This is a genomic window from Dietzia sp. B32 (assembly GCF_024732245.1).
Lineage (GTDB): Bacteria > Actinomycetota > Actinomycetes > Mycobacteriales > Mycobacteriaceae > Dietzia.
The window spans coordinates 2,338,048-2,450,853 of sequence record NZ_CP093845.1; the positions used below are offsets into that span (position 1 = coordinate 2,338,048).

Genomic DNA, 112,806 nt, shown 5'->3' on the forward strand with positions numbered 1-112,806 from the left:
GTCGGGATCGCAGAGCACGGCGAACACCCGGTCCGCCGGGGCCGAGATCACCCGCTGCGCCTCGAGACGCCGGTCTGCGGCGCCATCGCCGCCGGGGTGCTCCCCGGCAGGGGCCTCGCTGGTGTCGGCGTGGTCACTCATGGCCGTGACGCTACCCGCGTCCGCATCGTGCCGGGGACCTCTCGCGGTCCCCGGCACGATGCGCGTCACTCCTGCGCCGCTTCCTGCCTCAGATGCGGGCGGGGTCGGGACGCTCCCACACGCGGTGGTTGGCCAGCAGCGGCTTGAGCGCGGGCAGCACGCCGGCCGCCGCGTCCACCGCGACCACGCCCGGGGTGTCCGAGCTCAGTCCGAAGTCGACGTACCGGTCGATGGGCGCCAGGGTGGCGATGGCCTTCTTGTGCCGGTACATCTCGCTGATGAGCACGTCGGTCCGCGGGTGGGCGGGGAGGTCGACGACGACCAGGGCGTCGAACTCGATGGACCGCTGCGTCTGATAGGTCCTCGAGATCGCGACCGTCGCGTCGGGCTCACCCTCGCCCAGCCGGCCGCCGACCGGGCCGATCACGAGCGGGACCATGTCGTCGCCGAACACGGCCTGCTCGAGCTCCTTGACCACGGTGGGGTCGGAGTTCTCCGTGACGAGGATGCCGATCTGGCGCCCGTCGGACGGCCACTCCTTCCCGAGCTGGGACAACGCGGGGCTGGTGACGACCTCGACGACCGGGACCTTCGCGGGTGCGGGCAGCCCCAGCCCGGTCGCGACCGTGACCGCCAGGTCGTGGTCGATGTGGGCGAGTTGCTCGACCTGCCGGAGCTTGATGGCCTCCTCGTAGCACTTGCCCAGCTCGAACGCGTACGCCTCGGCGACGTGCGCCTTCTCCACCTCGGTGAGGCTGTTGTAGAACAGCGTGGCCTGCGAGTAGTGGTCGTCGAACGTCGCCGGTGCGTCGCGGACGATCTGCGCGTCGGCGATCTGCTGCGCCACCTCGACCAGCGCGCCATCGGTGGTGCCCGCCATGAACGGGCAGCCGCCGTCGAGGCTGTTGGGCTGGTACGGGGCCACTCCCACGTGGTCGGCGGACTGGTGGAAGCCGTCGCGGAGCATGTCGTTGACGGGGGCGTGCGGCCGGTTGATGGGGATCTGACCGAAGTTCGGCCCGCCCAGACGCGTGAGCTGGGTGTCCAGGTAGGAGAACAGCCGGCCCTGCAGCAGGGGGTCATTGGTCACGTCGATGCCCGGCACGAGGTGACCCGGGTGGAACGCGACCTGCTCGGTCTCCGCGAAGAAGTTCTTGACGTTCGCGTTGAGCGTCATCGTGCCGATCACCTGCACCGGCGCGAGCTCCTCGGGGACGATCTTGGTCGGGTCCAGCAGGTCGATGCCGTGGAACATCTCGCTGACGCCGTTCTCGTCGACCGTGTCCGGGAAGACCTGGATGCCCAGGTCCCAGCTGGGGAACGCCCCGGACTCGATCGCGTCGGCCAGGTCGCGGCGGTGGAAGTCCGGGTCCATGCCGGCGGTGATCTGGGCTTCCTCCCACACCTGCGAGTGGACGCCGAGGTGGGGCTTCCAGTGGAACTTCACCAGGCTGGTCTCGCCGGCGTCGTTGATGAGCCGGAACGTGTGGACGCCGAAGCCCTCCATCATCCGGTACGAGCGCGGGATTCCGCGGTCTGACATGTTCCACAGGGTGTGGTGCTGCGCCTCGGTGTGCAGGGAGACGAAGTCCCAGAAGGTGTCGTGCGCGCTCTGGGCCTGCGGGATCTCGCGGTCCGGGTGCGGCTTGGCGGCGTGGACGACGTCGGGGAACTTGATGGCGTCCTGGATGAAGAACACCGGGATGTTGTTCCCGACCAGGTCCCAGGTGCCCTCGTCGGTGTAGAACTTGGTCGCGAACCCGCGGGTGTCGCGGACGGTGTCGGCGGACCCGCGGTTGCCGAGCACGGTGGAGAAGCGGACGAAGACCTCGGTCTCCTTGCCCTCGGCGAAGACCCCGGCCTTGCAGACGCTCGCGGCCGCGCCGTTGGCCTTGAAGACGCCGTGCGCGCCGGCGCCGCGGGCGTGGACCGCGCGCTCCGGGATGCGCTCGTGGTCGAAGTGCATGATCTTCTCGCGCAGGTGGTGGTCCTGGAGCAGGACCGGGCCGCGCCGGCCGGCCTTCTGCGAGTGATCGGTGTCGGAGAGCCGGGCGCCCTGGGCGGTGGTGAGGAACTGCCCCTGCTGGCGCATGACCTCCTCGCGGGCGGTGACCGAGCCGGGCGGCTCCGCGCCGGTCGGGCCGTACGGGGTGGCGCCCTTCTGGTCGGCCTTGGGCGGCAACGGGCTGGTGGGCTCGGTCGGTTCCTCGAGGGACGGCGGCCGGGACCCCGGGGTGCCGGGGACGACGTCGGCGCTGCCGACCAGGTCGTCGGCGAGTTGCTCGGCCTTGTCGACGATCTTCTCGGCGGCGGACCGGGCGGTGGACTTGGAATCTGACCTCTTGTCGGGCATGGCGCTCCTTCGCGGGTGGGAATCGTGCGTCCGGGACCTACTGGCTCCGTGGAGCCATGCGCGGAATTCTGCCCGTGCTCGCGTTCCCCGCAACCGCTCGCGACCCACCTGCCGGGAGCGCCTGTTACCCGCCCGCCCCGGTCCCGGGGTCCTGGTGTGTCGGGGTCGGCGGCGCCAGCGCCTCCGCCAGGAAGTGCGCTGCCCGGGCGCTGTTGAGCGCGATGTCGTAGTCCGGTGATTCGCGCCAGTAACGGATGACCGAGATGTAGGTGGAGCCAACCATCTGGGCGAGGAAGCGCAGCGGCAGGTCCTCGCGCACCTCCCCGGCGGGCACTCCCGGGGCCAGTACCCGGGCCATGGTGGACGTGAGCTGCTCGGTGCGGGCGGCACTCACCGCGGGGACCGCGAGTTCGCGCTCGAGCTCGCCGGTCAGCGATGCGAAGTAGACCGGAGCGGCGGCGGCGGTGGCCGCGACGTCCTCGAACAACCGATCGAGTCGACCGGAGGTGGTCAGTGGCTCGGACAGCAGGTCGTCGACCAGCAGTCCGAGGGTGGCCACGTGGGCGTCATGCAGTGCGATGACGATGCCGTGCTTGTTCTGGAAGTAGTTGAAGAACGTCGCGCGGGAGACGCCGGCGGCCTCGGCGATCTCCTCGGCCGTGGTCTCGGCGACGCCGCGCTCGGCGAAGAGCTGACGGGCGGCCTGCAGCAGGCTCGTGCGGACCGCGTGCTTGTTGTGCGCGCGCCGGGACGAGTCGGGCGGCGGCTCGGTGTCGATCGGAGGCCACGTCTGCATGTGTCGTCCCGTCCCCTCGTCGGCGGTCCCGGCGACTCGCGGAACGTCCGGGCCCACGATATCCATCGACGCAAAATCTAGACGCCAGTCTACGTTTATGGTGTGATCTACCTCACCGCCCTGGATGAAGGGCATTTCACCGGAAGAAGGACACGAGACATGAGCCAGGAAGTGACGGCGGACGACGTCAAGAGCGACATCATCACCTCGACCACCGACCTCGACGAGGTCAGGGCCCGGATGGAGACGTGGCTGGCCGAGCGGGTGGGCAGCGCCGGCGCGGTCCGGGTGACGTCCATCCGGCGCCCCGAGAGCTCGGGCATGTCGAGCATCTCCGTCCTGCTCGACGCCGAGTGGACCGCTAACGGGCGCGACGAGCGCGCGGAGTTGGTGGCCCGACTCGCGCCGGAGGCCTCTTCGTTCCCGGTGTTCCCCGACTATGACCTGGCCGGGCAGGCCGCCGTGATGCGCGCCGTCCGCGAGCGGACCGACCTGCCGGTGCCCGACGTCCGCTGGGTCGAGGACTCGCCCGAGATCCTGGGCGTGCCCTTCCTGGTGATGGACCGTGTCTCCGGCCGGGTCCCCGTCGACAACCCGCCGTACGTGTTCGGCGGCTGGGTGGTGGAGGAGCTGGACGAGACCGGCCGGGCGCGGGTGCGCGACGTGAGCGTGGACGTCCTGGCCCGGGTTCACGGCACCCCGGACCCACGGACCGCGCTCGGCGACGCCGCGCCGGCCGCCGGCCTCGACAGTCTCCGGGCCCATGTGGAGAACGAGCGCGCCTACTACGAGTGGACCCGCTGCGAGGACGGCCTCCGGATCCCGGTCCTCGAGAAGTCGTTCGACTGGATCGAGGCCAACTGGCCCGCCGAGCTGTCGCCCGACGTGTTGTGCTGGGGTGACGCGCGGATCGGCAACGTCATGTTCGACGGGGTCGAACCCGCCGCCGTGCTCGACTGGGAGTCGGCCACCCTCGCTCCGCCGGAGCTCGACCTGGGCTGGTTCCTGTTCTTCCACGACATGTTCCAGGAGATCGCCGAGCAGTGGGACTTCCCCGGCCTGCCCGATCTGTTCCCCCACGACGTGGTGGTCGCCCGATACGAGGAGCTCACCGGGTCGCGGGTCCGCGATCTGGAGTTCTTCCGCACGTACGCCGCCCTGCGCCACGGCATCGTGATGTCGCAGATCGAGCGCCGCCGCGTGCACTTCGGCGAGGTCGAGGCGCACGAGAACCCGGACGAGTACGTCCTGCACCACGCCATGCTCGCGCGGATGATCGCCGACTGACACCCGGGCGGACCGACCGCACCGCCACCGCACCACACCGCCGCCCCCCGGCATGTACCGCCGGCCCAGAGAACTCCCAGGAGAGCCCATGACGATCAAGCCCGCGCCACTCGACGAGTACCCGGTGCACCAGTCCCCGTTGTCGATGTCGCAGGTCGCCACGAGTGACCGCAACTTCTACGACCGCTACTACTTCAACGCTCATGACCGGACCGGGGACGTCTATCTCGTCACCGGCCTCGGCGTGTACCCCAATCTCGGCGTGATCGACGCCTTCGCCACCGTCCGGCAGGGCGACCGGCAGCGCTCGGTCCGCTTCTCCGACGCCAGCGACGAGCGGTCCCTCGACTCCGTCGTGGGCGGGTACCGGGTCGAGGTGATCGAGCCGCTGCGGACCGTCCGTCTGGTCTGCGAGCACGAGGACCTCTCGTTCGACCTCACCTGGCACGGCTCGTTCGAGGCGGTCCTCGAGGAGCGGCACATGCTGCTCGACGGGCCCCGGCCGATACTCGACGCGACGCGCTTCGCCCAGGTGGGCAGCTGGTCCGGCACGCTCAACGCCGAGGGCACCGACTACACCGTGGACCCGGACGTGTGGATGGGCACCCGGGACCGCTCGTGGGGCATCCGCTCCAGCGGCGAGCCCGACCCCAAGGGCCGCTCCGCGGACGAGCCCCGTGAGGGCTTCTGGTGGACCTACGTCCCGCTGCGGTTCGACGACTTCGCGCTGATGATCATCATGCAGGAGAGCCCGGACGGGTACCGCACCCTCAACCACGCCACCCGCACCTTTGCCGACGGCCGGATCGAACAGCTGGGCTGGCCGCGCACGGAGGTGTCCTACCGCAGCGGGACCCGGCACCCCGAGTCGGCGCGGATCCACCTCACCACGCCCACCGGCGAACCCCTGGTGGTGGACGTGGACACGCTCGGGTACATCCCCCTGAGCATGGGTTCGGGGTACGTCCAGGACCCCGACTGGACGCACGGCGTGTGGAAGGGCCGCGACTGGAGCCTGTCCACGGCCTACGACCTCGCCGATCCCGACGTGCAGGCGTTCATGCCGTTCCAGACCATCGACCACGTCGCCCGCGCCACCTGCAACGGGGCCGAGGGCTGGGGCATGTTCGAGCACGCCGTGATGGGCAGGCACGACCCGAGCGGGTTCACGGACTGGACCGATCTGGCCCGATGACGACACCGCCCGGTGAAGCCGTCTGAGAATTCTTCACACCCGTTTATCCTGAGGTCATGACACCAGGCCCGCCGCCCCCCGGCCCGACCGCCGCCCCGTTCGACCGTGCGCATCTGCCGTACCCGGTCCTGCTGGCGGCGGGCTGGTCGGCGTGCCTGCTCCTCATCGCGGGCGGCGGGTGGCTCGTCGGGCAGGCGGTCGGTCGGCTGTCGGTCATCATCGCGCCGCTGGCGATCGCGGTCCTGCTCGCGGCCATGCTCCGCCCGGTGGTCGACCGCATCCCGGCGCGGGTCCCTCGGGCTGCGGCGGCCCTCGTCGTCGTCGTCGGAGTCCTCGCGGTCATCCTCGCCGCGCTCGCGGCGGTCACCACCCAGCTCGCCACAGGCGTGCCCCGCATGCGTGACCAGATCTCGTCGGGCACCGACTCCGCACTGCGGTGGCTCGAGGAGGGCCCGCTGCACCTCACCGCGGACCGACTGCAGGAGGCCGTCACCCAGGCCCGCACCTGGATCGAGTCGAACTCCGAGGCGGTCGCCGCCGGCGCGGTCCAGTTCGGCCACACCGCCGTCGACGCGGTGGCGGGCGTCCTCATCTGCCTGGTGTCGCTGTTCTTCTTCCTCTATCACGGGGAGAAGCTGTGGGAGTTCTTCGTCCGATGGCTGCCCCGGGCGAGCCGGGAGCACGTCGACACGGCGTTCCGGCGCGGGTGGGGCAGCCTCGGTGCGTACACGCGCACCCAGCTCACCGTGGCCGCGATCAACGCCGCGGGGGTCGGCATCGGCGCGCTGCTGCTGCGGGTGCCGTTCGTGATCCCCATCGTCGTGGTGGTGTTCCTGGCGTCGTTCGTGCCCATCGTCGGCACCCTCGTGGCCGGGGTGATCCCCACGGTCCTGGCGCTGGTGGAGCGGGGCCCGGCGATCGCGATCGCGATGCTGGCGATCGTCGTGGTCGTCCACCAGCTCGAGTCGCACGTGCTCCAGCCACTGCTCATGGGCCACGCCGTGGCGCTGCACCCGCTCGCGGTGATCCTCGTAGTCACGGCCGGCACGTACCTGTTCGGTGTCGTGGGTGCGCTGTTCGCGGTCCCGGTCACCGCGATGGCCAACACCGTCGTGCGCCACCTCGCGGCCCGGGGCGGCGCGGACAGGGGCGACGCGGACGGCGGCGGTTCGGACGACGGCGACGCGGACCTCGGGCCGGGGTTGGTGCCCGGGCGCGACGAGGTGTCCGGACCCGACGGTGGGGAGGACATCCGGGGGGACGACGACGAGGCGCTCCAGACCGGGCACGACGACGATCCCGATCCCGCCGAACCGGTCGTGAGGGTCCCTGACCATGCGCCGCGATGACGGGCGGGCCGCTGCTCGGACCCCCGGCGTGGAGGTCGTGCGCTCGAGCGTCGTGCCCGCGCCCCGGGACCGGGTGTGGGCGCGGGTCGTCACCGCCGAGGGGGTAGCGGACGAGTTCGGCCCGCTCCTGACGATGCGGTTCCCGAGGTCGCTGCGGGGGGCGTCGATCGCGGACCTCCCGCTGGGCCGGCCGGCGGGGCGGGCGTGGATCCTCTTGGCGGGCGTCGTCCCGGTGGAATTCGACGACCTGGTGGTCACCGAGCTGGAGGCGCCCCGGTATTTCCGGGAACGTTCGAGCCTGGGCTCGTGCCGCGTCTGGGAGCACCGACGGGAGCTCGAGGCCCTGCCCGACGGCTCCACCCGGGTGACGGACTCCCTGCGGGCCGAACCCCGGACGGTGCTGCCGGGGTCGGTGGTGCGGATGGTGGTCAGCGTGCTGTTCCGCCACCGGCACAGGCGGCTGATCCGGAGATTTTCCGCCCGTATGTGACGCGGGGAACTGCGTCGACGTCGCCGTGGGCGCACAATGACGGTAGGTGCTCCCTGCGACGAGATACGGCGCGGGAGGCCGTCCCCGAGGGGGAATCACTATGCAGACCGCGACACTCCACGGACGAGAGCTGGCCTACCGCGAGGCGGGTGCCGGCGAGGGCAAGCCGACGATCCTGCTCATCCACGGCATGGCCGGCAGCTCGACCACCTGGCGCGAACTCATCCCGCGTCTGGACGCCCACTTCCACGTCATCGCCCCGGACCTGCCCGGTCACGGGGAGAGTTCACTCGACTTCGACGACTACTCGCTCGGCGCGATGGCCTCCGCCCTGCGCGACCTGTTGGTGGTCAAGGGCATCAAACGGTGCACGGTCATCGGGCAATCGCTCGGCGGCGGCGTCGCCATGCAGTTCGTCTACCAGTACCCGGAATACTGCGAGCGGATCGTCCTGATCGGCAGCGGCGGCCTGGGCAAGGAGGTCAACTGGATCCTCCGGATGCTGGCCGTCCCCGGCGCCGAGCTCCTGTTGACGGTCGGCGCGGCCCCGGTCTTCGTCAACGCCGGGAACTCGGTGGGGCGTTTCTTCTCCGGCCTGGGCATCCGTGCGGACGCGATCACCGAGTCCTGGTCGGCCTATGACTCGCTCAGCAGGCCGGGTCACCGCAAGACGTTCTTCAAGACGTTGCGCGCGGTCGTGGACAACAAGGGACAAGCGGTGTCGGCGGCCAACCGGCTGCACCTGGCCGGGCAGTTGCCGTTCCAGTTGATCTGGGGCGACCGCGACCCGATCATCCCCATGTCGCACGGTCACGCCACCCACGAGGCGATCCCCGGCAGCCGCCTGGCGATCGTGGAGCGGACCGGCCACTACCCTCATGTCGAGGACCCGGCGGCGGTGGAGCGGATCATCGTGGAGTTCATGACCGAGACGCAGCCGGGGCACATCGACCCGGAGACGCTCAGCGACCTGGTGACCGCGGACATGCGCCCGGCGGACTGAACCGGCGGGCTCGGCCCTACACGCGGCTGGGGATCTCAAACGGCTGGGCATTTAAGACGGCTGGGCATCTCACACGGCTCGGCCCCGACTCCCTCGTGGGGAGCCGGGGCCGAGCCGGGTGCTGCGCTATCGGCAGCGTGTCGCTGCCTCCGCGCGAGCGGTTATCAGGAGCCGAACGCGGGCTGCTCGGTCTCGCCGTCGGTGTCGTCGCCCTCGGCGCCGCCGGTCAGCGAGCCCAGGAGCTCGGTGGACCCGGCGCCCTCGGTCTCGTCGCCGTCACCGGGGGTCTCGGCGTCGATGCCGCGGAGGATGTCGATGGCGCCGGCGATGTCACCGGTGAACGCGGCACCGACCGCGGCGGTGGCGTTGGCCTCGCACTCCTCGCCGCTCAGCCCGGGCACCACACCCTCGGCCGAGCCGAGGAAGTCGTAGGCGGAGATGGTGCCGCACAGCTGCTCGGCGATGGCGGAGACCTCGGCGGGGGTCTCGACCTCGTCGAGGTCCTCCTCGGTGACCTCCGTCAGGGTGGTGTCGGTGCCCTGGATCTGGTCGTCGGCCTCCTCGGCGGCGGCGAGGCCGGCACCGGCGAAGGACAGGGCGGCTGCGGAACCGATCACTGCGATGGTCTTCTTCATGTGGGTCGCACCTTTCTCTCGGCATTCCGGGGGTCTCCCGGCGATATGGCGGCAACCGTAACCGCCGCCCCTGCGGCTTGGCTGTGATGGTCGTCACACCGGCTGGGGTCGGTGGGTGGCGGCTGGTGGCGATACGCAGGGGGAACGAGTGCTCCGCGAATTCTTCTTCATACATCCACCCGGCCTGGTGATCGTTTGCCGGGCCGGACGAATTCGGGGACTCTTGACGCATGAGTGGAACTGCCGAGATCTATGACGCCGTCCTGAACCCGGGCAAGCTGGAGCTGCTCCGGGCGTGGGTCCGCCACCAGGACTGGTTCGACGGTGACCCGGAGGTCCTCGAGCAGGTGACGGCCTACCGGTTCGTCGACCCCGCCGGCGAGGTCGGGATGGAGTGCTTCCTGCTCACCGACGGCTCGCGCACCTTCCACGTACCCGTGACCTACCGGGGCTCCGAGCTCGACGGCGCCACTCTGGTCGGCGAGATGGAGCACTCGGTGCTCGGCCGACGCTGGGTCTACGACGCCTCCGCCGATCCCGTCTACCTCGCCGAGGTCCGCCGGGTGATCAGTCACCGGGACGTCGCGGCCGATCATCTCCAGGTGGAGGACGGGTCGATCACCCCGTCGCCGGTGAACGTCCGCGGCGGGGGTGACGGGATCACCCAGGGCGACGACCCGGAGCTGCGGGTCATCCGCGTCGTGTCCGAGGAGAACGACGCGGAGGCCGACGGCCCGCTCGTCGGCTCACCGGGCACGCTCACGGCGACATGGGAGGACGAGGACGGGTCGCACACCGCGGTCCTCGTCGTCGTCTCCTAGGGTTTCCGCCCCGCCCCGAGCGGCCCGGCTCGCCGCCCCGCGCACCTCGCCCCAGAAACGGAACGCTCGCCCCGGCAGGTGCCGGGGCGAGCGTTCACTGTGTGGGGCAGGGCCGTTGGGTCGTGATGCGGCCCCGCCGCCATGACGGGCGAGCGGTCAGGCGCTCTTGATGGCCGAGACCTCGATCTCGAGGGTGACCTTCTCCGAGACCAGCACGCCGCCGGTCTCGAGCGCGGCGTTCCAGGTGAGGCCGAAGTCGCTGCGGTTGAGGGTGGTGGTGCCCTCGAAGCCCGCGCGCAGGTTGCCGAACGGGTCGGTGGCCGTGCCCGCGTACTCGAAGGGGATCGTCACGGACTTGGTCGTGCCCTTGATCGTGAGGTCGCCGGTCACGTCCACGCCGCCCGAGCCGTTGGCGGCGATCTTCGTAGAGGTGAACGTGATCTCGGGGTAGGTCTCCATGTCGAAGAAGTCGTTGGACTTCAGGTGGCCGTCCCGATCGGCGTTGCGGGTGTCGATCGAGGTGGCGTTGATGGTGACCTGGGCGGTGGCGCCCTCGATGCCCTCGGCCGGGACGGTGACGGTTCCGGTGAAGTCGTTGAACGAGCCGCGGACCTTGGTGACCATCGCGTGGCGGGTGACGAAGCCCAACCGGGTGTGCGTGTCGTCGAGGGTCCAGGTGCCGGTCAGGTCGGTGAGGTTGGTGGTCATGGTGACTCCTTGGGGTGGGGTTGCCCGCCCGGCGGGCCGGACGAGTGCTTGTTGTGTCACCCACTATAGGTCGCGCTCTATGACGTGTCAACAACTATTCTCGGGGATTCCCACGCCCGCCGGGCCGCGGGGTCAGCCGACGTGCCGCTCGAGGAAGTGCAGCGCGTGCTCGACCGCCCGGTCGTGGCACGGCCGGCCGGGGAAGAGGTCGAAGTGGTCGCCCGGGTAGTGGCGGACCTCGGCGCGCGCGGCGAAGGCGGCCGTGGCGGAGGCGTGCGGCGGGGCGCTGCGGTCGAGGTCGGCGATCTGGACCAGCACGGGGACGACGACGAGGTCTTCCGCGTGCCGGCCGGGCCGGAACGTGCCCAGCTCGGTGCCGATGGAGGCGCCCACCTCGTTTCGCCAGGTCGGCCCGGCGACGGAGGTGTAGGCCTCCTCGTACCCGTCCAGGGACAGCAGGGCGGCCGACCCGGGCGGGCCGACCAGGGGGAGCAGCGGCTCGGGTCGCCCCGCCGCCGACACCGCCCTGGCGGCGATCGCGGAACCCGTCGCCCGCAGGAGCGAGGCGGGCGTGTGCTGGCGGGCCGCGGCCAGGGCGGCGGCCCGTCCGTCGACCAGGGGGATCATCGCGATGACGGCGGCGACGTCGTCCCGGCCGCGCGCCACCTCCATGACGTGGCCCCCCGCGAGCGAACAGCCCCACAGCACGATGCGCTCCGGGTCGACGTCGGGCCGGGCGGCCGCCGCGGCGATCGCCGCACGGTAGTCGTCCTGCTGGCGCGCGGGGGAGACGACCTGCCGGGGTCCGCCGTCGGACCGGCCGAAGCCGCGGTAGTCGAAGACGAGCGCGTGGTACCCGGCGGCCGCGAACGCCTCGGCGAACGGCATGAGCCCGGAGTCGGCGGTCCCGCCCAGCCCGTGCGCCAGCACCACGCACGGGCGTCGCGCGTCACCACCGTCGTCGGTGGCGCCCGCGCCGGCGGCGGGCAGGAACCATCCGCGGCACTCGGCGGCGTCGGCCCCGGATCCGGAGCGGAAGGCGATGTCGACGGGGCTGGTCATGCGGTTCTCCCTGGGGCTGCTGCGGCGTCCACCGCGGGGTCGGGCCTGCCGTACAGCGCGCGGACCCACATGTCCGTGGCGACGGTCAGCAGTGGCTCGCGGGGGCCGTCGGTGTCGAAGGCCAGTCGCTCGAGCACGGTCTCGTTGATGTGGATGAGCCCCACGGCGAGCGCGTCCGCGTCCACACCGTTCGGTGCTCGACCGGACGCGCGTTCCGCGCGCAGGAACTCGGCGACCGGGGCGGCCATCACCCGGCGGCCCTCGTCCCACAGGGCGCGCGTCTGCGCGTGCTTGCTCCGGGCGGTGAGCAGGGCCCGGTAGATGTGGGCGTTCTCCAACACGCGGTCGGTGAGCTTCTCGAGGGCACGGGCGACGCGCGGGCGGAAGTCGCCCTCGCCCCCCACGATCGTCTCGACCGCCGCCTGCGCCTCGTCCTGCACGGCGGCCAGCAGGACGCCCACGGCGGCGGCCTTGGAGTCGAAGTAGAAGTAGAACGCGGACCGGGTGATCCCCGCGGACACGGTGAGGTCGGCCACCGAGATGTCGTCCAGTGGGGTGGTGCGTAACCGGTCGTCGAGGGCGGCGAGCAGGGCCTCGCGGCGGCGGTCGCCGCGCGGGGAGGTGTTCGCCGACGGGGCGGCCGGCGTCACGTCGTCACCCGGGCGCGCAGGGCGGTGCCGCGATCGCGGGCGCGCTCGAGCCCCCGCGGGATCTCGCGGGTGCGCAGGTCCCGCTCGTAGAGGAAGTAGTCCACCTGCTGTTGGTGGCGCGGGGTGTCCAGCATGTGGCCGATGTACTTCTTCTCGTCCTCCAGGATCACCCGCTCCATCTCCGCGACCGGTGGCGTGCGGTACAGGCCCGCCGCCCACGCGGCGACGAGGCGGGCCTGGGCCTCGACGAACGGGAACAGCGTCGGGGTGGACTGGGCGAAGCCGACAAAGACGAGGTCCTCGATGCCCGGGGTGAACATCCGCTTGTAGAGCGGGACGTGGTTGTGGTCGTCGGCGCTGAGGAAGTCGCGGTCGAAGAACGGGAAGGTGGTGTTGTACCCGGTGGCCTGGATGATCACGTCGAACTCGTCGCTCGTGCCGTCCTCGAAGTGGACGGTGCGGCCGTCCAGTCGTGCGATGTTCCCCTTGGCGACGACGTCCCCGGAACCCAGTCGCAGCGGCAACTCGACCGACTGCGTGGGGTGGGCCTCGAAGAACTTGTGGTTGGGGGTGGGCAGTCCGTAGGACTCCGGCCGCCCGGCCGACATCGGCTGCATCGCCTGGATGGCCTTGCGCTGCCAGGAGTACGGGATGTACGGGAAGGTCGCGAAGTACTTGTCGGCAGGCTTCCCGGCGATGTACTTGGGCACGATCCACGCGCCCGACCTGGTGGACAGCGTGACCTCGTTGCGCATGGCCTTGGACGACAGCTCGACCGCGATGTCCGCGGCGCTGTTGCCCAGGCCCACGACGAGGATCTTCTTGTCCATGAGGTGCAGGGGATCCCACGGGTCGATGTAGGCGTGCGAGTGGATCATCTCCCCGGTGAACTCGCCGGGGAAGTCTGCGAAGCGCGGGTCCCAGTGGTGCCCGTTGCCCACGACGAGGCCGTCGAAGTGCAGGGTCTCGGTCCCGCCGGCCCCGCCCGTCCCGCCGGCCCCGCCCGTGCCGCCGGCCCCGGCGTGTGCCGCGGACCCGGTGCGCGACGTGGTCAGTTCCCACCCGCCGTCCGGCAGGCGCTCGGCATGCTCGACCCGCGTCTCGAACTCGATGGCCGGCAGCAGGCCGAACGCCTCGGCGTAGTCGTCCAGGTACTGCTTGATCTGGCTGTGGTGGGGGAAGTCCGGGAACTCCTCCGGCATCGGGAAGTCCCGGAAGCTCAGCTGGTGCTTGGAGGTGTCGATGTGCAGCGAGCGGTAGGCACTCGAGCTGCCGTTGGGGTTGTCGAACGCCCAGTTCCCGCCGATCCGGTCCGACGCCTCGAAGCACACCGCGTCAATCCCGTAGTCGCGGAGCATCTTCAGCGTCGTCAGGCCGCTGATGCCCGCGCCGATCACGGCGATTGTGCAGGTCGATGTCATGCGAACCCCTTCGGCGGATCTCTCGGCGAGGCAGACTCGCCGACAAGAAAGCTATGGCGCGGATCACACTATGGCCCGTGTTGACGGTCGTCAACAGCTTCCTCCGGCCCGGCGAACCACCCCACCGAGGCCGGCCGTCAACCCTACTGGAGGCCCCGTGGACCCGGATCGCACACACGTCCCCACCCCTGACCGCGACAGCTCCTCGGACGGTTCCGATGTGGCCGCGCGCGGCCGGTCCGCCGTCGTCGTGGGCGGGGCGTCGGGGATCGGGTGGGCCACCGCCCGCGCTCTCGCGGCCGGGGGGTGGCAGGTCACGATCGGTGACCTTGACGCCGAGTCGGCTGCCGCCCGCGCCGCCGAACTCGGCCCGGCGCACCGGGCGTGCGCCGTCGACGTGACCGACGAGGCGTCGGTCGAGGCGCTGTTCGCCGGGACCGCCCCGGACCTGGTGGTGACCACGGCCGGTGTCAGCACACTGGGTCTGGTCACCGACCACGACACCGCAGAGTTCCGCCGGGTGGTCGATGTGTGCCTGACCGGCGCGTTCCTGGTGTTCAAGCACGGCGGCCGGGTGGTCCGCGACGGCGGGTCCATGGTCGCGATCGCCTCCCTCAACGCGCGGCAGCCCGGCCGGGGGATGGCGGCCTACTGTGCCGCCAAGGCGGGACTGGTGATGCTCGCCCAGGTCGCGGCCCTCGAGCTGGGCGAGCGCGGGGTGCGGGTCAACACCGTGTCGCCGGGGTTCCTCGTCACGCCGCTCACCGAACCCGTCCTGCAGATCCCGGGCCTGGCAGAGGAGTACGCGGAGAACTCCGCGATCGCCCACCGGGGGACCGCCGAGGACGTCGCCCGCGCCGTGCTGCACCTCGCCGCGGCGGACTGGATGACCGGCGAGGACCTCGCGGTCGACGGCGGCGCCCAGCTGCGCCGCTACCCGGACGTGCTCGGGCTGGCGACCAGGGCGTTCTCGTGACCGCGCTGCGGGGCCCGCGGCTCGCGGGGGCGTCGGCCGTCGTCACCGGCGGCGGATCCGGGATCGGTGCGGCCCTCAGCCGCGCCCTCGTCGCGGCGGGCGCGCACGTGGTGGTGGCCGACATCGATCTCGCCGCCGCGCGTCGGGTCGTCGAGGAGGTGACGACGACGAGGTCCGGCCCCGGCACCGGGTCGGCGGGCGCCGGGAGTGCGGAACCGGCGCAGCTCGACGTCACCGACGCCGCCGCCGTGTCGGCCCTCGTCGAGGAGGTGGTCGCCACTCGCGGCAAGCTGGACCTGATGTTCGCCAATGCCGGCATCACCTGGGGCGGCGACACCGACAAGCTCACCCTCGAGCAGTGGAACGCGATCATCGACGTCAACATCCGTGGGGTGGTCCACTGCGTGCACGCCGCGTACCCGCACATGATCGACCGCGGCGTCGGGGCGATCGTGCTCACCGCGTCGATGGGTGGGTTGTGCCCGGCGGGACTGATCACCAGTTACGCCATGACCAAACACGCGGTCGTCGGACTCGGGCTGTCCCTGCGCGCCGAGGCCGCCGGACACGGGGTGGGCGTGACGGTGGTGTGCCCGGCCGCGGTCGACACCGCGATTCTCGACAAGGGCGAGCTGGACGGCTTCGACGGCCGTCACTTCTATCTCGACGGCCAGGGGGTGCGACGCCCGATGGATCCCGACCGGTTGGCGGCCCGTGTCCTCGAGGGGGTCGACCGCAATCGCGCGCTCGTGGTCGAACCCGCCCGCGCCCGCGCCACGTGGAGACTGCAGCGACTCGCGCCCGGGGTGATGGACCGGATGATCGCTCGGTACGTCCGCGCCTCCCGCGCCCGGGCGGCACACCCCGCCATGTAGATGACGGATCAACTATGCTGATCGCATGAACTCATCAGCCTCCGCACACGACCCCGCGACGCCCACCTCGTCGTCGTCGCCCTCCACCCACGGTGTCTCCTCCACCCGGGGTGTCGCCTTCGGCCTCGACACCTTCGGTGACACCACGGTCGACCGCGACGGTCGCCCCGTCCACCACGCGCAGGTCCTGCGCGACGTCGTGGAGCAGGCCGTCCTGGCCGATCAGGTGGGCGTCGACGCGTTCGGCATCGGCGAACACCATCGCCCGGACTTCGCGGTCTCGGCACCGGACGTCCTCCTCGCCGGTATCGCCACGCGCACCGAACGCATCACGCTGGGCTCGGCGGTCACGGTGCTCTCCAGCGACGACCCCATCCGCGTCTTCCAGCGCTTCGCCACGATCGACGCCCTGTCCAGCGGCCGGGCCGAGGTCGTGCTGGGCCGCGGCTCGTTCACCGAGTCGTTCCCGCTGTTCGGCTTCGATCTCCAGCAGTACGAGCAGCTGTTCAGTGAGAAGCTGGACCTGTTCGCCGCGCTGCTGCCCGAGGGGCCGGTGACGTGGTCCGGTGAGCTGCGGCCGCCGCTGGTGGACCAGCACGTCTACCCCAAGACCGAGCACGGGCTGAACGCGTGGATCGCCGTCGGCGGCAGCCCTGAGTCCGTGGTGCGCGCGGCCCGCTACCGGATGCCGCTCATGCTCGCGATCATCGGTGGCCCCGCCGGCCGGTTCGCCCCCTTCGCCGACCTCTACCGCGAGGCCAATGCCCAGCTCTCGGGCTCGGGGTCGGGCTCGGGGTCGGCGGGAACGGACGCACCGCGCCTGCCGATCGCCGTCCACTCGCCCGGCTTCGTCGCCGAGACCGACGCCCGGGCGGCCGAGCTGTCCATGCGGCACTGGCTGACCAACCGCAACCAGATCGGCCGGGAGCGTGGCTGGGGCGATGCGGTGGAGGCCGACTTCCACCGCGAGGTCCGCTCCGGTGCCATGTACGTCGGCTCCCCGGAGACCGTCGCGCAGAAGATCGCCACCACCGTCCGCACGCTGGGACTGGACCGCTTCGATCTCAAGTACGCCAGCGGCCCGACCCCGCACGACGACCTCATGACCTCCATCGACCTCTACGGCCGCAAGGTCATCCCGCGCGTCCGGGAGCTGCTCGCCGAGGCCGGGTACACCGCGGGTGTGCCGCAGACGGTCTCGCGGCTGTGACGGTGGCGTGTGACGTGGGTCTGTGACGTAGGTATCGTCCGGTGCCGCCGATCTGCGCGCGGGGCCCGACGGGATTACGGTTGGTGCCATGCTGTTCGCGTTCTCCGTCGCCCCCACGTCCACCGCGGACGACTCGGCCTCCATGAGTCGCGCGGTCGCGGACGCGGTCCGCGTGGTCCGGGAGTCGGGCCTGCCCCACGAGACCACGTCGATGTTCACCACCATCGAGGGCGAGTGGGACGAGGTCATGCCCGTCATCCGCGCCGCCACCGACGCCGTCCTGGCCGTGTCGCCGCGGGTGAGCCTGGTGCTCAAGGCGGACCTGCGGCCCGGCCGTTCGGGGGAGCTGCGCGGGAAGGTGGAGCGGGTGGAGCGGCACCTCGCCGGTGGAGAGGTCGACGACGACGAGGGCCGCTCGTGACGGCTCCCCGCCCGTCGGATCGGACCCCGGACCGGGCCGGCGCGACGATCGAGCCGGTGACGCGGTCGCGGGGTAGGACGACGGTGGCGTACGTGGTCGCCACCGGACTCGGCGGGTTCGGAGCGCTCGTGATCGCGGTCGAGCAGATGCTCTCCGGCCGGGCCGGGATGCTGGACGTGCTGCTGTGGGCCGCGCTGGCCGTGCTGCTCATCGGTGCCGCGGCGCACAGCTGGTGGCTCGGTGGCAGGAACGAGGAGCGTTCACGCCGAATCGCCGCGTCCGTCCGCCCCGATCAGATCACCGCTGCCGTGCGCGGATCGTCGGGCGAGATCGACGCGGTGCGGCGGCTGCGGGTCGCCCACCCGGGTCTCGGCCTGCGGGACGCGTTCGAGCTCTACCAGCGTCACACCCGCGACCCGCGCTGACCGCGCCGCCGACTCCCGACCTCAGCAGCCTCCCGCGCCGCCGAGCGCGCCGGCGACGATCCCGTGGGTGCGCCGGTCGACCGCGATCCCGCCGTGGGAGGTGGGCCCGCCCCCGCACGCGTCCTCGGGGACGACCCACCGCACGCCCGGCCCGGGCACGAAGCTGCGCTCGGGCGGGAGCAGGTGGTCGCCGCGGGTGGCGATGAGCGTGTACCCGACGCCGGGCAGGAACGGGGTGCGGTCCAACCCGTACCAGGCGGTGATCATCGGGCTGCCCGGCGACAGTTCGGCGATCCCGCGGAGGTTGGCGGCCCACAGGCCCAGGCCCGCCACCTCGCGCGGCAGCTGGTGGGGGAGGAGGCCGCTGTTGTCGGCGCCCCAGTAGCCGCCCACGGAGACGACGCGGTTCACGGCGCCCGGCCGCAGCACCTTGGTGGTGTAGCCGGCGATCGCCGCGCCCTGCGAGTAGCCCACGAGGTCGACCTGCTGCGCTCCGGTCACGGCACGGACGTGGTCGATCACCCCGGCGAGTTGCGGTCCCGACGCGCCGACGATCGAGTCGAGTCCGCCTCGCGCCGGGTTGCCGGCGTAGGCGCCGAGAGTCGGGGCGATCACGCAGAACCCCTGTCGGCGCAGCGGTTCACCGAGGCGGGGCACGGTGTTGGCACCGTTGTCGAAGGTCCCGTGGACGAGGATCACCGGCCGCGGATGCGCCGGGGTGGGTCGGCAGGTGACGGGCGCGTCCACTCCGGCCGGCGGGCCGGGGTTGCCGAGCGGACCGTTGATCCCGTTCAGGGCCTCGGTGACGTACGGCCCCAGTTCGCCCGCGGGGTCCAGGTCGCGCAGGTAGTCGCCGAGCGGTCCGAGCTGTGCCTGCGCCCCGGCCGAGGGGACGAACTGGTCCGCCACCCGGGCCGGCACGGCGCCCACCGAGGCCGCGACGGGGATCGCCAGCGTCAGAGCGGCGAGCGCACCGGCCAGCCGGGAGCGGCCGGATCGGCGCGCCGGGCGACGGCCGGACGGGCGTGGGCGTGTGCCGGAACCGAGCATTTCAGACCCCCCGGGGCGTGACGGTGAGACAAGTATGCGTCCCGCGCGGGCGATGGGGAACCGCTGCGCCTCACGAAATCGGAGCCCCGCGCGACTACCCGGTGACCATCGCGCGCCCCGTCTCCGGGGCGCCCGCACCCGGCAGCAGCCACGAGGGCAGGATCGACACACATGAGGGCAGCGTTCGACGCCGCGGTGGACCGTCACGGTCCCACCGTGCTGCGGGTGTGCCGCGCCGTCCTCGGCCCGGGCCCCGACGCCGATGACGCCTGGTCCGAGACCTTTCTCTCCGCACTCCGCGCCTGGCCCGAGCTGCCCGACGACACCGACGTCGAGGCGTGGCTGGTCCGGGTCGCGCACCGCCGCGCGGTGGACGTGGTGCGGCGCTCGGTGCGCGAGGCCGCCCCGAGCGGGGCCGCCGACGACGTCGCCGTTCTCGACGCCCGTGCACCGCGTCCGGCGGGGGCCCGGGGAGCGGCCGGGGTCGACGACGACGAGGTGGGCGACCCGCGGATCTGGGATGCGGTCGCCGCCCTGCCCTCCCGGCAGCGGGTGTGTGTGGCCTACCGGTATCTGGGCGGGCTCCGCTATGCCGAGATCGCCGAGCTCACCGGCGGCACCGAGGCGGCGGCCCGGCGCGCGGCCGCGGACGGGATCGCCCGCCTGCGCGCGACGTTGGCCCCGGGGACCACGCGGACCGTCGATTCCGTGGCCGAGGACCTGCCGTGACCGAGGACCTGCCGTGACCGAGGAGATGCCATGACCGACCCGATCCACGATTCCGCGGCCATCGTGACCGCGGTGCTGCGTTCCGCCCCCGCGGACACCGCCCGGCTGCGGGAGCGGCTGGCCCGCGACGCCGAGCGCGAGGGCCTGGTCGACGTGGCGTACCGGACCGTCGACTCACCGATCGGCGGACTGCTGTTGGCCTCCACCCCGGTCGGGCTGGTGTACGTGGCGTTCGAGGTCGAGGACCCGGGCGCGGTCCTCGAGATGCTGGCCGGCCGGGTCGGCCCCCGGGTCCTCGCCGCCCCGCCGGAATCGCCGGTGCTCGACGAGGCCGCCACCCAGATCGACCAGTACCTCACCGGCCGACGCCGCGACTTCGACCTTCCCCTCGACACCCGCCTCGCCCGCGGATTCCGAGGGCAGGTCCAGCAGCATCTGGCGCGGATCGGGTACGGCCGGACCGCGACGTACCGCCAGCTCGCGGCCGAACTCGACCGGCCCGGCGCCGTCCGGGCGGTGGGCACGGCCTGCGCGACCAATCCGCTGCCGCTGGTGTGGCCGTGTCACCGGATCCTGCGCTCGGATGGCGGGCTCGGCGGGTACCGGGGCGGGCTCGCGGCCAAACGGCGTCTTCTCGAGATGGAAGCGGCGGCGTGACCGCGGCGCAGCTCCTCGGCCTGTTCGGGGTCTGGGCGATCGCGGTCGTCTCGCCGGGGCCCGACGTCGTCGTCGTCCTCCAACGCGCCCTCACCGGACGACGTCAGGGGCTCGCCACCGCGCTCGGGATCGTCACCGGCCTCTCGGTGTGGCTCGCGGCCGCCTTCGCCGGTGTCGCGACGCTCGTGCGCGTGTACCCGCAGGTCATGACCGGGCTCCAGATCGCTGGCGGGATCCTGCTCGCCGCCCTCGGCGTGCTCGGCCTACGGGGCTGGTGGCGGGCGCGCGGTGCCACGCCACCACCGGCCACCGCCGCACCCACCACCCCACCAACGGCCACCGCCGCACCCACCACCCCACCACCGGATCCGCTACTCGAAATCGGGATCCGCTACCCGGATTCGGATAGCGGATCCCGAATCGGGGTAGCGGATCTGGTGCCGCGGGCGGACTTTACCCGGGGCCTGGTCACCAATCTCGCCAATCCCAAGGCCCTGGTGTTCTTCGGCGCGGTCCTCGCCCCGTTCCTGCGCGACGAGGTGTCCGCGGTCTGGTCGGTGGCGCTGGTCGCCGGGATGATCGCCGTGGCGCTGGCCTGGTTCGGGGGACTGGCGCTGGTCGCCTCACACCGGGTGGTCAACGAGCGGGTCGGACGACTGCTGCCGGTGGTCGACCTCGTGGCCAGCGGGTTGTTCGTGGTGGTGGGGGTGGCGTTCGTGGGCACCGCGCTCGTCTGAGGCGCGCGCGGGATAGGTTCTCACCCCATGAGCACACGGCCGGTGGAGACGGTGGGAGCCCGGGACTGGGCCCGCGCGGCGCTGGCCATGTTCGCGGTCGGCTGGGGAGCCAACCAGTACGCCCCCCTGCTCACCATGTACCAGGACGAGCTGGGCCTGGGTCAGAACGACGTCACGGCGATGTTCGCGATCTACATCGTCGGCCTCATCCCCGCCCTGGTCGTGGCCGGTCGCTGGTCCGACCTCAACGGACGGCGCCGCCTCATGCGGCCGGTCCTCGTGTTGTCGCTGGTGGCGACCGTCGTGATGTTCCTGGGGCCGAATGACCCCCTGTGGCTGTACCTGGGACGTTTCCTCGCCGGGGTGGCCTCGGGGGCCGCCTTCGGGCCGGGCGGGGCGTGGATCCGGGAGCTGTCCGAGTCCGGGCCGCCCGGGGCGGGAGCGAGACGGGCGGCGGTGGCGGTGTCCGGCGGCTTCGGGCTCAGTGCGTTGGTCGCGGGGATCGTGGGTCAGTTCCTGCCCGCGCCCGAGTACACGCCCTACCTACCGCACCTGGTGCTCGGGGTGGTGGCCCTGGTCCTGGCCTGGAGCGCCCCCGACCCCTTCCGTCCCGCGCCGGACGCGAACCGCGCGCCACTGTTCCCGCACAGCGCGCGGACCCGCCGTTTCGCCCTCGGCGTGGCCCCGTGGGCGCCACTGGTGTTCGGGTGCGCGTCGATGTCGTTCATCGTCCTCGCCGGCCTCCTGGGCGGGGACGCCGCCGGGATGCCCGTGCTGTACGCGGGGCTGCTCGCGGGGATCACCCTCGGCACCGGAGTACTGGTGCAGCCCGCCGCCCGCCGTCTCGCCTCCGCCGCGGCCCCGTGGAGGGTGCCGGTGGCCGGACTGGTCGCCGCGGCTCTGGGGATGGCCGCCGGTGCCGGGCTGGCCGCCGCCGCGGGTCTGCCGCTGCGCGCGCTGCTGATGGTCCCCGTCTCGGTCCTGCTGGGCGCCGCGTACGGCACCCTGCTCGTCGGTGGCCTGGTTGAGGTCGAACTGCTGTCCGGCCCGGAAGAGCACGCCGCGATGGTCGCGGTGTTCTACGTCCTGGCCTACCTCGGGATGGCGACGCCGTACGTCATCGCCGCGGTCTCCCCGCTGGGCGGGCCGGTGCCGTGGATCGCCGCCGTCGCGGTCGTGTGCGTGATGCTCATCCCGCTGACCCGCCGTCAACTGGGCTGAGACGCCGCGTCAGCCGGAGTTGCGCAGGGCCGTGGCCAGGCCGTTCATCGTCAGCTGGATGCCGGTCCGCACCGCCGGGTCGGAGTCCCCGGCGCGGTAGCGGCGCAGTAGCTCCACCTGCAGCACGTTGAGCGGTTCGAGGTACGGGAAGCGGTTGCGCACTGAGCGGGCCAGCGCGGGGTTGTCGTCCAACAGCGTCTCCTGCCCCGTGATCGCCAGCACCATCCGCCGGGTCAGCTCGAACTCGTCGGTGAGCACCCCGTGGATCCGCCGGCCCACCTCGGCGTCCGGGACCAGCTCGGCGTACCGGCCGGCCAGCCCCATGTCGGCCTTGGCCATCACCTGCGCCATGTTGGACAGGGTCGTGCGCAGGAAGGGCCAGTCGTCGTACAGGCGACGCAGCGTGGCCAGTCTCTCCGCTGCGGCCTCGCCCTCGGCGTCGACCCACTGCCGCAGCGCAGTGCCCACGCCGAACCAACCGGGCAGCATCACCCGGGACTGAGACCACGACAACACCCACGGGATCGCCCGCAGGTCCTCGACGCTCGAGGTCTGCTTGCGCGAGGACGGGCGGGACCCGATGTTGAGCTCGCCGATCTCCGCGACGGGGGTCGAGGTGGTGAAGTACTCGATGAACCCCGGGTCCGAGTGGACGAGCGAGGCGTACGCCTCCCGCCCGAGGGTCGCGAGTTCGGCCATCACCGCGTACGCCTCCCCGGCCCGCTCGCCCAGCCCCTCGACGTCGAGCAGCGAGGCCTCGAGCGTCGCCGCCACGAGCGCCTCGAGGTTGCGGCGCGCCCGACGCGGCTCCGAGTACTTGGCCGAGATGACCTCGCCCTGCTCGGTGATCCGCAGTGCGCCCTGCACCGCTCCCGGCGGCTGGGCCAGGATCGCCTCGTAGGAGTTGCCGCCGCCCCGTCCGACGGCCCCGCCGCGACCGTGGAAGTAGCGCAGGTGCACGTCCGCGCGCGCCGCGGCCTCGGCGAGGTCGCGTTCGGCCTGGTAGAGCGCCCAGTTGGCGGCCAGGTACCCGCCGTCCTTGTTGGAGTCCGAGTAGCCGAGCATCACCTCCAGCACGTCGCCCTGCGCCCGGATGAGTGCCCGGAACTGCGGGATCGCCAGCGCCGTGTCGAGGATGTCCGGCCCCGCCGCGAGGTCGTCGATCGTCTCGAGCAGCGGGATGAGCCGAACGCTCGAGCGGGGCTCCGCCGGGTCGCCGGAGAACAACCCCACCTCGCGCAGCAGTACCGCCGGCTCCAGCAGATCCGACACCGTCCCGCACATGGACACGATGTAGTGCGGGACCACCTCGGGGCCGAGCAGGTCCACCGCCGCCGCGGCCGCCCGCATCACCCCGAGTTCCTTGGCCGCCAGCTCGGACAGCTCCGCGCGTGGCCCGAGCAGCGGCCGGTCGTGTGAGAGCTCGCGCAGCAGCAGCTCCAGACGGGCGTCCTCGTCCAGCGCCGAGTAGTCCTCGCTCACCCCGGCCAGCGCGAACAGCTCGGTGAGCACCTCCTCGTGCGACTCCGAGTTCTGCCGCATGTCGAGCGCCTGCAGATGGAACCCGAACGTCCGTACCGCCCACCGCAGGTCCCGCAGACGCGGTGACCGCGCCAGGTCGCCACCGCAGGACCCGAGCGCGGCGTCGATGACATCCAGATCGGCCAGCATCTCCCCCGGGGAGGTGTAGGGCTCGTCGTCGTGACCGATGGCGTCCGGCGACGACCCGGGTGACGACGACGAGGACCTCACCCGCGCGGCGAGCCGACGGCGGACCACCCGCACGGCGCGACGGAAGGGCACGTCCTCGCGTGCGGCGGCGAGCTCCCCGTCGGCCTCCACCATCGAGTCCGCGAGGTCGCGCAACGCGGTGGGCACCTTCACGATCCGCCGCGACATGGGCAACTCCCGCTCGAGCAGCCGCAGTTCCTCCGTGTAGTGGCGGTGCAGTAGCGCGGCGGCCTGCTCGGTGGCGAAGCGCACCACGTCGCCGGTGACGTACGGGTTGCCGTCCCGGTCCCCGCCGATCCACGAGCCGGGGCGCACGACGGGGCGGTCCCCGGACCCGAGGCGCTCGGCGATCTCCGCGTTGAGCGGCGGGATGACCTCCATGAGCGTGGCCTCGTGATACTGCAGGCCACCCAGGACCTCATCCTCGATCCGGGGGCGTTGGCTGCGGATGATCGCCGTCTGCCACAGCGTGAGCACATGTCGGCGGATGTCCCGTTCGACCCGGTCGAGTTCGGCGTCGGTGACCCGATCCCGCTCGGCGGCCCGCAGCCCGTCGCGGCGGCGCATGAGGTCCAGCACCCGCCGGGTGATCTCGAAGACCGAACGCCGGCGGGTCTCGGTGGGGTGCGCCGTGAGCACGGGGGCCACCCGGGCCGTCGCTCGCACGGCCTCCAGCCTCGCGGGGTCGGGGCTGGACTCGGCCAGTCGCGCCCACGTGGCCTCGAGGTCCCCGTCGGGCGGGGGTTCACCGGCCGCGGTGTGGATACCGCGACGACGCTCCTGGTGCAGGTCCTCGGCGACGTTGGCCAGGAGGGCGAACAGGGAGAACGCGCGGATGACGGGGATCATCTCGTCGGCGGACACGTCGGTGAACAGGCCCGCCACCTCGTCCCGGTCGGCCTCCGAACGGCGGACGGCGAAGGCGGTGCGCCGCGCGGTCTCGACCAGGTCGAAGATCTTCTCGCCGGCCTGGTCGCGCACCGTGTCGCCGAGCACCGCTCCGAGGAAACGCACGTCGTCGCGCAGCGGCCGCACGGCGTCGTCGAGCCGATCGGAGTCGCCCGGCTCGGGCACGTCCGAGGCGGTGGCGGGCACGTCGGATCTGGTGGGGTCGGCCATGGCTGCCACAGTAGGCGCGGCATATGACAGCCGCGTGAATCCCGTCGCCGAACCCCCGCGCTCGGGACTGCCTTGGTGATCGAGCGGTCATCTGGGGCACGACCGCACGTACTTCCTGCGTGATCCGTGGACTATCCAGAGGCCCCGTCAAGTTCCTCGTAAGCCGGAGCGCTCGAATGGTCTAGGCCACAACGTGACGGTGCTCGACACGGCCCGCCGGGAGGGCTACGGGCTTCACGACCTCGAGATGTGGATGGACGATTGGCGCCGGGTCGTGGTCCCGTAATGCCATGTGGCGAACTCGAACGTCAATGCTGCACTCGGTGGTCCGTTGCCGCTCTCGGAGGGCCTCTTTTGCCCCTTGTCGGACCAATGTCCTAATATGCGAACCTCCACAACATTTAGGAGTTTTTATGCCGCCGATTGACCTCAACATCCCGCTCTTCCCGGGTCTGCCCGGTACCGGCGCTGAGCAGATTGGGGCCGTCGTCGGGTCCATCGTGCTTGCGCCGGCCCTCTACCTTGCCAGCCAGTTCGCGGCGATTGGATCGCTCACGGGAAGCCTGGCCTCGCTTGAGGGGTTCGGCGGCGGGTACTACTACTGAGCGTCGGGAACTAGCAGCCCTCGCACCGTGTCCTGGTGCGGGGGCTGTCCCTGGATTAAGGAGGCTGTTAGCTTCAACTGGTGCAACCGAACCGCGGCTCGAATCCATACGACGGTTAATCGTGGCCCGCACCGGCACCATCGGCCAGTCGATCGGGGTACTCCCGGGCCGCCGCCGAACCCCCGCCGCTGCCGCGACCCGGGATCGATACCGGGGACATCCCCGATGCGCGGATCCCGTCCGGCGAGCACACTGGGGGAATGACCCAGCAGCCCGGCTTCCACCAGTACGACTACTCCCAGCACGGGCAGCAGGCCCCGGCCGTCGGCCCGGATGACCGCACCCCCGCGGCCCTGGCGCACGCGTCCAGCCTCATCGCGATGGCGCTGTCGGCCGGGTGGCTCTCGTTCGTCGGCCCGCTCGTGATGTGGCTGATCTACAAGGACCGCAGCCCGTTCGTGCGCCAGGCCGCCGCCGGGTCGTTCAACTTCAATCTCGGCCTGTGGATCATGAGCATCGTGGGGTGGATCTTCATCCTCACGGTGATCGGCCTGCCCATCGGCCTCGTCCTGCTCGCGGTGTCCTTCCTCGCGCAGATCATCGGCCACGTCATCGGCACCGTTCGCGCTACCCGGGGACGGACGATCAACTACCCGTTCCAGCTGCGGGTCCTGCGCTGACTCCCGCTGCGCTGACCCGCCGCGCTCAGACCCCCGCCGGCCGGCGCCCGTGGAGCTCGTACTCGGCGAGCAGGGCCTCGCGGTCGGCGTCGGTGAGCGGCCGGTAGACGTCGTCGTCGCCCGCCGCACCGCCACGCAGGTAGACCTCGCCGGGCTCGATCCACGACTCGCGTCGCAGGCTGGGCTTGGAGATCTTGCGGGTCGCGGTGACCGGCATCTCGGTCATGACGCGGACGAACCGCGGGGCCCACTTGGTGCCCATGTCGGGCTGGGTGCGGCAGAACTCGGAGAACGCGTCGGCGTCGAACTCCACGCCGGGTTCGAGCTGGATGGCGGCCATGACCTGGTCGCCGGTGCGCGGGTCCGGGACCGGGTAGACGGCCACGACGAGCACGCCGGGGAACCGGTCGAGGATGCGTTCGACGGGCCCGGCGGAGAAGTTCTCGCTGTCCACGCGGATCCTGTCACCGGAGCGGCCGGCGAAGTAGAAGTACCCGTCCGCGTCGCGGTACCCCAGGTCACCGGTGTGGAAGACCTCGCCGATGTTGCGCTCGGCGGTGGCCTCGGGGTTGCGGTAATAGCCTTCGAACAATTTGGCGCCGGTGACGTTGCAGATCTCTCCGATCGCCTCGCCGGCGTTGACCAGGCCGCCGTTGGCATCGAACTCGGCCCTGGGGCATTCGTTCTCATCCGCGTCGAGGATCGCGACGTCCATGTAGGCGCCGGCCACGCCGAGCGCGCCGGGCGGGGTGTCCTCGGTGTGGCTGATCACCACGCCGCCCTCACTGCTGCCGTACGACTCGAGCGGGGTCACGCCGAAACGACGCTCGAACTCGGTCCGATCGTGGACGGAGGCCTCGGTGCCGAACACGACCCGCAGGCGCGTCTGCTTCTCCTCGGGCACCTCGGGCTGGGCGAGGATGTAGGACAGTGACCGGCCGACGTAGTTGAAGTAGCTGGCGTTGAACCGCATCACGTCGGGGAGGAACCCGGAGGCGGAGAACTTGCGGCGCATGGCGAAGGTGCAGCCCACGTACGCCGACGGGGCGAACGCGGCGAAGAGGGCGTTGCCGTGGAACAGTGGCATCGCGCTGTAGGCCACGTCGTCGCGGACGAGACCCCGGTAGTTGATGGTGCCCATCATCGCCATGCGGCCGGTCGAGCACATGACGGCCTTGGGCGCGCCGGTCGAGCCGGAGGTGAACAGCAGCGCGAGCAGGGTGTGGGGGTCGCGCGCCTCGGTGGGGTGGAGTTGGGGCTCGGCGCCAGCGTGACCGTCGAGCAGGCCGCGCCACTGCTCGGAGTCGATGTCGAAGTGCGCGGCGGCGCCGGTGTCGAGGCCTGCGAGCAGGGCGGCGCCGTCGGAGTCGGTGACGATCACGTCGCAGTCCACGCCCCGGATGTCGGAGGCGAGCTCGGCGCCGCGTCGGGTGGGGTTGATGCCGACGATGGTCACGCCGGCGAGCGCCGCACCACACAGGGTGAACAGGTACTCGGGCACGTTCTCCAGCAGGATGCCCACGTGGAGGTGCCGGTAGGGGTCGGGTCGGTCCGCGTACGAGTCGGAGTGCTGCTCCGCCCAGCCGCGCAGGATCTCCGCACGGACGGCGGCCTCGGCCACGAACTCCCTCCAGGTCCACGCCGAGTCCTCGAACAGCAGCCCCGGATGGTCGTCGGTGGAACGCTCGAGCAGGATGTCGCCGAAGGTCGCGTGCTGCATGGAGTGGCCGGGATTGAAGGCTGCTGTGGTCATGAATTCGGAGAGTAGGCGACCCGGCCACGGCGCACAGGCGAAACGGCCAGCAACTTTGACAGGTGTCAGCATTACGGTCGCCGGGGCCCACCCGGTGGGCGCGGCCGGCCGGCATCAGGTAGGAACGAGGCGATGGCGCGCCACGTGGGCGCGCGGGGATCGAACAGGGGCGTGGGATGGTCGGCGAACAGGGCGGGAACGTCGACGTGGACGTGGAATCGGGTGTCGTTTGGGGATCCGACGACGACGAGGTCGGTCTCGACCGGGACGGGTTCGTCGTCAGCGAGGTCCGACTCACCAGCGTCCACAACTTCCGGGACGTGGCCGGCCCGGGCTACGCACTCCGTCCGTCCGGTTCGATGGCCCGCGGGGTCGTCTACCGGTCCACGACCCTCGCCGTGGGCGACGAGGACCTCGCGGTTCTCGAGAGGCTCGGCGTCTCCACCGTCGTCGACCTGCGCACGGGCGCCGAGATCGACAAGCATCCCGACGTGGTCCCCGCCGGGGCCGAGTACGTGCCCGTCGACGTCCTGGGTGGTCACACCTCCGCCGCGACCCTCACCGCGTCCGGACTGGGCGGGGCCGAGGAGGCGCGCCGCGAGATGGCCTCGACCTACGAGCGGTTCGTGGTGGGTGACCACGAGCGCCGGGCGTTCGGGCGTGCCGTCCACGCGGTGGCGGTGTCGTCCGGCCCGGCGATCGTGCACTGCACGGCCGGGAAGGACCGCACCGGCTGGATCTCCGCACTGCTCCAGTTGCTCGCCGGGGTGCGCGAGGAGGACGTGGTGGCCGACTACCTGCTGACCAGGGAGATGTCCGCGGACTTCGTCTCCTCCGTCCGCACCTACGTGCAGGCCGAGATGCCCGACAAACTCGAGGCCATCGAGGTGCTCATCGGTGTCGAGGAGGCCAACCTCCGCCTCTCCTTGGACGCACTGGCCAGAGAGTTCGGCGACGCGCGGCGGTATCTCGTGGAGGGCGCCGGCATGGACGACGCTGCCGTGGACGAATTGTCGGCCCGACTCAGGCGGGGATGACTCGGGCGGGCGTGACCCGGGCGGGGATGACTCAGGCGGCGATGACCAGCGCGCCGACGACGCCGCCGAACCCGATCGCCTGGAGCACGACCGCGACCGTCCGGCCGAGTTCGGTGCGGGCCGCGGCGTGGACGCGGGGGCCGGCCAGGGTGACGGCGAAGACCATGATGATGGCGGCGACCGCGGTGAGGGAACCGGCCAGCCGGGAGGCGACCCCGTACACCGCGGCGGTCCCGAGTAGCCCGCCCGCCAGGGCGGCGATGATCGTCGTCAGGGGCGCCGGGAAGACGGTGGCACTGGTGTCGACGTCCGGGGTCGCCGTGCCGGTGTCGTCCGGCCACCGTTCCTCGAGCATCAGGGTGGTGCGCATACCTCGGACCCTACGTACTGATCCCGGCGTGAACTTCGGTGATAGCTGAGCGTTCGCTTTCTGCACTGTCGGCGCTGGTCAGGCCCTCGCATGGGCGGGGAGAGATCGGTCACATGTGGCGACCTTCCCGCCCTTCCGGTGGCCGCAGCGAAGGGCCGTCCTGGATCCGCCACGGGGGCGCGGGCGGGCGTAGGATTCCCGGGGATCTCGGGGGGGCGGACGTGTGGTTCGTCGACAGAAGTGGGGGTTGTCGTGGGCGCTGCGCGCGCTGTCGGAGGATGGTTCGAACCCGGTGACGACATCGGGCGGGCCTGGGACGAGGCGGAGGCGATCCTCCGTGCGTGTGAGGACCTGGACGGGGTCATGGCGGTGATCCGCGATGCCGAATCCCCGGTCGAGGCGCGCCGGGCTCTCAAGCTGGGCTTCGGCTTCACCGGCCGTCAGGCCGCCCTGTTGCTCACCCTGCCGGTGATGGCGTTCACCCGCTCGGAGCGCTCGCGCATGGCCGAGAGCCGCCGGGCGCGAGTTGACCTGCTGGCCGACGTCACCGGGATACTGCCCGCCATCCGCGACGACGTGCCCCCGGCGGGCCTCCCCGCCGACGTGCCCCCAGCGGGCCTCCCCGCCGACGTGGCCCCAGCGGGCCTCCCCACCGGCGTGGCCCCGGTTGCCGACGAGGCCTGGACCGGCGGCAGCGAGTGGGGCGAGGAGTTCGACGGCGCTCTCGCGCACATCAGCTCGGCGATGCAGGCGCCCTGGTCACCTGCCGGGCCCGCGACTCACCCGTACCCATCGGTGCCCGAGCCGCGGGATCCCGACATCGCGTCCCACACTCCGTCCGACGCCGGTGGCCGATCGAGCTCCCGGCGGCGGTCGATGGCGCGACAGGACGACACCTCGGCGGTGCTCGACGAGCAGATCGGGGAGCTGACCGACGCGATCGCCGAGCTTCTCCGGGTGACGCCGCACACCGTCCGGGCAGACACCGGGCCGGGTGACGATCCCCGGTTTTCGGGCAGTTCGTCCGGCGCGCTTCTCGACAGTTGCGGCGTCGATGACGCCACCGGCATCCGCACCCTGTTGTGGCACCTGAGCAGGACCGGTCTCGAGACGGTGGAGGGGTTGTTCCCGTTCGCGGACCCGCTGAGCGCCGCGCGGGGATTCGCCGTGCAGGCCGCGCGGTTCGAGGCGGCGATGGGCAGCGGCACTCTCGGGTCCGAGCCGGGTGGTGACGCGACGTGGGCGGGTCGGTTGTGGCCGCTGGCCGAGCGCAGCGGGTACGGCTACGCGGTCTCCTATCGCGCCGGTCCGGACGCAGGCTCGGTCTGGGCCTACGGTGGGGGTCAACCGCTGCACCGGATATGGGACTCGGTCGTGGACCTGCTGGTCGAGCTCTACCAGGCCGTCACGGTGGGTGCACCGTGCGACTCGGCACTCGCCGCGGTCGTGGACGGCCGCGTGGTGTGGACCAACCTGGGCTGACCTCGTCGGTACCCGCCCCGCCCCCCGGGCCGCCCCGTCAGCCCAGGTCGCGGGCCACCACCGTCGGGCGGGCCCCGCGGCAGAAGACCAGCTCGATCCGCCCCACCGATCTGCCGACGGAGCCACCGAGCAGCTCGGCGTAGGCGCACAGCTGGAGTAGGTACTCGTCGACGGTGCCGACGGTGACGGCGACGTCGGTCTTGTAGTCGATGATCGTCAACGAGCCGTCGGCTTCCTCCATCACGAGGTCGACGACCCCGTCCACCGCCACCGTCGTCCCATCGGCGGTGCTGAGCGGACCCGCCACGGGCAGCTCAGCCCAGTGGGTCCGGGCCGCCGCGCGTCGGACGGGCTCGGAGGTCAGGGCAGTTCTCGCGACGGAGACCATCTCCGCGACGGCTTCGGGGTTGCGGCTCCCGCGAAGCCCGCCTCCCGACCCGAGGGCCACCAGTTGGTCGGCCGCCCACCGTTCCCAATCCGCGATCGCGGAGACGGGGTCAGCGGTCGGTCCGAGCAGTCGACTGAGGTCGGTGTGCTCGGCGAGGTGATGCACGGCGGTGCCGACGTCGGGTCCGGAGGCCAGCGGGGTGCCCCGCGGTGCGGGAGGGAGCTCCTCCGGCCGTGTCGGGGCGGGTCCGAACCGATCGCGCAGCGCGGAGGCCAGCAGTTCGGGAAGCGGGCGCGGTTCCCGAGCCTCGTCGTCGCGGGCGTCGTCATCGGTTCCGACGGGCCCGGCAGCGGCGTCCGGGTGCACGATCCGGGTCGCCGACCAGCCGGCGCGCTCGGCGGACCTCGCCGAGATCTGTCGGCTGCGTTCGGTCCACGCCGATTCCTCTGGCACGTCGACGGCGGGCGCGGGGGCGGGCTCGAGCAGGTTCTCGCCGTAGTCGATCAGAGGGGGAGCATCGGCGTCCTCGACCACCGATCCGAGGAGGGCACCCCAGACGTCGGCCTTGGGTTTGCCGCTCTTGTTGAGGATGTAGCCGTGGCCGGAGACGGCGAGGCGGCTCTCCGCGCGGGTCGTGGCGACATAGAGCAGGCGGATGCGCTCGGCGCGGGCGTGCTGCTTCTCCAGGTCGGCTGCGGTGGTGAACGCGGGGTCGCGGACGGCAGCGGAGAAGGAGACCGCGGGTAGGGCGGGCTGATCGTCGGTCCACAGGAGCCGGCCCTGGTTGGTCGGCCAGCCCCGACTCATCCCGGCCACGATGACCATCGGGTACTCCAGACCCTTGGACGCGTGGATGGTGGTGATGCGGACGGCGTCCACCCCGATCTCCGGGATGGCGGGCTCGGGGACGCGCGCGTCCTCGGCGGTCAGTGTCAACGCCCAGTCGGCGTACTCGCGCAGGTCGGCCCGAGAGGGGTCGGCGGCGGACTCCTCCCACTGCCAGGCGTGCTCGATCACGAACCGGATCCGTCGCCACAGGTCGTGCCTGCGGGGGGATTCGGCGACCGATTCGAAGACCATGCGGTCGTGAACGAGCTTCTCCAGTAGCTCGCCGGGGCGACGGGTGTCGCGGGGCAGCGCGGAGAGGTAGTCCATCGCCTCCGCGACGGGGGACGTCGCGAGGCCCGACGGTGCCGGTGCGCCGGGAGCCCAGGTGCCGCCGGCGGCGCGCCAGCGTAGGAGGTCGTCGTCACCGCAGCCGAACAGGGGAGACCTCAGCGCACCCACGAGGGAGGCTTCGTCGGCGGTATTGGCCAGGGCGCGCACGGCCAGGAGGAGGTCGCGGATCTCGGGTGTCCCGTAGACGATCGAGGACGCTTCGGCGCGGTAGTCGATCCCGGCGTGGTCCAGGCAGGTCTCGAGCATGCGCAGCGACCCGCGCGACGGGAGCAGAATCGCGATGTCGCCCAGTCGTAGCGGGGTCTGCTGTCCGTCCTTCGATTCGTGGGTCCAGCCCTCCCTGATGGCGGTGGCGATGACCCTCGCCACATCGGAGGCCTCGGTCCACTGGCGCTCGGTGGTCTCCTTCGAGTCGGGTGGGCAGTGTTCCGGAACATCCGCGGTGCGGAAGACGAACGGAGCCGGACCGTGGGCGGGGTTGTACCGCGGCCTCGTCGGTGCGGGTTCGAGGTCGCGGTACTCGGGTTGGACGCCGTCCGAGGGGGTGAGCACCTCGGAGAACACGTCGTTGACCCAGTTCAGGACGGGGCGCGAACACCGGAAATTGGTGCTCAACCGCTCGACCTCGACACCGGACCCGCTGCTGCCCCGAGCCCGGAGGTAGGTGCCGATGTCCGCGCGGCGGAACCGGTAGATGGACTGCTTGGGGTCCCCGACGGTGAAGAGACGGCCGGGCTCGGGGCCGGAACCGTCGGCTGCGGTGGTGAGGAGCTCGGCGATGTCCAACTGGATGGGGTCGGTGTCCTGGAACTCATCGATGAGGATCCGCCGGTAGCGCTCCCGGACCCGCTCGCGGACCGTCGGGTTCCGGAGTAGTTCGCGCGCCAGGACGAGCTGGTCGTGGAACTGCAGCGTGCCGTGACGCTGCCGGTCGGCGGCGTGCCGGCGAACCACCGGGATGAGGACGTCGAGCACGACGGCGATGCGTGGGCGCCAATGCTCTGCGAGGAGCGCGTTGCAGACACCGTGGAGTTGCTTGATCTCCTCCTTGATGCCCTTGACCACGTCGGCGCCGCCCCAGCTGGCGCCCTTGCCGACGTTGCCGACTTTGACCTGCTGCCTCAGCAGCTCCATCCATGAGGGTGACGCGGACGGGTCCGTCGTAGCGTCCTGCAGGTTCGCCAGCCAGGCTTCGTGCTCGCCGAGGACGGCGTAGAGCTTGTCCGTCTCGTCCTGACAGGAGTCCCGCCACCCGACGATCGACCCGACGGCGTCGATGACCTTCGCCAGGTCAGGGGAGACGGGTAGTTCGACGGCCCCGGTGTACAGCGGATCGGTGGGCAGGCGGTCCCAGTCCCGGTGCAGGGCCTCGACGACCTCGCGGAAGGCGGTGGGGCTCACGCCCGCGTCGAGCATGTCGTCGACGGCTCGCGCCAGGTTGCCCGACCGGGCGGCGGACGGGCCGCTCCCGAACAGGAGGGTCGCGCACTCCTGCCACATGGCTTCCACGGCGGCGGCCTCGGCGGTGTCCTGCTGGACGGTGACCCTCGGCGGGATCCCCGCCTCGAGGGGATTCTCCGAGAGCAGTCGCAGGGCGAAGGAGTGCAACGTGCCGATGGCGGCGGTGTCGAGTCCTGCGAGGGCGGCATCGGCGCGGTGTTCGCCGTCCGCGCGCTCTTCGACCAGCTTCACGCGGAGGCGGTCGCGGAGCTCGGCGGCCGCCTTCTCGGTGAAGGTGATCGCGGCGATCTGTTCGACGCGCACGGCGTCGTTCAGCAGGAGGGTGCTGAGGCGCTCGACCAGCGCGTGGGTCTTGCCGGTGCCGGCGCCGGCCTCCACGAACAGGGTCGCGGAGGTGTCCGACTGCACGCGGAGACGGGCGGCCTCGTCGGGGAAGTGGCTCATGAGGAGGTCTCCGATTCGTTCTCGGTCGGGTCGACGGCGACGAGGCCGGTGAACGCGGGGTGGGACGCGAGCGGCTCGCGGGTGGACAGTTCCGTCCAGGCCTGGTCGAGTTCCGCACCTCCGATGAGGTTCGCCAGGTCGCGGGACGAACCACGGCCACCCCGGAGCGGGAACCATCCCCGCTGGAGGGCGTCCACCAGATTGCCCACGTCCTCGCGGACCTTGTCCATCACCTCGACGGAGACGCCGAGGGAGATCCGCTCGAACTCCCCGCGCTCGGTGCAATACCAGTACCGCACCTCGCGGACCGGCAGATCGCCGGCCGTCTCTGCTGCGGCGGCGTAGAGCGGTAGCTGGAATCGCGTGCCGGAGATGGTGGGATCGTCCTCTGTCGGCCGGTCGTCCTGCCCGGGGGGCTTACCGGTCTTGTAGTCCGTGACCCGCAGTGCGCCCGCCCGCTTATCGAGCCGGTCGATGGACCCGGAGAGGAACAATGATGTCGTCCCCCGGGAGGTGGTCACCTCGAACGGGATCTCGACGACCGGGCCATCGGCGTCCCGACGCCCGAATTCGAGTTCGGTCGCTTCCGGGTGCCACCCGGTCTCGAAATCCGCCTCGTCCTCGGCGAACCACCGGTCGAGTTCGGCTGCGAGCAGGATCTCCCGCCGGCGCCACAGTGAGGCGACGAGGCCGGGCGAGGTCGCGATCGCGACCTCGCATTCACTGCGCAGTGCTCTCATCAGCAGGTCGCGGTCGGGTCCGGACCCGGTCTCGCGTCGATCGGAGATGTAGCGCTGGAGGATCGCGTGCACGAGATTGCCGTAGTCACGGAGGTCCATATCGATGTCCATCGCCGGATCATCGAGGGTCCGGACCCGCAGTACCGTGGAGAGGAAGAACAGATAGGGGCTCTGTGCCCAGTCCTCCAACCTGGTCGGCGACAGGGGATGGTCGAGGACGGTGAGCAGTTCGGCAGCAGACGAGACGTTCCCGGTGAACCGCGTGAAACGCCCCCGCCGACGGTCCTGACGCATCTCGTGGGCGCGGGCGAGCAACCCGGGGGCGTCGGCCCGGGCCAGCCACCCGTTGGTGGAGAGTTTCCGGATCCGCAGTTCGGTGAGGGTGGCCGGGTCCGAACCGAGGGCGGCCGGAGGGGTGAGCACCCCGTCGACGAACGACGGCACCGCGGTGACACCCGGGCATCCGTCGACGTCCGTCTGCCACCTGGTGGCATGAACGGTCTTCGTGGCGAGTCGGGACAGGGTGGGCAGCAGCCAGCGGGACGGGATCCGGTTGCCGCCTCCTCGCATCGACCCCCGGGGGAACGAACACATCCGGCGCTCGGCGCCGGCGGCCAGAGCCATCTGGAGAACCCGGTACCGCTCGTCGAGCATCTCGGAGGACAGGGGCTCGACCGCGCCCTCGGGTACGAGCGGGTCGGGCTTGTGCAGGACGGGGAGCAGGCCCTCCGCCATACCCACGACGCACACGGTGTCCAGGTCGCGGCCGACGGCGTCGTCGATCGGCCCCAGGGCGACCCCGGCTCCCTCCTCGCCGACCCGGTCACGGATCGGGTCCAGCCGGGACGCGACCGCGCTCACGAGGCGATCCCGGGTGATCGCGGGTGCGACGGTGTCCAGATCACCGAGGGAACCGAGGACAGCGAGGACGGCGGCCCGGTCGGGGTTCTGGCGGAACAGCGACGCGACCAGGCCGGTGACGGCCTCCGCGGACTCCGTCCAGGTACGCGCGGCGTCGACGGCGGCGAGTCCGGTACGAAGGTTCCGGATCAGTCGCAGCAGAGCGGCAGCTGCGGCCCGATCGGACTCGGCGAGGGCGTTCGGCTCGGCCCGCAGCTGCTCTGCCAGTCGGTCCCAGTCGCCGGCACCGATGACGGGGAATCGCGTCCGGGTGAGGATCTCCAGCCGCCGGGAGGAGACGATCGCGCCCGCGTCATCGAACGCCGTGATCGCGCCCTCGGCCACGATCGAGAGGAGCTCGGCGCGGGGCATCCGGTCGGCGTCCAGGCCCAGCAGCCGTACGAGGGTGCGGCCGGCGGCGGAACGGCCGAGACCCGTGTCGGAGGGGCCGTGGACGGCGATCCCGGCTTCGGCGAACGCCCGGTGGAGGAGACGCAGGTAGGGATCCGGCGACGGGTAGTAGACACCGATCCGGTGGCCGGGGACCCCGTCCGCGAGGCGCGACCGGACGAAGCGGACCACTGCCCTCACCTCGTCATCGGAGTCCGACGCGTGGAGCACGTGGGTGCCGGTGACCGCGTTCTCGGCACCGGGTTCCGCAGCGGAGGCGAGATGGTCGGACCCGGTGCCGGGTAGGGGGGAGATACCCCGCTGTTCCAGAGCGGCCCGGAGCCTGCGCTCGGCCTGCGTGCCGCGCAACGGTGCGGCGAGGACGATACGGCCCAGCTCGTCCAGACGCCCCAGTGCGACGGACACGGCCTCGAACGGTGTGTAGTAGGCGGCGCCGGTCATGGCGTGGGCCTCGTCGGCCAACCGGAGGACCTCCGAGTGCAGGCGGGTCTCCGCGATGACGGACCCCGGTTCGACGGTTCCCAGCCGCTGGCAGGCCTGGGCGACCGCCTGCCCGGTGACGGGCTCGGATGCCACCGTCTCGAGGTGCCCCGGGTCGGTGTCCAACGCCTTCTCGACGGCTGCGGCCAGGAGCTGGAACGGGAGCGCGGCTCTCGGAGCGAGCACGGGAGCCGAGAGCTCGCTGATCACCTGGGAGGCGGTCCGCACCGCCACGTTGACCGCCCCGCCGCTGAGCGCCAACGCCCGGACGAGGTCCCTGGCCGCCCCGAACGAGGGCACGAGGACGGTGATGCGGCCGAGGGGGTCGGTGCCGCGGAGGCGGTGCACCTCGGCGGCGAGGGCGTTGGGACGAACCTGGGCTGCGGTCACACCGCCATGGTGCCGCACGGGTCCGACATTCCCGGGGTGGACTGTCTCTTATCGCCGCTGACGGAGTCGGATACTGCTGCTACCGTCCGGTCAGACCGGCCCATCCGGGGAAGCGCGAAGCGAGGGGGCACCGCCGATGTCGTATGGCTGGGACAACGGGGCGCAGGGCTCACAGCCACCGCAGGGATGGCCGGGGCCCGGGTACGGGCCCGAGCCACAGCGCGGGGGCTCGGGCGCGGTGATCGCCGTCATCGCCGTCCTGGCGGTCCTGGCACTGGCTCTCCTCGGCGCGATCGCCTACCTGGTCCTGCGCCCGGGCGGCGGCGCCGGCGACGGGTCCGGGCAGGCGGCGTCGTCCTCCTCGTCGTCGTCCTCGCCGGCGGCGACCTCGCAGCCTCCGGTGACGGAGACCGCGTTCACCACCGCGCCGGAGCGCGAGACCGTCACCGTCACCCGCGAGGCCCCGCTGCCCCGCACGCCACGTAGTGCCGGGTACCCCGCCGGCGCGGACTCCTCCGGATGGGTCGACAACGCGCAGTCACGGTGCAACGCCGGGGATCCGGCGACGATGATCGGCCGCACCACCCAGGCCTCGTTCTCCATCTGCGTCAACCCGGACAACGGCCGGTACTACTACCGCGGTTCGGCCGGCGGGGCCGGGGTGGAGGTGGACGATCCCGCGGTCTCCGGTGGCTCGGCGATGGTGGCCAACAACGACGTCCTCTATTCGATCGACTCGTCCGGCATGCGGATCTACCAGAGCGGCGATCTGATCTCGAGCCAGCCGATGGTGTCCTTCTGGGCCGACTGACGGGGTGGTCGAGAGCGTGCTCGCGGGGTCCGCTACTCTCCTATCCCGTGCCACGAGCACGGCCCTGTGGCGCAGTTGGTTAGCGCGCCGCCCTGTCACGGCGGAGGTCGCGGGTTCGAGTCCCGTCAGGGTCGCCGGAGAGAGCCGGCGCATTCGGTTCACACCGAATGCGCCGGCTTTCGTCTGTGCCGCTACCGGGGCCCCAACCTCGCCGCGATCGGGTCCCGGGTCGTGGAGAACGTGAACAGGAAGTGTTCGAGCGCCGCCTGGGCGTGCCGGGGGAGCAGAGGGGCGACCGGGACGGTGGTCCGCTGCAGGACGTGCCGACCGTCGAGGATCCACGACGTCTGATCGTCGTCCCGGTTGAGCCGTGCCACCTCGAGCGCGGCGTCGGACCGGGAGCGGACGCCCCGCACGACCCATGCCCAGATGCGGGCGTAGGGATCGTCCACGGTGAACGACACCTGGATCGGGTGGCCGACGTGGTCGAAGACGATGTACCCCCGATCGTCGACCACGCACGACCCACCGGTGACCCGCTCGACGATCACCTCGAACCGATCCCGGGCGTCCTCGTGGTCGGCCACCTCCACCGCCACGTCGATGGGGTTCGGGTAGTCGGCGGGGTCGTTGCCGACGGGCACCGAGTCGGACCGCAGGAGCCGCAGCGCCCCGGTGTGCCGCCCGACGGTGCCCTGGCAGCGCAGGGTCAGCAGTTGGGGGTGCGGCACCCCGAGCCGGTCGCGGCACGCGTCGACCACCGCGCGCGCGATGGGCACGGGCGCGGTGGGCGAGGCCTGGGCGGCCATCTCCTCCGAGAGGGGGTGCCCGGCGTGGCGCACGGTCACCCAGGCGAGGGCGCCGTCCGGCGCGAGCTGGACGACGCACCGTCCGCGCGCTCCGGACGAGTCGGACGGGGCGCTGAACTCCATCGCGCCGGCCGTCTCCGGTCGGCGCAGATGTCCGGCGAGTGTGGCCTCGAAGCTGTCCCAGGGGTCCTCGACCGGGCGCAGCGGTGCGCTTCCCGGGCCGGAGCGCTGATCATGCATGGTCATCCCACCGGCGCGAGGGCGGCCACGTCGTCGACCGCCCGGCGGAGCTCGCGCGAGGCGGTGCAGTCACCGAGCCGTTCGGCGACGGCGTCGGCTATCGCGCGGTAGAACCACAACTTCTCCTCCGGACCGGCGTTGAAGAGGCCCCACATGTCACCGCCCAGCCGGTCGTGCGCCGTGACCATCGAGCGCAGGTTGTGGATCTTGTCGGCGGCCGAGATGAGCAGGCACTCGTGGGTGTCCTCGGCCAGCCGCGCGAGGTAACCCTCCTTGCGCACCCGCCACGGCGGGGTCTCCTCGCCGGCGGTCTTCTCCTCCGACACGCCGCGCACGAGTTCGGTGACCCGCTCACCGAACTCGGCGGTCATGTCGTCGGCCGAGTACACCGACGGCGGCACGTCCTCCAACACGTCGTGGAGGAGTGCGGCGACCGCCACATCCTCGTCGTCGGTGAAGTCCGACACGATCATCGCGACCGCGACCGGGTGGGCGATGTAGGGCGTCGGGTCGTCCTTGCGGGTCTGACCGGCGTGGCAGCGGGCGGCGACCGCGAGCGCGCGGTCGGTGGTGGGGGTCCAGGTGAGCGACATGGTGCACTCCTCGAGGGAGAGGTCCCGGCGCCGGGCGACGCCGCCGGGTCGTGGGTGGAGCCGGTGGTGACCGGTCCTCCCTCCACGCTTACGAGTACACACCACGGGTACGACACGAGGGAACCGTTCGGCGTGGGGCGCGCGTCGTACATGGTGAGGACGCCACGGGGGCGTCCCGGAAGTGGACCGGAACGACGACGAGGAGGGCTCGTGCCCGACGGGACGATCAGGGCGGACGCCGGGAGGATCGCGAGCGCGGTCTCGGTGTTCCGCGACTGTGGGGAGGCGGCCGCAGAGGTGACGTTCGCCGAGGTCGCGGCGCAGCTGGGCGGAGGTCTGCCGGGCGGGTCGGCGATCGAGCAGGCGCTGGACCGGGCGTGCGGCGCGGCCGCGGTGTGCGCCTCGAGAATCGCGGGTCGGCTCGGTGGCCTGGCCGACTTCGCGGCCGAGGCGCATCGGTTCCTCGAGGCCGAGGATGAGGACTTCGCGGCTCTCCTCGGAACGGTGGCCCGGCGGTGAGTCGTACAGTCGGCGACATTCGTCGTTGGGACGTGTCCGCACTGGCGGGCGCCGCCGGCGACGTCGGGCGGCAGGGCAAGGTGGCGGAGGGCATCCGAAGGTACCTGGTCGACGGTGCATCGACGTTGGATGACGGCTGGGACGGGCAGGCTGCTGACGCCGTCCTCGACACCGTGGAACGGGAGAAGTCGCACGTCAGCACGCTGGCTGACGGACTCGAGGATCTGGCCGATGCTCTCCGGGGCTCGCAGGCTGCGCTGGGGCGGGCAGTGCAGGCGGTCCGAGATCGGATCGCCGATGCCGGGGCAGCCGGACTCCAGGTGGGCGAATCGTCGGTGCGCCCGGTGTCGGGTCGCGGCGACATCGATCAATCGACAGTCGAGGAACATGCGGAGGCGATCAGCTCCGCGGTCGACACCGTGCGCTCTCTCGATGAGCACTACGGACGGGAGATCGACCGGATCGCCGCCCGGCTCCACGCCGCGATCCCGCCGGAGGTCGACCGGTCGCCGATCCCGGGCCCGGACGACCCGTGGCCGGGTCGCGGTGTGGACGCGATGACGGGGGCCGCATCAGGGGGCTACCCGGACGTCGCCGATGAACTCGACCCCCGGACCCGGGGGAGGCACACGCTCAACCCGGCCCCGGACGACTTCGGGAGAGCCGCGGCGACGGGGTTGCGGGGACTCGGTAGGGTCGCCGGGCCGCTCGGTGGCGGGCTCACGGTGTACGACGGCGTGAAGGCCCACGCCGAGGGAAAGACCTCGGTCGGCGAAGCAGTATGGGAGACCGCTGGTGCACTGGGTGGCGGAATGCTCGGTGGCGCCGCGGCCGGCGCCACTGCAGGGTCGATTTTCGGGCCGGTGGGCACGTTCGTCGGAGCGGGGATAGGCGCTGCCGTGGGGACCTACCTGGGTCAGAAAGCCGGCGACGCAGTCCACGAAGAGTTATTCGATGAACGTTCGGACGGGTGACATGGCGACACGGGACGATGACGGACGACGTGAACCACTCGGCAACCGGGAGGGCCCGTACGAATATCCGGCTCTCGAACCCGAGACCGGCTATCGGGCGGGTCGATGGCTCGAGTTCAAGCGACTGTTCGCCCGCTCGTGGAACAACGGACACACCAAGGAGACCGTCATCCTCTGTGGCATCGCCTGGGCGGTGATGGCGTTCGGGATGACGTTCCTCGGCTGGCGCTGACGCCGTCCCCTAGAACGTCTTGGCGTCGATCACGAACCGGTACCGGACGTCCGAGCTCACGACGCGGTCGTACGCCTCGTTGATCTTGTCCGCCGAGATGAGTTCGATCTCGGCGGTGACCCCGTGCTCGGCGCAGAAGTCGAGCATCTCCTGGGTCTCGGGGATGCCGCCGATCATGGAGCCGGTCAGGATCTTGCGGCCGGCGGCGACGGACCCGGCCCGCACCGACATGGGCTCGGCCGGGATGCCGATGTTGACCAGCGCCCCGCGTGGCTTGAGCAGCGCGAGGTACCGGTCCATCGGCAGGCTCGCCGACACGGTGTTGAGGATGACGTCGAAGGTGCCGCGGAGGTCCCGGAGCGTGGCCCTGCCCTCGTCGCCGGCGGTCGCGTAGTGCTCGACGGCGCCGTACTGCAGCGAGTCGTCCCGCTTGGAGGTGGTCTGCGACAGGACCGTCACCTCGGCGCCCATGGCCACGGCCAGCTTCACGCCGACGTGCCCGAGCCCGCCCATGCCGATCACCGCGACCCGCGTGCCCGGGCCGACGTTCCACTGCTTCAGCGGCGAGAACATGGTGATCCCCGCGCACAGCAGCGGCGCCGCCGCGGCCGGGTCGAGCCCGTCCGGGACGGACACAACCATGGGCTCCTCGACCACGATGTGGGTCGAGTAGCCGCCGTTCGTCACCGGGCCCTCGGGGTGGCCCTCGGGCAGCGGGGAGCCGTAGGTCGCGACGGACCCGCGCTCACATTCCTGTTCCTGACCGGCCTCGCACGAGGCGCACTCGTGGCAGGCGCCGACCAGGCACCCGACACCCACGCGGTCGCCCACCGCGTGCCGGGTGACGTCGGACCCGACCTCGCGGACGATGCCGACGATTTCGTGCCCGGGCGCCACGGGGTAGGTGGTCTGACCCCACTCGCCGCGCACGTGGTGGATGTCGGAGTGGCAGATGCCGGCGTACTCGATCTCGATGAGCACGTCGCCCGGGCCGGTGTCCCGACGCCGGATCGTGGTCTTCTCCAGAGGCGCGTCCGGTGCGGTGGCGGCGACGGCGGCGACGTCCATGTGTGGTCTCCCGGTGATCGAGTCGTATTCGAGGTTCGAACTGTCCAGTTCGGGTGTCCGCCACAGTAGAGGCGCCCGCGCCCCCGGCGCAGAAAGCAGAGCTCTCGGGCGGTTCCCGGCCGCGATCGCCTGACGAGTGTCAGCGCTGTGGTTATGATCCAGATCACACCGCCTCCTGTGAAGGAATTCCCACATGGCCGACACCGTCCGCGAACAACTCCTCCGCCACGCCGACTCGGATGTGGTCGCCATCCGCTACGAGGACACCTCGATCACCTGGCGTGACTACATCCGGGGTGCCCAGCAGCGGGCCGGTGTGATCACCGGGGTGCTCGACGGCACCCGGCTCGACAACGCTCAGCCGGACTCGGCCCGCCCCCGCCACGTGGCGACCCTGTTGGAGAACACCCCGGAGATGCTCTACGCACTGGCCGCCGGCGCGCTCGGCGGATACGTGACCGTCGGGCTCAACGCGACGCGTCGCGGAGAGGGCCTCGCACGCGACATCCGCAGATCCGACTGTCAGGTGTTGCTCACGGACAGCGAGCTGCGTCCCCTGCTCGACGGGCTGGACCTGGGTGACGTCAGCGTGATCGACACCGACTCGGAGGAGTGGGCCGCTCTCGTGGCCGCGGCCTCTGCGCCCGAGAACCCCCCGCCGGTGGAGGCCATGGACCCGTTCATGCTCATCTTCACCTCGGGTACCTCGGGCGATCCCAAGGCGGTCCGGGTCGGCAACTTCACCGTGACGATGTCCGGGGAGAACCTCGCCCCGTCCTTCGGCCTGACCTCCGATGACGTGCTGTACCTGTCCATGCCGCTGTTCCACTCCAACGCCATCATGAGCGGCTTCTCCCCGGCCATCGCCGCGGGCGCCACCATGGTGCTGGCCCGCCGGTTCAGTGCGTCACGCTTCGGCGACGACATCCGCCGCTACGGCGTGACCTATATGAACTACGTGGGAAAACCGCTGGCGTACATTCTCGACACCCCACCGCGGCCGGATGACGCCGAGACCACGCTCCGCGCCGCGTTCGGCAACGAGGCGGCGGCCAAGGACATCCCCGCGTTCGCGCAGCGGTTCGGGTGCGAGGTCCGCGACGCCTACGGCTCCACCGAGCTCGCGGTGATCATCGTGCGGACCGAGAACTCGCCTCTCGCGTCCATCGGGGAACCGTTCCCGGGGGTCGCCGTGTACGACCCCGCGACCGGTCAGGAGTGTCCCCGCGCGGTGTTCGACGACGACGGGGCCGTCACCAACCTCGACGAGTGCGTGGGTGAACTCGTGAACACCGAGGGGGCGGGGTTCTTCGCCGGGTACTACAACGACGACACGTCGACGTCGGACCGGATGAGGGACGGGATGTACTGGTCGGGCGATCTGGCCTACCGCGACGCGGACGGCTACGTCTACCTGGCCGGGCGCAGTGGGGACTGGCTTCGGGTCGACGGCGAGAACATGGCCACCGGCATCGTCGAGGAGATCCTCCTGCGCAACCCGGCCGTGTCCCGGGTCGCCGTCTACGGTCTGCCGGATCCGCGCGGGGTGGGTGACCAGCTCGCCGCGGCGATCGTCCCCCGGCACGACTCGGAGCTGGACCCGGCCGGGTTCGAGCAGTTCCTCGCCTCGCAGGCGGACCTGTCGCCCAAGGCGTGGCCGCGCTGGGTCCGCATCGCCGGGGACCTGCCCACCACGGCGACCAACAAGATCCTCAAGCGCGAGCTCATCAAGCAGGGCGTGGGAGCCGCCGGTGCCGACGCGGCCGGGGACTCCTGGTGGGAGCGCGACGAGCGGGGCACCGAGTACACCGAGCTGGCCGTGGTCCGCGCGTGAGGCGGGCCGCGGAGGCGGGGAGTCGCTGATGGTCTACGTCGTCACGCGGTTCGACTTCCGCGCGCCGGGCGCCGGGCCGGAGGAGCGCCGGGACCGCTACCGGGCCGCCCTCGACATGGCCCGGTACGCGGAGGAGACCGGCCACGACGCCGTCAACCTCTCCGAGCACCACGCCTCCGAGGACGGGTACCTGCCGTCCCCACTCATCGCCGCGTCGGCGGTCGCGGCCGTGACCAGCAGCGTCCCCATCACGGTGTGGGCCCTGATCGCGCCGCTGTACGACCCGGTCCGCCTCGCCGAGGACATCTCCGTGCTCGACCACCTCGCGTCGGGCCGGGTCAGCTTCACCTTCGGGCTCGGTTACCGCCCGGTGGAATACGCGCTGCACTCACGCGAGTGGAGAACCCGGGGCGCCCGTCTCGACGCCCAGCTGGAGACCATCCTGGCCGCCTGGCGGGGCGAGCCGGTCGGCGACGACCCGGCGGACGGTTCCCCGCGGTCCTCGCCCACCCCGCGTCCGTTCTCCGACCCCCACCCCCTCATCTTCCTCGGTGGTGGCGGGGCGGCCGCCCGGCGGGCCGGTCGTCTCGGCATGCATTTCCAGCCGCAGGTCGACGATCCCGAGCTCACCGCGTTGTACCGGGCGGAATGCCTCGCACACGGGCATCGGCCCGGCCTCGTCGTCGAACCCGTTCCCGGCCCCGCGACGGTGTTCTGCGCCGAGGACCCCGACGAGTTCTGGGCGCGGCACGGTCATCACCTCCTCGCCGACGCCCTCGGGTACCGCGCCTGGCAGACCGGCGCGGGCGACGCCGGCGGCACCCGGAGTTCCTTTGTGCACTCCGACGCCCGCACGGTCGACGAGCTTCGCGACGAGGGCGTCTACGTGGTGGCGACCCCCGACCAGCTGGTACGACTGGTGCGCGACGGCGACCTGGGGCTCATCACCAACCACCCGCTGTGTGGGGGTATTCCGATCGAGGCGGGGTGGGAGTCACTGCGGTTGCTCGGCGAGCGGGTCCTGCCGGAGGTCCGGTGAGGGGCCCGTCGCGCCCGTAGTCTCGGGCGAATGAGATACGAGACCACTCGAGGAACCGTCCGCAGGGGTGCCCCCGGCCGAGCAGTCCGCTACTGGGCGATGCCCGCCGCCCTCGGCACGATGGGGGCGCTGCACTTCGTGGCGCCCCGGCCGTTCGACGGACTCATCCCACCGGAACTGCCGGGCAGTCGGCGCGCGTGGACCTACGGCTCGGGCGTCGTGGAACTGGCGGTCGCCGGGCTACTGGCCGCGCCCGGCACCCGGAAGTTGGGCGGTGCGGCCGCGACCGCGCTGTTCATCGGTGTCTTCCCTGGGAACCTGCAGATGGTCCGCGCGTGGCGCCGCAAGCCCGTGTGGCCGTATCAGGTGATCGCGTGGGGGCGGCTGCCGCTCCAGGTGCCGATGATCCTCGCCGCCGACAGCATCCGCCGCGGCGCCTGACCCCAACCCGGGTGCCTGACCCCACCCGGGGTCCGGCCCGCGCTCAGTCGAGGCGCCAGGCCCCGATCCGGGCGAGCGCGTCCCGCTTGACGCCGTCCGGCGCGAACGACGACTCGATCGACGCCCGCGCCACCCGGACGAGACGCTCCACCGAGACGCCCATCCGCTCGTGGGCGGCCACGTACTCGTCCACGACGTCCACACCGAACAGCAGCGGGTCGTCGGCGCCCAGCGAGCAGCGCACCCCGGCCTGGAGCAGCTGCGCCAGCGGGTGCTCCTCCAACGAGGGGTACACGTCCAGCACGACGTTCGAGGTGGGGCATACGTCGAGGCAGGTCCCGCGCTCGGCCAGCAGCTCCAGCACCCGGGGGTCCTCCACCGCGCGGACGCCGTGCTGGATCCGGTCCACACCCAGCTCGATCGCCGACCGCACCTCCTCCGGGCCGGCCAGCTCGCCGGCGTGGGGCACCACCCCGAGTCCGGCGTCCCGGGCGATCGCGAACGCCTCGGCGGCCTCCGCGACCGGGTTGTCCCGCTCGTCGGCGACCAGGCCCACCCCGACCACGCCGCGGTCGGCGAACCGCGCGGCCAACCGGGCCGCCTCCAGCGCGTGGTCGGGGCCGGCACCGCGGTCGATGCTCACGATGGAGCCGGTCCACACCCCGTGACGACGCCCTGCGTCGGCCGCGGCCGGGAGGACGAACTCGAGCGCCTCCTCGGCGGATCCGAACGCCACCGCCTTCTCGGGGATCGAGGCGAACTCGAGCGCCACGACGCCCTGTGCCGCGGCATCGGCGACCACCTCATCCAGCAGCCGCTCGACCCGCTCCGGGGTGCGCAACAGGGCGATGAGCAGGCCGTACGCATCGAGGAACGCCGTGAAGTCCGCGTACTCGACGAGCGGCGGCACCTCGATCCCGTCCTCACCGCACCACTGGCGCAGTGTCGCCTCGCGCATCGCCGCCTCGAGATGCACGTGCAGGTGCGCCTTGGGCAGCCCGGCGAAGCGGCCGTACAGGTCGGGCCGACCGGCAGGGGCCGGTGCCGTCACGCCTTGGGCTCGACGTCGCGGGCCTCGTCGGCGACGTGCTGGTGGGTCATGGGGTCGGAGCCGTCCCAGGCGGTGACGTTCCTGGCCCGCGGCAGGTCGTCACGGTGGAACACCGGGTTGTGTCCCTTTGCCTTCTGCTGCAGGTAGTGCTGCAGCAGCGCCACGGCGAGTCCGCCGAGCGGGATGATCGCGATGAGGTTGATGGTGGCCATGAAGCCCATGAACAGATCCGCCAGCCCCCACACGAGGTCGACGGACCCCAGTGCCCCGCCGACCACGGCGACCAGGACGAGCCCCCGGAAGACGTTGATCGCGCGCGGACTCTCGCGCAGGAAGTTGATGTTGGCCTCGCCGTAGTAGGAGTTGCCGAGGATCGAAGAGAATGCCAGGAAGAAGATGACCACCATGAGGAACGGCACGCCCCAGTCCCCGACCTGCGAGGCGAGCGAGTCCTGGGTGAGGGTGATGCCCTCCCTGTCCCCACCGAACTCGGGGTCCGCCAGCAGGATGATGAACGCGGTCGCCGAGCACACGACGAGGGTGTCGAAGTAGACGCCCAGTGCCTGGACCAGGCCCTGCTTGACGGGGTGGGAGACCGATGCGGTGGCGGCGGCGTTGGGGACCGAGCCCATTCCGGCCTCGTTGGAGAAGAGGCCGCGGCGCATGCCCTGCATGATCGCCGCGCCGATCGCGGCTCCCGCGACCTCGCGGAAGCCGAGGGCGTGGCCGACGATGAGGGAGATCATCCCGGGGACCTCGGTGATGTTGATGGCCACGACGATGAGGGCGACGACGACGTAGGCGGCAGCCATGACCGGGACCAGGATCTCCGTGACCGCCGACAGGCGACGTACGCCGCCGAAGATGACGAGGCCCGTCACGATCGCCAGCACCACGCCGATGACGACGCCGGAACCGGTGCCCTCGAGGTCGAACTGGTTTCGGACGGACTCCGAGATGGAGTTGGCCTGGACGGCGTTGAACACGAAGCCGTACGTGACGGTGATGATCACCGCGAACGCCACGGCCATCTTCTTCCAGCCCAGCCCGTCGCGGATGTAATAGGCGGGCCCGCCGATGTAGGAATCCTTGCCCTTGATCTTGTACAGCTGGGCGAGGGTCGACTCGATGAACGCGGTGGCGCCGCCGATGATCGCGATGAGCCACATCCAGAACACCGCCCCGGGCCCGCCGACGGTGATGGCGATCGCCACACCTGCGACGTTTCCGGTCCCCACCCTGGAGGCGGCGGAGATGGTGAAGGCCCGGAAGGCGGAGATGCCCTTCTTGTCCGGTTCGATGTCGGAGGGCTTCTCGACGATCGTCCGGAGCATCTCCGGGAACATCCGGATCTGGACGATAAGTGTCGTCACGGAGAAGTAGAGGCCGGCCAGAACCAGCAGGGCGATGACGCCGTACCAGTAGACGTCGTTGATGCTCGCGACGAGCTCGGTGAGTTGGGTCACGGATCGACCCTAGTAACGGATGCACCGGTCCGCCAGTGAACCTCCTAGGGTGGAGGGGTGATGACTTCGGGGGCAGGTGACGCGCTGGGTGCAGCGCAGGCGCCCGCGCGGCCGGCGACCATGGAGCCGACCGCTCCGGACGTCGCCCTGCTGTTCGAGGGCGGCGGCATGCGGGCGGTGCACACCGCCGGTGTCGTGGAGACGTTGATCGAGGCGGACATCCACACCGGGCTGGTCGCCGGGATCTCGGCGGGCGCCTCCCACCTGGCCAACTACGTGTCCCGCGATGCGGTGCGGGCGCGCAAGAGTTTCGTGGAGATGGCCGCGGACCCTAATTTCGGCGACTGGCGCAGTTTCGCCCGCGGCAAGGGTTTGTTCAACGCCGAATACATCTATGAACAGGCGGGCCTGCCGGACCAGGTGCTGCCGTATGACTTCGAGACGTTCGACGCCAGCGGTACCGCGGCGCGGATCGGGACGTTCCGCTGCTCGGACGGTGAGACCGTCTTCTGGAATGAGGACGATGTCACGTCGATGGGCGATCTCATGCGGATGGTCCGGTCGTCGTCGACGATGCCGGTGTGGATGCCGCCCGTCCTCATCGACGGCGAGTACTACGTCGACGGGGCGCTGGGCCACGACGGCGGGATCCCGCTGTCGGCGGCCCGCGACGCGGGGTACGACAAGTTCCTGGTGGTGCTGACCCAGCCGCGCGGGTACCGGAAGATCCCGCCCCGTCGGCTGACGCCGTTCTACCGTTCCTATTTCCGCCGTTTCCCGGCGGTCGGCGAGGCTCTGATGCACCGCTGGGCCCTCTACAACGAGACGCTCGACGAGATCGAGGCGCTGGAGGATTCGGGGAACGCGCTGGTGTTCCGTCCGAACCGTGTGATGATCCGCAGCTACGAGCGCCGGGTCGACCGACTCGCCGAGGCGTATGTGCTCGGGCGCGAGCAGGCCCGGCGTGAGGTGGACACCTGGCTCGACTTCTGCGGGATGTGACGCCCGCCCGGAAATGCGAGACGCCCCGGTGGCGAACCACCGGGGCGTGTCGAATCGGGATCAGGAGCCGAACAGCTCTGCGCCACCGCCGAGGGTGAGGAGGATGTAAGAGGGCAGCCCCAGAAGGCCGTCGATTGCAGCCGATCCGACCTCGGGAACGAGGTTGCCGGATCCGGTGGAGAGGCCGTACCAGAAATCAGAGAAGGAGCCCATGGTGTTTCCTTTCGACGTGGCACCCACCGTTTGTGGGCCGTGTCTCAGACGGTACGGCCGGTGACGTGGCCCACGCCACCGCTGCATCGTGACCCCACGGCGTTTTAAGCAATTACCTAGCCGTTATCCTGCTAAATGCCGGAAGTGTGAATAAATGCCCAGGCTCGCCGTGGCCCGGATGCCGATGTCCCGGTCGTCGTCGGCGCCGCGCGCACTCGGCACCTCTTCGAGCTAACGCGTGGGGCGTGCCTGCGCAGCAGTCCGGAAAGGGGTGGGTAGTTTAGGTCACCCTTGATAGACAGACCAGTCTGTCCTGACTATTGTCGCGGGCATGACCGACACTGCAGCCGCCCCCCGCCCCGCTCGTCCTGCGCGGGCTCCCAAGCCTCAGGGGCAGTGGAAGATCGACGGCAAGCTCACTCTGAACCACAACGAGGAGTTCAAGCTGGAGGACGACGCGCTCAACGTGCGGCAGCGGATCCTCGACACGTACTCCAAGGAGGGCTTCGCCTCCATCCCGTCCGACGACCTCTCCGGCCGTATGCGTTGGTGGGGCCTGTACACCCAGCGCAAGCAGGGCCTGGACGGATCGCGCACCTCGAAGCTCGAGGCCGACGAGCTGCAGGACGAGTACTTCATGATGCGCGTCCGTACCGACGGCGGCGCGGTCACCACCGACCAGCTGCGGGTGCTGGCCGGCATCTCGACCGACTTCGCCCGCGGCACCGCCGACATCTCCGACCGGCAGAACATCCAGTACCACTGGATCGCCATCGAGGACGTGCCGCAGGTCTGGCAGCGGCTCGAGGACGTCGGGATCGACACCGTCGAGGCCTGCGGCGACTGCCCGCGAGTGATCCTCGGCAGCCCGGTCGCCGGTGTGGCGGAGAACGAGATCCTCGACCCGACCCCGGTGATCGAGGAGATCAAGGCCAAGTACATCGGCACACCGGAGTTCTCGAACCTGCCGCGCAAGTTCAAGTCCGCCATCACCGGCCACCCGAGCCTCGACGTGGTCCACGAGATCAACGACATCTCGCTGGTGGGCGTCGAGCACCCCGAGCTCGGACCCGGTTACGACCTGTGGGTCGGCGGCGGCCTGTCCACCAACCCGCAGCTCGCGACCCGAATCGGCGTGTTCGTCCGTCAGGAGGAGGCCGCCGAGGTGTGGGCCGCGGTCGTGGGCATCTTCCGCGACTACGGGTACCGCCGCATGCGCACCCGCGCCCGTCTCAAGTTCCTCATCAAGGACTGGGGCGCCGAGAAGTTCCGCCAGATCATGCAGGACGAGTACCTGGGCCGGGAACTCCCGGACGGCCCCGCTCCCAAGCGCGGCGTCGGGTCCGGTGACCACGTGGGCATCTTCGAGCAGAAGGACGGCCGCTACTACGTGGGCGCCGCCCCGACCGTCGGCCGTGTGGGCGGCGAGAAGCTGGCGCAGGTCGCCGATCTGGCCGAGGCCGCCGGCTCGCACCGCGTCCGCTTCACGCCGCACCAGAAGCTGCTGGTGCTGGACGTCGAACCGGACAAGGTCGACCAGCTGGTCGACGGCCTGGCCGAGATCGGCATGTACGCCCGCCCGAGCTCGTTCCGCCGCGCCACCATGGCGTGCACCGGGATCGAGTTCTGCAAGCTCGCCTTTGTCGACACCAAGGACACGGCCACCGCGCTGGTCGACGAGCTGGAGCGGCGCTTCGCCGACGACGCGCCCCTGCGCACGCCCCTGTCGATCCACCTCAACGGCTGCCCCAACAGCTGTGCCCGCATCCAGACCGCCGACATCGGACTCAAGGGTCAGCTGCTCGACGGCGACACCCCCGGCTTCCAGGTCCACCTGGGCGGCGGTCTGGCATCCCAGGACCAGGAGTCGGGCGGGCTCGGACGCACGGTCCGCGGACTCCGCGTGCCGTCGGCGGAACTGCCCAACTATGTCGAGCGTGTGATCCGCAAGTACATGGAGACCGGTGCCGGCGGCGAGACCTTCGCCGAGTGGGCGCACCGGGTAGACGAGGAGGTCCTCGTATGACAGCTGTAGCCCTGGAACTGCTGCCCCGCAGCACGGTCCTCACCCCCGGCCCCGGCCGGAAGCGCACCACCTCCGAGCTCAAGGCGATCGCCGAGGAGGCCGGCCGTCGCTTCGATGACCGCGGCCTCTACGGGAACCACGCCGAGATCGACCCCGCCGAGGTCCTGGCCTGGGCGGGCGAGACGTTCGGTGACGCACTCGCGGTGGCCTGTTCGATGGCCAACACGGTCGTTCCGGAGATGACCGCACCCCACGCGCCCGGCGTGGACGTGCTGTTCCTCGACACCAGCTACCACTTCTCCGAGACCGTCGGCGTCCGCGACGCCCTCGCGGCGACGCCCGGACTCAACGTGGTGGACGTGCGCAGCCCGGCGACCCGCGCCGAGCACGAGGCCGCACTCGGCCCGCGCCCCTTCGAGACCGACCCCGAGCTGTGCTGCCGCCTGCGCAAGGTGGAGCCCCTCGACGCCGCCCTGTCCGGCTACGAGGCGTGGATCACCGGACTGCGCCGCGTGGACACGGACCACCGGGCCGGTGCGGCCATGGTCGAGTGGGACGAGAAGCACTCGATGGTCAAGATCAACCCGCTGGTCGCGTGGACCCTGGAGCGCGTGCACAACTACGCCGCCGAGCACGGGTGCCTGCTCAACCCCTTGCTCGACGACGGCTTCCCGTCGATCGGCTGCGAGCCGTGCACCCGCCGCGTCGAGGCCGGAGCGGATCCCCGCTCGGGTCGCTGGGCGGGATCGTCCAAGACCGAGTGCGGCATCCACCTGTGACCAGCGCGCTCTCGGCACCGCCCGCCGGTCCCGCACCGGCGGCGTCGCTGGACGGGCTCCCGCTCACCGTGGGCCTGGCCGGGCGCGAGGTGCTGCTCGTCGGGGCCGGGCCGGTCTCGGCCCGCCGGGCGGTGACCTTCCTCGAGGCCGGCGCGAACCTCCGCGTGGTGGCCCCGCGCGTCGACCCGGCGATGGCGGACCTGGCCGCGCGGGCGGGCGATCACCTCGTCGTCGTCACCAGGCCGTTCGCCCCGTCCGACCTGGACACTCCCTGGATGGTGCACGTCGCCACCGGCGACCCCCGGGTCGACGCGGAGATCGCCGCGTCGTGCGAGGAGCGCCGCATCTGGTGCGTCACCGCGGGTGACGCCGAGCTCGGCTCGGTGCGGGTGCCCGCCCGCACGGCCGTCACCACGCCCGCCGGGATGGTGCGCATCGCCGTCGACTCGGGCGACCCCCGGCGGTCCGTGAGGGTCGGGCGGCACGTGGCACGCTCGCTGGCCACCGCGCCGGCCGGACTGCGCGCGCGTCGCCGCCCGGCCACAGGGTGGGTGGCGCTCGTGGGTGGCTCCGGCGACGGTGACCTGCTCACCGTGCGCGCCCGACGCCTCGTCCACGCCGCGGACGTCCTGGTCACCGACGGCGCGGCCGACGCCGCGCTGCTGACGGAACTCGACGACGACGTCGAGGTGCTCGAGACCGGACCCGGCCTGCCCGCAGCCCGCGTCGCCGAACTGGTGGCGACGCGGTTCGCCGCGGGTCACGGGGTCGTGCGGATCGCGGCGGCGGCCACCCTGGCCGCGCGGGCCCGCGAACTCGACGCCGTCGGGGTGGAGTTCGAGGTCGTCCCCGGCGTGGTCTGAGAGGTTCGGTCTAACCCCAGGCGGCGGTGAGGGCGTCGTCGATCCCGTCGCGCACCGCGCTTCGCACCTCGTCGATCGAGGGCGGCGGCCCGGAGTCCCACAGCACGGGTTCGCCGGCGGCCGCGACGGCGTGACGCGGAGGAAGTCTGGCGTGTTCGCGGCCGTGGTAGACGATGCCCACAGGCAACACCGCAACCCTGGCTCCCGCTTCGCGCGCGCCGGCCACCATCATCCCGACGCCCTTCTTCACCGAGTCGAGCCGTAGCGTCCTCAGGTCGTCGGCCGAGGAGTTGGTGCCCTCGACGAACGTCAAGACCACGCCGCCGTCGACGAGCCGGTCGACGCAGAGGCCGATGAGTCGGGCCGCGGCGGCGTCGTGGATGTCGGCGGCCGTGCCCTGGTAGTTCTTCGCGCGGAAGACCGGCACGGTGCCCGTGTACTCGAAGACCGGGCGCAGCGGGCCGCGGAACAGCGGGTCCTTGGTCAGGCCCGTCCCTTCGCAGAGGAAGCGAATCCGCTTGTCGAACAGCACGGCGGCCAGCACCGTCGGATCGTGTGCCGACGGGTGGTTGACAGCGACCACGATCCCGACGCCGTCGGCGTGGAGACGGTGCAGTTCGGAGACGATGTCAGGCGAGATCCGCAGCCGGGGACGGTAGATCGCGTCGACCAGGGTCAGCAGCGGATAGGTGAACCCGTTCCGGCGCCGCCCCGGCCCGTAGTAGTCGTACACGGCCTCCCAGTTGGCCACGGTGACCTCGGGCCGCGCACCCCGCCTGCCGACTGCGTTCATGTTCACAGTGTCGCCGAGCGGATGCCGCGCCGCAGGCGGATTGCGGCATGCTCGACGGGGTGAGCACTCTCGGTACGAATCCCCGCCTCCTGCTGGTCGCCCACGGCACCCGGTCGGCGGCCGGCCGCCGCGTGCTGGGCCGCGTCCTGCTCGAGACGCGTAAGCAGCTGCCCGGCGTGGACTGCCGGCTCGCCTGGGTGGATGTCCAGTCACCTGGGCCGGACCGAGTGCTCGCCGACGCGGCGCCGACCGTGGTGGTGCCCGCGTTTCTCGCCCGCGGGTTCCACGTCACGCACGACGTCGGACAGGCCTGCCGCGAAGCCCCGGGCCCGGTCGTCCAGACACCACACCTCGGCGCGGAGCCGGAGGTCGTCCGGGCGCTGATGCAGCGCCTCGCCGAGTCCGGTGCGGTGGGGGCATTCGGCGCCGACGCCGTGGTGCTGGGGGCGGCGGGCAGCAAGAACGAGTCGTCGCTGGCGGAGACGAGGACGCTCGCCGGGACGCTCTCCGACCTGCTGGGTGTGCCGGTGACCTCCGGTTTCGCCTCGGCGGCGAGCCCGACCATCGCCGAGGCGGTCGAGCGGTTCCGTGCCGGGGGACTGCGGCGGATAGCGGTGGCGACCCACCTTCTCGCCCCCGGTTTCTTCGCCGACCGGATGGCTGCGGCAGGCGGGGATATCGTCTCTCCACCACTCGGCGCACACCCCGAGATCATTGATCTGATTGCCCGGAGATATCGGGACAATTCCGCGTCAATCGACCACTGAACAGTTGTCGGATATCCCGGAGAGTTCAGTACTGAAAACATCGGCGGGAGGTGTTATCCAAAACATACATGTGCGTATTGCGACTTCTCTGTGCATAATGTCTCCATATAGACGGAGCAGGACCGGCCCAGGGGGAAGAAAGCATGGCACAGCAGTTCCAGGTGCAGTACATCGACGACCTCGACGGAACGGATCTCGGCAGCGAAGCCAATACGATTTCGTTCGCGTTCGACGGTAAGGAATACACGATCGATCTCAGTGATGAGAATGCTGAGAAGTTCCGCGAGGCCATGGCGCCGTACGTGGAGAACGGACATCGCGTCTCGTCGAGCGGTAAGGCAAAGCCCGCACGCCGGGCGGCCGCCAAGTCCTCGTCATCCTCGGGTGATACCAAGGCGATTCGCGAATGGGCACGGAACAACGGATACGAGGTCTCCGACCGCGGTCGAATTCCGTCCGACATCATGGACGCCTACGCCGCGGCCAATTGATACGGATACCGGGGGATACGAACTGAACACGGACGCCGACTGGCCCCGCCGACACCCGACGAGGCGGCGAACCGGAATCGCGCACGAAAGTAGGGCCCGCAGTCCCCGCAAGGGGCTGCGGGCCTTTCTCTTCGCCTGCTGACCGTGCGGGACCCGGCCGGCTCTGTGGAGTCGCCCGGCCCGGCCCGGAGCCGACGTCCGAAGTCCTGGTTCCGCCGGGGTGTGCGTCCGGAATCGACCAAAGACGGCGCACAGCCAGGCCCGGATCGGGCGAAGCGGGCGCGCAGGTCAGAGGGGACGCGCAGGACAGTGGGGACGCGCTTCCGCGAGGCGGCCGCGGCCGGGCTCGAAACGCCGTCACGGCATGTAGGACACCGTTGCCGCGGCGTGCTCGGCGGCGCCTGCCCGACGCGGGGCGCTGGTGTGATGGCGGAGCCACGACAACGGCATCACGGCGTCTGCGGCGACACGCCACACCGCTATGACACCGATCTCCTCGTCGTCGTCGTACCCTGCCGGGGTGACCCCTTCCTCGCCGCGCGCCGCCACCCGCGCCCCCAACCACGCCCAGTACGACGAGGCACTGCGCCGGGGGATCCTCGACGAGGCCACGCGTCGGCTCCGGGACGCGGCGCCGGAGTCGCTGGGGCTGCGGCCGCTCGCCGCCTCCCAGGGCACCTCCACCACGGCGATCTACACGATGTTCGGCGGCAAGGCCGGCCTGCTCGCGGCCGTCGCGCACGAGGCCGACCGCCAACTCGCCGCCGCCCTGCGCGAGTCGCTGCGCCACGGCAGCGTCGAGGGCGACATGCGCTCGCTGTGCCGCGCGTACCGGCGGTGGGCGCTGGAGAACGAGGGTCTCTACGGTCTGGTCGTGGGCGAGCCCGTGCGCTCGCCGCGCGCACGTGTCGCCGGGAACGCGGACGGGCCGGTCGACGCGCTGTGGCGTGAGCCGCTGCTCGAGGTGGTGGACGCGGCCGTGGACGAGGGCGTGTTCCGCTCCGTCGACGTGCACGAGACGGCCACCACGATCTGGGCGTCGCTGCACGGGGTCGTGTCCCTGGAGCTGAGCGTGTGGCGGTCCTCGCCCAGCGCGGAGCAGTACTTCGAGACGCAGCTCGCGGCGATCCTGCGGTCGTGGGCGGCGGGGTCGGCGGGCGGCGCGGTCGGGTTCGGCGCGTACGCCGGCGCCACCGGCACGGGCGGGGTGGCCCGATGACCGATCGCGCGTTCTTCACCCTCGACGAGTCCGGGGCCTATGTCCCCACCGTCTTCGCACGTAGCGCCTGGTCGGACAGCATGGTCAACGGCCCCGCCGTCGTCGTGGCCGCGGCCCGCACGCTCGAGCACGAATTCGGTGCCGAGGAGTTCCACCCCGCCCGCCTCACCGTGGACCTGTTCGCTCCGGTGCGCAATGAACCACTGGTCGTGCGGACCGAGGAGATCCGCAGCGGCAACCGCATCCGCGTGGCCGACGCCCGCCTGCTCCAGGACGGCAAGGCCGTCGCCCGTGCCACGCTCGTCCAGCTGCGCCGCGGTGAGCAGCCGCCGGGCAGAGTGTGGCGGTCCGGCCGGGCGCTCGCGGCACCGACCGACGCGGATCCGGGGGAGTCGGGGCCGGGGACCAACGTGTTCTTCGGCAGCGGCGAGCCCGGCCCCTCGTGGGACCGCGACATGGGTGCGCATCAGAACGACCAGCGCAAGCGCTTCTGGATCCACCCGTTGGACGTGGTGGTGGGGGAGTCGGCGTCCCCGTTCCAGCGGGCCGTCATCGTCTCCGAGTCCACGAGTCTCATGACGCACTGGGGGGACGAGGGGATCGGCTTCATCAATGCCGACCTCACCGTGGCACTGGCCCGGCTGCCGAGGTCGGGGGACATCGGGATCGAGGCCGACGAGCACGTCAGCTCGGACGGCGTCGCCGTGGGCACGGCCTCGCTGTTCGACCGCGACGGGATGTTCGGCACCGGCACCGTGGTGGCGGTGTCCAACGCGGGGCGACAGATCGACTTCACCCGCCGCCGGGCCGACGGTAAATCGCGCCCCGGTTCCGATGAGGCGACCCGCGTATGACCGCCCGGCTCGGCCAGACCAGGATGCTCGACGCGCTCGAGGCGCAGGTCGGGCTGGTGCGGTTCGCGCTGGCCGGGGACGGGCCCGGTACCGTCGTGGACGTCACCGCCCCGGTGGCCTCGTGCCCGGGCTGGACCGTGCACGACCTGGTGGTCCACCTGGGCATCGTCAACTGGTGGGGCGGCGCCACGGTCCGCGAGGCCACGCCCGACTCGCGGACCCGGGGGATGAGCCCGGTGAAGCACTCCGCGCCGCCGGCGACCGAGGGGTCCGCCGCGCTCGTCGACTGGTACTCCGGTCTCACCGCCGAGATGCTCCGGACCTTCACCGACACCGCCCCCGACGCTCCCGCCTGGACCTTCTCCGGCCCGGGCCGCGCCGACTTCTGGCCGCGGCGCCAGCTCCACGAGACCCTCGTCCACCGGTGGGACATCGAGAACGCCCTGCACGGTGCCGCCGCCACCACTCCCGTACCGGAGGACGTCGCCGTGGACACGGTCGACGAGTTCTGCACCGTCATGCGCCCGCACATGGCCGCCCACGTGCCGCCGCTCGCGGTGACGATCCGACTGCGCGCCGTACCCCACGGCCCGGAGGGGGCGGCCGCGGGAGGCCTCGCCACGGGCGCAGAACCGCTGGGGGCGGGGTCCCTCGGTGCGGTGGAGTGGGAGCTGCCCGCAACGGACGGTGCGGGCCCCGACCCCACGGGCGTGGTCGAGGTGGCGGGGCCGCCGGAGACCCTCGCGCTGCTGTTGTGGGGACGCGTCGGTGCCGACGCCGCAGGACTGGAGATCACCGGCGACCGCGACGGCCTCGACGCCGCCCTGGAGGCCGGACTGTCCACGTGAGCGGGCCGACGCAGTGAGGTTTCCCGCCGCGGTGGCGTTGGTCGCGGTCGGTGGCGCCGTCGGGACCTACGCGCGTGTCGCGGTGTCGCTGGCGGTCCCCGACCCGGCGCTCGTGGCGACCCTGGTCGTGAACCTGGTGGGTGCGTTCGCCCTCGGGTATGTGGCGACCCGGTTCGCCGACGCCGGTGGACCCGATGGTGCGAGTCGGGACCGGGAACGACGACGACGAGGTACGCGGCTGCTGCTCGGCACCGGCTTCTGCGGGGGATTCACCACCTACTCCCTCGTCGCCCTGGAGGCCGCGATGCTCATGCAACGGGGCGATGTGCCCGTCGCCGTCCTCTACGCCGCCGCCACGCTGGCTCTGGGCGCGGCGGCGACGATGCTCGGGATCGTTCTGGCGTCCCGGGGGCGCCGGGACCGGGCGCGGGCGGCCACGTGAACATCACCCTGGTGCCCATGACGTGGGACGACGCCGTCCTGGCCGGGTGGCTCGCGCTGGGCGGGGGCGGCGGCGCGGCACTGCGGTACGTGCTGGACGTGGCGGTGTCGTCGCGCTGGCGCCGCACGTTTCCCCTGGCGACGTTCCTCATCAACGTGTCGGGTTCACTGGCCCTCGGCCTGCTCGTGGGCTGGTACTACGCGGGCTCCGCAGGGCCGGGCTGGTCACTGGCGGTCCCCGTGATCGGCACCGGTCTGCTCGGCGGGTACACGACGTTCTCCACCGCGAGCTACGACACGCTCCGCCTCGGCCGCGAGGGGCGGGTCGGCATGGCGCTGGCCTACGCGGTGGGCACGATGGTCGTCACGATCATCGCCGCCGCGCTGGGCTTGTGGCTGGGCGCGCGGTGGGCCACGGTGTAGTGATGGGCGCGGTGAAGTGATGGGGCATCGGATGTTCGTCGCGGTCATGCCACCCGACGGGGTCCGCGAGGAACTGGAGCGGTTCCTCGAACCGCGGCCGGGCCTGACGTGGACGAACCCCGCCCAGTGGCACCTCACCCTGACGTTCTGTCCCGACGTCGACGACTGGCGCCTCGACGAGCTGACCGAGCGGGTGGAGGCGGTCGCCCGGAAGCACGAGCCGTTCACGCTACGACTGGCCGGCGCGGGGGCGTTTCCGTCCGTCGAGCGGGCGAAGGTGTTGTGGGCGGGGGTCGATCAGTCCGAGGATCGGCCGCTGAACGCACTGGCGGCGGGCGTCCGCTCGGCCGCCAATGCGTCGGGCTGCGCCCCGGACGGCGCCCGGTTCCGTCCGCACCTCACGCTCGCCCGGCTCGGCGGCCGTGACGATGCGACCGCCTGGCTGCGGGTGCTCGACACCTTCACGAGCAGCCGGTGGGAGGTCTCCGAGATCGCACTCGTCGACTCGTTCCTCGGCGAGGGGCCGCGGGGCCGGGCCCGCCACGAGGTCGTGGCCCGGTTACCGCTGGGTGCGGGCGAGCGACGCTGGTGGGACCCGTCAGGGGGCTGAATCGGGCGGGCCGGGCGACGGCTACCGTATGGTCCGTGGAACTCATCGGGACCGTCGATCCGGCCCACCCTCTCGTCGTCGTCGCGCTGGAGCAGGAGGCGCGGCACTTCGTCACCGACTTCCCGGTGCTCGTCACCGGCGTCGGCAAGGTGCGCGCGGCGGTGGCCGTCGCGCACGCGCTCGGTGGCGGGACCCGTCCGCGCGAGCTCGTCAACGTGGGCACCGCCGGGGGTCTGCACCCGGGGATGGAGGGCACGCACGAGATCGTGACCGTGTTCCAGCACGACTTCGACGACCCCGCCCTGCACGCCGTCACCGGCCGGCATGACGGCCCACCGCTGGCACTGTCCGCCACGCGCGCGGTGACCCCCGAGCACGCCGCCGCGCCGTCGGGGCCCGGGGGGACGGCCGCACCCGTCCTCGCGACCGGCGACAGTTTCGTTGCCGGCGGTCCGGTGCGCGACCGCCTGGCCGGGATCGCCGACCTGGTGGACATGGAGGGGTACGCGGTGGCCGCGACGGGAGCGATGCTGGGCGTGCCGACGCGTCTGGTCAAGCACGTCTCGGACTCCGCCGACGACTCCGCGGGCGCCACGTGGGTCGAGGGCATCGACGCCTGCGCGCGGATCCTGGCGGAGTGGGTGGGTACCCGGTTGGGTTGATCCCGGGCGAGTCGGATCAATCAGTCCGTTCTCGCGCTCGGCGGGTCGAGTCTCCGCAGGTAGACCGCGAGGAAAGGCGCACTGCCGAGAATGATGACAGTCCGCAGGATCTGCGCCGCCGTCACGAACCCCACGTCGCCCCCGATCGATTCCGACATCCCGAGGACCGCGTACACGCCACCGGGGTTGGTGGCCAGATAGGCATCGGCGCCCGAGACTCCAGCGGTCGCCGTGAGGACCCACGCCAGCCCCGCGCACGAGACGAGGGTGATCGCGATGGCCACCAGGGCGGTGGGGATCATCGCGCCGATCGACCTGAGGCTGGCGACCGTGAACTTCAGCCCCACCTGGATGCCGATCGCGAGGTAACCGGCGCCCACGATCACCGGGTTGACGGTGACGCCCTCGAACAGCGGGACCAGGGAGAGCAGCGACGCCACGATGAGCGGTCCGAGGATCGGGGCTGACGGCAGGTGCGTGATCCGGCCGAGGAACAGACCGCTGGCGATGGCGATACCGGTGTAGAGCAGGCCCGTCCAGAGGTCGTCGGTGGCGGCCGAGAAGTCGGTGCCCGTCCCCGTGGCCCCGAGGACGAGCGTCACCACGATCGGCAGCGTGACCAGCACGACGAGCAGGCGGATGTACTGCAACACCGCCACGACCCGGGCGTCGGCACCGAGATCGTCGGCGAGCGCGGTGAGTCCGGCGGCCCCACCGGCGACGGAGGAGAAGGTCGCCGTGGCCGGGCTGATGCCGTGCCGCAGCAGGAGTCGGCCGGCGAGGATGCTGATCACCACGGAGAAGAGGGAGACGGCCACGACGATCAGCCAGTCGGCGCCGAGGCCGCCGAGCGCCTCCCAGTCGATGACCGATCCGACGATCACGCCGACCACCGCCTGCCCCGCAATGAACCACGGCGAGGGCAGTGACAGCGGTGACAGAGGGCGGGCGAGGGCGTAGATCAACGCCCCGACGAGACCGCCGAAGAGCAGGGGGGTGGGCAGGCGCAGGAACTCGAAGGCCACAGAGGTCGCGGCGACGAGCGCGCCGAGCAGAATCCAGGATCGCACGGGGCCACGGTAGGCCCCGAATGTTTCCAACACGTGCCGAAAATCGGGCCAGCTGTCCCGCTGTCCCGTGTGGTGTAACAGGCGCGGAACAACCGCGCGGTGGCGGTAAAAAGCCCGTTACCAGCTCCGATAACCCCAACTTCGGCGCTTAGTGTCACCGGCATGACACGCAGCTCGTACACCCTCGCCATGGCCCAGCCCCTCCGACGTGAAGGCGGCGTGCCCAACGTCGACCACGCCGTCCACCTCGTCGCCCGGGCGGCGGCCGAGGGCGCCGATCTGGTCTGCTTCCCCGAGTTCAGCCCCGGCCCCGTCCGCCCGGACGACGAGTTCTACGACGCTGCCCCGCAGATGACACAGGCGGCGAAGGATCACGGGATCAACGTCGTGTGGTCGCTCACCGAGCCGTGCAACGACGGCGAGCAACGCCTGGTCGTCTACGTGGTGGGTCGCGAGGGCCAGACCCTCCTGCGCTACGAGCGGACCCACCCCGCGACTATCCCGGTCGCCGAGAGCGGGCTGATCACGCCCGGCAACGAGTTCGCCAACCTCACGATCGACGGGCTGCCGATGGGCATCGTGGTCTGCTCCGAGATGTGGACCCCGGAGGTGGCCCGGATCGTCGCACTGCGCGGCGCCGAGATCATCCTGTCCCCGGCCGGCGGTGGGTTCACCAGCCTCACCAGGAACTGGCAGATCATCGTGCAGGCCCGCGCGATCGAGAACCAGTGCTACGTCGGCCTGACCAACAACCTGTGGGGCGTCGAACAGGGCGCCGCGATGATCACCGGTCCCGAGCACCCTCTCGCCTTCGCGGGTCGGGACGAGCTGGTCGTGGCGACGCTCGACCTCGAGCGACTCCGGTGGTTGCGGTCCCACGACGACTCGATGGCCTCGCCCAAGCCCTTCGACTCCATCCCCGGCCTGCTCCGCGCCCGCCGACCCGAGATGTACGGCGACCTGGTCGCACCCCAGCCCGACGCCTTCGACTACACAGTGGGCTGCTGATGAGCGCCCAGATCATCCGCGGCGGGTGGGTGCTCGCGCCGGAGCCGGTCCGCAACGGAGCCGTCGTGGTGGAGAGCGGCGTGATCGTCGCCGTCGGGACCTACGACGAGGTGGTGGCGCAGTTCCCGGACGCGCCGGTCCACGGCGGGGAGTACGACATCGTCAGCCCCGGGTTCGTCAACACCCACGGACATTTCTCCGAGGGCCTCATCACCGGGATCGCGAGCCAGTACACGCTGTGGGAGTGGATCGGCGCCCTGATCCGGCCGGTCAGCGCCCACCTGACGCACCGGGCCGCCTACCTGGGCACGATGCTCTCGGCAATCCAGATGCTCCGCAGTGGCGTGACCACCGCGAACGACATGTTCGTCTCCGACCCGGGCACGACCGGGCCGATCACACCCGCCGTGGTGGACGCCTGTGACGAGCTCGGCCTGCGGGGCGTGCTCTCCTTCGGCGCCGGCGACGAGTGTGGGGCCCGCCCGTTCGGGCCCGCGTTCGACGAACACGAGGCGCTCCGGGAGGCCGTCGCCGCCAGCCGGCTGCAGACGTTCCGGATGGGCGTCGGCGCGATCGGCGGGCAGAGCGACGAGATGTTCGCCCACTCGGTCGACTACGCGACCGGCGGCGGCCACGGCGTCCACATGCACATCCAGGAGATCCGGGAGGAAATCACCGCGACCTTCGCCCGCACGGGCCGCACCGTGGTGCAGCACTGCGCGGAGGAGGGGCTCTTCGCGGCGCCCACCCTGGCCGCGCACTGCGTCTGGGTGGACCGCGCCGACCGGGCGATCCTCGCCGAACACCGGGTGGGCGTGGCCCACAACCCCGTCGCCAACATGATCCTCGCCAGCGGCGTGGCACCGGTCGCCGAGATGCGGGAGCTGGGCATCGACGTGGGGATCGGGGTCGACGGCGCCGCCTCCAACGACTCGCAGGATTTCCTCCAGGCCATGAAGTCGGCCGCGCTCCTGGCGCGGGTCCACCACCAGCAGGCCACCGCCATGAGCGCGAAGGAGGCCTGGGAGATGGCCACCATCGGTGGCGCGCGCGCTCTTCGGATGGAGGACACCATCGGCTCGCTCGAGGTGGGTAAGAAGGCCGACCTCGTGGTGCTCGACGGCGACGACCCCACCCTGGCCAATGTGCACGACCCGTATCAGGCCGTGGTGTTCGTGGCGGGCAGCCGCGAGGTCGACCAGGTGTGGATCGACGGCGTACGGGTGGTCGACGACGGCGACGTGGTGAACGTCGACCCGCGGGAGATCGCGGCGGAGTCCCGGTCGGTTGCGGCGCGGCTCGTCAGCGACGCCAGCCTGGGGACCCTGTCAGCGCTGGTGGAGGCCTGAGATGAACGTCTCGCCGGGCATCGACGAGGTCCACGGGATTCTCATCGACCGACTGCTCACCGGGTATTACCCGGCCGGGTCGAAGCTGCCCTCGTGCCGCTCCCTGGCGCAGGAGCTGGGCACCAACTCCTCGACGGTCGACCGGGCCATCGGTCGGCTCGCCCGGGCCGGGCGCGTGCGCACCCTGCCCCGCCGGGGGACCTTCGTCTCCGAGGCCGAGGCCGGCAACGTCGATCCCAAGGCGGTGCTCACCGGGCAGCTCGAGGAGCTGCTCCTGCGGGCCAGACGCCTGGGGGTCACCGCGGCGGACCTCGACCAGATGGTCCTCTCGACGCTCGAGCGCGTCGACTCGATGCGCCGCATCGCGGTGGTCGAGTGCAACGAACGCGACCTCCGGCGGGTGCAGGAGATCGTGCAGGAGGCCACCGGGGTCGAGGTGCAGCCCGTGCTGCTCTGCGAGGCCGACGGTCGGGTGCTCGACGAGGAGTTCGACGCCGTGGCCGTCCCGGTATTCCACCTCAACGACGTCGCCGGGCACGTCAAGGACATGGACCAGGTGGTCGAGCTCAACCTCGTCGCCTCGCCCGGCACCCTGCGCCGTGTCATCGATGTGCGCGACCGCGAGCGTCTCGTCGTGGTGGCGCCCACGGCCCGTGGGGTGCAGTGGATGACCGCCCTGATCGGCCAGTACTTCCCCGGCGAGATCGAGGGTGTGGTGTCGGATCCGTCGGAGGGCACCGCCGGCCTCGACTCCGTGGGCGATCTGTCCGACGCCGTCGTCGTCGTCAACAACGCCGCGGGACTCCCCTACGACCTGGAGGGGCGGGCGGGCCAGCTCATCCCCATCGAGTGGGAGATCGACGGCCGCTTCGCGGCGTCGCTCAAGACCCGCATCGACAACCTCATCAACTTCCGCATCGCCTGCGGGAAAGGACAACCATGACACTCTCGATAGGCCTGTCGAACTCGGCGCGGACCCGGCCGCTCGCGGACGCACGCGTGCCCCTCGACGGGGTGGACGCCGACATCACCCTGATGGGCGTGCAGGCCCTGTTCAACCACCAGATGGCCCACCACACCTTCGACGTGTGCGAGTTCCCCATCGCCACCTACCTGCGCAGCTTGGAGGACCCGGAGCAGCCCTACCTGGCGTTCCCGGTGTTCCCGTCACGGCACTTCCGGCTGTCCTGCCTCTTCGTCCCGGAGAACAGCGACATCGCCACCCCCGCCGATCTCGCGGGCCGCCGGATCGGCCTGTCGGTGTTCGACATGGCCGCCGCGGTGTGGCTGCGCGGGATGCTCCAGGACCACTTCGGCCTCGACCGGTTCGCGCCGGTCTACGTGATCGGCGGGCTGGAGGAACCCCGCAACGGGGACGAGCACCCGCAGTTCTACCCGCCGGGGTTCACCTTCGAGTTCCGGACCGACGCCAGCCTGGCCGAGCTGCTCGCCGCGGGCGAGATCGATGCAGTGGTGACGGCCCGCGCGCCGTCCACCTGGCCGAACGGCGGTGTCCGCCGACTCTTCGAGGACCCACGCGCAGTGGAGACGGAGTACTACCGGAAGACAGGCATCTTTCCCGCCATGCACATCATGGCCATGAAGCGGCCCCTCGCCGAGGCGAAGCCCGAGCTGCGGGGTGTGCTGTACCGGGCCTTCTGCGAGGCACAGGGAATGGCGCGGACCGACCTGTTCGACTCGGCCGCGCTCGACACCATCCTGCCGTGGCAGCTCGAGGACCTCCTCGAGACCGAGCGTGAACTCGGCGCCGACTACTGGGCGACCGGACTGGAAGCCAACCGTCTGATGCTCGACACGATCGTCGACTACTCCCTCGCGGACGGACTCATCTCGACCCCCTTCACCCCTGAGCAGCTCTTCGCCGGACCGGGCGAAGCCGAGATGCTCGCCAGCTAGGAGACAGACACATGCGTACCGGAAACGACTACCTCGCCGCCCTCGACGACGGGCGTGCCGTCTACGTCGACGGCGAGAAGGTGGCCACCATGGCCGAGCACCCGGCCTTCAGTGGGGTGGTCCGCACCATGGCGTCGGTGTACGACGCCGCCGCGCTTCCCGACTCGCCGCTCGTGGACCCCGAGACCGGGAACCTCGCGATCTTCACCATCCCGTACACCCGCGAGCAGCACGACCTGCGCAAGCGGTGCCTCGAGGCGTGGTCGCGGATGACGCACGGATTCATCGGCCGCGGCCCGGACCACGTGGCCGGCCTGCTCGCCGGGTTCGCCTCGAACCCGGCGATGTTCGACACGGAGGCCCACCAGCTCGGCGAGACCGTGGTGGCCTACCACCGCAAGGCCGCCGCGGAGGGCCTGTGGATCAGCAACTCGATCGTCCCGCCGCAGATGAACATGCAGGACCCGACGAGTCGCGTGAAGCCGGTCGAACTGGTCGAGGAGACGGACGAGGGCATCTTCGTCCACGGCGCGATGATGCTCGGCACCGGCGCCGCGGTCGCCGACGGGATCTTCGTCTCGAGCATCCGGCCGCTGGCCCCGACCGAGTCGGACCGGGCGCTGAGCTTCGTGGTGCCCGTCGCGACCGAGGGACTCACGCTGATCTGTCGCCGCCCCTACGCCACCAGCGGCAGTGACTTCGACTACCCGCTGTCCACGCGGTTCGACGAGACCGACGCGATGGTCACCTTCGACAACGTGCTCGTGCCGTGGGAGAGCGTCTTCGCCGTCGGCGAGGTCCCGGTGATCAACAACCAGTTCTTCGGCACCGCCGCGCACCAGATCGGCAACCTCCAGTCGATCATCCGGCTCACCGCCAAGCTGGAGTTCCTCACCGGCGTGGCCAGCCGGATCGTCTCCGCCAACGGTCGCGACTCGGACATGGCGATCAGGGGCCAGCTCGCCGAACTGTCGACCGTCCACACGGTCTCCAAGGCACTGACCGAGTCCGCGCACGCCTTCGCGGAGCAGGACGAGTTCGGCGTCTATCGGCCCGCCGGGCAATACCTGTACGCCGCGCTGGGCATGCAGACCGAGGTTTACCCGCGCGCGGTGAAGATGCTCGGCGAGCTCGCCGGCGGTGGCGTGATTCAGGTGCCGTCCTCCGTCGAGGACTTCTCCGACGAGGCGGAGACCGTGGCGATGGACCTGCTCATGGGCTCCGACCAGCTGCCGGTCCGCGACCGCGTGAAGCTCTTCAAGCTCGCCTGGGACATGGTCGGCACCGAGTTCGCGGGGCGCCACGTGCAGTACGAGCGCTTCTACTCGGGCTCGGCCCCGGTGGTCCGGGCGCTCGCGCACCGCTTCTACCCGTTCGCCGCCGCCGAGGCGTCGGTGGACGAGTTCCTGGGGACCTACTGACATGGCGACTCTCGAGGGCGTCCGGGTCGCGGTGAAGGACCTGTTCGACGTGGCGGACATGGTGACGGGGGCCGGCAACCCGACGCTGGCCGCCGGCCCGCCCGCCACCCGCGACGCGGCAGTCGTGGCCGCGCTCCGCGCCGCCGGGGCGCAGGTGGTGGCGAAGGTCGCGACCGACGAGCTCGCGATGGGCATGTTCGGCGTCAACTCCCACTACGGGACCCCGGCCAACCCGGCTGCACCTGATCGCGTCCCGGGCGGCTCGTCGAGCGGGTCCGCGTCCGCGGTGGCCGCCGGCGACGCCGACCTGGGTCTGGGCACCGACACCGGCGGGTCGATCCGCGTACCCGCCTCCTTCTGCGGGCTCGTGGGGCTGCGGCCGACCCACGGGCGGATCAGCCTCGAGGGCGTACGACCGATGGCCCCCGGTTTCGACACCGTGGGGCTCCTCGCCGCCGACGTGTCCGGCGTGGCGGACGCGTTCGACACCCTGATCGGGCCGGCTGCCGTGCCCGCCCCCGGATCCGCCGCCGTCCCCGCCAGCGCGCCCATCACCGAGCCCGCTGCCGGTCCCCGCGAGGTCACGGACCTGGTGCTGCTCACTGACCTGGTCGACCGCGCCGAGCCCGCCGTCGCGGAGCGGACCCGGGAATGCGCGCGGGCGTGGGCGGACCAGCTCGGCCTCGGCCTGAGGGAGGCAGGCCTGGCCGCGGGCGAGGCCCTGGTCGAGATCTTCTGGCCGCTGATGAGCCGGCAGCTGTGGGAGAGCAACGGGGCGTGGGTGGAGACGGAGAATCCGGTCCTCGGCGAGGGGATCGCCGAGCGCATCGCCGCCGCCGGCCTGACCGGTGACGGCGAAGTGGCGGCGGCCGAGCAGGCACGCGCGGAGTTGCGCTCCCGCCTGGCCGAGCTCCTCGACGGTGCCATCGCCGTGCTGCCCACGACCATCGACGTGGCGCCGCTGCGGACCTCGACGCACGCCGACCTCATGGCCTTCCGGGACCGCAACCTGGCTCTCATCGTGCCGGCCTCGCTTTGCGGTGCGCCGCAGCTCACCCTGCCGGTCGGGCAGGACCGGGGTGCGCCGTTCGGAGTGTCCCTGCTGGGCCTACCGGACGACGACGAGCTGCTGTTGGCGACCGCGGGAGGTGTGCTGTGAGCGAGAGAACGACCCGGTCGGAGAGGGCAGCGCCGACCCCCTTCCGCCTGAGCACCCAGGCGCCCGTCCTTGACCCCCTCGACGGTGCGTCGCTCCTGGTCAACGTCGTGCTCAACCTCGAGCACTGGACCCTCGACCGCCCGATGCCGCGGGCCGCCCTGCCCGCCCCGCACGGGCTGACGGTGGTCCCGGACGTCGCCAACCACTCGTGGGTGCTCTACGGCCTCCGGGTCGGGCTGCCGCGGATGGCCAGGGCACTCGAACCGCTCGGCACCGCGGTCACCGTGGCCCTCAACGCGGACGTGATCGACCACTACCCGCAGGTCGCCGACCTGATCGCCGAGCGCGGCTGGGACGTGGTGGCCCACGGGGTCCGGCAGCAGTCCATCCAGTCCTACGACGCCGAGGAGCCCGTGATCACCGAGACCCTCGCGCGGATCACGGAACGGTTCGGCGCCCCTCGCGGTTGGTTGAGCCCTGGCATGAACCAGACCGACGACTCGCTGACCCTCATGACGCGGGCCGGGCTGGGGTTCAACCACGACTGGATGATCGACGACCGCCCGGTCTGGCTCAGCACGGAGGCGGGACCGATCGTCGGGCTGCCCTACACGCTGACCCTCAACGACGTGACCACCTATCAGGTCGGACTCCAGGCCGACGGTGCCCTCGCCGATCGCGTCGAGCGGAGCCTGGCGGTGCACGCCGTGGAGGCCGCCGAGAACCCCCTGGTCATGCCCATCGGTCTGCACCCGCACATCATGGGCGTGCCCCACCGGATCGCCGAGATCGAGCGGATCGTCGACGCGATCACCCGGACCCCCGGGGCCGCAGCAGTGACCTCCGGGCAGATCTACGACTGGTTCACCGGGCAGGTGCCGTCATGAGCGTCACCGTGAGCCTGGCCGAGCGGGACGCCGAGCTGCGCGCGTTCACCCACATCGCAGAGCCTCCGCCGGTGGATGACGCAGTACCGGTCGGGCCCCTCGCCGGCCTGCCGGTCGCGGTCAAGGAGATCATCGACGTGGCTGGGATGCCCGTCACCTACGGCTCCCCGCTGTTCGCCGATCGGGTCCCCGACACGGACGCCGAGGCGGTGCGCCGGCTCAAGGCCGCCGGCGCGGTGATCGCGGGTATGACCACCACGACGCCCTTCGCCTGCGGTACGACCACCGTCACCCGCAACCCGCACCGGCTCACGCACACGCCCGGCGGCAGCTCCGCCGGCTCAGGAGCAGCGGTCGGCGGCGGGTTGGTCCCGGTCGCCCTGGCCAGCCAGAGCCAGGCCTCCACCCTGCGCCCGGCCTCCTACTGCGGGGCGTGGGGCTACAAGCCGAGCCACCTGCGCCTCCCGCGCGCCGGGATGCACCTGCTCTCCGACACCCTGGACGATCTGGGCCTCGTGGCCGCCGACCTCGACGTGCTCGAGAAGGTCCTGGCGGTCCTCGCCGACGACTGGCGGCCGGAGGCGACCCCTCGGACACTGCGGGTCGGGCTGGTCCGGCTCGACGACGGTGATCTGCCCCGCCCGGAGACCCTCCGCGCCCTCGAGGAGCTCGTGCAGCGCCTCGACGGCGACGGGATCTCGTTCGTCCGCACCGACGGACTGCGCGACCTCGACGAGCAGGTGGACGGCTCGGGACTGTCGTGCTTCGACATCTTCGCCGGTGAGAGCGCCACCGTCCTGGCGGAGTACGTCGCGGCGGGTGAGCCCGATCCCCGCCTGCGCGAGATGGTGGACCATGCCGACCCGTCCCGCCTGGTCCGCGCGCTGCAGCACCGGGCGGCGTTGGTGACGGCGTACCGGGTGGCCACCGTCGCTGTCGACGTGCTGCTCACGCTGTCCACCACGAACCCCGCCCCCGGGGGCCTGGAGTCGACCGGGTGCCGCCGGATGCCGGCCACGTCGTCGCTGCTCGGCGTCCCGGCGCTGTCGGCGCCGTGGCTCACCGTCGACGGCCTTCCGCAGGGCGTGCAGCTCCTGGGACGCCCGGGCGGGGACGAGCGACTGGTCGCGGCCGCGCGGGCGCTCGCCGCGCGCGAGGAGGAGACGCGATGACGACGACGACCCCTTCGAGCTCGACCGGATCCGGTCATCCCGGGACCGAACCGCGCGATCTCCGCGGCTACGGACCCGACCGGCCGGACCCGCGGTGGCCGGGCGGGGCCAGGCTGGCCCTGACGATCGTGGTCAACTGCGAGGAGGGGGCCGAGTACGCCGTCGGTGACGGCGCAGCCCGCAGCGAGTCCCCGCTCACCGACGCGGCGGATGCCGGGGCGGATGTCCCAGGCCGCGACCTGGCGGCCGAGTCGATGATGGCCTACGGCAGCAGGGTCGGCTTCTGGCGGATCCACCACCTGCTCACCGAGCGGGGGATCCCGGCCACCGCCTCGGCCTGCGCCCTGGCGTTCGAGCGGGTGCCCGAGATCGCCGCGGCCGCGCGGGATGCCGGGTGGGGCCTCCTCGGGCACGGCTACGGCTTCACCAAGGCCTACCTGATGGACGAGGACGCCGAGCGCGCGGAGATCGTGCGGGCCCTGGCCTCCTTCGAGCGCACCTGGGGCAGCGCCCCGACCGGGTGGTACTGCCGCTACGGCCCGTCGCTCGCGACCCGCCGGCTGCTGGTGGAGGCGGGGTTGTCCTATGACAGCAACGCCTACGACGACGACCTGCCCTATTGGACCCGGGTCGACGGTCGACCGCACCTGGTGGTGCCGCACACCTTCTCGGCGAACGACAACAAGTACGCCAAGGGCTGGTGGTCCACCTCCGACGACGCCGTCACCTACCTACGGGACACCTTCGACGTGCTCTACGCCGAGGGCGGGCAGCTCATGACCGTCTCGCTCCACCCGCGGCTGTCCGGTCACCCGGCACGCTCCGCCGGGGTGGCCCGGTTCCTCGACCACGTCCTGGCCCACGACGACGTGTGGATCACGACCCGGCCCGAGGTGGCCGAGCACTGGGCGCGGGTGCATCCCCATGGGTGACCTGCTCATCACCGGGGCGCTCGTGATGAGCGGCCCCGAGTGGCGGCCGACGCCCCTCGACCTGCTGATCCGCGACGGCCGCATCGCCGCGACGGCCGCACCGGGGAGTCTCGGCGGCCGGGGCGTGGCGACCTGGGAGGCGGACGGGCGACTGATCCTGCCGGGCCTGGTCAACGCCCACACCCACTCGCACGCGATGGTCGCCCGCGGTGCCGCCCGGTACTGGACGCTCGAGGCGTCGTTGCTGCACGGGGGCTGGATGTCCGCACCCCGGTCCGCGGAGCTCGCCGAGCTGAGCGCGGTCCTGGCCGCCACCGAGATGATCGCGACCGGCGCGACCGGTGCCTTCGACCTCTCCGCCCAGGCCGGGGGCCCCGATGTGGCGACCCTGGTGGCGACGGCCCGCGGCTACCAGCGTGTGGGTCTGCGGACGGTCATCGCCCCGATGGTGGCCGACCGGACCGTGTACGAGGCGGTACCGGCGATCGGGGAGTGCTGTGGAGTGCCCGCGGCGACCGGACTCGGTGCGGCGGAGATCGTCGACCGGTGCGCCGAGTTCGCCGCCGCCGTCGCCGACCCCGCCGCCGGTCTCGGACTCATCACTCCCGCCGTCGCTCCGACCATCCCGACCCACTGCACCACCGGGCTCGTGCGGTCGTTGCACGGGCTGGGGCTACGGATGCAGGTCCATCTGGCGGAGTCGCGGCCCCAGGCGAGAGCCGGCAGGGAGCGGTTCGGTCATTCGCTCACCGCCGAGCTCGCACGGACCGGGGTGCTGGACGAGAGGTTCACCGGCGCCCACGCGATCTGGCTCGATGATGAGGACCGGGCGCTGCTGGCACAAGCGGGAGCGGTGGTGGTCGCGGTACCGGGCAGTAACCTGCGCCTCGGCTCGGGCCTGGCCGACACGCCCTCGGCGTGGGCGGCCGGACTGCAGGTGGCGGTGGGCACCGACGGCGCCAACTCGGCCGACGCCCTGGACGTCCTGGACGCCGCCCGCCTGACCCTGCTGCTCCCGCGGCTGATGGAGGCGGATCCCGCCCGGTGGCCGCGAATCGAGCAGGTCCTCGACGCGGCCACGACGGGAGGGGCCGCGGCCTGCGGGTGGAGCGACGTCGGGCGGATCGAACCCGGGCACGCCGCCGACCTCATCGCGCTGGACCTGGCGTCGAGCGCCTTCACCCCGGCCCACGACCTGCCGCACCAGGTCCTGTCCGCGGCGCGGGCAGGCGACGTGACCGACGTGATGATCGCCGGCCGGCACGTCTACCGCGACAGACGGTTCCCCCATCTCGACGTGGCCTCGCTGCGCAGACGCTTCACCGAGCTCGTGTCCGAGTGGGGCGTCGGAGCCGAGCCCGCGCGGCAGACGGCGGAGAAGGATGTCGCGGCTGCCCGGGACGTGATCACGAGACTGCGTTCGGGGACGGAGACCCGGTCAGTGACTGACACCTGAGCACTGCACTTGCACGCACTGCACGTACACGCACTGCACGTACACGCACTGCACGTACACGCACCGCACATATACGCGCTGCACCAACTGGAAGGGAGCTCAACCCATGATCGACACCGTGGGACCCACGTCCGCCACGCTGGGCCATACATCCGGCGCGGCGGTCACCACGACCGACACCGACGACCGATCGCAGGTCGTGGTGGACCGGGTGGACGCCGGTGACCTGCGACGGATGATCGCGCGCATCCCGGCACCGGTGACGATCGTCGCCGCGTACTCCGAGCACGGGCCGGTGGGTTTCACCGCGAGCAGCTTCGTCAACATCTCCGTCGATCCGCCGCTCGTCGGGTTCTTCGTGGCCGAGTCCGCCCGGAGCTTCGAGCATTTCGAGCGGGTGGACCGGGTGGCCATCAACGTGCTCGCCGACCATCAGAGCGAGCTGGCGTCGGTGTTCGCGGGCAAGTCCGAGGACAAGTTCGCCGGCATCGAGCTCGACCCGACCATCCCCACGGCCCCGGTGGTCACCGAGGCGATGGGGGCCATCGTGGGCTCGGTCCACGGCCGCGGGATGGTCGGCGACCACCTGATGGTGACGGTGCAGGTCGACAGCGTCGTGCGGCGGTCACACGCCCCGCTCGTCTACCAGGACCGCACCTTCCGCGTCCTGACGGACCTGCTCAGCTGACCGACCTGCTGAGCTGACCGACCTGCTGAGCTGACCGAGACAGGACGAGGCCCGCCGGCGATGACCGGCGGGCCTCGTGGTCTGTCGAGTCGTGGTGTGCCGGGGAACGGTCGCGCGGCAGGGGCAGATCAGGACGTCGGCGCGCCGCGAGTGCTCAGCGCGCGAGGAGCACGGCGTGGGGGAGCGGGTGCCCCGTCCGCTCGACCGAGGAGAACCCGGCGGCCAGGAGCAGGTCGATCAGCTCCTCGACCCGGCGCGCCCGGCCGGGGGTCTCGACCCGCATCATCAGGTCGAACATCGGCCCGAATGCCTCGAGATCACCCTCTCCCGGGTCACCGGGGAGCTCGAACACGATCACCGTGCCGCCCTCGCGGACGACCTCACGGGCCAGGCGCAGGAGCCGGAGGGCGATGTCGTCGTAGTCGTGCAACAGGTGGCTGACCAGGGCGACGTCGGCGGATCCGGGTCCCAGCGCGGCGAGGGCGCCGGGACCGGTCAGGTCCACGGCCTCGACGGTGATCCCCGGCGCGGCTGCGAGCTCCTCGCCGGCCCACTCGGCCACCGCGGGCAGGTCGATCAGGCGGACCTCCGCACCGGCCCGGGCCAGGGGGACGGCGTAGGACCCGAGCCCGCCGCCCAGGTCGACGACCCGCGCGCCGGGCTCGACCAGCGCGGCGAGGTCGGGGCCGGTCTCGGTGGCCAGCACCACCAGGGCGCGAAGGAAGTCGCGGCACTGGTCGGGATCAGTGACCAGGCGCTCCTCCCACGCGGCGATGCGGGGTCGCCCGGTGCGGACGGTGTCTGCCAGGTCGAGCCATGCGCGGGCGAAGAACGCCTCCTTCTCGGCGACCGGGCGCAGGTCGCCGGCGGATCCCAGGCGGGCGCTGAGCGCGGTGGCCGCGTATCGCGAGTCCATCCGCTCCAGCAGGCCGAGCCCGACGAGGGAGTCCAGCAGGGACAGGGTCCCCCCGGGATCGGTGCCGAGCGCGGTGGCGATCTGGCCGGCCGTCGCGGGCACGCCTGCGGTGAGGTCGAAGATCCCCAGCCGGCTCGCAGCGGTGAGCGCGGCGGCGGCCTGGTAGCCGGTCAGCAGATCGATTGCGCCGAGTGCCGTGGTCATGGTCGTCCTCTTCTCATGGTCCGATAGGCGGCGAACCCCTGTAGGAGCCCGTGCAGCTCGCGACCGGCGCGGTGGGCCACGGAGTCGCGGCGCCGCCGAGGGTCGAGGACCGCGTCGGCGGCCGTCATCCCCGACGCGCCGCTCAGCCCACCGCCGGGGTGGTGGCCGGCGCCGGCGAGGAACAGCCAGGGCAGTTCGGAGCGGCCGTCGGCGTGGCCGGGTGCCCGCCAGCCGAGGAGTTGGTCGAGGGTGTTGTCGATGTGGCTGGGGTTGCCGTCCCCGCCGATACGTCCGGCCCAGGTCGCGGGGCCGGAGACGACCATGTCCACCAGGCCCCGGCGGAGGTCGATCCCGGTCACCTCGCACGCCTGGTCGACGACGCGCCGGGCGGCGGACCGCTCGCGTTCCGGGGTCCACGGCGAGGTGGTGCGCAGCGGCACGATCGAGCTGAGCCAGACACCCCCGCCCTCGACGGACGCCATCATCGCCCACGGGGACTCGGGCGCCCGTCCCGCTTTGACCTCGGCGAAGCTCTGGTGCACGTCGGCGGGGTCGGCCACGAGGTAGTGCACCGCGTCGCGATCCTCGAGCCCGAGGTCGATCCCGTTCTCGTAGACCAGGGAGATGGTCAGCTCGCCCACGTTGAACTGGCCGCTGTGCAGGGACGACGCCACCGACCGCAGCCGCGGGGCGGGGTCGGTGAGCGCGACGGCCGTCCGGGGGATCCCGATCGTGCTGATCACGGCGTCCGCGTGCAGCGTCTCTCCGTCGGCGAGGGCGATCATCCCGCCACCACCCGCGTCGCTGCCGAGGCGCACGACCTCGGCCCCGGTGCGGACCCGGCCCCCGCGGGACTCCAGGGCCCGGATGAGGGAGGCGGTGAGCGCGCCGGATCCGCCCGCGGGTCGGAGCCCGTTCTCCCCGTGGTCACCGGGCAGCATCAGCGCGAGCATCCCTGTGCCGGGCGCCCACGCCGGGACCTGGGCGTGCGCGGCCTGCAGGACGAGGGCGGCGCGGGTGTGCCGGTCGACCAGGGCGTCGTCGAGCGCGGCCTCGGCGGAGCCGATCATGGTCCGGAACAGGGCGTCGCCGCCGGCGAGCGGGGCGAGGGCGGAGGCGACCGAGGTCAGCGTGGGCGGGGTCTCGAACGTCTCGAGCAACCCGAACAGGGCGGAGGCGCGCTCGGCGAGCCGCCGGTACGCGGGACCGTCCATGCCGAGGCCGGCCACGGTCCTGTCGAGGTCGCTGTAGAACATCCGCCGCTCGCCGTCCCCGAAGAGGAACCCGGCCAGCACGGGGTGCTCGCGATACTCCACATCCAGCCCGAGTTCGGTCACCACCCGCCGCATCCCGCCGTGCTCGAACGCGCCGCGCTCGACGATCGCTCCCGAGGCGTGACGCTCGGTCCACAGGCAGCCGCCCGTCTCGGCCCCGCGCTCGAGGACCGTGACCCGGCACCCGCGCTCGGCCAGGCGGACCGCGGCGACGAGCCCGTTGTGGCCACCGCCGATCACCGCGACCGATCTCATGCGATCACCGATGTCATGTGAGTGCCGACCTCATGCGATCACGGAGAGCCCGGAGTCGATGAAGCCGGAGTCGCGGCCGATCTGCTCGATCAGTGGTCGGCAGCGGGCGATCTGGGTGGCCTCGTCGACGGTGACGCAGCGGTGGTCGGCCACGACCTGCCGGCCGTCCACCCACACGTCACGGACGGACCGCGGCGAGGCGCCGTAGACCAGCTGTGCGACAGGGTCGTGGAGCACCGACACGTCGACCGTGTCCTGGAGCAGGACGATGTCGGCCCGCTTGCCGGGCTCCAGCGACCCGATGAGGTCGTCCAGTCCGAGGGCGCGGGCCCCCTCGATCGTCGCCATGGTGAGGACGTCGAACGCGTCGATCACCAACGCGTCGAGGTGATGGACCTTCTGCAGCAACGCCGCGGACTTGACCGCCTGGAGCATGTCCTGGCTGTCGTTGGAGGCCGCGCCGTCGGTCCCGATCCCCACGGGGACCCCGGCGGCCCGCAGCCGCGGGACCGGGCAGACGCCGGACGCGAGGATCATGTTGGCCACCGGGTTGTGCGCCACTGCGACGCCCGCGCGGGCGAACGTCGCGACGTCGGACTCGGTCACCCACACACAGTGGCCGGCGATGAGGGGACGCTCGAACAGGCCCAGGTGCTCCGCGTGGGCGATGGTCCGCCGGCCCCACCGGTGCTGGGACGAGGTGATCTCCTCGCGCGCCTCGGCGAGGTGGGTGTGGACCGCCCAGCCGTGCTCGCGGCACAGGTCGACGCCGGCGGCGAGCAGCTCGTCGCTCTGCCCGAGCATGGTGCCCACCCCGAACCGGAAGGTGACGAGCGGCGCGGTCGCCGCACGCGCGGCGAGGTCGAGCTGTTCGGCGAGGATGTCCTCGAGGATCCGGTCCGACGAGAGGTCGGTGAGGGTGGCGATGGGGACGTCCTCGGCGCCGTAGGAGACCACCGCGCGCATGCCGGACCTCTCCAGGCCGTCGACGACGCCGAGGCTCGCTCGGGAGCCCACGTTGCCGTGGCAGAACATGTCGTTCACGGTCGTCACGCCGGAGAGCAGCATCTCCACCGAGCGCAGGGCGGTGCCCTCGGCCGCGATCTCGCGGGTCAGCGCGAGGCCGAGGGGTCCCACGATGTCCGCGCCCCACTCGAACAGGGACAGCTCCGAGCCCATCCCGGTGGCCAGCGCCTCGGACAGGTGCGTGTGGGTGGAGACCAGGCCGGGGATCACCAGCCCGGTGCCGTCGCCGTGGACGGGGAGTCCGGGGTGACGGTGCCGTAGGGCGGCGAAGCTGTCGACGGCTTCGATTTCCCCGTCCCGCACATGGACCGCACCGTCGGGGATGACCCCGTGTAGCTGGGGCCGGTGGGAGCGGACGCGCTCGGAGACCGGCGGCAGGCCGGCCATCGTGAGGACATGGCGGCCGCGGACCAGGAACTCGGTGGCGGGCTGGGACTCAGACATCGCCCTCGACCTCGCCGAGCACGGTGCCGAGCGACTCGAGGAAGGCATCGATCTGCTCGAGCGTGATGACCAGCGGCGGCATGATCCGCACGGTCCCGGCCTGGTTGAGCACGGACCCGACGAGCACGCCGAGGTCCTGGAGTCGGTTGACGATCGGCTGGGCGTCGCGGGAGAGCTCGATGGCGCACCACAGACCCTTCCCGCGGACGTCGACGAGCAGCTCGGGGAAGCGTTCGCGGAGGGCGCCGAGACCGTCGCGCAGGTGGTCGCCGGCGACCCGGGTGTGCTCGAGGACGCCGTCCGCCAGCACGTCGAACGCCGCGATGCCGGCGGCGCACGCCACCGGGTTGCCGCCCATGGTGGTGAGGTGGGACAGCGGCGGGCTCACGAAGGTCTCGAACAACTCCGATGACGCCAGGACCGCGCCGAGCGGCAGTCCGCCGCCGAGGGCCTTGGCCATGGTGATGATGTCGGGCCGCACGTCCCAGTTCTGGTGGGCGAACCACTGACCGGAGCGGCCCATCCCGCCCTGCACCTCGTCCACGATGAGGAGCGAGCCGGCCGCGTCGCAGAGTGCGCGCAGGCCGGGCAGGAAGTCGTCGGACGGCACACGGATGCCGCCCTCGCCCTGGATCGGTTCGACGATCACCGCGGCGGTGCGGTCGTCGATCGCGGCGGCCGCGGCCTCCAGGTCGTCGTAGGGGACGAACGTGACCTCCTCGAGGAGTGGCTCGAACGGCGTGCGCCACTCCTCACGCCAGCTCACGGACAGCGCCCCCAGGGTGCGGCCGTGGTAGGCGCGCTCGAAGGCGACGAACTTGGGCCGGCCGGTGGACTTGCGGGCGAGCTTGAGCGCGCACTCGGTGGACTCGGCGCCCGACGAGGTGAGGTAGGCCATGTCGATGCCCTCACCCGCCACCGAGGTCAGGCGCTCGACGATCTCGACCTGTTCGGGCACGACGAACCGGCCGTACACGTTGACGTGCGCGTACCGGGTGGCCTGCTCGACGATCGCGGCGGTGACCGTGGGGTGGCAGTGGCCGACGTTGGCCACGCCGATGCCCGAGGTCATGTCGAGGTAGCTCGTGCCGTCGGCGGTGGTGACGATGCAGCCCGTGGCGTCGGCCACGACGATCTCCTTGCGCCCGGGCACAGTCTGGGACAGGCGGGCGACAAAGCGGTCGCGGAACTGCTCGACCTCGTCGTGGGTCATCGAGCCGGTGGCTGCGGGCGTGGTGGTGAGGGTCATCTTCTTCTCCGGGAACTGTGAGGGTGTGCGTGCGGTGTGGTCAGTCACGACCACGCGGCACGGGCGCCACACCCGCTGGTCTCACCCCGCGCAGGGCGATGAATCGGGTCCGGGTGAGTTCGTCGAGGGTCCATCCCGGTCCCTCCCGGCCGGCTCCGGCCAGGTCCACCCCGCCGAACGGCACGACGGGGGGTCGGTAGTTGTTGGTGCCGTTGACCACGATGCCGCCGAAGTCGAGGCGGGGTGCCATGGCCAACGCCGCCTGCAGGTCGGCGGTGAAGACCGCTGCGGTGAGGCGCAGGCGGGTGGCCCCGGCCAGGGCCAGGGCCTGTTCGTCGGTGTCGACGACGCTGACGGGGACGACGGGTCCGAAGATCTCGTCGTCGTGCATCACCGCCGCCTCCGCAGGCACGTCGGCCAGGACGGTGGGGGCGAACCAGGCACCGTCCGGGGCCCTGCCGGTGGTCCGGGTGCCGCCCTGGGCGATCACCCGCTGGACCTGCTGCTCGACGCGGGCCGCGGCACCGGCGTCGATGAGGGGACCGAGACGGGCTCCCTCGGACAACGGATCGGCCGGTTCGATCTCGCCGAACGCGGCGGTGAGCCGCTCGGTGAGCTCCGCGGCGACCGACCGGTGCGCGATGACGCGCTTGGTGGCCGCGCAGGCCTGTCCGTTCATGAGCAGCCGCCCGCGGAGGGTCTCGCTGACGACCAGGTCCAGGTCGGCGTCAGCCCGCACGATCGCGGCCCCGTTGCCCCCCAGTTCCAGATGCAGCAGACGCAGCTGACCGGCGGTGGCCTCGGCCACGGCGACGCCGGCCCCGACCGATCCGGTGAGGGACACGGCGTGCACCCCCTCGGCCGCGCAGAGCGCTGCCGAGGCGGGGGTGTCGGCGTCCACCTGCTGGAGCACGCCGACGGGCAGGCGCCGCTCGAGCACCTCCAGGGCCGCGCTCGTGGCGAGCGGGTTCTGGGGCGGCAGCTTGACGATCACCACGTTGCCGGCGGCGAGGGCGGCCCCGGCCTTCTCGATCGCCAGCTCGATCGGGAAGTTGAAGGGCAGCACCGCCACCACCACGCCGAGCGGGACCCGCTCGACCCAGGTGAGGTCCTGCTCCCCGCCGGGGAGCGCACCGGTGGGTGCGAGCGCCCCGGCGGAGGACAGCGCGATCTCGGCGTTGCGGCGCAGGAGTCCGATCGCCCCGCGGACTTCGTGCCGGGCCTGCGGGAGGATCTTGCCGGACTCACGGGAGTGGGCCTCGGCCAGGGCGTCGGCCTCCGCGGCGAGGTCCTCGGCGGCGGCGAGGAGCAGGTCGCACCGCTGCCGGGGGGAGGCCGCCGCCCAGTCGCCGGCCGCGGCCGTGGCCGCGGCGACGATCCCGGTCACCTCATCGACGGTGACCGGGGTGATGGTCCCGAGCGGGGTGCCCGAACCGGGTGCGAGGATCGTCCTCATCCCTCGGCCCACTCGTCGATCGCCGCCGCGAGGCGGGCGGTCAGCTCGGGCAACCCCAGCGGGGTGTCGTGGCCGTCGCCCCGGGCGAACACCGCTCGCACCGAGGCGGGGGCGCTCGAGCGTCCCTCCGCGGCGAGACGGTCGGCGAGCTCCGCGCGGGAGGCGTCGATGTCCTCCCGGAGCGGCAGCATGCGCACCGCGTCGGGGCCCAGCGTGTCGAGCGCGCCCCGCAGGGGGAGGTCGCCGGAGACGCCCGCGCGGGAGTGCGGCAGCCCGTCGGCGTCACGGAACGCGGCGTCGGCCAGGAAACTCCGGTGGGTCAGACCCGGGGAGGTCCAGGAGCCGATCACGTCGTAGTACCGACCGATCCGTCCGAGGACGGCGGCGATCGCGTCCGCCATGGCGTTGTGCATCTCCACGTAGGCCTCACGCTCGGCGGGACCCCACGGCTCCTTGGCCCGGCGCTCGAACAGACCCGGGTCGTCGTAGGAGGTCGCGGGGGACTGGCTCCCGCGGAACTCCATGGTCAGCTCGTAGGGGACCACCGCCATCGGCTCGGAGAGGACGAACCGGTCCAGCACCACCCCGTCGCGGACGAGCGGGGAGTTGGCGAACAGGTCCGGGCTCTCGTCGGGCTCCAGCAGGTCGAGGAGCTCGGCGGGGCCGTCGAAGGGGCGCAGCGGCTTCCAGCCGGAGGTCAGCAGCGCGGAGTTGATGCCCCGGTGCTCCCGGCTGGTGAAGTACGGCTTGTACTTCGTGCACGGCAACAGCAGCCCGAGCCGGCGCCGGGCCCCCTCGACGGGGGTCGGCGTCCACTCGTCGCGGATCGCGGCGTGCCACTCGACGAGCCGCGGGTTCGCCAGGCTCGCGACGTTGGCCTGCGGGGTGTAGAGGCACAGCTCCGGGTCGAGCACATACGGCGTGCGGATCTTCCGGGCGGAGGACCGCAGTAGGGCCTCCGCCGCGGCGTCGTCGTCGACCTCCACCGTGACCGCGTCCGCGGTCACCTCGATGACCGTGGCGGCGGGGGACGTCGTCAGGGTGCCGGTCACTTGTCGGTCCCCTCGAGGCTGATCGAGGTGTCGAGGAACTGGTTGGTGACGAGGTCCTCCGGGGTGATGCCGGAGACGTCGACCGGGCCGTACTCGTCGACGATGTCGATGAGGCTCTGGACGCGGTCGAGGTCGAACTGGCCGGTGATGCCCTCGGCGCTGTCACCGAGGATGCCCAGCTCGACGCCGGTGTCGTGGGCGAACTCGCCGCCCTCGAGGGTGTAGACCCAGCCGGTGTCGTACTCGCTGACCAGCTCGACGATCAGGTCGTTGGTGGCCTCCGGGTCCGTGATGTAGTTGTTCTGCGCCTTCTGCATGATCGGCACCAGTGCGGAGAGGCACTCGGCCTGGGCGGTGACGTCCTCAGAGCGGACGGTGAGCGCCTGGAAGTACTCCTCGTACCCGGTGTCGTGGATGAGCTGGCCCTCGACCGGCTTGCCCCACTCCGGGATCTCGACCTCGTACATGAACGGCTCCGCGGTGATGAAGCCGGCCTCGGCCAGCTCGCCGCCGGCGGCGACGAACATGGCCGGCTTGTTCTGGTCGCTCAGGTCGAGCTGCTCGCGCTTGAGGACACCCTTGCCGACCAGGTACTCGATCCACATCTCACCGGTCGTGCCGACGGAGATGGTGGCGTCGGTCTTGCCGAGGTCCTCGATGGTCTTGACGTCCGGGTAGGTCGCCGGGTCCCAGTAGATGCCGTAGGGGCTGATCTCCATCGAGGCCAGGACCGCGGTGACGGGGGTGTCGGCCTGGCTGGTCAGGTACTCGGAGACTCGGCCGTAGCCGAGGAGGATGTCGCGGTCCTGGTACTGCAGGGCCTGCGGCGACTGGTAGCCGACCGAGGAGCCGCCGTTGCGGATCTCCACGTTGACGCCGGCGTCCTCGCCGTCGATGACCAACGGGCCCGAGACGGACTTGTTGTCCGTGTCGATCGTGTACTCGCTTCCGAGGAGGCTGTAGATGCCGCCGTGCTCGGCCTCGGGTTCCCAGTCGGACTGGATCACCACGGTCTCGGGGCAGATCCCCGCCAGGGGGCCTTCGCCGGAGGACACGACCGTCTCCTCGCCGGAGCTGCAGGCGGTGAGGGCGGCGGCGCCGGTGATGAGCGCGGTGCCGAGGGCCAGGTAGCGGGGGAGCGCGGTCTTCTTCATGAGGTGATCCCTTCGGTGGTGTGACGTGCGGTCGGGTGTGCTGTGGTCGGACGGTAAGAATCGGACGGATGTGTGGGGTGGCTCATCGCTTGCCCCAGGCCGGGGACCACGTGCCCGCGATCCGGCGGCCGAGGATCCCGAAGATCCAGAAGGCGACCAGGCCCAGGAGGCAGGCGACGAGGACGGTGGAGAGCATCTCGGCGGAGGCCAGGCGGGAGCTGTAGCGCTGCAGGAGCAGTCCGAGTCCGGTGGCGCCGCGGCCGAAGAAGAAGTCACCCACGACCGCTCCCACGACTGCCAGACCGGCGGCGGACTGCAGGCCGACGAACACGTCGGGCATCGCCGCCGGGAGCTGAAGTTTGAGCAGGCGCGTCAGCGGGCTCGACCCGGCGAGCGTGAACAGGTCGTGCAGGCCCCGGTCGGCGCTCAGCAGTCCCTGCAGAGGGTTGATGATGAGCGGGAACAGGCTGATGATCACGCAGACCACGACCCGGGCGAACAACTCGTAGCCGAACCAGAAGCCGATCACGGGGACGATTGCGAGGATCGGCACCGTCTGCAGGAAGACCGCCCAGGGGTAGACCGAGCGCTCGACCCACCGGGCCTGGGACATGGCGATGGCCAGTGTGAGTCCGAGCACGATCGACACGGCCAGACCGATCAGTGCGGCCTTGGAGGTGACCCAGAGCGCGCTGAGTTGGTCCGCGCGGACCTCCGGGTCGAGGAAGCCCTTGCTGATGACCTCGTGCGGGGGCGGGAGTAGGAACTTCTGGTCGGCGTCGAGGACCTGGTAGCTGATGACGTACCAGACGGCGAGCATCGCAACCAGCAGCATGAACGGCGGAAAGGCGGTGATGGCGGCGGAGCGGAGTTTCGGCAGGACCCGCGTGTCGCGTCCTGACGCCTCCTCTGTCGCGGCGGTGGACACCGGGGCAACGGTCTCCACTGTCGCGATCTGCTCCGGGTTCGGTGCCGCACCGGTCTGCGGCGCAGCGTCCGCAGGGGTCCACGGCGCGGAATCCTCGACTTCGGTGTTCTCAGGGATGGCCACTCTGTGCTCGGTCATGACGCGTCCTCCAGGGCTTGAGCGACCCGGCCCTCCAGCTCGGCGAACTCCGGGGTGTAGCGGAGGTCCAGGGTGCGCGGGTACTCGAACGGGATCTCGAATTCGCCGACGATGCGACCGGGCCGGGCCGACATCACCACGACCCGGGTGGAGAGGAAGACGGCCTCTTCAACGGAGTGCGTCACGAACAGTCCGGCGAACCCGCCGTGCAGGAACAGGTCCATCAGGACGAGGTTGAGTCGGCCGCGGGTGATCTCGTCGAGTGCGCCGAACGGCTCGTCGAAGAGGAACACCTCGGGCTGGAGGACGAGCGACCGGGCGAGGCTCGCGCGCATCCGCATACCGCCGGAGAGCTGGTGCGGCAGGTGGTCGCCGAAGTCGGCCAGGCCGACGACCTCCAGCGCCTCATCCACAGCCTCGCGGACCGCGGCCTTGGGCTGGCCGGCGAGCTCGGCCATGAGACCGACGTTGGCGCGCACCGTGCGCCACGGCATGAGGGTCGCGTCCTGGAACACGTACCCCACGCTGTCCGTGGAGAACTCCACCGAGCCGGTGGTGGGCTTGTCGAGGCCTGACGCGAGTCGCAGGAGCGTGGATTTCCCGCAGCCGGACGGGCCGATGATCGAGATGAACTCCCGCCGATCAGCCTTCAGATCACACGGAGCGAGGGCGTCCACGGATCCGAAGGAGCGGCCTACCTGACGGAAGTCGACGAGGGGGCGCGTGGTCGATGTCATGCCGGTGACACTAAGTGTCCAAATCGGCGAAATCTGTTCCGTTTACTGGGCTTTTACTGGTCGACCGAGACTTTTTCTGCCCTGTTACAACCGCAGGGTCAGAGGGACAGATTCCGGGACCTGACCCACTATCCCGCCGCCTGGTCCGGGGCTGTGGCGGCACCCGGACGCCAAGGTGGCGTCCTCCCCTGCGCCGCGGCCCGCGGGTCGTGCGAAGGGTGGAGTGAGAGTCGCTGCGGGACAGCGGAAAACGACCCGGAGGCTGGTCCTGGGACGTCGTCAGAGCCGTGACGGCGCAATGGGACGGGCCGCGGCCGCCCGGGTCAGCAGTCGCCGACACCCACCCATTCGGAGACGCCGTCGGTGAAGCGCTGCCGCTTCCAGATGGGCACCCCGTGCTTGAGCCGCTCGATGAGCTCCGAACACGCCGCGAACGCCTCGGCCCGATGCGGAGCCACAGCGACCACCACCACCGCGACCTCGCCCACCGGCAGCACGCCCACGCGGTGGACGGCGGAGACGCGCGCCGAGTGCTCCGCCGCGACCTCGTCGCAGAGCCGGGCGAGGGTGTCGCGGGCGGTGGGGTGGGCGGAGTACTCGATGTCCAGCACGCCGCCCCGGCCGCCGTCGTGATCGCGCACCACACCGGAGAACGTCACCATCGCGCCGTCGGCGCTGGTCCACACGCTCTTCTCGACCTCGCGCGGGTCGATCACCCGGTCGGTGATGTCCACGAGTGGACCGGAGTCGCTCATCGGTGTCCTCCTCCGTGGGCGTGGACCTCGAGCAGGTGCTCGAGCAGCTCGTCGAGAACCGCCAGTCCGTCGCGGACCCCGCCCGTCGAGCCCGGCAGGTTCGCCACCAGGGTACGTCCGGCGAAGCCCGCGAGACCGCGGCTCATGGCGGCCGTGGGTGTGGCCGCCAACCCGCGGGCGCGCATTGCCTCAGCGACCCCCGGCAACTCCAGGTCCAGGTGGGGCGCGGTGGCCTCGGGCGTGCGGTCGTCGGGGGCGACACCCGTGCCGCCGGTGGTGAGCAGCACGGCGGGGGACCGCCGCACCTGCTCGGTGACGGCCGTCGCGATGTCGGCGTCGGCCACCACGTGCACCTCGACCGGGGAGAACCCGCGCTCGAGGAGCCATCCCTCGATGGCGGGGCCGGTGGTGTCCTCGCGGTGGCCGTGCGCGGCGGCGGTGGACGAGACGACGACGACACCACTTCGGCCGGAATCGAGCGCGGCGGGCCCGGTGTTCGCGCGCGCCACCTCGTCGTCGTCGTTCCCGGTCGCCTCCTCGGATTCTCGCGTCCAGTCACCGCGTTTGCCGCCCGTCTTGGCGGCGAGGCGGACCCCGTCCATGGTGGCGAGCGGGTCGACGGCCTTGACCATGTCGTGCAGCGTCAGTCCGGCCACCGAGACGGCGGTCAGGGCTTCCATCTCGACACCCGTCCTGCCCGTCGTCTTGGCGGTGGCCTGCACGTGGATCTCGCCGGCCTCGTCGTCGAGGTCGAAGCTCACCTTGACCGAGTTCAGCGGGATCTGGTGGCACAGCGGGATGAGCTCGGAGGTCTTCTTGGCCGCGCCGATCCCGGCCAGGCGGGCGGTGGCCAGGACGTCGGCCTTGCCCAGCGAGTCTCCTGCGACCATGGTCACGACGTCGGGGCGGGTGCGGAAGACCCCCCCGGCCGTGGCGGTCCGGGTGGTGACGGCCTTGTCGCCGACGTCGACCATGCGCACGCGGCCCTCGGCGTCGAGGTGGGTGAGCTGCGGCTCGGGTGGTGAGCCCTGTCCGGTCGGCGCGTCAGTCATGCCGTTCACGGTAGTCGGCCGGGTGCGGCGGGCTCCGGGGGTGCGGCGAGGCGGGGCGTCACGGGGTGCGGGTTTAATCGCGGACATGGCGATGCTCTTCGAACCGATCCGTATCCGCGGCCTCGAGATCCGGAACCGGGCGTGGCTCTCGCCGATGTGTCAGTACTCGTGTGAGGACCGTGACGGGGTGCCCACGCCGTGGCATCTCGTGCACCTGGGCGCGCGGGCGCAGGGCGGGTTCGGCCTGATCCTCGCGGAGGCCTCGGCGGTGGTGCCGGAGGGGCGGATCAGTCCCGAGGACGCCGGGCTGTGGAACGACACGCAGCGCGACGCGTGGGCGCCCATCGTGGACTTCGTGCACTCCCAGGGGGCGGCGATCGGCATCCAGCTGGCGCACGCCGGACGCAAGGCGTCGGCGTACCGGGCGTGGCCCGGATACCCGGTCGGCTCACTTCCGCCCGAGGAGGGTGCGTGGACGACGGTCGCGCCCTCGGCGATCGGGTTCGGCGACATGGCGAGACCGGAGGCGCTGGACGCCGACGGGATCCGCGCGGTGGTGACCGCGTTCGCCGACGCCGCCCGCCGAGCCGACCACGCCGGGTTCGACGTCGTGGAGATACACGCCGCCCACGGGTACCTCATCCACGAGTTCCTCTCGCCGCTGTCCAACGAGCGGGACGACTCCTACGGCGGTTCGCGCGACAACCGGGCCCGGCTGCTGCTGGAGATCTGCGACGCGGTGCGGCAGGTGTGGCCGGAGGGTAAGCCACTGTTCGTCCGGATCTCGGCGACGGATTGGGTGCCCGGCGGCTGGACCCCGGAGGATTCGCGCTGGTTGGCGGGCCGGCTCGCCGAGCACGGGGTCGACCTGGTGGACGTCTCCTCGGCCGCCAACACCCCCGACCGGCCGCCGGTCGAACTGGAGCAGGGCTACCAGGTGCCGCTGACCGAGGAGGTGCGCGCGTCCGGCGCGGTGCTGGCCGGAGCGGTGGGGCTCATCAGTGACCCGGAGTACGCCGAACAGCTGCTGGTCGACGAGCGCGCTGACGTGGTGTTCCTCGGGCGCGCCGCGCTGCGCGAGCCCGCCTGGCCACAGCGCGCGGCTGCCGAACTCGGCCTGGACTGGCGGCAGACGCCGTACCCGCCGCAGTACACGCGGGGCAAGTGGGACTGAGTGCCTGAGATGTAGCTCCGGCGCATGCCAACACCTCGCGGCTGGCTGCGCCGGGTGCACTGCGCCCCGGTCAATTCGGGCCCGAACCTGCGGGCGGTGACAGCTTCCAGCCGCATGGACGACGTGTCCGGCGACCAGATGCCAGCTCACGTCCATCGACCTCGGTGACCGGGCGCCCTAAGTTCCCGCTCACTGGGACGTGCTGTGATCTCCATTACATCCGGACGGAATGCTCGCTGAGAAGAAAGTCCTCGGAGAGCCATCCGTATTCGGGTAGGGGGTGCACATGCTTGGGCGTCTGACTGTGCCGGCACGACGGTTGGTCGTGCTGCTGTCGACACTGATACTCGTGTCGATCGTGTCATTCGGGCTGGTCGAGGTCGCCGAGGGTGAGGCCATCGACACGATCCTCCCGCAAGGGGCTACAGAAGTGGAACGTGCGGCGGTAGCAGCTGCGTACGGACTCGACGGCCCCCTCGTGACCCGCTACCTCGACTGGCTGAGCTCAGCTGTGACCGGCGACCTCGGCCGCTCGATCGCGAGCCGGGTCCCCGTCTGGGACGAGCTCATGACCCGCTTGCCGGTCACCATCGAACTGGCCGTCCTCTCGACGTTGCTGGCCTTGGTGATCTCGGTCCCGATCGCGGTATGGGCGGGTTATCGCTCGGGCGGGATCGTCGACCGGGTGAGCGGGGCGCTGGTGTCCGTGACGATGGCGATCCCGAACTTCCTGCTGGGCCTGGTGCTGGTGTTCATCTTCGGCGTCACCCTGCAGGCCTTCCCGGTGAGCGGGTGGGTGCCAATGTCCGACGGCATTCCAGAACACCTCTCCCGCCTGGTCCTTCCGGTGATGACGCTCGCGGCGAGTCAGTCCGTGCTGTTCATCCGAATCCTCCGCGGCGACATCGCCGCGACGATCGGTGAGGACTTCATCCTCGCGGCCCGCGCGCGGGGCATCCGGACCCCCGCGATCCTCGTCCGACACGCGCTACGACCGTCCGCGTTCGCGCTCCTCACGGTACTGGGGCTGTCTCTCGGCCAACTGATCGGCGGCACGGTGATCGTGGAGCAACTCTTCGGGCTGCCCGGAATGGGGCAGACCCTGATCGCCGCGATCAACGGGCGCGACATCTTCGTCGTCCAGGGCGCAGTGCTCCTGGTGGCGGTGGGCTATGTGCTCATCAACACCCTTGTCGACCTGGCTTATCCGCTTCTCGATCCGAGGGTGCGCTCATGACCATCACCGAAACCACGCCAGTAGCAGCGGTGGCCGATCAGACCACGAAAAGCGCCGCTGCCACACCTAAGCGACGTCGCCCGTCGATCGTCACCGTTCTGGCCATCGCCTGGCTCGCGATCATCATCTCAGCGGCCGTCCTCGCCGACGTGTTGCCGCTGTCCGATCCCGGGGCGGTGGGTACGGCGTACCGTGCCGAGCCCGGTTCGGCGGGCGCGATCCTCGGTACCGACGCACTCGGACGGGACCTGCTGTCACGGGTGGTCCACGGCGCCAGGCTCTCGCTGTCCGTGGCGTTCGGCGCGACGGCCGTCGCTGCAGTGGTGGGGACCGCTATCGGGCTTTTCGCCGGATACCTCAGGGGCGGGGCCGACTTCGCCACCGAGATCCTCACCTCGACGGTTCTGGCGTTCCCGCCACTCATCCTGCTCATCGCCTTGGCCGCGGCTCTCGATCCCAGCGTCCGGATGCTGGTGATCGGGTTGGCCATCGTCGGAGTACCGAGTTTCGTCCGCGTGGCGCGGGCGGCCACGATCGCCCACGCGAGCCGGGAGTACGTCCAGGCCGCGCACACCCTCGGTGCGTCCACCCTGCGGATCGTCACTCGCGAACTGCTGCCGAACATCGTGCGTCCCGCCCTGTCGTTCGCACTGGTGATCGCCGCGACCCTGGTGGTCGCCGAGGGTTCGCTCAGCTTCCTGGGGCTCGGTGTCCCGCCGCCAGCACCGAGCTGGGGCGGAATGATCGCGCAGGGTCAGAACGACCTGGCCCGAGCGCCCTTCATCGTCGCCGTGCCCGGGATCGCGTTCTTCCTCACCGTCTATTCGCTCAACACCCTCGGCGACGAACTCTCGGCACGTTTCGGCAAGGGGGACAGGTAGATGACGACCGACCTGACGATCAACACCCGGGCGGCCACCCCGCAAGCGGAACCGGCCGCCGAGGCCGCGACGGTACTGCGGATCCGAGACCTCCGGATCACCTTCGACACCGCGTCCGGCCCGTTGCGAGCGGTGGACGGGGTCGATCTCGACCTCCGGGCCGGGACCACCCTCGGAATCGTGGGTGAGTCCGGGTCAGGAAAGTCCGTGCTCTCGCGAGCGGCGATGGGGTTACTTCCGAAGAGCGCACGCTACGGCGAGAACTCGGTCATCGAATTCGACGGCCGCCGGTTGTACCCCGATCCGCCGAAAGGCCTGTCGGACCTGTGGGGTAACGAGATGGCCCTGATCTTCCAGGACCCGATGACCTCGCTCACCCCGGTGATGACGGTCGGCGCCCAACTGGTCGAGACACTGCGCCGGCATCTACCGCTCGGCCGCCGGGAGGCGCGCATTCGTGCCGTCGAGTTGTTGCGCCGAGTGGGTATCGCGGATCCGGAACAGCGGATGCGCGCGTACCCCCACCAGATGTCGGGAGGTATGCGTCAGCGGGTGATGATCGCCCTGTCGATCGCGTGCGACCCCACACTGCTGTTCGCCGACGAGCCCACCACCGCGCTCGACGTGACAGTTCAGCGGCAGATCCTCGACCTGCTCGGTGATCTCCAGTCTCGACTCGGGACGGCGATGGTCCTCGTGACCCACGACCTCGGTGTGGTCGCGGGACGGGCCGACCGGATCGCCGTGATGTACGCGGGCCGGATAGTCGAGACAGCGCCCACGCGCGACTTGTTCCACAATCTCGCCCACCCGTACACCTCTGCGCTCCTGGAATCGATCCCGCAGTTGGACTCGCCCAGTGGTACGAGGTTGAAGGCCATCGGCGGGTTGCCGCCGCGCGTGGTGGGAGAACCTTCCGGATGCGCGTTCGCTCCGCGCTGTCAGCGCGCGACGGACCGGTGCCGCTCCGAGGTGCCGTCGCTGCTGCCCTTGACCCCGGTTCGGGTCGACGACGGCAACGACGCCGAGCGCATGCCGTCCGCCCACCCCGCGGGTCACCTCCCCGTCGCCGGCGAGGACGTGCACTCGGTGGCCTGCCACTTCCCGCTGACAGGAGAAGAACGATGACCGGAGCACCGCCGCTGCGCATCCGAGATCTGACGGTTCAGTTCAACGACGGCCGGGGTCGGGTCATCCATGCCGTGAACGGGGTCGATCTCGAAGTGCCCTCGGGTACCACGGTCGGCGTCGTGGGAGAGTCCGGTTGCGGCAAGTCCACCATCGCCAAAACGATCGCCGGACTGGTCACGGCCACGGCCGGCTCGGTCGAGGTGTTCGGCGATGACGTCACCCGGGCGGGGAACAACGCCGAAGCCAGAGCTCGGCGTCGTCGTTGCCAGATGGTCTTCCAGGACCCGATCTCCAGCCTCAACCCACGTCGCCGCGTGGGCGACATCGTCGCCGAGGGGCCGCGGATACACGGACTTGAGGCCTGCGGCGCGCAGGAGGGACACACGCTGGAGGAGCACGTCGACCGGATGCTCCGCGCGGTCGGTATCGACCCGGGGGTCGCGCGCGACCGCCGCCCGGGCGAGTTCTCCGGTGGTCAGTGTCAGCGGATCTCCATCGCGAGAGCCCTGGCCGCCGGGCCGGAGTTGCTCATCTGCGACGAGCCGGTCTCGGCTCTCGACGTCTCGGTCCAGGCGCAGGTGCTCAACATCCTCGCCGACCTGCGCGAGCAGTTCGGGCTGACGATGGTGTTCATCGCACACGACCTCGCCGTGGTCAAGAACGTCTCCGACCGCGTGGTGGTGATGCACCTCGGCGCGATCTGCGAGGAAGCCGGTTCCGACTCCCTCTTCACCGCCCCGCGACACCCGTACACGGTGGGACTCATGGCAGCGATCCCGAGGCCGGACCCCGATGCGCAGATGCCCGAGGTGGCGGTCCTCGGTGACGTGGGTTCGCCTGCGGATCTGCCCCCGGGGTGCACCTATCACCCCCGGTGCCCGCTGGCGACCGACCGTTGTCGGACGGAGGTCCCCGGACTACGCGAGCTCGCGCCGGGGCACCGTGTCGCCTGTCACCACCCGGTGGCTTCCGGCAGCGACGGGATCCGACCACTCTCCCTGACCCCGATCTCCCATTCCCACACCCAGAATTGAGGACCAACACGATGCGCAAGTCAGCGTTAGCCCGGATCGTGGCACTCGGTGCCGCGGTCTCCTTCGTCGCCGCATGCGGCCAAGGTGGTGCCCAGACAGATTCCTCCTCCGGACAACCCTCCTTCGAGAAGGCGTTCGAGACCGCTGGTCCGGCCCCCGAGGGGGAACCGCAGGCGGGAGGAACCGTCCGCTTCGCCTACGCGGCGGAGCCAGTCTCCGTGGATTCGGTGAACTGCGGAAGCGGCATGAGCTGGATGGCCTGTACCGCGGTGTACGGCGGCCTGGTGACCTTCGACCCGCGGACGCTGGAGTACGGACCGGGGCTAGCCGAGAGTTACGAGTCGGAAGACGGTCAGCAGTGGGAGATCACCCTCCGACCTGAACTGACCTTCACTGACGGAACCCCGCTCGACGCGGAGGCGGTCGCCTTCAACTGGGAGCGGGCTGCCGACCCCGTCAGCCGGAACGCGGCTCGCGAGACGGTCGACTCGATGGAGTGGGAGGTCCGCGACGATCGCACCCTCGTGGTGACCCTGGACGAGGTCAACTACCAGTTCCCGTCCCTCCTATACACCTCGCTCGGCATGATCGGATCTCCGACCGCGATCCGCGAGAAAGGCGAGGACTTCGCCCAGAACCCGGTCGGGGCCGGCCCATTCGTCCTCGACAACTGGTCCCGGGGGACCGAGATGAGCTTCGTCCGCAACGACGATTACTGGGACGCGCCGCGGCCCTATCTGGACAAGCTGGTGATCGTCACGATCGCGCAGGAGCAGCAGCGCGCCAATGCCCTCAACAGTGGGGACATCGACATCAACACCACCACGGTGCCGATGACGGCCAACGAGCTTCGGGAGGCCGGGCGTTCCGAGGCCCGCATGCTCAACCTCGCCGGCTCCGGCATCCGGTTCAACATGACGGAGGGGCCGACGACCGATGAGCGGGTCCGCCTGGCGATCGCCCATGCCGTCAACCGGGCGGCGATCCGCGAGGCCGTGTGGTCCACCGGCGCCGGGCCGGGGACGTTCGCCGTGGAGGGCGGTGCGCTGTTCGACCCGGAGACCACTCTTCCCGAGTACGACCCGGAGCGCGCACAGGAGATCGTGGACGAGATCCGCGCGGAGAACGGTGGCGAGGACATCGTCGTGGAGTACAGCTCGCTCGCGGGCGTGTCAATGATGATGGAGGAGGGACAGCTACTCAAGGCCCAGATCGAACAGATCGACGGGCTCACTCTCGAGGTGGTCGACCATGACGCGGCGACGTACGGCACCCGTGTCCTCGGTGGCGAGTTCGAGGCCCTTTCCGCCAGCATGGGCCTGCTGCTGGACCCGGCGGCGCTCTACTCCCTGCACTCCGGCAGTAACGAGAATCTCCAAGGCTATTCGAACCCGGAGTACGACCGGAACATCGACCTGGCCCGAGCCACCCCGGACCCGCAGGAGCAGATGAAGTACTCGAAGGAGGCGGTGAAGCACTACGTCCAGGACGTGGCCGGCATCCCGTGGACGCCGGGCGCCACCTACTGGTTCCACAGCGGGAACATCGGCGGAATCGCTCCGGGTTACAACTACTACCTCCGCCCGGATCTGCTCTGGCGCGCCGACTGACACCACGTAGCCGAGGAAGGAACACCCCCGCCCCGATCCCGTCCGAGTCAGTGGACGGGATCGGGGCGGGGCCTTTCACGCCTGCGGGCCGGTCTGACCGCTACGGAGAATCGGCGAACCGCGCGGCGACCAGGGCGCCCACCTCGGCCACCGCGGTGCGCGCACGGGCTACCGACGCGACCTGCATCGCGAACCCGTGTCCGATTCCGGGGTACCGCAGCAGGGCCGTCGGGACACCGTCCTCCCGCATGCGCTCGCCGTACTGTTCGACACCGTCGCGGATCGGATCGCCGTGACCGACCGCGATGATGGCCGGCGGCAGTCCGGCCAGCGAGTTGGCGAGAGCGGGATTGGCGTAATGGTCGTCGTGTGAGGGGTCCGGACCCAGGTAGAGGTCCTTCATCCAATCGATGTCCGCGGCGTCGAGAAATGGACTCGCGCCGAATTCGCGCATGGACGGACGATCGCGGCGCCGTTCGACACCCGGGTAGAACAGCACTTGTTGTGCGATGGCGGGACCGCCTTCGTCTCGGGCGCGGAGGCAGGTCGCGGTGGCCAGACCGCCGCCGGCGCTGTCCCCGCCGACCCCGATGCGACGGGGGTCGAGGCCGAGGCGCTCGGCGAATTCGTGGGCCCAACACAGCGCCGCGTAGGCCTCGTCGTTTCCGACCGGGTACCGGAACTCCGGGGCGAGACGGTAGTCGATGTTGAGGAGGACCGCGCCGGTCGCGGCCGCGACGTCCCGCGCCAGCCGGTCGAAGGAATCGAGCGTGCCCATGACCATGCCGCCCCCGTGGTACCAGACGAGTGCCGGCGCGGCCGGTTCATCCGCCACCTCGGGCGGGGTGTAGATGCGAACCCCCACCCACCCGTGTGGGCCCTCGAACCCGGTGTCACGAACCGAGCTCATATCCGGACCGGGTGGGCGTCGGATCGCCTCGAGCATGGCCCTCGCGCCCTCGACGCCCAGTAGGTGCAGTGGACCTGCGCCGGCGAGTTCCATGCGCTCGATGATCGCGACGATGTCGGGGTCCCAGGCGTGGGTGCCCGCCGAAGGGGCTGCGGGGATAGACGTCATCAACTGCTCCTGTTCACCGTGATCGAACGGTGCTCCCACCACCGTCGAGGCCCACGAACGCGGGCCGCGGGCTGCCGACGGTACCGCCGGCGGGGTGACTACAGCCGGGACCTTCCCATCACCCGGGACAGGCGATCCCTCGGAGAGCGTGAACGGTTTCTCAACCGCTCTCCCGCTCGGTGGGACCGGGCCTGGCACGCCCGCACCGCGCAGTTAGCGTGAGCGTCGTCACATCCAGAACAAGCTGGTCAGGCGAAAGAGGTTCCCCATGACGGCCAATCTTCTACGGCATCCGATGACCCCGATCGCGCCACCGACGCTGATGCCCGACTTCTTCTCGCCCGACGAGGTGGCGACGATAAGATCGGTGATCAGGTCGCACGCCCCGTGGCGGATGCTTCTCGCGCACCACTTCTCGTCGACCGAGGAGTATCTCGCGGTGTCGGGGGGCAAGAACCGAAATCCCGACGCCACGCTGTCGGACTTCGTCGCGCCCGTGTTCCGCGGCATCCTCGCCAACGCAGGCGTTGTCTACTACCCGGAATTGAACGACATCTACTTCGGACGGAAGCTGCTCGATACCGCCCGGTCGCTGCACGGCGCCGAATACGGCATGTCCTATGACCTGCTGTTCAACCTCTGCGGACCGTCGCACAGCTTCGACGCGGGCCACTTCGACACCGGTAGCTTCCGGGGTATCGGTCTGCACAACTCGCCGATCTGGCTGCTCGCGGTGATGGCCAAGTCCGGGCTGTTCGATGCGTGGGAGGTCAAGACCGCGCAGGTGATCACGTACTTCTACGACTCCGATATCGACGGCGGGTTCACCTACTGGCCGGATGGTCCGGACCGCGAGCCCGCCCGCTTCGAAGCGCCGTTCAACAACACCGCGATCCTCACGGACAACTCGCGGATGTACCACCGGCGGGAGTCGAACGGCCCGCGTGACCAGCGTGACTACCCCGAGATCGATCTGTCCTCGACGCTGCACCCGGTCGGGGAGGACGAGTGGTCGATCCGTAACGGTGACACCGAGATCCGTCGGCTGAAGGATTCCGATACGAGGATGCTCCTGCACTACACGGCGCTCCTCTTCGACGACCGGGAGGACGTCCGGCGGTACCAGGAGCACACCGACGATCTGACCCAGGGGCAGGTGTGCGAGATGCTGATCGCGGACATGCGGTCCAAGGGCGTCACGGTGGCCGAGCCAGCTGATCCGCTCACCGACACCGCGTTCATCGCCATGCTCACCGACTTCTACGCGATGGCTCCGGAGATCTACCCCGCCGAGGCTCCGCTGGAGAAGCGTTGATGGGGGGCGAACTCGCCGAGCTGCTGGGTGCGTGGTGGTTCCACTACGACGAGTGGGATGAGAAGCGGCTCCGCGGATTGGTGACGGACGACGTGAGGTTCACGTGCCGGACAGACAGTGGCACGACCGACTACGAGGAGTTCGTCCGTGTCGACGCCGTCGGTGTGGACGAGGTCATGGCATGGCAGCGGGATCATCGCCGGGGCAGTCCGTACCCACTGCGTCACAACGGCTCCAACGTGCATGTCACCGCCACGACGGGCGGCGTCGTCGAGTTCGCCTCGTACATCTTCGTCACGAAGACCGTCGATGGGCGCCCTCTAGCGCTGTCGTCGGGCACGGCCAGCGGAAAGGTGGTTCGCACCGAGGTCGGTTGGAGGATCGCCCAGCTCGACATCGTCCTCGACACCACCGACTCGCAGCAGTACGGCGATCTGGTAGCAGACGACCAGCTCGAGTCGAGGGCCTGATCTCGGGCTCCGGCCCTTTCACACCACGTCATCCCCGGGAGGTCTCCCGGGGATGACGTGGTTTTCTGCCGTCTGCTCCAGGTCCTTCCGGGCGATTGTGGGGCGATCTGCATCCTCACGGCCGGACCTGTGCCATATTCCTAATAGAAATAGCCATGTTAAGCCGTATTCGGTGGTGGAGGGTCGATCTGATGACAAGTGTGCAAGAGGCGCCGAGCGCTGTCGGTGATGCTCCCACCGCTGTACTGGATCGGCTCGCCCTGGTACTCGACGCGTTCGACGGGAGCGGGGCCCTGAGCCTCGCCGAGGTTGTCGAACGGACCGGGCTGCCACGGTCCTCGGCCCACCGTATGCTCGACCGGCTCGTCCAGCTCAGCTGGCTACGACGCCGCGGGCGGAAATACAGTCTCGGCCTCCGGCTCGTGGAGCTCGGGTCGTTGGCGGTCCGCCAGGATGACGTCTACGAGGCCGCACTGGAGCCGTTGCGCCAGCTCTATCGTGCCACGGGGATGGTGGTCCACCTCGCGGTGCTCGACGGCGACGACGTGGTCTTACTGGAGAAGTTGGGCGGCAGGCTCTCGTCGCTCGTGCCGACCAGGGTCGGCGGCCGGCTGCCTGCGGCGCGGACGGCGCTGGGGAACGCCATTCTGGCCTTCTCCGGCCGCAACGCGCCGGGCGATGAGCAGATCCGGACGCGTCGGTTCGCGATCGAGCGGAACGCGGTGGCGCCCGGGTTCGGCTGTATCGCCGTGCCCATCGGTCCGGTCGTCGATGCGGCCTCGGCGATCTCCGTCTGCGGACCGACGCGGGATCTGTTCGCCGACTCCCGAATGGTCACGCCGGTTCAGTTGGCCGCAGGTGCGATCTGGCGGAATCTGGCGGCGGGGTCCGCAGTCACACCCGTCATGCAACGTCGTAACCTGCTGAGCTCGCTGCCCACCGCGGCCAGCGTCCGGGCGGAATTCTGACGCCAGCGACCCGGTTACCGGGGATCCACCCCGTCGGTACCCTCTGAGCGCCATGCACCCGGGTGACGGGGGATCGGTATGCCGTTCGCGTCACATGAGGCCGCGGTGCGGAACTTCTCCGCGGCTTCGTCGATATCGTCCAGCAGCTGTAGTGATAGTTCGATCTCGGCTTCGTAGTATCGCTGCGACCACCGCAGACTCATTTCGGAGAACGCCCAGGCCGGCTCGGACTCCGAGTGCTCGGCGTGGCCACGGGCTCGCAGCGCCATCGTCCGCAGGTTCTCGATGTGCGCGGAGACGATCTGCTTCAGCTGTTCGGGGTCGTGTAGATGGCCCATCCACAGCCGCAACATGACGCTGTGTTTGAGGATGGGGGTCTCCACGCGCGTGTCGAGAGACCAACTCCGCAGGGCCGCGACCCCCGTCTCGGTGATGCTGTAGACTTGCCTGCCGCGCACGCCCGCTTCACTGACCCGGCGAGACCGGACGAGAGACAGCTTCTCCAGCTTCTTGAGTTCTGTGTAGACCTGACTGACCGACGGGCTCCAGTAGAAGAACCCGATGCTCCAGTCGGCCCACTTCTTCAAGTCGTTCCCTGTGAGCTCCTCGCCGAACGCGAGCATCCCGAGGACCGCCCAACTGGTCGCCGCCAGGTCGGGGTGGCGATCAACGGAGGACACGGGCGTCAATGTTACAGCCGCTCGGCGCCGGCCAGGGTCTCTGCGGCGTATCCGTCCGCCCAGCGGGACAGGGCCGGGAGGGCCGGGTTCGCCGGCCGTATCGTCCTGGAATCCGTTCGCTATGACGTAGGTCACTCGTGGTGGCGACCCGCCGCCGCAGATGGCCCCCTGAGCAGGACGGATGCCCGGGCCGCATGGCCGGGGCCACGACTCGGTGAGGAGAGAAGACGATGGACGAGACATGGGATTCCGAGTACGACGTGGTGGTGGTGGGGTCGGGGGTCGCCGCGCTGTTTGGCGCGATCGCCGCGGCCTCGAGGGGCCTGCGTACCTGCCTCATCGAGAAGACCGACCGGTTCGGCGGTACGTCGGCGTACTCGGGTGGCTCGGTGTGGCTGCCGGGCAACAAGATCCTCGCCCGCGACGGCCTGGAGGACTCGGTCGAACAGGGCCTGACGTACTTCCGCAGCGTGGTCGGCGACCGCACCGACACCGCGCTGCAGGATGCGTACCTCACCACGGGGCCGCTGGTCGTTGACTTCCTGCAGGACGAACTGGGCATCCCGATGAGCTACCAGCCGTTCCCGGACTACTTCGCTGCCCCCGGACGTCAGGATGCTGGCCGGTCGATCTTCCCCGGTCCGATCAGCGGTGACGAGGTCGGGGTCAGGGCGCGGGACATCCGCCCTCCGGTGCCGGTCGACCAGTTCGGGGTGGAGGAGGACACCACGTCCTTCGAGGGGGGTCGGGCCTGGGTGGCGCGCCTGGTGCTGGGACTCGACGGGATGGACAATGCCGAGCTGCACCTGAACGCGGCTGCGGAGCAGTTGGTGCAGGACGGTGAGGGGCGCGTAGTGGGCGTGCGGGCGAGGATCGGTGACGACGAGATGCTCCTCCGGGCCCGGCGTGGGGTCCTACTGGCTGCCGGTGGGTTCGAGCGGTCGGCGGCGCTGCGTGAGGAGTACCAGCAGATGCCGACCGCAGACTGGACGTCCTCCCACCCCGGCACGGGCGCGGGTGATGCCGTGCGGATGGTGGAGGAGGTCGGCGGTCATCTGGACCTGCTCGACCAGTCCTGGTGGTGTCCGGCCACCTTGTTCCCGAACGGGCACGCCGTCTTCACGCTGGGCTTCCGGTCCGGAATCATCGTCGACTCGACCGGCCGTCGGTTCGCTGACGAGCTGCTCCCTTATGACCAGATGGGGAGGCGGTTGCGGGAGCGGATGGCCGCGGGCGCGGGGGAGTCCTTCTGGTTCATCTTCGATGACGCAGAGGGGGGCGGCTACCCGGCGATCTGTGTCCCCGAGCCGGACGCGGAGGAGTTCCGCGAGGCCGGCCTGTGGCACTCGGCCTCCTCGGTCGAGGGACTCGCCGAGGCAACCGGCCTGGATGCCCGGGCGCTCTCAGAGACGGTGGAGAGGTTTAACAGCCTCGCGGAATCCGGTCGCGACGAGGACTTCGGGCGGGGTGAGGATCCCTACGGTCGGTTCTTCCTGGGCGCAACCGAGGCTTCGCAATGTGTGCGGCCGCTGGACACCGGTTCTATGCACGCCGTGAGAATAGTGCTGGGCGACCTCGGAACAAAAGGAGGTGCGGTGATCGATCAGAACGGATCCGTGCGCCGGGCAGATGGCTCCGCGATCGCCGGCTTGTACGCAGCCGGCAATTCGACGGCATCCGTGTCAGGCGAGGTCTACCCGGGACCCGGCGTGCCGCTCGGCTCGGGGATGACGATCGCCTTCCGAGCCGCCGCCGATATGGCGGGCGCATCCCTGGCGTAGACACGGACAGCTAAGCCCCGGGCTGCTGGCTGGCAGACCGGGGCTCCGCCGTGTGACGGCGGCTCGCGCTGGATCAGTGCTGAGAGAGGTCGGTGGCGACGCACCGGTCCCAGATCTCCCCGGCGACTATTCGTAGCGGTGCCACGAGCTGGCGTGGGTCGAATGACCCGATGGGGGCGGTCACGGACAGCCCAGCGAGATTGCCGTAGGGGTGGTCGGCGGGGCCGATCGAGACACCGACGCAGGCGATACCGGGGAATGCTTCGCCGTGGTCGAAGGCTGAACCGCGGTTTCGGGCGTCCGCGAGTTCTTGTTGGTACGGAGTGAGTCGCTGGGACGGCGGCCCCTGCGGGGAGGGCCAACGGATCTCCGGGAGTCCGGCGGCATTCGCCATGATCATCTTCCCCACCGCAGTGAGGTGGGCGGGCACGCGTTGGCCGACGGCGGTCGGGGTCGGGCCGGACTTCCGGCCGTTGGTCTTGGCGAAGTAGATCGTGTCGCCGCGGTCGACCACGCCCAGTTGGATCGTGTACCCCGTCCGCTGGGCGAATGCGTTCATGGCTGGAACCGCCTGCCGGAGGAGCCGGTTCTGCCGGAGCGCCGAATAGCCCATCTCGTACGCGCTGACGCCCAGTTCGTAGGAATGCTCGGTCGACCTCGCGAGCCAGCCCGCGGTGACGAGCTGATCCAGTAGGCGGTGCACCGAAGACCTGGGCAACCCTGTGGATGCCGTCACCTGGGCCAGGGTCATGGGGCCGGCGTCGCTGAAGGCCCGTAGGACGAGGGAGACGCGTTCGACCATGGACGAGGGGGCCGCGTCCTCCGCGTCCGTCCCCGCCGTCGGTGCGGTGCGCACGGCTCCACGGCGAACGCTGCTCTGAGGGGGCATCTCGGATGCCGGCCGCCTAGTGCTCCGAGGGGGGTTGATCGTGGTCATGCTTCCTCCGCCAGGTTTTTCTTACGTGTGATGTGTATCACGCTGACGGAGCGTCGCACCAATTGGGCCCAGCGGTGGTCGCCGTCCCGCTGAGCGGGACGCCTCTCCGCCGTCCCGCTGGGCGGGAGACGTAGCTCACATCTTCGGCCGTCATTGCCAAGCTGAGCCCATCGCGACGGACTTCGTCGGAGCTCCGACCGACCAGGCAGCGGGGCTCATCGAACAGGAGGAACTGTGACTACAACGCAAGTACGGTCCGGTGGCCAGCGTGACGGGGAGGCAGACGAGGGCGTCCGCCTGATCGACGCCGGCACCCCGCCGGCGCGGTTCGCCCGCGGCTGGCACTGTCTCGGGTTGGTTCGTGACTTCGCAGACGGGAAGCCGCACCAGGTCTCCGCCTTCGGCACCGAACTCGTGGTGTTCGCGGGGGAGGGCGGCGAACTCAGCGTGCTCGACGCCTTCTGTCGGCACATGGGTGGCAACCTCGCCCGCGGCCAGGTCAAGGGAAACGCCATCGCCTGCCCCTTCCACGACTGGCGGTGGCGCGGAGACGGCAAGTGCGTCGGAATCCCTTACGCCCGCCGCGTGCCGCCGGTCGCCAAGACCAAGGCGTGGAAGACGCTAGAGGTCAACGGCCAGCTGTTCGTCTGGAACGACCCGCAGGGGAGCACCCCGCCGCCCGAGCTCACGATTCCGGAGATCCCCACCTACGGCGATCCCGGGTGGACGGACTGGGTGTGGAACACCCTCGACGTGGAGGGTTCCCACTGCCGCGAGATCGTCGACAACGTCGTGGACATGGCGCACTTCTTCTACGTCCACTACGCGATGCCGACGTACTTCCGGAACGTCTTCGAGGGGCACACCGCCACGCAGGTCATGCGTTCGCGGCCTCGCCCCGATGCGGCAACAGTCGAGATGGGCGAGACCAACTACTCGGTGGAAAGCCGGTCTGACGCCACCTACTACGGCCCCTCCTACATGATCGACAAGCTCTGGATCGGCGTCGATCCGGACGGCGACCCCAACGTCTACCTCATCAACTGCCACTACCCGATCTCGCCGACCGCGTTCCGCCTCCAGTACGGCGTAATCGTCGCCAAGCCCGAGGGATACCCGGATGAAGCGGCCCAGGCGATGGCCGAGGGGGTCGCCCAGGGCGTGGCGATCGGCTTCGAGCAGGACGTCGAGGTCTGGAAGCACAAGTCCAGCATCGACAATCCGCTGCTGTCCGAGGAGGACGGTCCCGTCTACCAGCTTCGTCGCTGGTACGAGCAGTTCTACGTGGACGTCGAGGACGTCCAGCCCGAGATGGTCGATCGTTTCGAGTTCGAGATCGACACCGAACGGGCCCTGACCAACTGGCAGGCCGAGATCGACGCCAACCTCGCGGCCGGTCGCACCGCATTCGACCCGGTCGAGGGATCCGCTCAGTAAGCGCCCCCGCCCTTCCTCTCCCTTCAACCAGATCAGGACTATCCATGCCCCACGAAGTGCTCGACCGTATCGTCGCGATGGCGGACACCATCGCCGCTGACGCCGACGCGTCCGACAACCAGACCAGGCTCACCGACGACATGGCCGCCGGCCTGCGTGGGTCGGGGATCATCCGCATGCTGCAGCGCAAGAGTCACGGTGGCTACGAGGCGCATCCCCGTGAGTTCGCAGAAACCGTCATGGGGACCGCCAGCATCTACGGTTCGGCCGGCTGGATCGGCGGGATCGTCGGTGTGCACCCCTGGCAGCTCGCCTTCGCCGATCCCCGGGTGCAGGACGAGGTTCTCGGCGAGGACTGCAACACCTGGATGGCCTCGCCGTACATGCCCAGCGGCCTGGCCGTGCCCGTCGAGGGTGGCTACTGCATGACCGGTAGGTGGCACTTCTCGTCCGGCACCGATCATTGCGACTGGATCTTCCTCGGCGCGATGGTCGCGGACGTGCACGGTCAGATGGTGATGCCGCCGAGGGCTCTTCACGTGATCATGCCCCGCTCGGACTACCACATCATCGAGGATTCTTGGGACGTCGTGGGACTGCGCGGCACCGGTAGCAAGGACATCGTCGTCGAGGACGCCTTCATCCCGGCCTACCGCACGATGGACGCGGGAGGGGTCATCGGCGGTACGACCGCCAAGGAATACGGCGTGACCGAGACCCTCTACAAGATGCCCTGGTCGACGATGTTCCCGCTGGGGATCACCGCAGCCACCATCGGCATCGCCGAGGGAGTCCTCGCCCACGGCCTCGCGTTCCAGCGGGAGAGGGTCGGCGCGGCGGGGACGATGGTCAAAGACGATCCGTACGTGCTGCATTCCATCGGCGAGGCGGCTGCGGAGATCGACGCTGCGCGCCAGCAGTTGTTGAGCAACGTCGACCGGATCTACGACCTCGTCGATGCCGGCAAGGAGATCGACTTCGCCCTGCGCGCCGAGTCCCGTCGCAACCAGGTCCGGTCGGCCTGGCGCGCGGTCCGCGCCGCGGACGAGATCTTCGACCACGCCGGCGGCAGTGCGCTGCGCATGGACAACCCGCTTCAGCGGTTCTGGCGAGACGCTCACTGCGGACTCCACCACGCGATCCACGTCACCAGCACCCCGTATCACGCGGCCGCACTGTCCTCGCTGGGTATCGACGTTCCGCCGGGCCCGCTCCACGTGATGATCTGACCAGCCGCCGCCCCCAATCTCTGCGCCCCATCCCTCGCGACACCCACTCGGACGACAAGGAACACGACATGAATGAGAACGCTGACCGGCGCGCCGGCTTCGGGAACACCGAGATCAGAGGGCTCGGGTACGTCCGGGTCAAGGCGACCGATATGGACCGGTGGCGTGAGCTCGGGTTCGACGTACTCGGTTTCGCCCCCGGCACCGGCGTTGAGGAGGACGCCCTCCACTTCCGGATGGACGAGCGCCTCGCCCGCCTCACCGTCGAGCGCGCGGACGTCAACCGGGTCACCGCCATCGGGTGGGAGGTCCGCGACGCCGCCGCGCTGGCCCGGGTGGCCGCCACGCTCGACGAGGTGGGCCACGAGTACACCGCGATGCCCTTCGAGCTCTGCGAAGCACGCCGCGTCGAAGCCGCCCTCATGCTCAAGGACCCGGGTGGCACCCCGCTGGAGATATTCTTCGGCCCGGTCCTCGACCACAGCCCGGTGATCACGAAGTACGGCCAGCGCTTCGTCACCGGCGACCAGGGAATGGGCCACGTCGTGATGCCCACGATGAACTTCGACGAGTCGTACGCGTTCTACACCGACGTCCTCGGCTTCCTGCCGCGCGGCGCGTTCCGGATGCCGGCCCCGCCGGAGGCCGGCCCGGTCCGGATCCGCTTCCTCGGCATCAACCAGCGGCACCACAGCCTGGCCATCATGCCGGCGCTGCAGGGGATGGACCCCGGACTCATCCACGTGATGGTCGAGGTCGACTCCCTCGACGCCGTCGGCCGGGCCCTGGACTCGGTCGAGTCGCGCAAGTTCCCCGTCTCGTCGACTCTTGGCCGTCACACCAACGACAAGATGGTCTCCTTCTACGTCCAGGTGCCCGGCGGCTGGGACATCGAGTACGGCACCGACGGCCATCCGGTCGATGAGTCGTTCTACACCACCGAGGAGATCTCGGCCGACAGCTACTGGGGCCACGAGTGGGCGTGGGCCAAGGCGATGAAGGAAGAGATGGAGAAGCAGGGCGACGCCTCATGACTCCCGCGACACAGGAATACGACGCGGTCGTCGTCGGCGCCGGGATCTCCGGCCTGTACGCCGTCCACACCCTCCGCAAGCGCGGGATGTTCGTACTCGGCATCGAGTCCGCCGCCGGCGTGGGCGGCACCTGGTATCACAACCGGTACCCGGGGGCCCGCTGCGATGTCGAGAGCATCGACTACTCGTACTCCTTCGACGAGGACCTCCAGCAGGAGTGGACCTGGTCCGAGCGCTTCGCCACCCAGCCGGAGCTGCTGGCCTACCTGGAGCACGTCGCCGAGCGGCACGACCTGGCCCGGTCCTTCGACTTCCTCACCCGGGTCATCGCGGCCGAGTACGACGAGGCCGCGGCCACGTGGACCGTCCGGACGGATACCGGCAGGACGGTGACCGCACGGTTCTGCATCATGGCCACCGGCGTACTCTCCGCCACCAACCGTCCAGAGATCCCCGGCCGGGACGCCTTCACCGGCGAGAGCTACCACACCGGCGAGTGGCCGCACGAGCCCGTCGACTTCACGGGCAAGCGCGTCGCGGTGATCGGCACCGGCTCGTCGGGCATCCAGTCCATCCCCGTGATCGCCGAGACCGCCGCCCACGTGGTGGTCTACCAGCGCAGCCCCAACTACTCGATCCCGGCCGGCAACCGTCCGCTGACCCCGGAGCAGATCGCCGAGGTCAAAGCGACCTACCCGGAGCGGCGCCGCAAGGCGCGGCTCAGCGGGGGCGGGACCCCGTTCACGCCGTACCCCAAGGGTGCGATGGAGGTCGACGACGACGAGCGCCAGCGCATCTTCGACGAGTGGTGGCACCGCGGGGGATACCTCTTCGCCAAGGCCTTCCCGGACCAGACGGTCAACATGGCCGCCAACGACGCCGCGCGCGAGTACGTCGAGGCCAGGATCCGGCAGATGGTCGAGGATCCGGACCTCGCCGACCAGCTCATCCCCACGGACCACCCGATCGGGACCAAGCGCATCGTCACCGACAGCGGGTACTTCACCACGTTCAACCGGGACAACGTCAGCCTGGTCAACCTGCGGCGCACCCCGATCGAGGAGATCACCGAGACCGGGATCCGCACGACCGACGGCGAGCGCGAGCTCGACATGATCGTCTTCGCCACGGGCTTCGACGCCATGACCGGCGCGCTGTCGCGCATCGACATCCGGGGACGCGACGGCCGCGAGCTCCGCGAGGCGTGGGCCGCCGGGCCCAGGACCCACCTCGGCCTGATGGTCGACGGGTTCCCGAACATGTTCATGATGGTCGGCCCGGGCAGCCCGAGCGTCCTGGCCAACATGGTCCTGGGCGCCGAGCAGCAGATGGACTGGATCGCGGCGTGCCTGGACCACCTCCGGGGCCGTGGCGGGGTGGCGATCGAACCCACCCCCGAGGCCGTGGACGAGTGGGTCGCCGAGTGCTCGGCCAAGGCGGCCGGGACCCTGTTCCCCAGCGCGAACTCCTGGTACATGGGGGCCAACATCCCCGGCAAGCCCCGGGTGTTCATGCCGTACATCGGCGGGTTCGCCGCCTACGGGCAGATCCTCGACGAGGTCGCCCGCGACGGCTACCGGGGGATGGTCATCACGGCGGCGGACGGCCCCACCGGGAGCGGCTCGAAGCAGGACGCGCTCGTCGGACACGGGGAGCGCTGACATGGCCGGAGACCGCCGTACCGACCTGCACCCCGACGTGGAGCAGATGCTCGCCACCCTGGAGGCGGGCTTCCCCGACGTCACGCAGCACTCACCGGCCGAGCTGCGCGAGCTGATCGCCTCGCGCCGGGCCCCCCTGCAGCGACAGCCGGACATGCTCGCCGTCGTCGACCTCGTGATCGACGGGCCCGGCGGCGACCTGGCGCTGCGCGTCTACACCCCGCACGCCGCCTCCCCCTCGTCCACGGACGCTCCGCTCGACGTGATCGTCTTCGCCCACGGCGGCGGCTTCGTGTTCTGCGACCTGGACTCGCACGACGAGTTCTGCCGGTCGATGGCCGAGGCCCTGTCCGTGGTGGTCGTGGCGGTGGACTACCGGCTGGCGCCGGAGCACCCGGCGCCCGCGGCCATGGAGGACGTCTACGCGGCCGTGTGCTGGGCGAGTGAGCGGGTCTCCGAGCACGGCGGCGACCCCGCCCGCATCGCCGTGGCCGGCGACAGCGCCGGCGGCAACCTCGCCACCACGGTGTGCCTGGCCGCCCGCCGGCGCGGCGGCCCGGAGATCCTCGCGCAGATCCTGCTCTACCCCGTGATCGACGACGACTTCGAGACGGAGTCCTACCGCCGCTACGGGGTCGGGTACTACAACACCACCACGGCCATGCGCTGGTACTGGGAGCAGTACGCACCGGGCGGCAGCAGCAGCGAACTCGTGATCCCCACCCGGGCGGAGTCACTCGCGGGCCTGCCGCCCGCCCTCGTGGCGACCGCCGAGCTCGACCCGCCGTGCACGTCGGGCGAGTCCTACGCCCGGCGTCTCGCCGAGGACGGCGTCCCGGTGCTCACGCACCGTTTCGACGGGCTGTTCCACGGGTTCCTCACGTTCCCGTCGCTCTCTCTGACCGGGCCGGCGCGCGAGGAGCTGTGGACGCTCATGCGCCGCGTGCTGGACGGGGAGGTGACGTCGTGACGGGCCGGTTGGACGGACGCGTCGCCCTGGTCACCGGCAGCAGCCGGGGGATCGGTCGCGGGATCGCCCGGCGCCTGGCCGCCGAGGGCGCCACCGTGGTGGTCACCGCGCGGTCCATGACGCCGTCGGCCTCGATCCGCGACGGCCGCGAGCAGGTGATCGGCGGTTCGCTCGCCGAGACCGTCGACCTCATCACCGCCGCCGGCGGCCGTGCCCTGGCGATCCCGGCGGACCTCGAGGACCCCGCGCAGCGCGACGGACTGGTCGACGCCGTGATCGAGCAGGCCGGGGCGCTGGACATCCTGGTCAACAACGCCGGGTTCGCCGACTACTCGCCCATCGAGACGATGGGCATCGACACCTTCGAGCGCACGGTCGAGCACTATCTGCGGGTCCCGTTCCTGCTCACGCAGAAGGCGCTGCCGCACATGCGCGCGGCCGGCCGGGGCTGGATCGTCAACATCGGGTCGAGCACCGGGCTCCCGCCGATCCGACCCTTCCGCGAGTACAACAAGACCTCGGGCGACGTGGTGTACGCCTCCGTCAAGGCCGCCCTGCACCGGTTCACCCAAGGGCTGGCCGCCGAGGTGATGGACGACGGGATCTGCGTGAACGCCGTGGGGCCGTCGACCGCCATCCGCACGCCCGGGGCCGACGACCTGCTCCCCGAGGGGTACGAGGCCGAGCCGGTCGAGTACCTGGCCCAGACCGTGCTGGAGATGTGCACCGGATCGCCCGCCGAGCGGACGGGCCTGGTCACCTTCAGCCTGCACTACCCCTGGTCGCAGGAGGTGCCGGTGTACGACCTGGCCGGGACGACCGAGCTGCCGCGGCTGGAGCCGCCGCAGTGGTGCAACCCCCACATCGCACCGGCGGGGATCGACAGGTGGCGACGATGAACGATGCGCACGCCGAGCTCGACGCCCGGACCCGGTTCGGTGGAGGTGTCGCCGTGGTCACCGGCTCGGCCGCCGGGGTGGGCGAGGGGCTGGTCCGGTACCTCGCGCAGATCGGCATGACGGCCGTCGTGGCGGACATCGATGTCGCCCGCGCCGAGCAGGTCGCCGAGTCGATCCGGGCCGGGGGAGGCCGCGCGGTGGCCCGCCACGTGGACGTGGCCGACCCCGGTTCCGTCGACGACCTGGCCGAGTGGGTCGTCACCGAACACGGGGGAGTGGACCTGCTCATCGCCAACGCCGGCGTCGAGTCGGCCGGACTGCTGTGGGAGATCGACCCGGAGCGCTGGCGCAGGGTGATGAACGTGAACGTCGACGGGGTCTTCCACTGCGTGCGGGCGTTCGTCCCCCGGATGATCGCCGCCGGCACCCCGTCCTGCGTGGCCACCGTGTCCTCGGTCGGCGGGATCAACAGCGTCGCCGTCCAGTCGCCGTACATCGTGAGCAAGTTCGCGGTGGAGGCCATGACGGAGGCGCTGCACCAGGACCTCGCCGTGGTCGGCGCGCCGATCCAGGTCAGCGTGCTCATCCCGCACTCGATCCGCAGTGAGATCTTCCGCGCCGCCAGGCGCGACGCCCCCACCGGGAACCCGGTGGCCAACGCCGTGTTCGACGCCATGCAGCGCGACAACGAGAGCACGGGTCTGGACCCGCTCGTCGCCGCCGAGCGCATGGTGGGGCAGCTCGCGCGCGGCGACTTCTGGATCCACTCCGACGACAGGCTGTGTACCGCGGCGCTCGAGCGCCGCGCCCGGCAGCTCCTCGACTCCTCCCCACCGGCAGACCCGCGCGCCATGCTCGACCGCATGGGCGTGCCGCTCCCGAAAGGCGTCCAATGACCAGCACCACCTCCAGCCGTAGCGCCGGCGAGTCCACCCGGGACCAGGGCGGGACGGCCGCCGACGCAGCCCGCCTGCACGAGGCGATCGACACGTGCGACCCGGCGCCCCTGCTCATGTCGCTCGTCCATGTGACCGGGGACAGTGGGCTTCTGGACAGATTCGAATCGCGACTGGACTTTCCCGAACCCGGTAATCACTACAAGTCCGGAATCGCCCCGGTGTCGCCACCGGGCGAATACCCGGAGGACATGGTGGCAGAGATCCGGGCCCTTGCTCGTGAGGTCCTCGGGTCCGATATGCGAGACCGGCTCGGGACCCCCGATCCGGAGCTCTTCGGGCGCATGGCTCGCATCGCCACCGCGGAACGCGTCGATTCCGAGTTCCTGCCACTGTTGCGCGAACAGTCCGGCTTCGAGCCCGCCGTGCGCCGGGTTCCTGTGACCGTGGCGGCGCCGGCGGAGTTCTCCGTGATCGTGGTCGGCGCGGGGATCGTGGGAATCAATGCGGCGATCAAGCTCGGCGAGGCCGGCTTCACCTACCGGGTGTTCGAGGGCAGTGACGAGATCGGGGGCACCTGGTCCACCAACACCTATCCCGGTGCTGCTGTCGACACCCCGAGCCACTACTACTCCTACTCCTTCGAGTTGAACCCGAACTGGTCGAAGTACTACCCGCCGGGGCCCGAGTACCAGCGCTATCTGCGCGGGGTCGTCGAGTCGTACGGGATCGAGGAGAACATCGAGTTCAACACCCGTGTCGAGAGCATGACCTGGTGCGAGTCGGATCGTCAGTGGGTGGTGACCACCACGGGGCCGGACGGCACCCGGACGAGCCACCGCGCGTCGGCCGTGATCACCGCGCTCGGCATGCTCAATTCGCCCAACATCCCCGACGTCCCCGGATTGGAGGACTTCGCGGGTGAGGTCGTGCATACCGCCAGGTGGGGGAATGGTCCCGACCTCGACGGGAAGCGGGTGGTGGTCCTGGGAACCGGGTGCACCTCGGTGCAGTTGGTGGCGTCGATCGTCGATCGTGTCGGCTCTCTGGACGTCGTCATGCGGTCGCCCCATTGGGTAGTGCCGGAACGGACCGTGAAGAACGACGTCCCCGAGGGGCAGAAGTGGGCGCTCGCGCACATTCCACGTTTCCACGAGTGGTTCCGGCTGCGTTCGTACTGGTTTGCTTCTGACAACCTCTACCTCCTGGCCCGGATCGACCCGGAGTGGGCGAAGGACCACTTCTCCGCCTCCCCGGCCAACGAGATGGTCCTGCGTAACGCGATGAAGTACCTGCACGAGAGCTTCCCCGACAGGCCGGATCTCGTCACCAAGCTGACGCCGGAGTTCCGGCCCTACGGCAAGCGCATCGTCAAGGACCCCGGGTTCTTCCAGGCGCTCAAGCGGGAGAACGTCACCCTGCACCGGGCTTCGTTCGAGCGGGTCACCGCAGACGGGGTCGTCACGACGACAGGGGAGTTCATCCCCGCGGACGTGATCATCTTCGCCACCGGTTTCCAACTCGAGTTCACCACCGGCATGACGATCACGGGGCGGCAGGGCCGCACTCTCGCGGACGAGTGGGACGGTGGGCAGGACCCTCGCGCCTACCTGGGGATCCAGGTCGCCGGGTTCCCCAACCTGTTCGTGACGTCCGGCCCGAACTCGGCGCCCAACCACGGGGCCGGACACAACCTGATGAGCGAAGAGCATGTTCATTACGTCATCGAGTGCCTCCAGTATCTGTTGGAGAACGGTCACGACGCCATGGACGTGAGGCCGGAGGCGATGGAGGAGTACAACCACCAAGTCGACGAGGAGCTCGACAAGACCGTGTGGATGCACCCGGGTGGAGGGGCCGGCGGGTACTACCGCAATGCGCAGGGGCGGTCCGTGGTGGCGTGTCCCTGGCGCCTGGTCGACTACTGGGAGATGCTGCGCCAACCCGCACCCGACGCACTGGAATTCCTGTGAGTTCCGACGGGGCCGACACCACGACGTTCTCACTCCTCCGGACCGACCTGCGGGACGGCGTCCTGACCATCACCCTCGATCCGCCGAGCGCGCTCAACGCCTTCACCGTCGAGATGGGTACGGAACTCGTCAGAGCTTTCGAGGCCGCCAGTGCTGACGACGAGGTGGGAGCGGTCATCGTGACAGGGGCTGGACGTGCCTTCTGCGCGGGGATGGACCTGACAGCCGAGGGCAACGTCTTCGGTCTGGACGAAGGACTCCGGCCGGATATGGAGGACATGGTCTCCCGCCGCGAGGACCCGGAGGTGCAGAGCGGGGTGGCGGACTCCGGAGGCAAGGTGTCTCTCGCCGTGTACGCGTGCACGAAACCGGTGATCGCGGCGATCAACGGACCAGCCGTCGGCATCGGGGCCACCATGACGTTGCCGATGGATTTCCGCATCGCGTCCCGCTCGGCCCGGATCGGGTTCGTGTTCTCCCGTCTGGGGATAGTCCCGGAGGCGTGCTCCACGTGGTTCCTCCCCCGACTTGTCGGGGTCAGCAGGGCTCTGGAGTGGTGCTTCTCCGGGGAGATCCTCACGGCAGATGAGGCCAGGGATGCGGGCCTGGTCCGAGACGTGGTGGACGACGACGAGCTGCTCGACACCGCGCACAGACTCGCGAGGAAGGTGTCCAGCGGGAAATCCAGGGTCGGGATAGCTCTGACCCGCCAGATGATCTATCGCAACAGTGCCGAGCGGAGCCCTTCGGCCGCTCATTCGGTGGAGTCGCTCGCCGTGTTCTACACGTCGATCGGAGACGGGAAGGAAGGTGTCCAGGCCTTTCTGGAGAAGCGGGAACCCGCGTTCAGATCTTCGGTGCCCGAGGACCTTCCCCCGTTCTACCCGTGGCAACGCTGAGGACGTCCGGGGGAGCACATCCGTGAGACACACGAGAATGGACGGTGGAATGGAATACGCGCCACGACATGTCGACGTCGCGGAGACCCCGTGGGAGTGCTTCTATCCGTCGTCCGTCACATCAGACCTGGTGGTCGATCACCCCAGCGTGCTCGCCGCGTGGGAACGGCAGGTGCGCTCCCGGCCGGAGGCGGCCTCGGTGCACTACTTCGACCACACCCTGTCGGTCGGTGACATCGATGCGATGGCCGGCGCGCTCGCCACCACGCTCACCGAGAACGGCATCGGGCACGGCGAGAGGATCGCCGTCTACCTGCAGAACGACCCTCAGTGGCTGATCACACTGCTTGCGGCCTGGAAGCTCGGCGCGATCCCCGTCGCGGTCAATCCGATGCTCCGTGCCGCCGAACTCAAGCAGATACTCGAGGATTCCGGCGCTACCGCCATCGTCTGTCTGGACGGCCTTCACGGGATCGTCGAGGAGGTCCGGGGTGAGTCGGGGCTCCGCGTGGTCATCACCACTCATCCGTTGGACGCGACGCCGGGCGCCCGGATCCCCCGGGCGTTCGAGCGGCTGATGGACCCGCCCAGAGATTGTCCGGATTCGATTCGGTGGTCGCGAGCGGTCGAGGCGGAGCCGTTCATACGGGCGGAAGGCGCCCAGCAGGACGTGGCATGTCTCACCTACACGTCCGGGACGACGGGACGGTCCAAGGGCGCGATCAACACCCACTCGGCGGTTCTGCACAACGCCACCGTCTACAGCCGCTGGTGGGATCTCACACCGACGGCCGACGTCGCGCTCGTCCTGGCGCCCCTGTTCCACATCACCGGTCTCGTCGCAGGTCTGGGGGTCCACATCGTCAGTGGCGCCCCGATCGTCCTGATGCACCGTTTCGACGCGGAAGAGACCCTTCGAGCGATCGACCGCCACCGCGCGACGTTCATGACCGGGGCCAGCACCGCGTTCATCGCCCTGAGTACGCATCCCGCGCTCGATGAGGTCGACGTGTCCTCGCTCGTCAAGACTCCGTCCGGAGGGGCGGCGGTGGCCCAATCGCTCGTCGACCGGGTTCAGGCCGCCACCGGGTGGGTCCTACGCGGGGCCTACGGCATGACCGAGACCGCCTCCCCCACCCACCTCGGACCCCCGGACATCGATCCGCCCGTCGATCCGGATTCCGGAGCCCTCTCGGTCGGGGTCCCCGTTCCCGGCGCCCGCATCCGCATCGTCGATCCGTCCACCGGCGCCCCACTGCCCCCCGGAGAGGTCGGGGAGATCGTGGTCGCCGGCCCCATGGTGATCCCCGGCTACTGGGGGCTCCCCCGGGAAACGGCACAGTCCATTCGTGACGGGTGGCTC

Annotated in this window: 106 protein-coding genes and 1 tRNA gene (2 of these 107 cut by a window edge); 71 read left to right on the forward strand and 36 right to left on the reverse strand. The window is 70.7% G+C overall.

Translation table 11 applies throughout. The features are described 5' to 3' along the window. The 3 genes from L8M95_RS11150 to L8M95_RS11160 all read right to left on the reverse strand — a co-directional run. Window positions 1-141: the 5' end (the start) of an SRPBCC family protein gene (locus L8M95_RS11150; RefSeq protein ID WP_260486206.1), read on the reverse strand. 408 nt of this gene lie to the left of the window's left edge; the window shows 141 of its 549 coding nt (coding positions 1-141); it begins with the start codon at window positions 139-141; its stop codon lies off the left edge, out of view. A gap of 88 nt (window positions 142-229) precedes the next feature. Continuing rightward, window positions 230-2,494 (reverse strand): catalase, encoded by a 2,265-nt coding sequence (locus tag L8M95_RS11155; protein ID WP_260486207.1) that lies wholly within the window; start codon window positions 2,492-2,494, stop codon window positions 230-232. Between the two features lie 124 nt (window positions 2,495-2,618). Then, window positions 2,619-3,356 carry a TetR/AcrR family transcriptional regulator gene (locus L8M95_RS11160; RefSeq protein WP_260486208.1) on the reverse strand — a complete coding sequence of 246 codons (738 nt, stop codon included), beginning with the start codon at window positions 3,354-3,356 and terminating at the stop codon, window positions 2,619-2,621. A 93-nt stretch (window positions 3,357-3,449) separates the two neighbouring features. Between L8M95_RS11160 and L8M95_RS11165 the strand changes: the two genes are divergently transcribed. The 5 genes from L8M95_RS11165 to L8M95_RS11185 all read left to right on the forward strand — a co-directional run bounded on the left by L8M95_RS11165 (window position 3,450) and on the right by L8M95_RS11185 (window position 8,614). Continuing rightward, entirely contained in the window at window positions 3,450-4,577 is a 1,128-nt protein-coding gene (locus tag L8M95_RS11165; RefSeq protein WP_260486209.1) for a phosphotransferase family protein, read from the forward strand. Between the two features lie 88 nt (window positions 4,578-4,665). Further along, window positions 4,666-5,772 (forward strand): hypothetical protein, encoded by a 1,107-nt coding sequence (locus L8M95_RS11170; protein WP_260486210.1) that lies wholly within the window; start codon window positions 4,666-4,668, stop codon window positions 5,770-5,772. A 56-nt stretch (window positions 5,773-5,828) separates the two neighbouring features. Further along, window positions 5,829-7,121 carry an AI-2E family transporter gene (locus tag L8M95_RS11175; RefSeq protein ID WP_260486211.1) on the forward strand — a complete coding sequence of 431 codons (1,293 nt, stop codon included), beginning with the start codon at window positions 5,829-5,831 and terminating at the stop codon, window positions 7,119-7,121. After that, the gene (locus L8M95_RS11180) at window positions 7,108-7,611 is read left to right on the forward strand and encodes a hypothetical protein (protein ID WP_260486212.1); all 504 of its coding nucleotides are present in this window, start codon (window positions 7,108-7,110) and stop codon (window positions 7,609-7,611) included. Before L8M95_RS11175 ends, L8M95_RS11180 begins: the two co-directional genes overlap by 14 nt. A gap of 100 nt (window positions 7,612-7,711) precedes the next feature. Next, on the forward strand, window positions 7,712-8,614 hold the full coding sequence (locus tag L8M95_RS11185) for an alpha/beta fold hydrolase (protein ID WP_260486213.1): 903 nt from the start codon (window positions 7,712-7,714) through the stop codon (window positions 8,612-8,614). 164 nt (window positions 8,615-8,778) lie between these two features. Here the strand turns inward: L8M95_RS11185 and L8M95_RS11190 are convergent, their stop codons facing one another. Continuing rightward, window positions 8,779-9,249 (reverse strand): hypothetical protein, encoded by a 471-nt coding sequence (locus tag L8M95_RS11190; protein ID WP_260486214.1) that lies wholly within the window; start codon window positions 9,247-9,249, stop codon window positions 8,779-8,781. A gap of 230 nt (window positions 9,250-9,479) precedes the next feature. On the opposite strand from L8M95_RS11190, the gene L8M95_RS11195 reads away from it, so the two are divergent. Beyond that, window positions 9,480-10,070, forward strand: a complete 591-nt coding sequence (locus tag L8M95_RS11195) for a maltokinase N-terminal cap-like domain-containing protein (protein WP_260486215.1) — start codon at window positions 9,480-9,482, stop codon at window positions 10,068-10,070. Between the two features lie 156 nt (window positions 10,071-10,226). Here the strand turns inward: L8M95_RS11195 and L8M95_RS11200 are convergent, their stop codons facing one another. From L8M95_RS11200 to L8M95_RS11215, 4 genes are all read right to left on the reverse strand, one after another. Continuing rightward, window positions 10,227-10,778, reverse strand: coding sequence for a YceI family protein (locus tag L8M95_RS11200; RefSeq protein WP_260486216.1), 552 nt, complete (start codon window positions 10,776-10,778; stop codon window positions 10,227-10,229). Window positions 10,779-10,910: 132 nt separating this feature from the next. Then, window positions 10,911-11,840 (reverse strand): alpha/beta hydrolase, encoded by a 930-nt coding sequence (locus tag L8M95_RS11205; protein ID WP_260486217.1) that lies wholly within the window; start codon window positions 11,838-11,840, stop codon window positions 10,911-10,913. After that, on the reverse strand, window positions 11,837-12,490 hold the full coding sequence (locus L8M95_RS11210; protein ID WP_260486218.1) for a TetR/AcrR family transcriptional regulator: 654 nt from the start codon (window positions 12,488-12,490) through the stop codon (window positions 11,837-11,839). The genes L8M95_RS11205 and L8M95_RS11210 overlap by 4 nt, the downstream gene beginning before the upstream one ends. Continuing rightward, window positions 12,487-13,911 carry an NAD(P)/FAD-dependent oxidoreductase gene (locus tag L8M95_RS11215; RefSeq protein ID WP_260486219.1) on the reverse strand — a complete coding sequence of 475 codons (1,425 nt, stop codon included), beginning with the start codon at window positions 13,909-13,911 and terminating at the stop codon, window positions 12,487-12,489. The genes L8M95_RS11210 and L8M95_RS11215 overlap by 4 nt, the downstream gene beginning before the upstream one ends. 220 nt (window positions 13,912-14,131) lie before the next feature. Between L8M95_RS11215 and L8M95_RS11220 the strand changes: the two genes are divergently transcribed. The 5 genes from L8M95_RS11220 (at window position 14,132) to L8M95_RS11240 (ending at window position 17,818) form a co-directional block, all read left to right on the forward strand. Then, a complete protein-coding gene (locus L8M95_RS11220; RefSeq protein WP_260489235.1) occupies window positions 14,132-14,887 on the forward strand; it encodes an SDR family NAD(P)-dependent oxidoreductase in 756 nt (251 codons plus the stop codon). Further along, entirely contained in the window at window positions 14,884-15,762 is an 879-nt protein-coding gene (locus L8M95_RS11225) for an SDR family oxidoreductase (protein ID WP_260486220.1), read from the forward strand. The genes L8M95_RS11220 and L8M95_RS11225 overlap by 4 nt, the downstream gene beginning before the upstream one ends. 25 nt (window positions 15,763-15,787) lie before the next feature. Then, a complete protein-coding gene (locus L8M95_RS11230) occupies window positions 15,788-16,972 on the forward strand; it encodes an LLM class flavin-dependent oxidoreductase (RefSeq protein WP_260486221.1) in 1,185 nt (394 codons plus the stop codon). Between the two features lie 88 nt (window positions 16,973-17,060). Then, window positions 17,061-17,393 carry an MTH1187 family thiamine-binding protein gene (locus L8M95_RS11235; RefSeq protein ID WP_260486222.1) on the forward strand — a complete coding sequence of 111 codons (333 nt, stop codon included), beginning with the start codon at window positions 17,061-17,063 and terminating at the stop codon, window positions 17,391-17,393. Further along, on the forward strand, window positions 17,390-17,818 hold the full coding sequence (locus L8M95_RS11240; protein WP_260486223.1) for a hypothetical protein: 429 nt from the start codon (window positions 17,390-17,392) through the stop codon (window positions 17,816-17,818). Before L8M95_RS11235 ends, L8M95_RS11240 begins: the two co-directional genes overlap by 4 nt. A 21-nt stretch (window positions 17,819-17,839) precedes the next feature. Here the strand turns inward: L8M95_RS11240 and L8M95_RS11245 are convergent, their stop codons facing one another. Further along, on the reverse strand, window positions 17,840-18,868 hold the full coding sequence (locus L8M95_RS11245) for a triacylglycerol lipase (protein ID WP_260486224.1): 1,029 nt from the start codon (window positions 18,866-18,868) through the stop codon (window positions 17,840-17,842). 171 nt (window positions 18,869-19,039) lie between these two features. On the opposite strand from L8M95_RS11245, the gene L8M95_RS11250 reads away from it, so the two are divergent. From L8M95_RS11250 to L8M95_RS11265, 4 genes are read left to right on the forward strand one after another with little or no spacing between them, the layout of a single operon-like run. Continuing rightward, window positions 19,040-19,597, forward strand: a complete 558-nt coding sequence (locus tag L8M95_RS11250; protein ID WP_260486225.1) for an RNA polymerase sigma factor — start codon at window positions 19,040-19,042, stop codon at window positions 19,595-19,597. 30 nt (window positions 19,598-19,627) lie between these two features. Further along, window positions 19,628-20,254, forward strand: coding sequence for a methylated-DNA--[protein]-cysteine S-methyltransferase (locus tag L8M95_RS11255; protein ID WP_260486226.1), 627 nt, complete (start codon window positions 19,628-19,630; stop codon window positions 20,252-20,254). After that, the gene (locus tag L8M95_RS11260) at window positions 20,251-20,991 is read left to right on the forward strand and encodes a LysE family translocator (protein ID WP_260486227.1); all 741 of its coding nucleotides are present in this window, start codon (window positions 20,251-20,253) and stop codon (window positions 20,989-20,991) included. The genes L8M95_RS11255 and L8M95_RS11260 overlap by 4 nt, the downstream gene beginning before the upstream one ends. 27 nt (window positions 20,992-21,018) lie before the next feature. Further along, window positions 21,019-22,212 (forward strand): MFS transporter, encoded by a 1,194-nt coding sequence (locus L8M95_RS11265; RefSeq protein WP_260486228.1) that lies wholly within the window; start codon window positions 21,019-21,021, stop codon window positions 22,210-22,212. A 9-nt stretch (window positions 22,213-22,221) separates the two neighbouring features. Here the strand turns inward: L8M95_RS11265 and ppc are convergent, their stop codons facing one another. Continuing rightward, on the reverse strand, window positions 22,222-25,062 hold the full coding sequence (gene ppc, locus L8M95_RS11270) for a phosphoenolpyruvate carboxylase (protein ID WP_260486229.1): 2,841 nt from the start codon (window positions 25,060-25,062) through the stop codon (window positions 22,222-22,224). A 413-nt stretch (window positions 25,063-25,475) separates the two neighbouring features. On the opposite strand from ppc, the gene L8M95_RS11275 reads away from it, so the two are divergent. Further along, window positions 25,476-25,667 (forward strand): hypothetical protein, encoded by a 192-nt coding sequence (locus L8M95_RS11275; RefSeq protein WP_260486230.1) that lies wholly within the window; start codon window positions 25,476-25,478, stop codon window positions 25,665-25,667. Window positions 25,668-25,927: 260 nt separating this feature from the next. Beyond that, the gene (locus tag L8M95_RS11280) at window positions 25,928-26,347 is read left to right on the forward strand and encodes a DUF4870 domain-containing protein (protein WP_260486231.1); all 420 of its coding nucleotides are present in this window, start codon (window positions 25,928-25,930) and stop codon (window positions 26,345-26,347) included. Between the two features lie 25 nt (window positions 26,348-26,372). Here L8M95_RS11280 and L8M95_RS11285 read toward each other — a convergent pair whose 3' ends face one another. Beyond that, entirely contained in the window at window positions 26,373-28,100 is a 1,728-nt protein-coding gene (locus L8M95_RS11285; RefSeq protein ID WP_260486232.1) for an AMP-binding protein, read from the reverse strand. A 176-nt stretch (window positions 28,101-28,276) separates the two neighbouring features. Here L8M95_RS11285 and L8M95_RS11290 point away from each other — a divergent pair, with 176 nt between their 5' ends. Next, on the forward strand, window positions 28,277-29,137 hold the full coding sequence (locus tag L8M95_RS11290; RefSeq protein WP_260486233.1) for a tyrosine-protein phosphatase: 861 nt from the start codon (window positions 28,277-28,279) through the stop codon (window positions 29,135-29,137). A 31-nt stretch (window positions 29,138-29,168) separates the two neighbouring features. Here L8M95_RS11290 and L8M95_RS11295 read toward each other — a convergent pair whose 3' ends face one another. Beyond that, on the reverse strand, window positions 29,169-29,507 hold the full coding sequence (locus L8M95_RS11295; RefSeq protein ID WP_260486234.1) for a hypothetical protein: 339 nt from the start codon (window positions 29,505-29,507) through the stop codon (window positions 29,169-29,171). Between the two features lie 252 nt (window positions 29,508-29,759). Here L8M95_RS11295 and L8M95_RS11300 point away from each other — a divergent pair, with 252 nt between their 5' ends. Further along, window positions 29,760-30,989 (forward strand): DNA gyrase subunit A, encoded by a 1,230-nt coding sequence (locus L8M95_RS11300; protein WP_260486235.1) that lies wholly within the window; start codon window positions 29,760-29,762, stop codon window positions 30,987-30,989. Between the two features lie 37 nt (window positions 30,990-31,026). Here L8M95_RS11300 and L8M95_RS11305 read toward each other — a convergent pair whose 3' ends face one another. Together L8M95_RS11305 and L8M95_RS11310 are read right to left on the reverse strand one after the other, a co-directional pair. Next, entirely contained in the window at window positions 31,027-34,461 is a 3,435-nt protein-coding gene (locus tag L8M95_RS11305) for an exodeoxyribonuclease V subunit beta (RefSeq protein WP_260486236.1), read from the reverse strand. Continuing rightward, entirely contained in the window at window positions 34,458-37,382 is a 2,925-nt protein-coding gene (locus L8M95_RS11310) for a PD-(D/E)XK nuclease family protein (protein ID WP_260486237.1), read from the reverse strand. Before L8M95_RS11310 ends, L8M95_RS11305 begins: the two co-directional genes overlap by 4 nt. Window positions 37,383-37,518: 136 nt before the next feature. On the opposite strand from L8M95_RS11310, the gene L8M95_RS11315 reads away from it, so the two are divergent. Next, window positions 37,519-38,193, forward strand: coding sequence for a hypothetical protein (locus tag L8M95_RS11315; protein ID WP_260486238.1), 675 nt, complete (start codon window positions 37,519-37,521; stop codon window positions 38,191-38,193). 60 nt (window positions 38,194-38,253) lie between these two features. After that, a tRNA-Asp gene (locus L8M95_RS11320) sits at window positions 38,254-38,327 on the forward strand. A gap of 57 nt (window positions 38,328-38,384) precedes the next feature. On the opposite strand, the gene L8M95_RS11325 is transcribed toward L8M95_RS11320, so the two are convergent. After that, entirely contained in the window at window positions 38,385-39,248 is an 864-nt protein-coding gene (locus L8M95_RS11325) for a T3SS (YopN, CesT) and YbjN peptide-binding chaperone 1 (protein WP_260486239.1), read from the reverse strand. Continuing rightward, window positions 39,245-39,835 (reverse strand): HD domain-containing protein, encoded by a 591-nt coding sequence (locus tag L8M95_RS11330; RefSeq protein WP_260486240.1) that lies wholly within the window; start codon window positions 39,833-39,835, stop codon window positions 39,245-39,247. Before L8M95_RS11330 ends, L8M95_RS11325 begins: the two co-directional genes overlap by 4 nt. A 210-nt stretch (window positions 39,836-40,045) precedes the next feature. Here L8M95_RS11330 and L8M95_RS11335 point away from each other — a divergent pair, with 210 nt between their 5' ends. The 3 genes from L8M95_RS11335 to L8M95_RS11345 are packed head-to-tail and all read left to right on the forward strand — an operon-like array spanning window position 40,046 to window position 41,560. Beyond that, window positions 40,046-40,354: a hypothetical protein gene (locus L8M95_RS11335; protein ID WP_260486241.1), complete on the forward strand. Its 309-nt coding sequence runs from the start codon at window positions 40,046-40,048 to the stop codon at window positions 40,352-40,354. Next, window positions 40,351-41,328: a WXG100 family type VII secretion target gene (locus L8M95_RS11340; RefSeq protein WP_260486242.1), complete on the forward strand. Its 978-nt coding sequence runs from the start codon at window positions 40,351-40,353 to the stop codon at window positions 41,326-41,328. Before L8M95_RS11335 ends, L8M95_RS11340 begins: the two co-directional genes overlap by 4 nt. Beyond that, window positions 41,309-41,560 carry a hypothetical protein gene (locus L8M95_RS11345; protein WP_260486243.1) on the forward strand — a complete coding sequence of 84 codons (252 nt, stop codon included), beginning with the start codon at window positions 41,309-41,311 and terminating at the stop codon, window positions 41,558-41,560. The genes L8M95_RS11340 and L8M95_RS11345 overlap by 20 nt, the downstream gene beginning before the upstream one ends. Before the next feature lie 9 nt (window positions 41,561-41,569). Here L8M95_RS11345 and L8M95_RS11350 read toward each other — a convergent pair whose 3' ends face one another. Beyond that, complete coding sequence (locus tag L8M95_RS11350) at window positions 41,570-42,628, reverse strand: NAD(P)-dependent alcohol dehydrogenase (protein ID WP_260486244.1); 1,059 nt, start codon at window positions 42,626-42,628, stop codon at window positions 41,570-41,572. A 193-nt stretch (window positions 42,629-42,821) separates the two neighbouring features. Here L8M95_RS11350 and L8M95_RS11355 point away from each other — a divergent pair, with 193 nt between their 5' ends. From L8M95_RS11355 to L8M95_RS11365, 3 genes are read left to right on the forward strand one after another with little or no spacing between them, the layout of a single operon-like run. Continuing rightward, window positions 42,822-44,462 carry an AMP-binding protein gene (locus tag L8M95_RS11355; protein ID WP_260486245.1) on the forward strand — a complete coding sequence of 547 codons (1,641 nt, stop codon included), beginning with the start codon at window positions 42,822-42,824 and terminating at the stop codon, window positions 44,460-44,462. A 28-nt stretch (window positions 44,463-44,490) separates the two neighbouring features. Further along, the gene (locus tag L8M95_RS11360; RefSeq protein ID WP_260486246.1) at window positions 44,491-45,501 is read left to right on the forward strand and encodes an LLM class flavin-dependent oxidoreductase; all 1,011 of its coding nucleotides are present in this window, start codon (window positions 44,491-44,493) and stop codon (window positions 45,499-45,501) included. A 30-nt stretch (window positions 45,502-45,531) separates the two neighbouring features. Beyond that, window positions 45,532-45,942, forward strand: a complete 411-nt coding sequence (locus tag L8M95_RS11365; RefSeq protein WP_396118741.1) for a hypothetical protein — start codon at window positions 45,532-45,534, stop codon at window positions 45,940-45,942. 43 nt (window positions 45,943-45,985) lie between these two features. Here L8M95_RS11365 and add read toward each other — a convergent pair whose 3' ends face one another. Together add and L8M95_RS11375 are read right to left on the reverse strand one after the other, a co-directional pair. Further along, window positions 45,986-46,993, reverse strand: a complete 1,008-nt coding sequence (gene add / locus L8M95_RS11370) for an adenosine deaminase (RefSeq protein ID WP_260486247.1) — start codon at window positions 46,991-46,993, stop codon at window positions 45,986-45,988. Continuing rightward, window positions 46,990-48,459, reverse strand: a complete 1,470-nt coding sequence (locus L8M95_RS11375) for a sodium:alanine symporter family protein (protein WP_260486248.1) — start codon at window positions 48,457-48,459, stop codon at window positions 46,990-46,992. Before L8M95_RS11375 ends, add begins: the two co-directional genes overlap by 4 nt. 60 nt (window positions 48,460-48,519) lie before the next feature. Between L8M95_RS11375 and L8M95_RS11380 the strand changes: the two genes are divergently transcribed. Continuing rightward, on the forward strand, window positions 48,520-49,461 hold the full coding sequence (locus L8M95_RS11380) for a patatin family protein (protein WP_260486249.1): 942 nt from the start codon (window positions 48,520-48,522) through the stop codon (window positions 49,459-49,461). A 60-nt stretch (window positions 49,462-49,521) separates the two neighbouring features. Here the strand turns inward: L8M95_RS11380 and L8M95_RS11385 are convergent, their stop codons facing one another. Next, window positions 49,522-49,674: a hypothetical protein gene (locus L8M95_RS11385; RefSeq protein WP_260486250.1), complete on the reverse strand. Its 153-nt coding sequence runs from the start codon at window positions 49,672-49,674 to the stop codon at window positions 49,522-49,524. A 331-nt stretch (window positions 49,675-50,005) separates the two neighbouring features. On the opposite strand from L8M95_RS11385, the gene L8M95_RS11390 reads away from it, so the two are divergent. Genes L8M95_RS11390 through L8M95_RS11400 form a run of 3 tightly spaced genes read left to right on the forward strand, consistent with a single transcriptional unit; the run spans window position 50,006 to window position 53,342 of the window. After that, the gene (locus L8M95_RS11390) at window positions 50,006-51,700 is read left to right on the forward strand and encodes a nitrite/sulfite reductase (RefSeq protein WP_260486251.1); all 1,695 of its coding nucleotides are present in this window, start codon (window positions 50,006-50,008) and stop codon (window positions 51,698-51,700) included. Next, window positions 51,697-52,479 (forward strand): phosphoadenylyl-sulfate reductase, encoded by a 783-nt coding sequence (locus L8M95_RS11395; RefSeq protein WP_260486252.1) that lies wholly within the window; start codon window positions 51,697-51,699, stop codon window positions 52,477-52,479. Before L8M95_RS11390 ends, L8M95_RS11395 begins: the two co-directional genes overlap by 4 nt. Beyond that, on the forward strand, window positions 52,476-53,342 hold the full coding sequence (locus tag L8M95_RS11400) for an NAD(P)-dependent oxidoreductase (protein ID WP_260486253.1): 867 nt from the start codon (window positions 52,476-52,478) through the stop codon (window positions 53,340-53,342). Before L8M95_RS11395 ends, L8M95_RS11400 begins: the two co-directional genes overlap by 4 nt. A 10-nt stretch (window positions 53,343-53,352) precedes the next feature. Here L8M95_RS11400 and L8M95_RS11405 read toward each other — a convergent pair whose 3' ends face one another. Further along, a complete protein-coding gene (locus L8M95_RS11405) occupies window positions 53,353-54,135 on the reverse strand; it encodes a 1-acyl-sn-glycerol-3-phosphate acyltransferase (RefSeq protein ID WP_260486254.1) in 783 nt (260 codons plus the stop codon). 59 nt (window positions 54,136-54,194) lie between these two features. Between L8M95_RS11405 and L8M95_RS11410 the strand changes: the two genes are divergently transcribed. From L8M95_RS11410 to L8M95_RS11450, 9 genes are all read left to right on the forward strand, one after another. Further along, window positions 54,195-54,902: a sirohydrochlorin chelatase gene (locus tag L8M95_RS11410; RefSeq protein ID WP_260486255.1), complete on the forward strand. Its 708-nt coding sequence runs from the start codon at window positions 54,195-54,197 to the stop codon at window positions 54,900-54,902. Window positions 54,903-55,045: 143 nt separating this feature from the next. Beyond that, entirely contained in the window at window positions 55,046-55,393 is a 348-nt protein-coding gene (locus L8M95_RS11415) for an Lsr2 family protein (RefSeq protein WP_260486256.1), read from the forward strand. Window positions 55,394-55,913: 520 nt separating this feature from the next. Then, entirely contained in the window at window positions 55,914-56,612 is a 699-nt protein-coding gene (locus L8M95_RS11420; RefSeq protein WP_260486257.1) for a TetR/AcrR family transcriptional regulator, read from the forward strand. After that, window positions 56,609-57,466, forward strand: a complete 858-nt coding sequence (locus tag L8M95_RS11425) for a thioesterase family protein (protein WP_260486258.1) — start codon at window positions 56,609-56,611, stop codon at window positions 57,464-57,466. Before L8M95_RS11420 ends, L8M95_RS11425 begins: the two co-directional genes overlap by 4 nt. After that, complete coding sequence (locus L8M95_RS11430; RefSeq protein ID WP_260486259.1) at window positions 57,463-58,314, forward strand: maleylpyruvate isomerase family mycothiol-dependent enzyme; 852 nt, start codon at window positions 57,463-57,465, stop codon at window positions 58,312-58,314. The genes L8M95_RS11425 and L8M95_RS11430 overlap by 4 nt, the downstream gene beginning before the upstream one ends. 13 nt (window positions 58,315-58,327) lie before the next feature. After that, window positions 58,328-58,756, forward strand: coding sequence for a CrcB family protein (locus L8M95_RS11435; RefSeq protein WP_260486260.1), 429 nt, complete (start codon window positions 58,328-58,330; stop codon window positions 58,754-58,756). Continuing rightward, a complete protein-coding gene (gene crcB, locus L8M95_RS11440; RefSeq protein ID WP_312027411.1) occupies window positions 58,753-59,178 on the forward strand; it encodes a fluoride efflux transporter CrcB in 426 nt (141 codons plus the stop codon). The genes L8M95_RS11435 and crcB overlap by 4 nt, the downstream gene beginning before the upstream one ends. Before the next feature lie 31 nt (window positions 59,179-59,209). Beyond that, entirely contained in the window at window positions 59,210-59,788 is a 579-nt protein-coding gene (thpR, locus tag L8M95_RS11445) for an RNA 2',3'-cyclic phosphodiesterase (RefSeq protein WP_260486261.1), read from the forward strand. A 35-nt stretch (window positions 59,789-59,823) separates the two neighbouring features. Then, a complete protein-coding gene (locus L8M95_RS11450; protein WP_260486262.1) occupies window positions 59,824-60,450 on the forward strand; it encodes a nucleosidase in 627 nt (208 codons plus the stop codon). A gap of 20 nt (window positions 60,451-60,470) precedes the next feature. On the opposite strand, the gene L8M95_RS11455 is transcribed toward L8M95_RS11450, so the two are convergent. Continuing rightward, the gene (locus tag L8M95_RS11455; RefSeq protein WP_260486263.1) at window positions 60,471-61,520 is read right to left on the reverse strand and encodes an AbrB family transcriptional regulator; all 1,050 of its coding nucleotides are present in this window, start codon (window positions 61,518-61,520) and stop codon (window positions 60,471-60,473) included. Window positions 61,521-61,682: 162 nt separating this feature from the next. On the opposite strand from L8M95_RS11455, the gene L8M95_RS11460 reads away from it, so the two are divergent. From L8M95_RS11460 to L8M95_RS11510, 11 genes are all read left to right on the forward strand, one after another. Further along, on the forward strand, window positions 61,683-62,528 hold the full coding sequence (locus L8M95_RS11460) for a carbon-nitrogen hydrolase family protein (RefSeq protein ID WP_260486264.1): 846 nt from the start codon (window positions 61,683-61,685) through the stop codon (window positions 62,526-62,528). Next, a complete protein-coding gene (locus L8M95_RS11465) occupies window positions 62,528-63,877 on the forward strand; it encodes an amidohydrolase (protein WP_260486265.1) in 1,350 nt (449 codons plus the stop codon). The genes L8M95_RS11460 and L8M95_RS11465 overlap by 1 nt, the downstream gene beginning before the upstream one ends. A gap of 1 nt (window position 63,878) precedes the next feature. Further along, complete coding sequence (locus L8M95_RS11470; protein ID WP_260486266.1) at window positions 63,879-64,820, forward strand: GntR family transcriptional regulator; 942 nt, start codon at window positions 63,879-63,881, stop codon at window positions 64,818-64,820. Beyond that, window positions 64,817-65,794: a hypothetical protein gene (locus tag L8M95_RS11475; protein WP_260486267.1), complete on the forward strand. Its 978-nt coding sequence runs from the start codon at window positions 64,817-64,819 to the stop codon at window positions 65,792-65,794. The genes L8M95_RS11470 and L8M95_RS11475 overlap by 4 nt, the downstream gene beginning before the upstream one ends. An 11-nt stretch (window positions 65,795-65,805) precedes the next feature. Then, on the forward strand, window positions 65,806-67,215 hold the full coding sequence (locus L8M95_RS11480) for a 4-hydroxyphenylacetate 3-hydroxylase family protein (RefSeq protein WP_260486268.1): 1,410 nt from the start codon (window positions 65,806-65,808) through the stop codon (window positions 67,213-67,215). A 1-nt stretch (window position 67,216) separates the two neighbouring features. Further along, complete coding sequence (locus L8M95_RS11485; RefSeq protein ID WP_260486269.1) at window positions 67,217-68,374, forward strand: amidase family protein; 1,158 nt, start codon at window positions 67,217-67,219, stop codon at window positions 68,372-68,374. Then, complete coding sequence (locus tag L8M95_RS11490) at window positions 68,371-69,261, forward strand: polysaccharide deacetylase family protein (protein WP_260486270.1); 891 nt, start codon at window positions 68,371-68,373, stop codon at window positions 69,259-69,261. The genes L8M95_RS11485 and L8M95_RS11490 overlap by 4 nt, the downstream gene beginning before the upstream one ends. Beyond that, complete coding sequence (locus L8M95_RS11495) at window positions 69,258-70,433, forward strand: amidase (protein ID WP_260486271.1); 1,176 nt, start codon at window positions 69,258-69,260, stop codon at window positions 70,431-70,433. Before L8M95_RS11490 ends, L8M95_RS11495 begins: the two co-directional genes overlap by 4 nt. Next, window positions 70,430-71,365 (forward strand): chitin deacetylase, encoded by a 936-nt coding sequence (locus L8M95_RS11500; RefSeq protein ID WP_260486272.1) that lies wholly within the window; start codon window positions 70,430-70,432, stop codon window positions 71,363-71,365. The genes L8M95_RS11495 and L8M95_RS11500 overlap by 4 nt, the downstream gene beginning before the upstream one ends. Then, window positions 71,358-72,821 (forward strand): amidohydrolase family protein, encoded by a 1,464-nt coding sequence (locus L8M95_RS11505; RefSeq protein ID WP_260486273.1) that lies wholly within the window; start codon window positions 71,358-71,360, stop codon window positions 72,819-72,821. Before L8M95_RS11500 ends, L8M95_RS11505 begins: the two co-directional genes overlap by 8 nt. A gap of 106 nt (window positions 72,822-72,927) precedes the next feature. Continuing rightward, window positions 72,928-73,509, forward strand: a complete 582-nt coding sequence (locus L8M95_RS11510) for a flavin reductase family protein (RefSeq protein ID WP_260486274.1) — start codon at window positions 72,928-72,930, stop codon at window positions 73,507-73,509. Between the two features lie 154 nt (window positions 73,510-73,663). Here L8M95_RS11510 and L8M95_RS11515 read toward each other — a convergent pair whose 3' ends face one another. The 11 genes from L8M95_RS11515 to moaCB form a co-directional block, all read right to left on the reverse strand. Then, a complete protein-coding gene (locus tag L8M95_RS11515; protein WP_260486275.1) occupies window positions 73,664-74,629 on the reverse strand; it encodes an acetylserotonin O-methyltransferase in 966 nt (321 codons plus the stop codon). Continuing rightward, window positions 74,626-76,158 (reverse strand): NAD(P)/FAD-dependent oxidoreductase, encoded by a 1,533-nt coding sequence (locus L8M95_RS11520; protein ID WP_260486276.1) that lies wholly within the window; start codon window positions 76,156-76,158, stop codon window positions 74,626-74,628. The genes L8M95_RS11515 and L8M95_RS11520 overlap by 4 nt, the downstream gene beginning before the upstream one ends. 30 nt (window positions 76,159-76,188) lie before the next feature. Then, window positions 76,189-77,628, reverse strand: a complete 1,440-nt coding sequence (locus L8M95_RS11525) for an amidohydrolase (RefSeq protein WP_260486278.1) — start codon at window positions 77,626-77,628, stop codon at window positions 76,189-76,191. Next, window positions 77,621-78,877, reverse strand: a complete 1,257-nt coding sequence (locus L8M95_RS11530; RefSeq protein WP_260486279.1) for an aspartate aminotransferase family protein — start codon at window positions 78,875-78,877, stop codon at window positions 77,621-77,623. Before L8M95_RS11530 ends, L8M95_RS11525 begins: the two co-directional genes overlap by 8 nt. 40 nt (window positions 78,878-78,917) lie before the next feature. Continuing rightward, window positions 78,918-80,333: an aldehyde dehydrogenase gene (locus tag L8M95_RS11535; protein ID WP_260486280.1), complete on the reverse strand. Its 1,416-nt coding sequence runs from the start codon at window positions 80,331-80,333 to the stop codon at window positions 78,918-78,920. Then, window positions 80,330-81,385, reverse strand: a complete 1,056-nt coding sequence (locus tag L8M95_RS11540) for a hypothetical protein (RefSeq protein WP_260486281.1) — start codon at window positions 81,383-81,385, stop codon at window positions 80,330-80,332. The genes L8M95_RS11535 and L8M95_RS11540 overlap by 4 nt, the downstream gene beginning before the upstream one ends. Further along, on the reverse strand, window positions 81,382-82,539 hold the full coding sequence (locus L8M95_RS11545) for a hypothetical protein (protein WP_260486282.1): 1,158 nt from the start codon (window positions 82,537-82,539) through the stop codon (window positions 81,382-81,384). Before L8M95_RS11545 ends, L8M95_RS11540 begins: the two co-directional genes overlap by 4 nt. Window positions 82,540-82,621: 82 nt before the next feature. Beyond that, a complete protein-coding gene (locus L8M95_RS11550) occupies window positions 82,622-83,605 on the reverse strand; it encodes an ABC transporter permease (protein ID WP_260486283.1) in 984 nt (327 codons plus the stop codon). Beyond that, window positions 83,602-84,342, reverse strand: a complete 741-nt coding sequence (locus L8M95_RS11555) for an ABC transporter ATP-binding protein (RefSeq protein WP_260486284.1) — start codon at window positions 84,340-84,342, stop codon at window positions 83,602-83,604. The genes L8M95_RS11550 and L8M95_RS11555 overlap by 4 nt, the downstream gene beginning before the upstream one ends. 323 nt (window positions 84,343-84,665) lie before the next feature. Then, window positions 84,666-85,097 (reverse strand): molybdenum cofactor biosynthesis protein MoaE, encoded by a 432-nt coding sequence (locus L8M95_RS11560; protein ID WP_260486285.1) that lies wholly within the window; start codon window positions 85,095-85,097, stop codon window positions 84,666-84,668. Then, window positions 85,094-86,149, reverse strand: coding sequence for a bifunctional molybdenum cofactor biosynthesis protein MoaC/MoaB (moaCB, locus tag L8M95_RS11565; protein ID WP_260486286.1), 1,056 nt, complete (start codon window positions 86,147-86,149; stop codon window positions 85,094-85,096). Before moaCB ends, L8M95_RS11560 begins: the two co-directional genes overlap by 4 nt. 85 nt (window positions 86,150-86,234) lie before the next feature. Between moaCB and L8M95_RS11570 the strand changes: the two genes are divergently transcribed. The 6 genes from L8M95_RS11570 to L8M95_RS11595 all read left to right on the forward strand — a co-directional run bounded on the left by L8M95_RS11570 (window position 86,235) and on the right by L8M95_RS11595 (window position 93,216). Next, window positions 86,235-87,323, forward strand: coding sequence for an NADH:flavin oxidoreductase/NADH oxidase (locus tag L8M95_RS11570; protein WP_260486287.1), 1,089 nt, complete (start codon window positions 86,235-86,237; stop codon window positions 87,321-87,323). A 286-nt stretch (window positions 87,324-87,609) separates the two neighbouring features. Continuing rightward, entirely contained in the window at window positions 87,610-88,560 is a 951-nt protein-coding gene (locus L8M95_RS11575) for an ABC transporter permease (protein WP_260486288.1), read from the forward strand. Next, window positions 88,557-89,441, forward strand: coding sequence for an ABC transporter permease (locus tag L8M95_RS11580; RefSeq protein WP_260486289.1), 885 nt, complete (start codon window positions 88,557-88,559; stop codon window positions 89,439-89,441). The genes L8M95_RS11575 and L8M95_RS11580 overlap by 4 nt, the downstream gene beginning before the upstream one ends. Next, window positions 89,442-90,569 carry an ABC transporter ATP-binding protein gene (locus L8M95_RS11585; protein ID WP_260486290.1) on the forward strand — a complete coding sequence of 376 codons (1,128 nt, stop codon included), beginning with the start codon at window positions 89,442-89,444 and terminating at the stop codon, window positions 90,567-90,569. Then, complete coding sequence (locus tag L8M95_RS11590; RefSeq protein WP_260486291.1) at window positions 90,566-91,606, forward strand: ABC transporter ATP-binding protein; 1,041 nt, start codon at window positions 90,566-90,568, stop codon at window positions 91,604-91,606. Before L8M95_RS11585 ends, L8M95_RS11590 begins: the two co-directional genes overlap by 4 nt. A gap of 11 nt (window positions 91,607-91,617) precedes the next feature. Further along, complete coding sequence (locus tag L8M95_RS11595) at window positions 91,618-93,216, forward strand: ABC transporter substrate-binding protein (RefSeq protein ID WP_260486292.1); 1,599 nt, start codon at window positions 91,618-91,620, stop codon at window positions 93,214-93,216. Between the two features lie 100 nt (window positions 93,217-93,316). Here the strand turns inward: L8M95_RS11595 and L8M95_RS11600 are convergent, their stop codons facing one another. After that, entirely contained in the window at window positions 93,317-94,294 is a 978-nt protein-coding gene (locus tag L8M95_RS11600) for an alpha/beta hydrolase (RefSeq protein ID WP_260486293.1), read from the reverse strand. A gap of 268 nt (window positions 94,295-94,562) precedes the next feature. Here L8M95_RS11600 and L8M95_RS11605 point away from each other — a divergent pair, with 268 nt between their 5' ends. From L8M95_RS11605 to L8M95_RS11615, 3 genes are all read left to right on the forward strand, one after another. After that, complete coding sequence (locus L8M95_RS11605; protein ID WP_260486294.1) at window positions 94,563-95,609, forward strand: hypothetical protein; 1,047 nt, start codon at window positions 94,563-94,565, stop codon at window positions 95,607-95,609. Further along, entirely contained in the window at window positions 95,609-96,079 is a 471-nt protein-coding gene (locus L8M95_RS11610; RefSeq protein ID WP_260486295.1) for a nuclear transport factor 2 family protein, read from the forward strand. Before L8M95_RS11605 ends, L8M95_RS11610 begins: the two co-directional genes overlap by 1 nt. Before the next feature lie 191 nt (window positions 96,080-96,270). Continuing rightward, the gene (locus tag L8M95_RS11615) at window positions 96,271-97,047 is read left to right on the forward strand and encodes an IclR family transcriptional regulator (RefSeq protein WP_260486296.1); all 777 of its coding nucleotides are present in this window, start codon (window positions 96,271-96,273) and stop codon (window positions 97,045-97,047) included. Window positions 97,048-97,061: 14 nt separating this feature from the next. Here L8M95_RS11615 and L8M95_RS11620 read toward each other — a convergent pair whose 3' ends face one another. Beyond that, entirely contained in the window at window positions 97,062-97,670 is a 609-nt protein-coding gene (locus tag L8M95_RS11620) for a PadR family transcriptional regulator (RefSeq protein WP_260489238.1), read from the reverse strand. 287 nt (window positions 97,671-97,957) lie between these two features. Here L8M95_RS11620 and L8M95_RS11625 point away from each other — a divergent pair, with 287 nt between their 5' ends. Continuing rightward, entirely contained in the window at window positions 97,958-99,508 is a 1,551-nt protein-coding gene (locus L8M95_RS11625) for an FAD-dependent oxidoreductase (protein ID WP_260486297.1), read from the forward strand. Window positions 99,509-99,581: 73 nt separating this feature from the next. Here the strand turns inward: L8M95_RS11625 and L8M95_RS11630 are convergent, their stop codons facing one another. Further along, window positions 99,582-100,310 carry an IclR family transcriptional regulator gene (locus tag L8M95_RS11630; protein WP_260489239.1) on the reverse strand — a complete coding sequence of 243 codons (729 nt, stop codon included), beginning with the start codon at window positions 100,308-100,310 and terminating at the stop codon, window positions 99,582-99,584. 369 nt (window positions 100,311-100,679) lie between these two features. Here L8M95_RS11630 and L8M95_RS11635 point away from each other — a divergent pair, with 369 nt between their 5' ends. The 10 genes from L8M95_RS11635 to L8M95_RS11680 form a co-directional block, all read left to right on the forward strand. Further along, window positions 100,680-101,882 carry an aromatic ring-hydroxylating dioxygenase subunit alpha gene (locus L8M95_RS11635; protein ID WP_260486298.1) on the forward strand — a complete coding sequence of 401 codons (1,203 nt, stop codon included), beginning with the start codon at window positions 100,680-100,682 and terminating at the stop codon, window positions 101,880-101,882. A gap of 44 nt (window positions 101,883-101,926) precedes the next feature. After that, window positions 101,927-103,111, forward strand: coding sequence for an acyl-CoA dehydrogenase family protein (locus L8M95_RS11640; RefSeq protein ID WP_260486299.1), 1,185 nt, complete (start codon window positions 101,927-101,929; stop codon window positions 103,109-103,111). Between the two features lie 68 nt (window positions 103,112-103,179). Then, the gene (locus tag L8M95_RS11645) at window positions 103,180-104,145 is read left to right on the forward strand and encodes a VOC family protein (RefSeq protein WP_260486300.1); all 966 of its coding nucleotides are present in this window, start codon (window positions 103,180-103,182) and stop codon (window positions 104,143-104,145) included. Continuing rightward, window positions 104,142-105,806: an NAD(P)/FAD-dependent oxidoreductase gene (locus tag L8M95_RS11650; protein WP_260486301.1), complete on the forward strand. Its 1,665-nt coding sequence runs from the start codon at window positions 104,142-104,144 to the stop codon at window positions 105,804-105,806. Before L8M95_RS11645 ends, L8M95_RS11650 begins: the two co-directional genes overlap by 4 nt. Before the next feature lies 1 nt (window position 105,807). Continuing rightward, window positions 105,808-106,776 (forward strand): alpha/beta hydrolase, encoded by a 969-nt coding sequence (locus L8M95_RS11655; protein WP_260486302.1) that lies wholly within the window; start codon window positions 105,808-105,810, stop codon window positions 106,774-106,776. Then, window positions 106,773-107,675 (forward strand): SDR family NAD(P)-dependent oxidoreductase, encoded by a 903-nt coding sequence (locus L8M95_RS11660; RefSeq protein WP_260486303.1) that lies wholly within the window; start codon window positions 106,773-106,775, stop codon window positions 107,673-107,675. Before L8M95_RS11655 ends, L8M95_RS11660 begins: the two co-directional genes overlap by 4 nt. Next, window positions 107,672-108,571 (forward strand): SDR family NAD(P)-dependent oxidoreductase, encoded by a 900-nt coding sequence (locus L8M95_RS11665; RefSeq protein ID WP_260486304.1) that lies wholly within the window; start codon window positions 107,672-107,674, stop codon window positions 108,569-108,571. The genes L8M95_RS11660 and L8M95_RS11665 overlap by 4 nt, the downstream gene beginning before the upstream one ends. Beyond that, complete coding sequence (locus L8M95_RS11670; RefSeq protein ID WP_260486305.1) at window positions 108,568-110,544, forward strand: NAD(P)/FAD-dependent oxidoreductase; 1,977 nt, start codon at window positions 108,568-108,570, stop codon at window positions 110,542-110,544. Before L8M95_RS11665 ends, L8M95_RS11670 begins: the two co-directional genes overlap by 4 nt. Continuing rightward, window positions 110,541-111,443 (forward strand): crotonase/enoyl-CoA hydratase family protein, encoded by a 903-nt coding sequence (locus tag L8M95_RS11675; RefSeq protein ID WP_260486306.1) that lies wholly within the window; start codon window positions 110,541-110,543, stop codon window positions 111,441-111,443. The genes L8M95_RS11670 and L8M95_RS11675 overlap by 4 nt, the downstream gene beginning before the upstream one ends. 49 nt (window positions 111,444-111,492) lie before the next feature. Next, a protein-coding gene (locus tag L8M95_RS11680; RefSeq protein WP_260486307.1) for a class I adenylate-forming enzyme family protein crosses the window boundary here: on the forward strand, window positions 111,493-112,806 show its 5' portion. The gene runs 360 nt beyond the window's last position; 1,314 of the gene's 1,674 nt are visible here — the first part of the coding sequence; the start codon lies at window positions 111,493-111,495; its stop codon lies off the right edge, out of view.

What these genes read in the sequence shown, in the direction of transcription:
- L8M95_RS11155 (WP_260486207.1), bottom strand. Translation starts at nt 2,494, where the DNA reads ATGCCCGACAAGAGGTCAGATTCCAAGTCCACCGCCCGGTCCGCCGCC.
- L8M95_RS11160 (WP_260486208.1), bottom strand. Translation starts at nt 3,356, where the DNA reads ATGGATATCGTGGGCCCGGACGTTCCGCGAGTCGCCGGGACCGCCGAC.
- L8M95_RS11165 (WP_260486209.1), top strand. Translation starts at nt 3,450, where the DNA reads ATGAGCCAGGAAGTGACGGCGGACGACGTCAAGAGCGACATCATCACC.
- L8M95_RS11170 (WP_260486210.1), top strand. Translation starts at nt 4,666, where the DNA reads ATGACGATCAAGCCCGCGCCACTCGACGAGTACCCGGTGCACCAGTCC.
- L8M95_RS11175 (WP_260486211.1), top strand. Translation starts at nt 5,829, where the DNA reads ATGACACCAGGCCCGCCGCCCCCCGGCCCGACCGCCGCCCCGTTCGAC.
- L8M95_RS11180 (WP_260486212.1), top strand. Translation starts at nt 7,108, where the DNA reads ATGCGCCGCGATGACGGGCGGGCCGCTGCTCGGACCCCCGGCGTGGAG.
- L8M95_RS11185 (WP_260486213.1), top strand. Translation starts at nt 7,712, where the DNA reads ATGCAGACCGCGACACTCCACGGACGAGAGCTGGCCTACCGCGAGGCG.
- L8M95_RS11190 (WP_260486214.1), bottom strand. Translation starts at nt 9,249, where the DNA reads ATGAAGAAGACCATCGCAGTGATCGGTTCCGCAGCCGCCCTGTCCTTC.
- L8M95_RS11195 (WP_260486215.1), top strand. Translation starts at nt 9,480, where the DNA reads ATGAGTGGAACTGCCGAGATCTATGACGCCGTCCTGAACCCGGGCAAG.
- L8M95_RS11200 (WP_260486216.1), bottom strand. Translation starts at nt 10,778, where the DNA reads ATGACCACCAACCTCACCGACCTGACCGGCACCTGGACCCTCGACGAC.
- L8M95_RS11205 (WP_260486217.1), bottom strand. Translation starts at nt 11,840, where the DNA reads ATGACCAGCCCCGTCGACATCGCCTTCCGCTCCGGATCCGGGGCCGAC.
- L8M95_RS11215 (WP_260486219.1), bottom strand. Translation starts at nt 13,911, where the DNA reads ATGACATCGACCTGCACAATCGCCGTGATCGGCGCGGGCATCAGCGGC.
- L8M95_RS11230 (WP_260486221.1), top strand. Translation starts at nt 15,788, where the DNA reads ATGAACTCATCAGCCTCCGCACACGACCCCGCGACGCCCACCTCGTCG.
- L8M95_RS11235 (WP_260486222.1), top strand. Translation starts at nt 17,061, where the DNA reads ATGCTGTTCGCGTTCTCCGTCGCCCCCACGTCCACCGCGGACGACTCG.
- L8M95_RS11245 (WP_260486224.1), bottom strand. Translation starts at nt 18,868, where the DNA reads ATGCTCGGTTCCGGCACACGCCCACGCCCGTCCGGCCGTCGCCCGGCG.
- L8M95_RS11250 (WP_260486225.1), top strand. Translation starts at nt 19,040, where the DNA reads ATGAGGGCAGCGTTCGACGCCGCGGTGGACCGTCACGGTCCCACCGTG.
- L8M95_RS11255 (WP_260486226.1), top strand. Translation starts at nt 19,628, where the DNA reads ATGACCGACCCGATCCACGATTCCGCGGCCATCGTGACCGCGGTGCTG.
- L8M95_RS11265 (WP_260486228.1), top strand. Translation starts at nt 21,019, where the DNA reads ATGAGCACACGGCCGGTGGAGACGGTGGGAGCCCGGGACTGGGCCCGC.
- ppc (WP_260486229.1), bottom strand. Translation starts at nt 25,062, where the DNA reads ATGGCCGACCCCACCAGATCCGACGTGCCCGCCACCGCCTCGGACGTG.
- L8M95_RS11275 (WP_260486230.1), top strand. Translation starts at nt 25,476, where the DNA reads ATGCCGCCGATTGACCTCAACATCCCGCTCTTCCCGGGTCTGCCCGGT.
- L8M95_RS11280 (WP_260486231.1), top strand. Translation starts at nt 25,928, where the DNA reads ATGACCCAGCAGCCCGGCTTCCACCAGTACGACTACTCCCAGCACGGG.
- L8M95_RS11285 (WP_260486232.1), bottom strand. Translation starts at nt 28,100, where the DNA reads ATGACCACAGCAGCCTTCAATCCCGGCCACTCCATGCAGCACGCGACC.
- L8M95_RS11290 (WP_260486233.1), top strand. Translation starts at nt 28,277, where the DNA reads ATGGTCGGCGAACAGGGCGGGAACGTCGACGTGGACGTGGAATCGGGT.
- L8M95_RS11295 (WP_260486234.1), bottom strand. Translation starts at nt 29,507, where the DNA reads ATGCGCACCACCCTGATGCTCGAGGAACGGTGGCCGGACGACACCGGC.
- L8M95_RS11305 (WP_260486236.1), bottom strand. Translation starts at nt 34,461, where the DNA reads ATGAGCCACTTCCCCGACGAGGCCGCCCGTCTCCGCGTGCAGTCGGAC.
- L8M95_RS11315 (WP_260486238.1), top strand. Translation starts at nt 37,519, where the DNA reads ATGTCGTATGGCTGGGACAACGGGGCGCAGGGCTCACAGCCACCGCAG.
- L8M95_RS11325 (WP_260486239.1), bottom strand. Translation starts at nt 39,248, where the DNA reads ATGACCATGCATGATCAGCGCTCCGGCCCGGGAAGCGCACCGCTGCGC.
- L8M95_RS11330 (WP_260486240.1), bottom strand. Translation starts at nt 39,835, where the DNA reads ATGTCGCTCACCTGGACCCCCACCACCGACCGCGCGCTCGCGGTCGCC.
- L8M95_RS11345 (WP_260486243.1), top strand. Translation starts at nt 41,309, where the DNA reads ATGAACGTTCGGACGGGTGACATGGCGACACGGGACGATGACGGACGA.
- L8M95_RS11350 (WP_260486244.1), bottom strand. Translation starts at nt 42,628, where the DNA reads ATGGACGTCGCCGCCGTCGCCGCCACCGCACCGGACGCGCCTCTGGAG.
- L8M95_RS11355 (WP_260486245.1), top strand. Translation starts at nt 42,822, where the DNA reads ATGGCCGACACCGTCCGCGAACAACTCCTCCGCCACGCCGACTCGGAT.
- L8M95_RS11360 (WP_260486246.1), top strand. Translation starts at nt 44,491, where the DNA reads ATGGTCTACGTCGTCACGCGGTTCGACTTCCGCGCGCCGGGCGCCGGG.
- L8M95_RS11365 (WP_396118741.1), top strand. Translation starts at nt 45,532, where the DNA reads ATGAGATACGAGACCACTCGAGGAACCGTCCGCAGGGGTGCCCCCGGC.
- L8M95_RS11380 (WP_260486249.1), top strand. Translation starts at nt 48,520, where the DNA reads ATGACTTCGGGGGCAGGTGACGCGCTGGGTGCAGCGCAGGCGCCCGCG.
- L8M95_RS11385 (WP_260486250.1), bottom strand. Translation starts at nt 49,674, where the DNA reads ATGGGCTCCTTCTCTGATTTCTGGTACGGCCTCTCCACCGGATCCGGC.
- L8M95_RS11390 (WP_260486251.1), top strand. Translation starts at nt 50,006, where the DNA reads ATGACCGACACTGCAGCCGCCCCCCGCCCCGCTCGTCCTGCGCGGGCT.
- L8M95_RS11395 (WP_260486252.1), top strand. Translation starts at nt 51,697, where the DNA reads ATGACAGCTGTAGCCCTGGAACTGCTGCCCCGCAGCACGGTCCTCACC.
- L8M95_RS11405 (WP_260486254.1), bottom strand. Translation starts at nt 54,135, where the DNA reads ATGAACGCAGTCGGCAGGCGGGGTGCGCGGCCCGAGGTCACCGTGGCC.
- L8M95_RS11415 (WP_260486256.1), top strand. Translation starts at nt 55,046, where the DNA reads ATGGCACAGCAGTTCCAGGTGCAGTACATCGACGACCTCGACGGAACG.
- L8M95_RS11425 (WP_260486258.1), top strand. Translation starts at nt 56,609, where the DNA reads ATGACCGATCGCGCGTTCTTCACCCTCGACGAGTCCGGGGCCTATGTC.
- L8M95_RS11430 (WP_260486259.1), top strand. Translation starts at nt 57,463, where the DNA reads ATGACCGCCCGGCTCGGCCAGACCAGGATGCTCGACGCGCTCGAGGCG.
- thpR (WP_260486261.1), top strand. Translation starts at nt 59,210, where the DNA reads ATGTTCGTCGCGGTCATGCCACCCGACGGGGTCCGCGAGGAACTGGAG.
- L8M95_RS11460 (WP_260486264.1), top strand. Translation starts at nt 61,683, where the DNA reads ATGACACGCAGCTCGTACACCCTCGCCATGGCCCAGCCCCTCCGACGT.
- L8M95_RS11465 (WP_260486265.1), top strand. Translation starts at nt 62,528, where the DNA reads ATGAGCGCCCAGATCATCCGCGGCGGGTGGGTGCTCGCGCCGGAGCCG.
- L8M95_RS11470 (WP_260486266.1), top strand. Translation starts at nt 63,879, where the DNA reads ATGAACGTCTCGCCGGGCATCGACGAGGTCCACGGGATTCTCATCGAC.
- L8M95_RS11475 (WP_260486267.1), top strand. Translation starts at nt 64,817, where the DNA reads ATGACACTCTCGATAGGCCTGTCGAACTCGGCGCGGACCCGGCCGCTC.
- L8M95_RS11480 (WP_260486268.1), top strand. Translation starts at nt 65,806, where the DNA reads ATGCGTACCGGAAACGACTACCTCGCCGCCCTCGACGACGGGCGTGCC.
- L8M95_RS11485 (WP_260486269.1), top strand. Translation starts at nt 67,217, where the DNA reads ATGGCGACTCTCGAGGGCGTCCGGGTCGCGGTGAAGGACCTGTTCGAC.
- L8M95_RS11495 (WP_260486271.1), top strand. Translation starts at nt 69,258, where the DNA reads ATGAGCGTCACCGTGAGCCTGGCCGAGCGGGACGCCGAGCTGCGCGCG.
- L8M95_RS11500 (WP_260486272.1), top strand. Translation starts at nt 70,430, where the DNA reads ATGACGACGACGACCCCTTCGAGCTCGACCGGATCCGGTCATCCCGGG.
- L8M95_RS11505 (WP_260486273.1), top strand. Translation starts at nt 71,358, where the DNA reads ATGGGTGACCTGCTCATCACCGGGGCGCTCGTGATGAGCGGCCCCGAG.
- L8M95_RS11510 (WP_260486274.1), top strand. Translation starts at nt 72,928, where the DNA reads ATGATCGACACCGTGGGACCCACGTCCGCCACGCTGGGCCATACATCC.
- L8M95_RS11515 (WP_260486275.1), bottom strand. Translation starts at nt 74,629, where the DNA reads ATGACCACGGCACTCGGCGCAATCGATCTGCTGACCGGCTACCAGGCC.
- L8M95_RS11520 (WP_260486276.1), bottom strand. Translation starts at nt 76,158, where the DNA reads ATGAGATCGGTCGCGGTGATCGGCGGTGGCCACAACGGGCTCGTCGCC.
- L8M95_RS11525 (WP_260486278.1), bottom strand. Translation starts at nt 77,628, where the DNA reads ATGTCTGAGTCCCAGCCCGCCACCGAGTTCCTGGTCCGCGGCCGCCAT.
- L8M95_RS11530 (WP_260486279.1), bottom strand. Translation starts at nt 78,877, where the DNA reads ATGACCCTCACCACCACGCCCGCAGCCACCGGCTCGATGACCCACGAC.
- L8M95_RS11535 (WP_260486280.1), bottom strand. Translation starts at nt 80,333, where the DNA reads ATGAGGACGATCCTCGCACCCGGTTCGGGCACCCCGCTCGGGACCATC.
- L8M95_RS11545 (WP_260486282.1), bottom strand. Translation starts at nt 82,539, where the DNA reads ATGAAGAAGACCGCGCTCCCCCGCTACCTGGCCCTCGGCACCGCGCTC.
- L8M95_RS11550 (WP_260486283.1), bottom strand. Translation starts at nt 83,605, where the DNA reads ATGACCGAGCACAGAGTGGCCATCCCTGAGAACACCGAAGTCGAGGAT.
- L8M95_RS11555 (WP_260486284.1), bottom strand. Translation starts at nt 84,342, where the DNA reads ATGACATCGACCACGCGCCCCCTCGTCGACTTCCGTCAGGTAGGCCGC.
- L8M95_RS11560 (WP_260486285.1), bottom strand. Translation starts at nt 85,097, where the DNA reads ATGAGCGACTCCGGTCCACTCGTGGACATCACCGACCGGGTGATCGAC.
- moaCB (WP_260486286.1), bottom strand. Translation starts at nt 86,149, where the DNA reads ATGACTGACGCGCCGACCGGACAGGGCTCACCACCCGAGCCGCAGCTC.
- L8M95_RS11570 (WP_260486287.1), top strand. Translation starts at nt 86,235, where the DNA reads ATGGCGATGCTCTTCGAACCGATCCGTATCCGCGGCCTCGAGATCCGG.
- L8M95_RS11575 (WP_260486288.1), top strand. Translation starts at nt 87,610, where the DNA reads ATGCTTGGGCGTCTGACTGTGCCGGCACGACGGTTGGTCGTGCTGCTG.
- L8M95_RS11580 (WP_260486289.1), top strand. Translation starts at nt 88,557, where the DNA reads ATGACCATCACCGAAACCACGCCAGTAGCAGCGGTGGCCGATCAGACC.
- L8M95_RS11585 (WP_260486290.1), top strand. Translation starts at nt 89,442, where the DNA reads ATGACGACCGACCTGACGATCAACACCCGGGCGGCCACCCCGCAAGCG.
- L8M95_RS11590 (WP_260486291.1), top strand. Translation starts at nt 90,566, where the DNA reads ATGACCGGAGCACCGCCGCTGCGCATCCGAGATCTGACGGTTCAGTTC.
- L8M95_RS11595 (WP_260486292.1), top strand. Translation starts at nt 91,618, where the DNA reads ATGCGCAAGTCAGCGTTAGCCCGGATCGTGGCACTCGGTGCCGCGGTC.
- L8M95_RS11600 (WP_260486293.1), bottom strand. Translation starts at nt 94,294, where the DNA reads ATGACGTCTATCCCCGCAGCCCCTTCGGCGGGCACCCACGCCTGGGAC.
- L8M95_RS11605 (WP_260486294.1), top strand. Translation starts at nt 94,563, where the DNA reads ATGACGGCCAATCTTCTACGGCATCCGATGACCCCGATCGCGCCACCG.
- L8M95_RS11610 (WP_260486295.1), top strand. Translation starts at nt 95,609, where the DNA reads ATGGGGGGCGAACTCGCCGAGCTGCTGGGTGCGTGGTGGTTCCACTAC.
- L8M95_RS11615 (WP_260486296.1), top strand. Translation starts at nt 96,271, where the DNA reads ATGACAAGTGTGCAAGAGGCGCCGAGCGCTGTCGGTGATGCTCCCACC.
- L8M95_RS11620 (WP_260489238.1), bottom strand. Translation starts at nt 97,670, where the DNA reads ATGCTCGCGTTCGGCGAGGAGCTCACAGGGAACGACTTGAAGAAGTGG.
- L8M95_RS11625 (WP_260486297.1), top strand. Translation starts at nt 97,958, where the DNA reads ATGGACGAGACATGGGATTCCGAGTACGACGTGGTGGTGGTGGGGTCG.
- L8M95_RS11630 (WP_260489239.1), bottom strand. Translation starts at nt 100,310, where the DNA reads ATGGTCGAACGCGTCTCCCTCGTCCTACGGGCCTTCAGCGACGCCGGC.
- L8M95_RS11640 (WP_260486299.1), top strand. Translation starts at nt 101,927, where the DNA reads ATGCCCCACGAAGTGCTCGACCGTATCGTCGCGATGGCGGACACCATC.
- L8M95_RS11645 (WP_260486300.1), top strand. Translation starts at nt 103,180, where the DNA reads ATGAATGAGAACGCTGACCGGCGCGCCGGCTTCGGGAACACCGAGATC.
- L8M95_RS11650 (WP_260486301.1), top strand. Translation starts at nt 104,142, where the DNA reads ATGACTCCCGCGACACAGGAATACGACGCGGTCGTCGTCGGCGCCGGG.
- L8M95_RS11655 (WP_260486302.1), top strand. Translation starts at nt 105,808, where the DNA reads ATGGCCGGAGACCGCCGTACCGACCTGCACCCCGACGTGGAGCAGATG.
- L8M95_RS11665 (WP_260486304.1), top strand. Translation starts at nt 107,672, where the DNA reads ATGAACGATGCGCACGCCGAGCTCGACGCCCGGACCCGGTTCGGTGGA.
- L8M95_RS11670 (WP_260486305.1), top strand. Translation starts at nt 108,568, where the DNA reads ATGACCAGCACCACCTCCAGCCGTAGCGCCGGCGAGTCCACCCGGGAC.